This is a genomic window from Flavobacterium gelidilacus DSM 15343, assembly GCF_000422685.1.
In the GTDB taxonomy this organism is placed as follows: domain Bacteria; phylum Bacteroidota; class Bacteroidia; order Flavobacteriales; family Flavobacteriaceae; genus Flavobacterium; species Flavobacterium gelidilacus.
Map to the genome: position 1 here is coordinate 461,371 of NZ_AUGN01000001.1, position 115,343 is coordinate 576,713.

The 115,343-nt window shown below is 29.9% G+C and carries 107 protein-coding genes and 1 other RNA gene (2 of these 108 only partly in view); 63 read left to right on the forward strand and 45 right to left on the reverse strand.

What is annotated here, in order from left to right:
• From recG to G507_RS0102145, 8 genes are all read left to right on the forward strand, one after another.
• Nucleotides 1-1,037, forward strand: partial view of an ATP-dependent DNA helicase RecG gene (gene recG / locus G507_RS0102110; protein WP_026715936.1) — the final stretch only. Its footprint begins 1,069 nt before the window's first position; 1,037 of the gene's 2,106 nt are visible here — the last part of the coding sequence; its start codon lies beyond the left edge, outside the window; its stop codon occupies nt 1,035-1,037.
• Between the two features lie 107 nt (nt 1,038-1,144).
• On the forward strand, nt 1,145-2,212 hold the full coding sequence (locus G507_RS0102115; protein ID WP_026715937.1) for an efflux RND transporter periplasmic adaptor subunit: 1,068 nt from the start codon (nt 1,145-1,147) through the stop codon (nt 2,210-2,212).
• A gap of 2 nt (nt 2,213-2,214) precedes the next feature.
• On the forward strand, nt 2,215-5,304 hold the full coding sequence (locus tag G507_RS0102120; protein WP_026715938.1) for an efflux RND transporter permease subunit: 3,090 nt from the start codon (nt 2,215-2,217) through the stop codon (nt 5,302-5,304).
• A gap of 3 nt (nt 5,305-5,307) precedes the next feature.
• The gene (locus tag G507_RS0102125) at nt 5,308-6,612 is read left to right on the forward strand and encodes a TolC family protein (protein ID WP_051191449.1); all 1,305 of its coding nucleotides are present in this window, start codon (nt 5,308-5,310) and stop codon (nt 6,610-6,612) included.
• Between the two features lie 53 nt (nt 6,613-6,665).
• Nucleotides 6,666-7,529 carry a bestrophin family protein gene (locus tag G507_RS0102130; RefSeq protein ID WP_026715940.1) on the forward strand — a complete coding sequence of 288 codons (864 nt, stop codon included), beginning with the start codon at nt 6,666-6,668 and terminating at the stop codon, nt 7,527-7,529.
• Nucleotides 7,530-7,554: 25 nt separating this feature from the next.
• A complete protein-coding gene (locus tag G507_RS0102135) occupies nt 7,555-8,574 on the forward strand; it encodes a proline iminopeptidase-family hydrolase (protein ID WP_026715941.1) in 1,020 nt (339 codons plus the stop codon).
• A 73-nt stretch (nt 8,575-8,647) separates the two neighbouring features.
• Entirely contained in the window at nt 8,648-11,077 is a 2,430-nt protein-coding gene (gene pheT, locus G507_RS0102140; RefSeq protein WP_026715942.1) for a phenylalanine--tRNA ligase subunit beta, read from the forward strand.
• A gap of 207 nt (nt 11,078-11,284) precedes the next feature.
• Nucleotides 11,285-13,540: a zinc-dependent metalloprotease gene (locus G507_RS0102145; RefSeq protein ID WP_026715943.1), complete on the forward strand. Its 2,256-nt coding sequence runs from the start codon at nt 11,285-11,287 to the stop codon at nt 13,538-13,540.
• A gap of 88 nt (nt 13,541-13,628) precedes the next feature.
• On the opposite strand, the gene G507_RS17975 is transcribed toward G507_RS0102145, so the two are convergent.
• Complete coding sequence (locus G507_RS17975; RefSeq protein ID WP_084518920.1) at nt 13,629-13,778, reverse strand: T9SS type A sorting domain-containing protein; 150 nt, start codon at nt 13,776-13,778, stop codon at nt 13,629-13,631.
• Nucleotides 13,779-13,993: 215 nt separating this feature from the next.
• On the opposite strand from G507_RS17975, the gene G507_RS0102155 reads away from it, so the two are divergent.
• Complete coding sequence (locus G507_RS0102155) at nt 13,994-14,839, forward strand: formate/nitrite transporter family protein (protein ID WP_035665395.1); 846 nt, start codon at nt 13,994-13,996, stop codon at nt 14,837-14,839.
• 162 nt (nt 14,840-15,001) lie between these two features.
• The gene (locus G507_RS0102160; RefSeq protein WP_026715945.1) at nt 15,002-15,259 is read left to right on the forward strand and encodes a hypothetical protein; all 258 of its coding nucleotides are present in this window, start codon (nt 15,002-15,004) and stop codon (nt 15,257-15,259) included.
• A gap of 58 nt (nt 15,260-15,317) precedes the next feature.
• On the opposite strand, the gene G507_RS0102165 is transcribed toward G507_RS0102160, so the two are convergent.
• The 10 genes from G507_RS0102165 to G507_RS0102210 form a co-directional block, all read right to left on the reverse strand.
• Nucleotides 15,318-16,364: an o-succinylbenzoate synthase gene (locus G507_RS0102165; protein ID WP_026715946.1), complete on the reverse strand. Its 1,047-nt coding sequence runs from the start codon at nt 16,362-16,364 to the stop codon at nt 15,318-15,320.
• Between the two features lie 172 nt (nt 16,365-16,536).
• Nucleotides 16,537-17,724 carry a tetratricopeptide repeat protein gene (locus G507_RS0102170; RefSeq protein WP_035665398.1) on the reverse strand — a complete coding sequence of 396 codons (1,188 nt, stop codon included), beginning with the start codon at nt 17,722-17,724 and terminating at the stop codon, nt 16,537-16,539.
• Between the two features lie 123 nt (nt 17,725-17,847).
• Nucleotides 17,848-18,525, reverse strand: a complete 678-nt coding sequence (locus tag G507_RS0102175; RefSeq protein WP_026715948.1) for a metal-dependent hydrolase — start codon at nt 18,523-18,525, stop codon at nt 17,848-17,850.
• A 15-nt stretch (nt 18,526-18,540) separates the two neighbouring features.
• Nucleotides 18,541-20,037, reverse strand: a complete 1,497-nt coding sequence (locus G507_RS0102180) for a hypothetical protein (protein WP_026715949.1) — start codon at nt 20,035-20,037, stop codon at nt 18,541-18,543.
• A gap of 16 nt (nt 20,038-20,053) precedes the next feature.
• The gene (gene menA, locus G507_RS0102185; protein WP_026715950.1) at nt 20,054-20,956 is read right to left on the reverse strand and encodes a 1,4-dihydroxy-2-naphthoate octaprenyltransferase; all 903 of its coding nucleotides are present in this window, start codon (nt 20,954-20,956) and stop codon (nt 20,054-20,056) included.
• A gap of 5 nt (nt 20,957-20,961) precedes the next feature.
• Nucleotides 20,962-21,366, reverse strand: a complete 405-nt coding sequence (locus tag G507_RS0102190) for a hypothetical protein (RefSeq protein ID WP_051191450.1) — start codon at nt 21,364-21,366, stop codon at nt 20,962-20,964.
• 62 nt (nt 21,367-21,428) lie between these two features.
• Entirely contained in the window at nt 21,429-22,928 is a 1,500-nt protein-coding gene (locus tag G507_RS0102195) for a PH domain-containing protein (RefSeq protein ID WP_026715952.1), read from the reverse strand.
• Entirely contained in the window at nt 22,918-23,517 is a 600-nt protein-coding gene (locus tag G507_RS16265; protein WP_051191451.1) for a PH domain-containing protein, read from the reverse strand. Before G507_RS16265 ends, G507_RS0102195 begins: the two co-directional genes overlap by 11 nt.
• A gap of 3 nt (nt 23,518-23,520) precedes the next feature.
• Entirely contained in the window at nt 23,521-24,105 is a 585-nt protein-coding gene (locus G507_RS0102205; RefSeq protein WP_026715953.1) for an outer membrane beta-barrel protein, read from the reverse strand.
• 20 nt (nt 24,106-24,125) lie between these two features.
• Complete coding sequence (locus tag G507_RS0102210; protein WP_026715954.1) at nt 24,126-24,965, reverse strand: 1,4-dihydroxy-2-naphthoyl-CoA synthase; 840 nt, start codon at nt 24,963-24,965, stop codon at nt 24,126-24,128.
• A gap of 172 nt (nt 24,966-25,137) precedes the next feature.
• Here G507_RS0102210 and G507_RS0102215 point away from each other — a divergent pair, with 172 nt between their 5' ends.
• Both G507_RS0102215 and G507_RS17205 read left to right on the forward strand, forming a co-directional pair.
• Nucleotides 25,138-26,256 carry a C1 family peptidase gene (locus tag G507_RS0102215; protein ID WP_026715955.1) on the forward strand — a complete coding sequence of 373 codons (1,119 nt, stop codon included), beginning with the start codon at nt 25,138-25,140 and terminating at the stop codon, nt 26,254-26,256.
• A 10-nt stretch (nt 26,257-26,266) separates the two neighbouring features.
• A complete protein-coding gene (locus G507_RS17205; RefSeq protein ID WP_051191452.1) occupies nt 26,267-26,698 on the forward strand; it encodes a PH domain-containing protein in 432 nt (143 codons plus the stop codon).
• Here G507_RS17205 and G507_RS0102225 read toward each other — a convergent pair.
• Complete coding sequence (locus G507_RS0102225; protein ID WP_026715956.1) at nt 26,695-27,915, reverse strand: porin family protein; 1,221 nt, start codon at nt 27,913-27,915, stop codon at nt 26,695-26,697. The two genes, G507_RS17205 and G507_RS0102225, sit on opposite strands and share 4 nt — an antisense overlap.
• A gap of 86 nt (nt 27,916-28,001) precedes the next feature.
• On the opposite strand from G507_RS0102225, the gene G507_RS0102230 reads away from it, so the two are divergent.
• Together G507_RS0102230 and G507_RS0102235 are read left to right on the forward strand one after the other, a co-directional pair.
• Entirely contained in the window at nt 28,002-29,189 is a 1,188-nt protein-coding gene (locus G507_RS0102230) for a serine hydrolase domain-containing protein (protein ID WP_026715957.1), read from the forward strand.
• Nucleotides 29,190-29,209: 20 nt separating this feature from the next.
• Nucleotides 29,210-29,746 (forward strand): hypothetical protein, encoded by a 537-nt coding sequence (locus G507_RS0102235; RefSeq protein WP_026715958.1) that lies wholly within the window; start codon nt 29,210-29,212, stop codon nt 29,744-29,746.
• Here G507_RS0102235 and G507_RS0102240 read toward each other — a convergent pair.
• The 4 genes from G507_RS0102240 to rho form a co-directional block, all read right to left on the reverse strand.
• Entirely contained in the window at nt 29,743-30,039 is a 297-nt protein-coding gene (locus G507_RS0102240) for a hypothetical protein (RefSeq protein ID WP_157496461.1), read from the reverse strand. The two genes, G507_RS0102235 and G507_RS0102240, sit on opposite strands and share 4 nt — an antisense overlap.
• A 1-nt stretch (nt 30,040) precedes the next feature.
• Nucleotides 30,041-31,003, reverse strand: coding sequence for a YheT family hydrolase (locus G507_RS0102245; RefSeq protein WP_026715960.1), 963 nt, complete (start codon nt 31,001-31,003; stop codon nt 30,041-30,043).
• 18 nt (nt 31,004-31,021) lie between these two features.
• Complete coding sequence (locus tag G507_RS0102250) at nt 31,022-31,858, reverse strand: CvfB family protein (RefSeq protein ID WP_026715961.1); 837 nt, start codon at nt 31,856-31,858, stop codon at nt 31,022-31,024.
• A gap of 136 nt (nt 31,859-31,994) precedes the next feature.
• The gene (rho, locus tag G507_RS0102255) at nt 31,995-33,689 is read right to left on the reverse strand and encodes a transcription termination factor Rho (RefSeq protein WP_026715962.1); all 1,695 of its coding nucleotides are present in this window, start codon (nt 33,687-33,689) and stop codon (nt 31,995-31,997) included.
• Nucleotides 33,690-33,872: 183 nt separating this feature from the next.
• Between rho and G507_RS0102260 the strand changes: the two genes are divergently transcribed.
• Nucleotides 33,873-34,283: a DUF4293 domain-containing protein gene (locus tag G507_RS0102260; RefSeq protein ID WP_026715963.1), complete on the forward strand. Its 411-nt coding sequence runs from the start codon at nt 33,873-33,875 to the stop codon at nt 34,281-34,283.
• A gap of 74 nt (nt 34,284-34,357) precedes the next feature.
• Here the strand turns inward: G507_RS0102260 and G507_RS0102265 are convergent, their stop codons facing one another.
• The gene (locus tag G507_RS0102265) at nt 34,358-34,825 is read right to left on the reverse strand and encodes a hypothetical protein (protein WP_157496462.1); all 468 of its coding nucleotides are present in this window, start codon (nt 34,823-34,825) and stop codon (nt 34,358-34,360) included.
• Nucleotides 34,826-34,907: 82 nt separating this feature from the next.
• The gene (locus G507_RS0102270; RefSeq protein WP_026715965.1) at nt 34,908-35,402 is read right to left on the reverse strand and encodes a metallophosphoesterase family protein; all 495 of its coding nucleotides are present in this window, start codon (nt 35,400-35,402) and stop codon (nt 34,908-34,910) included.
• A 118-nt stretch (nt 35,403-35,520) separates the two neighbouring features.
• Between G507_RS0102270 and truA the strand changes: the two genes are divergently transcribed.
• The 15 genes from truA to G507_RS0102340 all read left to right on the forward strand — a co-directional run bounded on the left by truA (nt 35,521) and on the right by G507_RS0102340 (nt 51,982).
• Nucleotides 35,521-36,264, forward strand: coding sequence for a tRNA pseudouridine(38-40) synthase TruA (gene truA / locus G507_RS0102275; protein ID WP_026715966.1), 744 nt, complete (start codon nt 35,521-35,523; stop codon nt 36,262-36,264).
• Nucleotides 36,265-36,329: 65 nt separating this feature from the next.
• Nucleotides 36,330-38,084: an ABC transporter ATP-binding protein gene (locus G507_RS0102280; protein ID WP_026715967.1), complete on the forward strand. Its 1,755-nt coding sequence runs from the start codon at nt 36,330-36,332 to the stop codon at nt 38,082-38,084.
• Between the two features lie 210 nt (nt 38,085-38,294).
• Nucleotides 38,295-39,683: a dihydrolipoyl dehydrogenase gene (lpdA, locus tag G507_RS0102285; protein WP_035665404.1), complete on the forward strand. Its 1,389-nt coding sequence runs from the start codon at nt 38,295-38,297 to the stop codon at nt 39,681-39,683.
• A gap of 81 nt (nt 39,684-39,764) precedes the next feature.
• On the forward strand, nt 39,765-40,892 hold the full coding sequence (locus tag G507_RS0102290) for a hypothetical protein (RefSeq protein WP_026715969.1): 1,128 nt from the start codon (nt 39,765-39,767) through the stop codon (nt 40,890-40,892).
• Nucleotides 40,893-40,965: 73 nt separating this feature from the next.
• A complete protein-coding gene (locus tag G507_RS0102295; protein WP_157496463.1) occupies nt 40,966-42,129 on the forward strand; it encodes a hypothetical protein in 1,164 nt (387 codons plus the stop codon).
• Between the two features lie 27 nt (nt 42,130-42,156).
• Entirely contained in the window at nt 42,157-42,828 is a 672-nt protein-coding gene (locus G507_RS0102300; protein ID WP_026715971.1) for a hypothetical protein, read from the forward strand.
• Nucleotides 42,829-43,016: 188 nt separating this feature from the next.
• The gene (locus tag G507_RS16275; protein WP_051191454.1) at nt 43,017-44,315 is read left to right on the forward strand and encodes an NAD(P)/FAD-dependent oxidoreductase; all 1,299 of its coding nucleotides are present in this window, start codon (nt 43,017-43,019) and stop codon (nt 44,313-44,315) included.
• An 88-nt stretch (nt 44,316-44,403) separates the two neighbouring features.
• Nucleotides 44,404-44,928, forward strand: a complete 525-nt coding sequence (locus G507_RS0102310) for a hypothetical protein (RefSeq protein WP_157496464.1) — start codon at nt 44,404-44,406, stop codon at nt 44,926-44,928.
• A 149-nt stretch (nt 44,929-45,077) separates the two neighbouring features.
• Nucleotides 45,078-45,647, forward strand: coding sequence for a superoxide dismutase family protein (locus G507_RS0102315; protein WP_026715973.1), 570 nt, complete (start codon nt 45,078-45,080; stop codon nt 45,645-45,647).
• 229 nt (nt 45,648-45,876) lie between these two features.
• Complete coding sequence (locus tag G507_RS0102320) at nt 45,877-47,307, forward strand: hypothetical protein (protein WP_026715974.1); 1,431 nt, start codon at nt 45,877-45,879, stop codon at nt 47,305-47,307.
• Nucleotides 47,308-47,440: 133 nt separating this feature from the next.
• Nucleotides 47,441-48,061, forward strand: coding sequence for a porin family protein (locus G507_RS0102325; RefSeq protein WP_026715975.1), 621 nt, complete (start codon nt 47,441-47,443; stop codon nt 48,059-48,061).
• Between the two features lie 190 nt (nt 48,062-48,251).
• Complete coding sequence (locus G507_RS17210; protein ID WP_051191455.1) at nt 48,252-49,115, forward strand: leucine-rich repeat domain-containing protein; 864 nt, start codon at nt 48,252-48,254, stop codon at nt 49,113-49,115.
• A gap of 723 nt (nt 49,116-49,838) precedes the next feature.
• Nucleotides 49,839-50,192 (forward strand): helix-turn-helix domain-containing protein, encoded by a 354-nt coding sequence (locus G507_RS17465; protein ID WP_084518913.1) that lies wholly within the window; start codon nt 49,839-49,841, stop codon nt 50,190-50,192.
• A 181-nt stretch (nt 50,193-50,373) separates the two neighbouring features.
• Entirely contained in the window at nt 50,374-51,279 is a 906-nt protein-coding gene (locus tag G507_RS0102335; RefSeq protein WP_026715976.1) for a hypothetical protein, read from the forward strand.
• A gap of 106 nt (nt 51,280-51,385) precedes the next feature.
• Nucleotides 51,386-51,982, forward strand: a complete 597-nt coding sequence (locus G507_RS0102340) for an N-acetylmuramoyl-L-alanine amidase family protein (RefSeq protein WP_026715977.1) — start codon at nt 51,386-51,388, stop codon at nt 51,980-51,982.
• A gap of 102 nt (nt 51,983-52,084) precedes the next feature.
• Here the strand turns inward: G507_RS0102340 and G507_RS0102345 are convergent, their stop codons facing one another.
• Together G507_RS0102345 and G507_RS0102350 are read right to left on the reverse strand one after the other, a co-directional pair.
• Complete coding sequence (locus G507_RS0102345; protein ID WP_035665408.1) at nt 52,085-53,209, reverse strand: cysteine desulfurase family protein; 1,125 nt, start codon at nt 53,207-53,209, stop codon at nt 52,085-52,087.
• 131 nt (nt 53,210-53,340) lie between these two features.
• Nucleotides 53,341-55,119: an MFS transporter gene (locus G507_RS0102350; protein WP_026715979.1), complete on the reverse strand. Its 1,779-nt coding sequence runs from the start codon at nt 55,117-55,119 to the stop codon at nt 53,341-53,343.
• Nucleotides 55,120-55,264: 145 nt separating this feature from the next.
• On the opposite strand from G507_RS0102350, the gene G507_RS0102355 reads away from it, so the two are divergent.
• Nucleotides 55,265-55,780: a hypothetical protein gene (locus tag G507_RS0102355; RefSeq protein ID WP_026715980.1), complete on the forward strand. Its 516-nt coding sequence runs from the start codon at nt 55,265-55,267 to the stop codon at nt 55,778-55,780.
• A gap of 1 nt (nt 55,781) precedes the next feature.
• Here G507_RS0102355 and G507_RS0102360 read toward each other — a convergent pair whose 3' ends face one another.
• Nucleotides 55,782-56,336: a Smr/MutS family protein gene (locus G507_RS0102360; protein ID WP_026715981.1), complete on the reverse strand. Its 555-nt coding sequence runs from the start codon at nt 56,334-56,336 to the stop codon at nt 55,782-55,784.
• A gap of 130 nt (nt 56,337-56,466) precedes the next feature.
• On the opposite strand from G507_RS0102360, the gene G507_RS0102365 reads away from it, so the two are divergent.
• Both G507_RS0102365 and G507_RS0102370 read left to right on the forward strand, forming a co-directional pair.
• Nucleotides 56,467-56,721 carry a DUF2752 domain-containing protein gene (locus G507_RS0102365; RefSeq protein ID WP_245575584.1) on the forward strand — a complete coding sequence of 85 codons (255 nt, stop codon included), beginning with the start codon at nt 56,467-56,469 and terminating at the stop codon, nt 56,719-56,721.
• A 23-nt stretch (nt 56,722-56,744) separates the two neighbouring features.
• Nucleotides 56,745-57,071: a CCC motif membrane protein gene (locus G507_RS0102370; RefSeq protein ID WP_026715983.1), complete on the forward strand. Its 327-nt coding sequence runs from the start codon at nt 56,745-56,747 to the stop codon at nt 57,069-57,071.
• 54 nt (nt 57,072-57,125) lie between these two features.
• Here G507_RS0102370 and rocD read toward each other — a convergent pair whose 3' ends face one another.
• The 5 genes from rocD to G507_RS0102395 all read right to left on the reverse strand — a co-directional run bounded on the left by rocD (nt 57,126) and on the right by G507_RS0102395 (nt 65,026).
• Complete coding sequence (gene rocD, locus G507_RS0102375; RefSeq protein WP_026715984.1) at nt 57,126-58,406, reverse strand: ornithine--oxo-acid transaminase; 1,281 nt, start codon at nt 58,404-58,406, stop codon at nt 57,126-57,128.
• 155 nt (nt 58,407-58,561) lie between these two features.
• Nucleotides 58,562-62,008 carry a T9SS type B sorting domain-containing protein gene (locus tag G507_RS0102380; RefSeq protein WP_026715985.1) on the reverse strand — a complete coding sequence of 1,149 codons (3,447 nt, stop codon included), beginning with the start codon at nt 62,006-62,008 and terminating at the stop codon, nt 58,562-58,564.
• Between the two features lie 37 nt (nt 62,009-62,045).
• Complete coding sequence (locus G507_RS0102385; RefSeq protein WP_026715986.1) at nt 62,046-62,582, reverse strand: DUF1697 domain-containing protein; 537 nt, start codon at nt 62,580-62,582, stop codon at nt 62,046-62,048.
• Between the two features lie 195 nt (nt 62,583-62,777).
• Entirely contained in the window at nt 62,778-63,239 is a 462-nt protein-coding gene (gene tnpA / locus G507_RS0102390) for an IS200/IS605 family transposase (protein WP_026715987.1), read from the reverse strand.
• A 167-nt stretch (nt 63,240-63,406) separates the two neighbouring features.
• Entirely contained in the window at nt 63,407-65,026 is a 1,620-nt protein-coding gene (locus G507_RS0102395) for an ABC-F family ATP-binding cassette domain-containing protein (protein WP_026715988.1), read from the reverse strand.
• 162 nt (nt 65,027-65,188) lie between these two features.
• Here G507_RS0102395 and G507_RS0102400 point away from each other — a divergent pair, with 162 nt between their 5' ends.
• Entirely contained in the window at nt 65,189-66,592 is a 1,404-nt protein-coding gene (locus G507_RS0102400; RefSeq protein WP_026715989.1) for a TlpA family protein disulfide reductase, read from the forward strand.
• Between the two features lie 169 nt (nt 66,593-66,761).
• Here the strand turns inward: G507_RS0102400 and fsa are convergent, their stop codons facing one another.
• The 3 genes from fsa to ffs form a co-directional block, all read right to left on the reverse strand.
• Nucleotides 66,762-67,418: a fructose-6-phosphate aldolase gene (gene fsa, locus G507_RS0102405; protein WP_026715990.1), complete on the reverse strand. Its 657-nt coding sequence runs from the start codon at nt 67,416-67,418 to the stop codon at nt 66,762-66,764.
• Nucleotides 67,419-67,467: 49 nt separating this feature from the next.
• Entirely contained in the window at nt 67,468-68,271 is an 804-nt protein-coding gene (locus G507_RS0102410; RefSeq protein ID WP_026715991.1) for an SDR family oxidoreductase, read from the reverse strand.
• A 187-nt stretch (nt 68,272-68,458) separates the two neighbouring features.
• Nucleotides 68,459-68,557, reverse strand: an RNA gene (ffs, locus tag G507_RS17470) — signal recognition particle sRNA small type.
• An 87-nt stretch (nt 68,558-68,644) separates the two neighbouring features.
• Between ffs and G507_RS0102415 the strand changes: the two genes are divergently transcribed.
• Entirely contained in the window at nt 68,645-69,703 is a 1,059-nt protein-coding gene (locus tag G507_RS0102415) for a glutaminyl-peptide cyclotransferase (protein ID WP_026715992.1), read from the forward strand.
• 37 nt (nt 69,704-69,740) lie between these two features.
• On the opposite strand, the gene G507_RS0102420 is transcribed toward G507_RS0102415, so the two are convergent.
• The 5 genes from G507_RS0102420 to G507_RS0102440 all read right to left on the reverse strand — a co-directional run bounded on the left by G507_RS0102420 (nt 69,741) and on the right by G507_RS0102440 (nt 73,082).
• Nucleotides 69,741-70,229 (reverse strand): hypothetical protein, encoded by a 489-nt coding sequence (locus G507_RS0102420; RefSeq protein WP_026715993.1) that lies wholly within the window; start codon nt 70,227-70,229, stop codon nt 69,741-69,743.
• Between the two features lie 83 nt (nt 70,230-70,312).
• Nucleotides 70,313-70,633 (reverse strand): hypothetical protein, encoded by a 321-nt coding sequence (locus tag G507_RS0102425; protein WP_157496465.1) that lies wholly within the window; start codon nt 70,631-70,633, stop codon nt 70,313-70,315.
• A gap of 131 nt (nt 70,634-70,764) precedes the next feature.
• Complete coding sequence (locus tag G507_RS0102430; protein ID WP_026715995.1) at nt 70,765-71,286, reverse strand: DUF4442 domain-containing protein; 522 nt, start codon at nt 71,284-71,286, stop codon at nt 70,765-70,767.
• A gap of 1 nt (nt 71,287) precedes the next feature.
• The gene (locus tag G507_RS0102435; protein ID WP_026715996.1) at nt 71,288-72,238 is read right to left on the reverse strand and encodes an NAD(P)H-dependent flavin oxidoreductase; all 951 of its coding nucleotides are present in this window, start codon (nt 72,236-72,238) and stop codon (nt 71,288-71,290) included.
• A gap of 118 nt (nt 72,239-72,356) precedes the next feature.
• Nucleotides 72,357-73,082 (reverse strand): bacteriorhodopsin-like, encoded by a 726-nt coding sequence (locus G507_RS0102440; RefSeq protein ID WP_026715997.1) that lies wholly within the window; start codon nt 73,080-73,082, stop codon nt 72,357-72,359.
• 117 nt (nt 73,083-73,199) lie between these two features.
• On the opposite strand from G507_RS0102440, the gene G507_RS0102445 reads away from it, so the two are divergent.
• Nucleotides 73,200-74,096, forward strand: a complete 897-nt coding sequence (locus tag G507_RS0102445) for a Brp/Blh family beta-carotene 15,15'-dioxygenase (protein ID WP_026715998.1) — start codon at nt 73,200-73,202, stop codon at nt 74,094-74,096.
• Between the two features lie 39 nt (nt 74,097-74,135).
• On the opposite strand, the gene dnaK is transcribed toward G507_RS0102445, so the two are convergent.
• Complete coding sequence (gene dnaK, locus G507_RS0102450; protein WP_026715999.1) at nt 74,136-76,025, reverse strand: molecular chaperone DnaK; 1,890 nt, start codon at nt 76,023-76,025, stop codon at nt 74,136-74,138.
• Nucleotides 76,026-76,236: 211 nt separating this feature from the next.
• Between dnaK and G507_RS0102455 the strand changes: the two genes are divergently transcribed.
• The 3 genes from G507_RS0102455 to G507_RS0102465 are packed head-to-tail and all read left to right on the forward strand — an operon-like array spanning nt 76,237 to nt 80,045.
• Nucleotides 76,237-78,213, forward strand: coding sequence for an AAA family ATPase (locus G507_RS0102455; protein WP_026716000.1), 1,977 nt, complete (start codon nt 76,237-76,239; stop codon nt 78,211-78,213).
• Nucleotides 78,214-78,250: 37 nt separating this feature from the next.
• The gene (locus G507_RS0102460; protein ID WP_026716001.1) at nt 78,251-79,672 is read left to right on the forward strand and encodes an L-serine ammonia-lyase; all 1,422 of its coding nucleotides are present in this window, start codon (nt 78,251-78,253) and stop codon (nt 79,670-79,672) included.
• A 52-nt stretch (nt 79,673-79,724) separates the two neighbouring features.
• Nucleotides 79,725-80,045, forward strand: a complete 321-nt coding sequence (locus G507_RS0102465; RefSeq protein ID WP_051191456.1) for a ribosomal maturation YjgA family protein — start codon at nt 79,725-79,727, stop codon at nt 80,043-80,045.
• Here the strand turns inward: G507_RS0102465 and G507_RS0102470 are convergent.
• Together G507_RS0102470 and nhaD are read right to left on the reverse strand one after the other, a co-directional pair.
• On the reverse strand, nt 80,042-80,476 hold the full coding sequence (locus tag G507_RS0102470; protein ID WP_026716003.1) for a 3-methyl-2-oxobutanoate hydroxymethyltransferase: 435 nt from the start codon (nt 80,474-80,476) through the stop codon (nt 80,042-80,044). The genes G507_RS0102465 and G507_RS0102470 overlap by 4 nt on opposite strands.
• A gap of 11 nt (nt 80,477-80,487) precedes the next feature.
• Nucleotides 80,488-81,774, reverse strand: coding sequence for a sodium:proton antiporter NhaD (gene nhaD, locus G507_RS0102475; RefSeq protein ID WP_026716004.1), 1,287 nt, complete (start codon nt 81,772-81,774; stop codon nt 80,488-80,490).
• 135 nt (nt 81,775-81,909) lie between these two features.
• On the opposite strand from nhaD, the gene panB reads away from it, so the two are divergent.
• The 8 genes from panB (at nt 81,910) to G507_RS0102515 (ending at nt 87,856) form a co-directional block, all read left to right on the forward strand.
• Nucleotides 81,910-82,728 (forward strand): 3-methyl-2-oxobutanoate hydroxymethyltransferase, encoded by an 819-nt coding sequence (panB, locus tag G507_RS0102480; RefSeq protein ID WP_026716005.1) that lies wholly within the window; start codon nt 81,910-81,912, stop codon nt 82,726-82,728.
• 29 nt (nt 82,729-82,757) lie between these two features.
• Nucleotides 82,758-83,453: an RluA family pseudouridine synthase gene (locus G507_RS0102485; RefSeq protein ID WP_026716006.1), complete on the forward strand. Its 696-nt coding sequence runs from the start codon at nt 82,758-82,760 to the stop codon at nt 83,451-83,453.
• Nucleotides 83,454-83,560: 107 nt separating this feature from the next.
• Complete coding sequence (locus tag G507_RS0102490; protein WP_245575586.1) at nt 83,561-84,913, forward strand: hypothetical protein; 1,353 nt, start codon at nt 83,561-83,563, stop codon at nt 84,911-84,913.
• Between the two features lie 11 nt (nt 84,914-84,924).
• Nucleotides 84,925-85,701 carry a hypothetical protein gene (locus G507_RS0102495; RefSeq protein ID WP_026716008.1) on the forward strand — a complete coding sequence of 259 codons (777 nt, stop codon included), beginning with the start codon at nt 84,925-84,927 and terminating at the stop codon, nt 85,699-85,701.
• A gap of 11 nt (nt 85,702-85,712) precedes the next feature.
• Nucleotides 85,713-86,570 (forward strand): KPN_02809 family neutral zinc metallopeptidase, encoded by an 858-nt coding sequence (gene ypfJ, locus G507_RS0102500; RefSeq protein ID WP_026716009.1) that lies wholly within the window; start codon nt 85,713-85,715, stop codon nt 86,568-86,570.
• 36 nt (nt 86,571-86,606) lie between these two features.
• Entirely contained in the window at nt 86,607-87,068 is a 462-nt protein-coding gene (locus G507_RS0102505) for an SET domain-containing protein-lysine N-methyltransferase (RefSeq protein WP_245575587.1), read from the forward strand.
• 72 nt (nt 87,069-87,140) lie between these two features.
• Nucleotides 87,141-87,431, forward strand: coding sequence for a TIGR03643 family protein (locus tag G507_RS0102510; RefSeq protein WP_026716011.1), 291 nt, complete (start codon nt 87,141-87,143; stop codon nt 87,429-87,431).
• Nucleotides 87,432-87,433: 2 nt separating this feature from the next.
• Nucleotides 87,434-87,856 (forward strand): DUF2452 domain-containing protein, encoded by a 423-nt coding sequence (locus G507_RS0102515; protein WP_026716012.1) that lies wholly within the window; start codon nt 87,434-87,436, stop codon nt 87,854-87,856.
• A 37-nt stretch (nt 87,857-87,893) separates the two neighbouring features.
• Here the strand turns inward: G507_RS0102515 and G507_RS0102520 are convergent, their stop codons facing one another.
• A complete protein-coding gene (locus tag G507_RS0102520; RefSeq protein WP_026716013.1) occupies nt 87,894-89,429 on the reverse strand; it encodes a YifB family Mg chelatase-like AAA ATPase in 1,536 nt (511 codons plus the stop codon).
• A 272-nt stretch (nt 89,430-89,701) separates the two neighbouring features.
• Here G507_RS0102520 and G507_RS0102530 point away from each other — a divergent pair, with 272 nt between their 5' ends.
• The 7 genes from G507_RS0102530 (at nt 89,702) to G507_RS0102560 (ending at nt 95,764) form a co-directional block, all read left to right on the forward strand.
• Nucleotides 89,702-91,159, forward strand: coding sequence for a sodium:solute symporter family protein (locus G507_RS0102530; protein ID WP_026716014.1), 1,458 nt, complete (start codon nt 89,702-89,704; stop codon nt 91,157-91,159).
• Nucleotides 91,149-91,583, forward strand: a complete 435-nt coding sequence (locus G507_RS0102535) for a GNAT family N-acetyltransferase (RefSeq protein WP_026716015.1) — start codon at nt 91,149-91,151, stop codon at nt 91,581-91,583. Before G507_RS0102530 ends, G507_RS0102535 begins: the two co-directional genes overlap by 11 nt.
• Before the next feature lie 72 nt (nt 91,584-91,655).
• Nucleotides 91,656-92,786, forward strand: a complete 1,131-nt coding sequence (locus tag G507_RS0102540; RefSeq protein ID WP_026716016.1) for an amidohydrolase — start codon at nt 91,656-91,658, stop codon at nt 92,784-92,786.
• Nucleotides 92,779-93,930, forward strand: coding sequence for an alanine racemase (alr, locus tag G507_RS0102545; RefSeq protein WP_026716017.1), 1,152 nt, complete (start codon nt 92,779-92,781; stop codon nt 93,928-93,930). The genes G507_RS0102540 and alr overlap by 8 nt, the downstream gene beginning before the upstream one ends.
• Entirely contained in the window at nt 93,930-95,003 is a 1,074-nt protein-coding gene (locus G507_RS0102550; protein WP_026716018.1) for an alanine/ornithine racemase family PLP-dependent enzyme, read from the forward strand. Before alr ends, G507_RS0102550 begins: the two co-directional genes overlap by 1 nt.
• Nucleotides 95,004-95,094: 91 nt before the next feature.
• Nucleotides 95,095-95,574, forward strand: a complete 480-nt coding sequence (locus G507_RS0102555; RefSeq protein WP_026716019.1) for a hypothetical protein — start codon at nt 95,095-95,097, stop codon at nt 95,572-95,574.
• Entirely contained in the window at nt 95,564-95,764 is a 201-nt protein-coding gene (locus G507_RS0102560; protein ID WP_026716020.1) for a helix-turn-helix transcriptional regulator, read from the forward strand. Before G507_RS0102555 ends, G507_RS0102560 begins: the two co-directional genes overlap by 11 nt.
• A 73-nt stretch (nt 95,765-95,837) precedes the next feature.
• On the opposite strand, the gene G507_RS0102565 is transcribed toward G507_RS0102560, so the two are convergent.
• From G507_RS0102565 to G507_RS0102580, 4 genes are all read right to left on the reverse strand, one after another.
• On the reverse strand, nt 95,838-97,892 hold the full coding sequence (locus tag G507_RS0102565) for a protein-disulfide reductase DsbD family protein (RefSeq protein ID WP_026716021.1): 2,055 nt from the start codon (nt 97,890-97,892) through the stop codon (nt 95,838-95,840).
• Nucleotides 97,892-99,199: a tRNA lysidine(34) synthetase TilS gene (tilS, locus tag G507_RS0102570; RefSeq protein ID WP_026716022.1), complete on the reverse strand. Its 1,308-nt coding sequence runs from the start codon at nt 99,197-99,199 to the stop codon at nt 97,892-97,894. The genes G507_RS0102565 and tilS overlap by 1 nt, the downstream gene beginning before the upstream one ends.
• Before the next feature lie 11 nt (nt 99,200-99,210).
• Entirely contained in the window at nt 99,211-100,365 is a 1,155-nt protein-coding gene (locus G507_RS0102575) for an ATP-binding protein (RefSeq protein WP_026716023.1), read from the reverse strand.
• A gap of 195 nt (nt 100,366-100,560) precedes the next feature.
• Entirely contained in the window at nt 100,561-101,868 is a 1,308-nt protein-coding gene (locus G507_RS0102580; protein ID WP_035665420.1) for an anthranilate synthase component I family protein, read from the reverse strand.
• Nucleotides 101,869-102,058: 190 nt separating this feature from the next.
• On the opposite strand from G507_RS0102580, the gene G507_RS0102585 reads away from it, so the two are divergent.
• Nucleotides 102,059-102,958, forward strand: a complete 900-nt coding sequence (locus tag G507_RS0102585; RefSeq protein ID WP_026716025.1) for a DUF4349 domain-containing protein — start codon at nt 102,059-102,061, stop codon at nt 102,956-102,958.
• Nucleotides 102,959-103,145: 187 nt separating this feature from the next.
• Here G507_RS0102585 and lpdA (G507_RS0102590) read toward each other — a convergent pair whose 3' ends face one another.
• Together lpdA (G507_RS0102590) and G507_RS0102595 are read right to left on the reverse strand one after the other, a co-directional pair.
• A complete protein-coding gene (gene lpdA / locus G507_RS0102590) occupies nt 103,146-104,549 on the reverse strand; it encodes a dihydrolipoyl dehydrogenase (RefSeq protein ID WP_026716026.1) in 1,404 nt (467 codons plus the stop codon).
• Between the two features lie 81 nt (nt 104,550-104,630).
• Nucleotides 104,631-105,044, reverse strand: a complete 414-nt coding sequence (locus G507_RS0102595; RefSeq protein ID WP_084518914.1) for an META domain-containing protein — start codon at nt 105,042-105,044, stop codon at nt 104,631-104,633.
• 198 nt (nt 105,045-105,242) lie between these two features.
• Here G507_RS0102595 and pckA point away from each other — a divergent pair, with 198 nt between their 5' ends.
• Nucleotides 105,243-106,841, forward strand: coding sequence for a phosphoenolpyruvate carboxykinase (ATP) (gene pckA / locus G507_RS0102600; RefSeq protein ID WP_026716028.1), 1,599 nt, complete (start codon nt 105,243-105,245; stop codon nt 106,839-106,841).
• Nucleotides 106,842-106,908: 67 nt separating this feature from the next.
• Entirely contained in the window at nt 106,909-108,285 is a 1,377-nt protein-coding gene (locus tag G507_RS17475; protein WP_084518915.1) for a threonine/serine exporter family protein, read from the forward strand.
• Here the strand turns inward: G507_RS17475 and G507_RS0102610 are convergent.
• On the reverse strand, nt 108,275-108,727 hold the full coding sequence (locus G507_RS0102610) for an Lrp/AsnC family transcriptional regulator (protein WP_157496466.1): 453 nt from the start codon (nt 108,725-108,727) through the stop codon (nt 108,275-108,277). The two genes, G507_RS17475 and G507_RS0102610, sit on opposite strands and share 11 nt — an antisense overlap.
• Before the next feature lie 171 nt (nt 108,728-108,898).
• Between G507_RS0102610 and G507_RS0102615 the strand changes: the two genes are divergently transcribed.
• The 6 genes from G507_RS0102615 to G507_RS0102640 all read left to right on the forward strand — a co-directional run.
• Nucleotides 108,899-110,101 carry an aminotransferase class I/II-fold pyridoxal phosphate-dependent enzyme gene (locus G507_RS0102615; protein WP_026716030.1) on the forward strand — a complete coding sequence of 401 codons (1,203 nt, stop codon included), beginning with the start codon at nt 108,899-108,901 and terminating at the stop codon, nt 110,099-110,101.
• Between the two features lie 82 nt (nt 110,102-110,183).
• Entirely contained in the window at nt 110,184-111,641 is a 1,458-nt protein-coding gene (gene nhaC, locus G507_RS0102620) for a Na+/H+ antiporter NhaC (RefSeq protein ID WP_026716031.1), read from the forward strand.
• Nucleotides 111,642-111,772: 131 nt separating this feature from the next.
• Nucleotides 111,773-113,959 carry a catalase/peroxidase HPI gene (gene katG, locus G507_RS0102625; RefSeq protein ID WP_026716032.1) on the forward strand — a complete coding sequence of 729 codons (2,187 nt, stop codon included), beginning with the start codon at nt 111,773-111,775 and terminating at the stop codon, nt 113,957-113,959.
• A 241-nt stretch (nt 113,960-114,200) separates the two neighbouring features.
• Entirely contained in the window at nt 114,201-114,836 is a 636-nt protein-coding gene (locus G507_RS0102630; protein WP_026716033.1) for a peroxiredoxin, read from the forward strand.
• Between the two features lie 84 nt (nt 114,837-114,920).
• Nucleotides 114,921-115,229: a thioredoxin family protein gene (locus tag G507_RS0102635; RefSeq protein ID WP_026716034.1), complete on the forward strand. Its 309-nt coding sequence runs from the start codon at nt 114,921-114,923 to the stop codon at nt 115,227-115,229.
• Nucleotides 115,230-115,231: 2 nt separating this feature from the next.
• Nucleotides 115,232-115,343: the 5' end (the start) of a DUF6952 family protein gene (locus G507_RS0102640; RefSeq protein WP_026716035.1), read on the forward strand. Its footprint extends 146 nt past the window's final position; only the first 112 of its 258 coding nucleotides appear in the window; its start codon is at nt 115,232-115,234; its stop codon lies off the right edge, out of view.

Genomic DNA, 115,343 nt, shown 5'->3' on the forward strand with positions numbered 1-115,343 from the left:
GTAAAACTAAGGAACGAAGATTGATTCACGAAGCTTTAGAAAATGGAACTTTAGACATCTTAATCGGAACTCATGCTTTATTAGAAGATAAAGTCAAATTTCAAAATTTAGGATTAGCCATTATTGATGAACAACATCGTTTTGGTGTAGAACAAAGAAGTAAATTGTGGAAGAAAAACACAATTCCACCTCATGTTTTAGTAATGACTGCAACTCCAATTCCAAGAACTTTGGCTATGAGTTTATATGGTGATTTAGATATTTCTGTGATTGATGAATTGCCACCAGGAAGAAAACCTATTCAAACGGTGCATCGTTTTGACAGCAATCGTTTAAAAGTCTGGAAATTTATTAAAGATGAAATTGCAAAAGGACGACAAATCTATATCGTTTATCCTTTAATTCAAGAATCTGAAAAAATGGATTATAAAGATTTGATGGATGGTTACGAAAGTATTTCTCGTGATTTCCCGTTACCTGATTATAGTATTTCAATTCTTCATGGTCAGATGAAACCTGCTGATAAAGAGGAAGAAATGCGAAGATTTGCTGCTGGAAAGACAAACATCATGGTTGCTACAACTGTAATTGAAGTCGGTGTAAATGTTCCAAATGCATCAGTAATGATTATTGAAAGTGCTGAACGTTTTGGATTATCTCAATTACATCAATTACGAGGAAGAGTTGGTCGTGGAGCCGAACAAAGTTATTGCATTCTTATGACTAGCCACAAATTAAGCGAAGACAGTAAAATTCGTATGGAAACTATGGTAAGAACAAATGATGGTTTCGAAATTGCAGAAGTCGATTTAAAATTACGTGGACCAGGTGATTTGATGGGAAAACAACAAAGTGGTGTACTTAATCTTCAAATTGCTGATTTGGTTAGAGACAAAGATATTCTTCAAGTGGCAAGACATGAAGCCGTAAAGCTTCTAAAAGCAGACGCACCCATGGAAAAACCAGAACATAAAAGACTTCGTGAAGTTTTTATAGCCATGAGTAAAAAGAAAAACATCTGGAATTATATTAGCTAATATAATTATGTATAATTTTCTTAACAATTGTTAAATTAATTATAAGGAGTTGGCTTTATAAAGTTCGAAAAAGTAGTTTTGTTAACATTAATTACTAATCACCTAAAATGAAGCTCAAAACACTACTTTTAATTGTTATCATTATCTTTTTTATTGGTTTTATTGGCTATCGTATAAAAAGCAATGTAGATAAATCTTCTCCATCAACTAATCAACAAATGGGTGATAAAAAACCTAATACAAAAGTAAATGGAATAGTTGTTTCTGAAGAAAATTTTTCCAATGTCATTTCTGTTTCTGGTTCTATTGAAGCTAATGAACAGGTTGAAATTAGAAGTGAGATTTCTGGAATAGTTGAGTCTATTTATTTTAAAGAAGGAACTAACGTAAGTAAAGGACAAATTCTTTTTAAAGTTAATGATATTGAATTAAGAGCACAATTAGCACAAGCGAATACAAGAAAAAATCTAGCAGGTGAAAATGAAAGAAGAGCTAAACTTCTTTTAGAAAAAGAAGCAATTAGTCAAGAAGAATATGAAATTGCCAGTGCAGAATATAGAAGCTTACAATCACAAGCTCAATTGATTATAGCGCAAATTTCCAAAACAGCTATAAAAGCTCCCTTTTCAGGAAAAATTGGATTGCGAAACATTTCACCAGGAACTTACCTTACTCCTACTACAATTGTTACTAATTTAGTAAGTTCAGATGAAGTGAAAATTACATTTGCTATCCCAGAAAAATATGCCAGTGAAGTCAAATTAAATAATGATATTGAATTTACAGTTTCGGGTTCAACAGAAACATACAAGGCTTCAATTTATGCAATCGAACCTAGTGTAGATGTTACAACAAGAACTCTTTTATTGAGAGCTAGAGCAAATAACAAAGAGGGTAAATTATTCCCAGGAACTTATGCTAATGTAAAACTACCTTTAACTGCTATAAAAGAGGCTATTTTGATTCCTTCAGAAGCCGTTATTCCTATTCAAAATGGGAAAAAAGTATTTATTAGTGAAAATGGGAAAGCAAAAGAAGTTAAAATTGAAACAGGAACAAGAACTGAAGATTTAATTTTAGTGCTACAAGGATTAAAATTAGGTGATACAGAAATTACTAGTGGAATTATGGGTTTAAAACCCGAAACAGCTGTAAAAGTAACTCTTAAAAAATAAGTATGAATTTATCTACATTAAGTATAAAAAGACCTGTTCTTACTATTGTATTAAATCTTGCCATTATTTTATTTGGATTTATTGGTTATAAATTTTTAGGCGTAAGAGAATATCCGTCTATCGATCCTGCACAAATTTCTATTCGAACAAATTATACTGGAGCAAATTCAGATATTATTGAATCTCAAATAACGGAGCCTCTAGAAAAAGCTATTAATTCTATTGATGGAATTAGAAATATAACTTCTTCAAGTAATCAAGGTAGTAGTACAATTACAATTGAATTTAATTTAGAAAAAAATTTAGAAGAAGCGGCTAATGATGTGAGAGATAAGGTGTCACAAGCCATTCGTAATTTACCCGAAGATATTGATTCACAACCTATAGTTTCAAAAGCTGATGCCAATAGTGAAGCCATTATTTCAATGACGGTTCAAAGTGATACACGGAATGCTTTGGAATTAAGTGATTATGCTGAAAATGTAATTGGTCAACGTTTAGAAACCATTCCTGGTGTAAGTGGTGTTCAAATTTGGGGTGAAAAAAGATATGCCATGCGATTGTGGATTGAACCTTATAAATTGGCTTCATACGGACTAACTGTTGCAGATGTTAGGCAAGCTTTAATTGAACAAAATGTTGAATTACCTTCAGGAAAAATAACTGGTGGTAATACCGAATTGACTGTAAAAACAGTTGGAAATTTAACATCAGCAGAAGAATTCAATAACATCATCATTAAAGCTGATGGTGACAAAATTATTCGCTTGAGTGATATTGGTTCTGCTACTTTAGGTCCAGAAAACATCGAAACACAATTAACACAATCTGGAAAACCCATGGTTGCTGTTGCCATAGTTCCATTACCTGGAGCTAATTATATAGATATTTCAGACAAATTTTATGAAGAATATGAAAAACTAAAAAAAGATTTACCAAAAGATATTCAATTAAATATAGCAATTGATACAACAGTTTTTGTAAAACGATCTGTTACCGAAGTTGTAGAAACCTTAATGATTTCAATTATATTAGTAATTTTAATTATCTATTTGTTTTTTAGAAATTGGGCAATTGCTTTTAGACCTTTAATCGACATACCTGTTTCTTTGATTGCCACTTTCTTTATTATGTGGTTATTTGGATTTTCAATTAATGTATTGACACTATTAGCCATTGTTTTAGCCACTGGATTAGTTGTAGATGACGGAATTGTCGTCACAGAAAATATCTTCAAAAAAGTAGAAGAAGGTATGTCTCCTATTGAAGCCGCCATAAAAGGTTCAAACGAAATATTTTTTGCTGTAATTTCAATATCAATAACATTAGCTGCTGTATTCTTACCCGTAATTTTCTTAGAAGGTTTTGTGGGACGGTTATTCAGGGAATTTGGAGTCGTAATTGGTTCTGCAGTTCTAATTTCAGCATTTGTGTCTTTAACCTTAACACCTATGTTAAATGCCTATTTAATGAAAGGTGGTGAACAAAAAAGAACTAAATTTTATGACCTAACTGAACCCTATTTCATAAAATTAAACAAAGGCTATGCTAGTAATCTAGAGCGCTTTGTAAAATACAAATGGATTAGTTTTGGAATTATCATTGCGTGCTTTGGATTAATTTATTTGTTTTTCAGTGTATTACAAAAAGAAACTGCTCCTTTAGATGATAGAAGTGGTTTTGTAATGCGAATATCAACACCAGAAGGTGCTACTTATGATTATACAAATAGGTTTATGCAAGAAATGTCGCAATTAGTTGACGATTCTATTCCAGGAAAAAATGTTAGTCTAGTAATTTCATCTCCAGGTTTTGGTGGTAGTGGTTCGGTAAATAGTGGTTTTATTAGAATTGCCTTAAAAGATCCAAGCGAAAGAGAAAAATCTCAAATGGAAATTGCAGATGATTTATCCCAATGGGTTAAACGTTATCCAGATGCTAAAACATCTATTATTCAACAACCCACGATTTCTGTTAGTCGAAGAGGAGGTTTACCAATACAGTACATAATTCAAGCTCAAAACTTTGAGAAATTACAAGAAAAAATTCCTCTTTTTATGGAAGAAGCTTCTAAAGATGAAACTTTCTCAATGGTAGATGTTAATTTAAAATTCAACAAACCAGAAATTAATGTAACAATAGACAGAGAAAAAGCAAAAAGTTTAGGAATTTCTGTAATCGATATTGCTCAAACTTTACAGTTATCGTTAAGTGGACAACGCTTTGGATATTTTACCAAAAACGGTAAACAATACCAAGTAATTGGTCAGTTTTTACAAGAAGACAGAGCTACACCTTTAGATTTAACTTCCATCTTCATAAAAAATGATAAAGGTGAATTAATTCAAATGGACAATGTGGTTTCAGTTGAAGAACAAAGTAATCCACCACAATTATATCACAATAACAGATATATGTCAGCCACAGTAAATGCTGGTTTAGCACCCGGAAAAAGCATTAGCGATGGAATTGCAGCTATGGATGCAATTAAAGCTAAAGTGTTAGATGATACATTTACAACTGATTTAGGTGGAGAATCAAGAGATTTTGTGGAAAGTAGTTCTAATACTTCTTTTGCTTTTGGATTAGCTTTATTGTTGATCTACTTAATATTAGCCGCTCAATTTGAAAGCTTTATTGATCCTTTTATTATTATTTTAACTGTTCCAATGGCAATTGCAGGTGCTTTATTTTCGTTATGGTTATTTGGTCAAACATGGAATATTTTCAGTCAAATTGGAACCATCATGCTAATTGGATTAGTGACTAAGAACGGTATTTTAATAGTCGAATTTGCCAATCAATTACGAGAACAAGGAAAATCAAAATACGATGCAATTATTGAAGCATCAGAATCACGCTTGCGTCCTATTTTAATGACAAGTTTAGCTATTGCTTTGGGTGCATTGCCCATTGCTTTATCACTTGGAGCTGCTTCTGCAAGTAGAATGGGAATGGGTGTTGTAATTGTTGGTGGAACCTTATTTTCATTAATTTTAACCCTATTTGTAATTCCAACCATATACCTATTGTGGTCAAGAAATAAAAAACACCGTCCAGAATTTGATAACATTGAAGCTTTAGAAAAATAAATCATGTCAAAGATTATATCCTATATTACAATTCTGTTTTTTGGCTTTCACTTACAAGCTCAAGAAGTTTTGTCTCTTGAAGAAGCTTTAAAACTAGCTTTAGAAAACAATTTCGAAATAAAAATCGCAAAGAATAATTTAAAAATTGATGAAACCAATAACAATCTAGCTAACGCAGGAATATTACCAACCTTAAACGCTAATTTAATCAATAACAACAGTCAATTAAATACCAAACAAACGCAAGCTGATGGTTCGATTAGGGAATTAAACAATGCCAAAAACTTTAATCTTTCTTATGGTGTTGGTTTAGATTGGACTGTTTTTGACGGCTTAAGTATGTTTGCTCGTAAGGAACAATTAGCCACTTTAGAGGCTCAAGGAAAATCCGAATTACAAGCCACAGTTTTAAACCGAATTAGCGATGTATATCTAACTTATTATGATTTAGTACAACAACAACAAATTATGGCTTCCATTGACAGTGCCATTGTAGTATCTAAACAACGAGTAACAACCGCTAATAATCGTTTTTCAATTGGGAAAGCTTCAAAACTAGAATTATTAAATGCTCAAGTAGATTTGAATACAGATAAAAGTCTATTATTAAGCCAAAAAGAATTGTATAAAAATACAAAGATTAGATTGAACGAACTATTAGCAAGAGAGCTTCAAATTGACTTCAAAGTAGTTGATAGAATTACGTTTGAAGAAAACTTAACTTATGAGGATTTAAAAGATTTAGCCAATAAGCAAAACCCTCAGCTACAAGCTCAAATACTAAATAAAAAAATTGCTGAATTAAACTTAAAACAAATCAAAGGAAATCGCTATCCAACAGTTCGATTGACTTCTGGCTATAGTTTTACGCGTTCAGAAGCTTCTTTAGGTTTCATCACACAATCATCCGGACAAGGTTTTGTTTATGGTGTTTCTGCAAGCGTTCCTATTTTTGATGGCTTTTTACAAAATAAAAGAGAAAAAACAGCTCAATATGAAATTGAAAACGCATCTCTAGTCATAAATCAACAAAAGAATGCATTGGAATCTCAGTTAGCAACATTTTTTCAAAGTTACCAAACGAATTTAGAGTTGATTAAAATTGAAGCAGAAAATGTAGAAATAGCAAGACAAAATCTAGATATAACTTTAGCCAAATTCAGAATTGGAACTATCACAACTATTGAAGTTAGAACAGCACAGCAAAATTTCATTGAAGCTTCTGTACGATATGCAACAGCTCAATATCAAACAAAAATTTCTGAAATTAACTTAAAAGAATTAGCTGGTACATTAAGTTTGGATTAATTTGTTAATTTTACCACTAATTCTAAATTTCGATTTCTTAATTCTAAATTTCTATGGTTCAATACAACCCAAAAGACTGGATTACATTCATCTTCAGATTTCATAAATCAGATACATTTCGTCAATTAATTCCGATGATGATTACTATTGGTTTATATTCTTATGGAGTTGCCTATTTAGAAATTGAATATTGGAAATTATCTGAAGATAGTCATGTTAAAAACATTACCATCATGCATGGAATGTTAGGTTTTGTGATTTCATTATTATTAGTTTTTAGAACAAATACAGCCTATGATCGTTGGTGGGAAGGCAGAAAACATTGGGGCGCATTAGTTAACAACAGTCGAAATTTAGCCATTAAATTAGCTGTAATTCTAAAAGACGAGCACGATAAACATTTTTTCAGAAAAGTCATTCCAGGTTATGCTTCTATTTTGCAAAAACATCTAAATGACGAAGAAACGGCAAAAATGCTTTTTGAAGATTTAGATTTAGACATTGATCATCATAAGCATAGACCTAATCAAGTAGCGAAAATGATGTTTCAAAAAGTGCATGATTTACATGTCAGTGGCAAAATTTCAGGAGATCAATTAATCATAATTAATAGCGAAGTACAATCCTTCACCGATATTTGTGGTGCTTGTGAACGAATTAAAAACACACCTATTCCTTACTCTTACAGCTCATTTATCAAGAAATTTATTTTCTTTTACATTATGGCGTTACCTTTTGGATATGTCTTTAGTTTAGGGTATTATGTGATTCCAGTTGTTGTTTTTACTTTCTATGTTTTAGCTAGTTTAGAGTTAATTGCAGAAGAAATTGAAGATCCTTTTGGAAATGATGCCAACGATTTACCAACCGTAAAATTAGCTAGTAATATCAAAAAACACGTAGAAGAAATAATTTAAATTACCTTTACTAAAATCAATAAAAATGAAAAAAATTGTAACATTATTCGTTATTATCTTCTTTTTCTCAAATTGTAAAAAAGAAGAAACTGTTCAAAAAGAAGAAACTAGTTCAATCTATTACAAAATTGATTCAACCAAAATTCAAGATGGTGGTGTTAAAGTAATTCCAATTACTACAAATGGTAAAACGTTTAATGTTTGGACAAAACGAGTTGGAAATAATCCAAAAATAAAAGTATTGCTTTTAAATGGTGGTCCAGGTGCAACCCATGAATATTTTGAATGTTTCGAAAATTTTCTTCCAGCTGAAGGCATCGAATTTATTTATTATGATCAATTAGGTTGTGGAAATTCAGATAATCCAAATGATGAATCATATTGGGATTTGTCGCGTTATGTAGAAGAAGTGGAACAAGTTAGAAAAGCCTTAGATTTAGATTCAAATAATTTTTATATGTTAGGCCATTCTTGGGGTGGAATTTTAGCAATAGAATACGCCTTAAAATATCAAAACAACATGAAAGGCTTAATCATTTCAAACATGATGTCAAGTTGTCCCGAATATGGAAAATATGCAGATGAAGTATTAGCAAAACAATTGAAACCAGAAGTTTTAGCGCAAATTCAAAAAATTGAAGCTGATAAAGAATTTGATAATCCAAAGTATATGGAATTGTTGCTTCCTAATTTCTACGAAGAACATGTTTTAAGATTACCTGCAAAAGATTGGCCTGAACCTGTAAACCGTTCTTTTGCAAAAATGAATCAATCCTTATATGTAACTATGCAAGGACCTAGCGAATTTGGAATTGCTGGTAAATTAGAAAATTGGGATCGAACAAATGATTTAAAAAATATTACTATTCCAAGTTTAGTAATTGGAGCTACTCATGATACAATGGATCCAAAGTTCATGGAAAAAATGAGCACTTTATTACCTAAAGGGTCTTTTTTGTTGTGTAAAAACGGAAGTCATATGGCTCTTTATGATGACCAACAAACCTATTTCAAGGGTTTAATTTCCTTTCTAAACAAAAAATAGTGATTTTCTAAAATTCTAAATTCTAATTCTAAATTTAAAAAAGTATCTTTGCACCCTTAAAATTCGAATAAAAATGCGTATTTCATACAATTGGTTAAAACAATTTATTAAAATCGACTGGAAATCAGAAGAAACTGCTGCTTTGCTTACCGATTTAGGTCTAGAAGTAGAAGGTGTAGATAAATTTGAAAGCCTAAAAGGCGGTTTAGAAGGAATAGTTGTAGGTCATGTGTTAACCTGTGAAAAACATCCTGATGCTGATAAATTAAAAATCACTACAGTTGATTTAGGAGACGGAAATCCTCCTGTTCAAATTGTATGTGGTGCTCCAAATGTAGCGGCTGGTCAAAAAGTACCTGTAGCAACTATTGGAACAAAATTATACGACAAAGAAGGAAACTCTTTCGAAATCAAAAAAGGTAAAATTCGCGGACAAGAAAGTCACGGAATGATTTGTGCTGAAGACGAATTAGGCCTTGGTGAAGGTCATGATGGAATTTTAGTTTTAAATGAAGATTTAAAAGCTGGAACTTTAGGAAAAGATGTTTTTAATATAGAAACGGACGAAGTTTTTGAAATTGGTTTAACACCAAATCGTGCTGATGCAATGAGTCATTGGGGTGTTGCCCGTGATTTAAAGGCAGGTCTGATTCAAACTAATATTAATTCTGAATTAATAACTCCTTCTGTAAGTAGTTTTAATGTTGATAGAAGAACATTAAAAATTGATATTGAAGTTGAAAACAAAGAATTAGTACCTCGTTATTGTGGTGTTACAATTTCTGGAGTAACTGTAAAAGCTTCACCCGCTTGGTTGCAAAATCGTTTAAAATCAATTGGATTAACACCAAAAAACAACATCGTTGACGTAACGAATTACGTAATGCATGAATTAGGGCAACCAACACACGCTTTTGACGCCAACAAAATCAAAGGAAATAAAGTAATCGTTAAAACGGTTAAAGCTGGAACAAAATTCATAACATTAGATGGTGTGGAACGTGTTTTAGACAAAGAAGACGTTATGATTTGTAACGCTGAAGACCCAATGTGTATTGCTGGAGTTTTTGGTGGAATTAAATCAGGTGTTTCTGAAAACACTCAAAATATATTTTTAGAAAGTGCTTATTTCAATCCGGTTTCTATTCGTAAAACAGCTAAACGTCATGGGTTAAATACTGATGCTTCTTTTCGTTTTGAAAGAGGAATTGATCCAACCATTACAGAATACGCTTTAAAACGTGCTGCCTTATTAATTCAAGAAGTAGCCGGTGGAGAAATCACTTCTGATATTATAGATTTTTATCCAAAGAAAATAGAAGACTTTAGCGTTTTCGTGACTTTCGATAAAATAAACAAAGTAATTGGTGAAGAATTAAAAAAAGAGACCATCAAAACCATTTTAACTTCGTTAGAAATTAAAGTGAATAGTATGACCGAAAATGGATTAGGATTAACTATTCCGTCTTACAGAGTAGATGTTCAAAGAGATATTGACGTTATCGAAGAAATCCTTCGTGTCTATGGTTATAATAGCATAAGTTTTAATGAAAAAGTAAGTGCTACAATTGCCAATTCTCCAAGAACGGAAGAATATAAAGTACAGAATATTATTTCTGATCAATTGTGCTCTCAAGGATTTAACGAAATGATGGCTAATTCATTAACTAGCCCAGATTATATTAAATTATCAGATCAGTTACTTGATTCTGAAACCGTTACAATCATAAATCCATTAAGTACTGAACTTTCTGCTATGAGACAATCACTATTGTTTTCTGGCTTGGAAGCTATTTCATTCAATATTAACAGAAGAAAATCAAATTTACGTTTGTTTGAATTCGGAAAAACATATCACAAAGTTGAAAATGGTTATGACGAAAGAAAGCATTTATGTTTATACCTTACGGGAAATAAATCAGCAGAAAGTTGGAATACAATTGCTACAAAATCTGACTTCTTCTTAATGAAAGGTTATGTTATGGCTTTGCTTACTCGAATTGGATTAGACCAGAAAGTTAATTCTGTACCCTTCGAAAATGATATTTTTTCAGAAGGATTAGGCTTAATAATTGGAAGAGAAACTATAGCTGAATTTGGAATCGTAAAAAAATCAATTTTAAAAGCTTTTGATATTAAACAAGAAGTGGTTTATGCTGATATCAATTGGGGAGCTATTCAAAAATATGTTTCTAACAAATTGAAATTAACCGAAATCTCAAAATTCCCAGAAGTTCGTAGAGATTTAGCTTTATTGGTTGACAAAGACGTAACGTTTGAAGCGATTTACAAAATTGCAAAACAAACAGACAAAACGCTTATCAAAGAAATAAGCCTATTTGATGTATATGAAGGTAACAATTTACCAGAAAACAAAAAATCGTACGCAGTGAGCTTTATAATGAACGATGAGAAGAAAACTTTAGAAGAAAAACAAATCGAAAAAGTAATGCAAAAATTACAAGCTAACTTTGAAAAAGAAGTTGGTGCTACTTTGAGATAACCAACAATTGTCTTTCCCACGTAAGTGGGAAACTTTTTAATAAACCGTTAATCTAATAAAATATAGAAAAATCCAAAAGTTAATTCTTTTGGATTTTTTTTGTGGGTTTTGATTTTTTTATTACTATTAAAAAAGAAATTAATTTTTTAAATAAACAATTGAATTGTATTATATTTGTTTAATTAAAATACCTTAAATCAATGTATTATGAAAAAGAACTACCTACTTATTTTCTTTTTTTTTATTTTCGTTAATGGAATAGCTCAAAATAGTATTTCGTTTTCTGAAAAAGCTTCTGCTACATATAATTTATCCAAAAAATTCAAAACCTATAAGATTTTAGAAATTGATGATAATTTGCAACGTATTTCTGATGGAGAAGAAATAACAATTTCATTTGATGATGAATATGTTTTCACACTAAAAGAAAATAGAATTATATCTGATAACCATCTTGTTATTATAAAAAACTCAAATGGAATTGAGAAAAAAACACTTGATGCTATTGGCTTTGATGGAAAATACTTTCTAAATACGCCTAATTCAAATAGTCAACTAGCATTTTCAATGTTTGAAGATCGTTATAGTTTATATATCAAAAATCCAAATAAAGAATTTTATATAGAATCATTACAAAACTTTGATAAAAATGCAACTTCTAATTTATATGTCTATTATGAGGTAAAAGACATTATCGAAGAAACTACGCTTACTTGTGGACTTCAAAATGAAGAAAACAAATTACCTATAAGTAATCAAAGAAGTATAGCAACTGGTGGATGCAAAACGGTTGATATTAATTTTGCGGTTGATTATTCAATGTACGCAACTTATGGATCTATTAGTGGTGCCATAAATAGAACGTTAGAACTTATAAATCTTTCTCAAGTTAATTATACAATTGTTAATGGACTTTCAGATGATGTATCTTTTAAAGTAAATGAACATTTTATTGTTACTTGTAACACTTGTAATAATTGGGCAACAACACTAGATATTAATGACAATTACAATTATTTCTATTCAAATGCTTTTCAAATGTTTACTAAACCATATGATATTAAAATACTCTTTCAAAATCAAGGTGGACCAGGTTCTGTTATTGGTTTAGGTTCATTAACCATGTGTAATACTTCTGGTACTTCGGTCGTGAAAAATTATGCTTCAAATTCAGATTACACTCGAAGTATATTATCGCATGAATTAGGTCATAATTTTGGTTGTCAACATACTACTGGATTTATTATGAATCCAACTATAAATAGCACTACCAATTGGGCACCCGAATCTATTTCAGCAATCAATAACTCGTTAAACACATTATCTTGTATTACTAATTGCGTTACGGAGCCATGTTACAATCAAAAAGTATCAAATCTTGAAGTAAGTTATAATTCAGCAACCAACAACATTGATGTGTCTTGGTTGGCAGAAGCTGCTATTTCTCATAAAGTAAGATTATATAGTTACAACACTTCTAGTTGGTCAACTTATACAACTTTAAATTATCCTACAAACTCAATATCTTTTCCAGTTACTCAAATTAATTGTAATGATAAATACCGAGTTGAAATAACACCCATTTGTTCTAGCATTAATAGAATAACTGAACAAGTTGTTTTTATGGTTAGTCAAAGTATAGCTGCTCCAAAACTTACTTTTTATAGTGGAAGCAATCAACCAATTTGTGGTTCGCAAACAGCGTATTTTGGAGTAACAGCTGTAGATGGTGGAACAAATCCAATATATCAATGGAAAGTAAATGGTATTGATGTAGGTACAAACCAAGATACATACTCCACCACTACTCTACAGAATAATGATATAGTTAGTTGTTATTTGACTAGTAATGCTACTTGTGTAAATTCTCCTTATGCTAATGTAAGTACAACTGTAACAATCATTACTCCTACTGTTTTATCTATCACTATTGATACAGTTGACACAACAATTTGTGCTGGTGACAGTATAACTTTAAATGCAACTGGTGTTAATATAAATAGTCCTTATCCTTATTATAACTGGACATTTAATGGCTCTAATATTCAAGGAGGTGTTTCTGGTCAAGGAAATGGTCCTACAATTACTCATATTCCAACTCAAAGCGGAGTTTATGTTTGTAATTTAAGTGATGGTGAAGGCTGTCATACAACTCAAGGTAGCGTTCAAAGTAATACAATAAATGTAACTGTGTTGCCTCAACCTTGTAATCTTGCCACTGACAGTTTTGAAATTTCTGAAATAAACTATTATCCAAATCCAGTAAAAGATAAACTGACTATTTTTGCCAAAGAATTGATTTCAAACATTAGTATTTATAACATCGTTGGACAGAAAATTATATCTTCAACTATTAATTCTACTAACACAACATTAGATTTAACTAACATCGCAAGTGGTTCTTATTTCCTAATTATTGACGCTGATGGAAAACTTACTTATAAAAATATTATCAAAGAATAAACTGATTATTTTTCATCTTAGTTTATAAATACAAAATCCAAAAGTTGATTCTTTTGGATTTTTTTTGTGATTAAGTAATTATGAAATTTTATTTCTTGCTTATTTTATGGGTTGAAACTTTACCGCTTTCATCTTCAATTGATAAAATATATAAACCATTTGCAAAATTCGAGAAATTAATTTCATTTGAGTTTTCTATATGAGCTATGGTTTTTCCAGATAATTCGGTAATTACAATTCATTTATAAATAATTAAATCTTTTTTTTCATTAAAAATTAGTAGTTACAAAAAAATGAAAAATGCATTCTTTTAGTTTTTTGCAGGTTATTATTTATATATTTGAATTTACGCAATAGTTACTGAACTAAGTTATTTATAAAAAGAGTGAAGAAATTTGTAGTAATTCTAAATCAATACTTTTATAAATATCAATTATATTCAATAAAACCTGTATGAAATCTGAAGATAAAAAACAAGAAAAATTCCAAGAGAAATTAGAGCAAAAATCTAATGAAATTGATGGCGTTGGAAAATATAGTGATATTTTAAGTCGTGTTATTCACGAGGGTGAAGAGATATTCAAAATCAAAAATAAAGCGATCATCTTAAGTGCTATTATAGCTGGTCTTGAAATTGGAGTCAGTTATTTATTAATCTGTACGCTTCATTATTTATTGATAGGAACATTTGAAGAAAATACTATTTTTAAACTATCTAGTATGGTTTATCCTGTTGGTTTTGTCCTAGTTATTCTTGGTAAATCAGCTCTTTTTACAGAACAAACTTCCGTTTTGACGTTACCTGTATTAAATGGTCAACGCACTATATGGGAATTACTTCGAATTTGGGGATTTGTAATTTTTGGTAATATAATTGGAGGAATTGTATTTGCTTTATTTATTGGAACACTTGCTCCTCATTTAAATCTATTCACTCATGAAACAATGGTAGCTATCGGTGAGCATGTTGTTCATCATAATTCATGGGTTCTATTTTTTAGTGCAATAGTTGCTGGTTGGTTGATGGGTTTATTAAATTGGTTACTGAATAGTACATTAAATTCACTTACCCGAATTGTTCTAATTCTAATGATTACTGGTGTAATTGGGTTTGGGGGTTTTCATCATAGTATAGTAGGTAATATTGAAGTGTTTGGTGGTTTTTTATATTCAGATTCCATAACGGTTTTAGATTACCTATGGTTTTTATTTCTAGCTCTACTTGGAAATAGTATTGGAGGTGCTATTGTTGTGGGTCTTTTTAAATACAGAATTTTTCAATCAAATTATGCTGACTAATTTAAAAAATGTGGCAGAATGAATCGGAAGAAATAGATTGAAACTAAAACCCAAAACAGATAACCTTGTAATGGCAATTATATAACACTTACATAAAGTAGTGTAACACAAAAGTGCACATGTAATCCTACCTTGCAAACATAATAATTAAAACTAAAAAAGATGAAAAAATTAAGTGTAATACTGGCTAGTTTAGCAATATTTGCTTCAGTTAGTTGTAAAGAAAGTCAAGACGAGGCAACTGTAGTAGAAAAAGAAACAGTAATAATTGAGAAAGAAGCGGCTCCAGCAGTTGAAGAAAATGACGGAACTTCTATTAGCGTGAATTCAGATGGCGTTGAATTTTCAACAAAAGATGGAGATAAAAAAACAGAAGTAGAAGTTAAAGATGGTTCTGGAACTGTGAAAGTTGAAAAATAGAATATAGAAAAAATTGAAAAAGAAAAAGATTAAAACCGGCAATTTTGTCGGTTTTTTTTTATTTAAAATCTTCAAAATCTACTTCCCACTTCTTATCATTTCTATACCAAAGTTGACCATTATAAACCTCTAAAGGACATTCAAAATTGTTGGTATATAATCCTCCAGTTCCTAATCCTTGAGGTAATAAATTATGCAGCGTATAAGTAAATTGCGCAATAGCATTTAGTCCAATATTGCTCTCTAAAGCAGATGTAATCCACCACTTAATTTGTAACTTTTCTGCTATTGAAATCCATTCTAAAGTTCCTCTAAAACCACCTACCAAACTAGGCTTCAAAATGATGTATTGAGGCATAATTTTTTGCAACAAAGCTTCCTTTTCTGAAGGCAAAAACACACCAATCAACTCTTCATCTAAAGCAATAGGTAAAGGAGTGATTCTACATAGCTCTGCCATCCTGTCAGTATTGCTTTTTTGAATAGGCTGCTCTATGCTATGTAATTTATAACCAGTTAATTGTTTTATTTTATATAAAGCATCATTTGAACTAAAAGCACCGTTAGCATCTACTCGTATTTCAATGGTTTTCGCATCAAAATGTTGTCTGATAAAACGTAATAAACCTAATTCTTTTTCAAAATCAATGGCACCAATTTTTAATTTTATACAGGTAAAACCTTGTGCTAATTTTTCTTCAATTTGCTGCTTCATAAAAGCCTCTTCTCCCATCCAAACTAAGCCATTAATCAACATGCTTTTTTGTCCTTTTGTAAAGTCAGATTCAAACAACTCAAAAGGTGTCTTTGAGGCCAAAGAAAGGAACGCCATTTCCACTCCAAATTGTATAGACGGAAATTCTAAAAGCGCTTCCCAAAGTTTGTCTTTTCCTAAATGAATATTATCACAAACCCATTTTAATTTCTCTTCATAATCTGGCCGATCATCAATTGATAAAGTTCTTAAAATACCACACTCTCCTATTCCAACTTTTCCATTTTCTTCTAGAAGAATAAACCAAGTTTCTTTCTCGGTTAAAACTCCTCTTGAAGTTCCACTTGGTCGTTTAAAGTTTAGTATGTATTTCTTGTATGTTGCTTTCATTTATGCTGAATTTATTTCAGTATCTCTTTTTTTTGTTAGACAGAGTTTTACAAAGTTTGCTCAAAGTTGCACAGAGTTTTTTGTAGTTGCTTTGTTTTAGATAATTTATTAAGTATTCTGTTTTAGAATTTAAACAATCTAAAATCTGCAAATTGAAAACTAAACACTGAAATTAATCCAATAATCTCAAAATCTTTTTAAAATTATCAGAAGGTAATCCGATTTTTTCCATGTTTTCAAAATCTTGTTTTGTTGCATTTATCCAACTTGTAGAAACGGCAATATTCTGATCTTTGTATTTTTTGTGAATTTCTTTGGCTTCTGAATATCTATCTGTCACTAAATAAACATGTGCCAAATGCAATTGAAATTTTATTTCGTTTTTATTTAAACTTATAGCTTTTAAAATCCAATCTTCAGCTTTTTGATATTGTTTAGTTCTCAAATACAAAGAGCCTAACAAATCGTATTCATTTTCTTTGCCTAACTTTCTAATATCAATTAACTGATGTAATTCTTTGATTGCTGCTTCAGGTTTTAATAATGATAAAGTTCTAATATGTGTGTTGTAAAGTTTTAAATAATCAGTCAAAATACCTGAACTAACTATACTTTCATCGGAAACAGATTCTATTAATTTAGTTTTTTCTAAAGGTAATAATTGCTTGAATTCACTATATTTATATTTAGACGTAATCTGTTCTAAAAACGCAATTAAAAACTTATTTTTAAATTCTAAAAGTTTTGCTACTTCTGTTTTTTCTGCTAAGCCTAAAATTTCTTGTTTAGCTTCTTTATCCCAACCTCTACTGGCTTTATAATCTATCCAAGGCACAACTTCTAAAACTATTTTCTGATTCATTACCCAGTTTTGACTTTCAATTCCGAACCACAAATAAGGAATATTTGATAAGCAAGTAGAACTTGTTGAAACCAAACGAGCAACTTTATTGACTTTTTCTTTATCCGTTAAACAAGCACCATCCAATTTTGCTTCCTTTAGGAACAAATTTGCAGCATCAGCATTTGAAAACAATGCATAAGTACATTTATCACTACCTGCGATTGTTGATGTTAAATGAATTGCTCCAGCAGCACCTTGACTAATTCCAGACGGATCTGGTATAGCTTTTAACACAGATACTAGACTACTACTTAATTTCTGATTTTCATCTAAAACTGTTATTCTGTAGATAAATTCGGTAGTTCCAACAGGTAAATCTTCCGACTTGATTAACGTTCTTTTTCCAGCTGAAAGGGTAATCTCTTTTGAAGTCGCTCTTTCTTTGTCCCAATAACCATCCTTTTGAGCAAATGTTTTGAACGAAAACAAGATTGCTAGTATAATAACTTTATTCATATTTAATTTTGCGATTCATTAGCAATAGTTGTGCCTCTTTTATGCTGTTTATATATTCCGTTTTTAAAACCTAAACGGCAAAGGATGCTTTATCTGAAAATCTAATCTCCGAAAATCTGTACTCTATAATTCTATAAATCCTCCTATTTCCAGCAACATTAAATCTTTATCTTTTTCGAAGAATTTTCGTTTTGCTTCTTCATGATTAATTTCGATGTATCCGAAAGTATCGTAGTGATAACCCAAAATTTTATCACATTCCACAAAATCTGAAGCAAAAATGGCGTCTTCAACATCCATTGTAAAATTACTTCCAATTGGTAAAATAGCTAAATCTAATTTAGTTCGCATTGGAATTAACTTCATATCCATTGTTAAAGCTGTATCTCCTGCTATATAAATATTTTTTCGTTCACCTTCAATTACAAATCCACCAGGTTGACCACCATAAGTTCCGTCAGCAAATGATGAAGTGTGAATGGCATTAACGTATTTCACTACTCCGAATTCAAAATCCCAACTTCCACCGTGATTCATAGGATGAAATTGAAAACCTTTGTTTCCATAGTAATTTGCTATTTCAAAATTTGAAACAATAACTGCATCTGTTCTTTTGGCAATAGCTTCCACATCTAAAACATGATCTTGATGTGCGTGAGTTAACAAAATATAATCCGCTTTTAACGTATTAATGTCGATATGAGAAGCTTTTGGGTTTCCTGTAATAAATGGATCCACAAGAATGTTTATGTCTTCTATTTCAATTCCTAAACAAGCGTGACCGTAAAATGTGATTTTCATAGTTGTATCTTTAAATTATTGAAGTATCATGAATTGTTTTTTTCTTCCACCATCACTCATCATAATGAAAGTATCTAAATTATAAGTTCCATAAAAAGGTAAATAATAAGTATTTCCTTTATTGTCTTGAATTTTATTGTAATCTACTTTTCCGTCAGGAGAATAAGTAAAGTCATATAAAGCAGAAGATTCAAACCAACCTTTAGATACTTTGGTTCTACCATCGCTTTTTTCGGTTAAGTTTTTACCTGAATTTAAAATTACATGTAATTTATCATCCTTTAAAAATGCATTATAAGATGGCACTGTTGCTCTCTTAAAAATACTTCTTCCCCAACTTATTTCACCATTTTTATCAAATTTTAAAATCAAAATATCGTCGTAATGATAGGTTGTCGTCCAATAACCAGCGCCATTCATTCCTGTAGCAACATAAGTTTGCGTTACATAAAATTCCTCTGCTAATACAATAGTATTTCCTTGATCATCTCTAACCACATAATCTACATAAAAAGAGTTTAGTTCTTTTTTCTTTTTATCATGTCGTTCTGCTTTTGCATCACCATATAAATCTTCATAAACATCTTTTGGCAGTTCTGAATTTTTCTTAGCAATTATGACCAAAGAGCTAGCATTTATTTTAAAATTACAACCCCCTTTGATATTTCCTTCTCTTTCATTGGAATAAAATCCGACTAAACTCAATTGGTTCTCATAATAATTAATCGCTAACGAAGAAATAAAATTACCGCTTTCTAAACTAATTTTAGTGCTTTGATTGTTGCCTTTTGAAATTTTGTTTAATACAAAATCGTAATTAGCATCACCATCTTTTTTCTTCGATTTTCCACTGATAAATAGTTTTCCTAAAGCAAAAACATTAGCCTCATCATCTACAAATAAATCATTAGGTTCAAAATAATTTCCTTCGTCTTCTTGATACGTTTTTTCAAAAACTACTTTTAAAGTTTCTGAATCAAAAACATGAATTTTATAAGAATTAAGATTCTTCTTGATATTATCTGTTGCAATAGCAATATATTTTCCGTTTGGAGAAATTGCCACATTTGTTCCTCTTTTATTTCTTCCAGTGAATAAACCACCTTTTTCTACATCAGCTTTAAAAAGTTCTTTTTGAGAATGGGTTTTTGTTTCAATATTAAAAGTGTTGCAATAAACAATACGTTCCCTTTTGCTGGGTGACAAAACCGTAATGTATTTAATTTCGTTTTCATAGCTAACATAACCATCAAAACTTTCTTTTTTACTACTTTCTACTCTTTTACTGAAAATTTTATTCAATTTAGCATCAAAAACATCTAATAGAAAGTTGTTTTTATTAGCTCTTACTAAACCTGTTTTTCCACTTTTTGTTGTGTGAATAGCCAGAACACCATCAACCGTAATTTCATCTTTAAATTCTGGACTTTCAGAAACTTTTAATTGAGTTGTTACTTGAGATTTTACTAGATTAATTGAAAATAGTAAAGCAATACAAAGGATTTTTTTCATAAATGATATAAAGAAATTAGAACGTTATTTTTGACAAATATATTAAACTAAGTCCAACTAATAAACTCAAAACAAAAGTCCCTAAAGCTACTTTTTTAAGTTCTGGATCAAAATCTTTATATTCTTTTGCTTTTTTGACTGTATCAACATGTTTGATGAACAATATATTGACAATTAAAATGGGTATTGATGTCATTTTTAAAATTTTTGAAAAAGCTAACATCAGAATTAAACTAGTTATGAATAATGAAAAATGATAAATTTTAGCATTTTCCAAGCCCATTTTGACAACTAATGTTCTTTTTCCAGCTATTCTGTCGTTTTCAATATCTCTCATGTTGTTTAAATTTAAAACAGCAACACTCAGCAAACCAATTGCTGCAGCTGGAAGAAATAATTTCCAATCCAAAAAATGAGTGTACAGAAAATTTGACCCTACAACAGAAACCAATCCAAAAAAGATAAAAACAAATAAATCTCCTAAACCGTTGTAACCATAAGCGTTACTTCCAACTGTGTATTTTATTGCTGCACCGATTGAACCAATTCCTAAAAGGATAAAAATCATGCTTAAGGCAAAATTTTCTTTTCCGAAGGCTACATAAATTAGTGCTAAAGCTAGAAATAAAGTAATCACAGCAGTAATAATTACAGCTTTCTTCATTTGATTGGCTGTTATAACTCCAGCGGCAACCATTCGCTTTTCCCCTATTCTATTAACATCAGTTCCTTTAATTCCGTCACCATAATCATTGGCATAGTTGGATAAAATTTGTAATCCTAACGTAGTAAGAAGTGCTAAAACCAAAATTCTATAATCATAAAATCCTTGGTGATAAGCATAGGCACTTCCTACAATTATTCCAGATAGTGATAAGGGTAATGTTCTTAATCTTGCGGCTTGTATCCAGTTTTTCATTGTTTTTAAAAGTTTATATAACCAATTTTTATTGCTCTTATTAAAAATATTCCCAAAAATAAAGAAATTGGAGCTGCTAACTTCAAGTAAAAAGGATTTAATTTATCTGCTGCATTTTTTGCAAATTTATTATGTAACTTAATTGGTACAAACATTAATAATACAGCAGTAATCATCAAAAAATTTCCAATAAGTTCAAGATATGAGCCATATGTTGAAAATATTGCTGAATTAAGAAATGCTAACCCTATTAAAAATCTAATTAGTAATTCTGAATAATTAATTAAATAAGTACTTCCAGCTTTTGCTATAATTTTTCTAACTTTTTCAGGGCTAAAAAACATCAAAAAACTAGCTAAAATTAAGAAAACTCCAAAGAGAGTAACTGTGAATTGTGAAATATCAAACATACTACTTAAATTAATAATTAAACTTAGTGACACAGTTTCTCAGTAACTTTAAAACTCTTTAATCACATCCAATTCTCCTTAGAAATCTCCACTTGATACAACCATTTATTGACTTGTTCTTTAATTTCTGTATAATTTGAAGTCGAAAAGGAGACTTTTCCACCAGCAGTGTATAAAACTACTGAACCAATATTTGTGATTTTTTGCCAAATGAATTGTTGGGTTTCAATAGCTTGAATTTTATATGGCATCATAATTTCGTGATCAATATCCCAAGCACCACTTTGTTTTACGATAAATTCATCCGAAATAAATAATCTGTAATTTCTATAAGAAAAATATAAAATCGTTCCCATAAATAAAATATAAACTGAAATAACACTTACTAATTCATAAATGGTAAATTTATCTATGTTATAATTTACGATTAATCCAATACTAACAGGAATTAGAATTAAAAAGAATAGATTTAAAAGTAATTTTCTAAGGTTTGGAACTAAAGTTTTTTGATGTTGTGGCAATTTTCCAATCAATAATTTTAAAATTTGTTCTTTTTCTGATTTATTACAACCTGGAATTTTAGTTTTGTCTTTTGGACTTGCTCGCTTCATTTCGCTTGAAGCTTGAAATATTTCAACAGTATTAACATCTAATTTCTTCTGAAAAAAGTTTTGCGTCAACTTAATAATTTGAACTTTTTCTGGATTAATGATTGTGTTTTTGATGTTCAATAAACCATAAGTCAATACAAATGACTTTTTATCTTTCTTGATTGTGAAATTGAAATACTTAACAACTGTTATAACTAAATTGACGACAATTATAGCTGTAAAAACAAAAATCAACAAACCTAACAACAAGCTTACTATCGGAATTTGTTCTAACTGATTTATATTGTCATCAATCAAATCATCGCGACCAATTTGTCTTAAATTATCCGAAATTGTTGTAACAACCAAAAATATATACGCAAAACTTTTTATGTAATTTGCTGTAATTCCGATTTTTAAAAGACTTGGAATTCCGATTGTGATGAATGATTTTGGTTGCTCTTCTTCTTGAATTAAATCTTCAACCGAATTTGTGTTTTTCTCAGTGTTTTCTAGTAAATGTTGTTTTAATTCAACAGCCATTTCTTGAGAAATAGCATTGATTGAAGCTTCTTTTCCATCACTTCCTGCTGTGTCTAATTCTAATTTATGAACATTAAAAAACCTTTGAATTAAACTTTGGTCAATTGTGACTTTTTGTATTTTATTAAACGGAATGGTTGTTTTAGTTTTGTTGAAAATTCCGTTTTCTATTACGAATTCTTCTAACTTATAATCAATATAAAATTTAAAAAACCAATATCTTAAAAATGCGATAATAGCAATAAATATAATTATTCCCGCAATTCCTAAATAAACTTGAATAGCACTATAAGCCTCTTTTTTAAAGAAAACAATTAATATAAAAGGCCAAAGTGCACGAACAGATTTTTGCAACGTGTTTGCAAACAAAACAACAACCCCAATTAAGGATTGTCTTTGAGGAATAGAAAAATCAAAGTTAGATTTCATCTAAATCTTCTTTTAAATTGTTTTCTGAAAGTTGAATTTGTTCCTCAATAATTTGTTCTTTTATACTCTCAGCTTCTATCTCATTAATTTTTAAGGAAACACTTTCTTTGATTTTTTTAGCATCTTCTAACAATAAACCTTTAATTTTTAGATCACTTGTACTTCCACCAGCAGTAAATAGTTCAATAGAAGCTAATCCGAAATATCTGGATAACATTCCTTGATGTAAAGCTACATGTTGTACTCTATTATTAGTAACTATTGTAGTAATTTCGCTAATTACACCTGATTTAAAAATCACGTCATGTTCACGCAAGGCAAAACCCTTTTTAGCAAAATTTATTTTTAAATATAGAAAACTCACGACCCCTAAAATTAACCAACCAATAACAAAATAGATAATTTTATCTTTGATTAATGCTTCAATAGAAATAAAGTATAGAACTATTATTCCGATTAAAAGTATGCCAAAAACAATCCCAAATTGAATTAGCATGACTTTGAAATAATCTTTTTGCAAAGGTTCTAATTTTGTGTCTTCAAATTTGGGTAAAGTTGAAATGTTTATTGTTTCGTTGGTGAATTCCATAATTTATAATTTGATTCCAAAACCTAAATTTATAAAATGAACGTTTGCTTTACCTTCAAAATCTTTTGAATTTACAGGATAATATTTATAACTAGCTTCAATAAAAATTAAATCGCTAGCATGAATACGAAAACCTGGATTAATTGTTATTCCAGAAAAATTCACTTTTTCAGAAGCAATTTCTAAGGGAGCAGCAGGATCAAAATTTAATGCAAAATATTCAAATTCACTTGAAAAAAAAGCAAAACCTACATTAACAAAAGGTCTAAAATTTGATTTAAAAACATCATATTCTATCCCTATATTTGGATTAACAACAATAGCATCTTTTTTAAAAAATTGGTCTTTATTTTTAAGGTAATCTAATGTTAAGCCACCATAAAAATTTAAACTTTCTTCATTTACAATACTATATCTGGCATCTACTCCAATTAATCCGTTAAACTCATCACTAATTAAATTTTCATTTTTAAGATTTCCTACATAATGTATTCCGATTTGAATTTTTTTTGGTTGATTAGAGGATGTTTCTTGTGCCAAAGCTAAAGTGCTAATTGTTAAGGCAAATACTAAAACTATTTTTTTCATATATTTAATTTCTAAATTTTCTAAGGTAAATATTTCTTCTCAAAATTAGGCTTACGTTTTTCTAAGAAAGCATCTCTTCCTTCTTTGGCTTCATCTGTCATGTAGGCTAAACGTGTTGCTTCTCCGGCGAATACTTGTTGCCCAACCATTCCGTCATCCGTTAAATTCATTGCGAATTTTAGCATTTTTATGGATGTTGGCGATTTTTCTAATATTTCTTGAGCCCATTCAAAAGCTGTATCTTCTAATTCTGCGTGAGGAATAACTGCATTTACCATTCCCATTTCAAAAGCATCTTGAGCTGAATAATTTCTTCCTAAAAAGAAAATTTCTCTTGCTCTTTTTTGTCCGACCATTTTAGCTAAATAAGCAGAACCATAACCACCATCAAAACTGGTTACATCTGCATCAGTTTGTTTAAAAACGGCGTGTTCTTTACTCGCTAAAGTCAAATCACATACCACATGAAGCGAATGACCTCCACCAACTGCCCAACCTGGAACAACGCAAATTACAGCTTTTGGCATAAAGCGAATCATTCGTTGCACTTCTAAAATGTTTAATCTGTGATAACCGTCATCACCAACATATCCTTGATGTCCACGTGCTTTTTGATCACCACCACTACAAAACGAATAAATTCCGTCTTTAGAACTTGGTCCTTCAGCAGAAAGTAACACTACTCCAATTGAAGTATCTTCTTGTGCATCATAAAATGCTTCGATTAATTCGCGTGTTGTTTTTGGTCGAAATGCATTACGCACATCTGGTCTGTTGAAGGCAATTCTTGCAACTCCATCACATTTTTTATAGGTTATATCTTCGAATTCTTTTACGGTTTTCCAATTGATTTGACTCATGTTGTATTAAAAAATTTAGTTATGATTTTAAGTACAAATTTAAAGATTATATTAATTACTCTAATTTCTTAAATCTGTGTTCCAAAAAAAATCAAGTTAAAGTTAAAATGAAATTTCACGTAAAAATAAACCATTTTTTACATTATATTGCATCTTCAAATGAATTACTATTATGAAAAAAACATATATTGCTTTATTACTTGGTTTAGGTTTTTTGACTTCAAATGCTCAAATATATGAATTTCAAACAGTTATAGACATTGAAACTACTCCGGTTATTTCGCAAGACATTACTGGCACTTGTTGGAGTTTTTCTACTTCTTCTTTCTTAGAGTCAGAAATTATTCGTCTGACCGGAAAACAAATTGATTTATCGGAAATGTATCAAGTTAGAAATACATATCCTAAAAAAGCAGCTAATTTTGTAATGCGTCAAGGAAAAGCCCAATTTAGTCAAGGTGGTTTGGCACATGATGTGATGAATAGTGTGGCTGATTTTGGCTTATTTCCTGCTGATGTATATTCTGGCTTAACCGAAGATGAAAAAAAACACAATCATAGTGAATTAGAATCGGTTTTAGAAGCGATGCTAAAAGTATATATTGACAATCCTGGAAGAAAATTATCTCCAAAATGGAAAGAAGCTGTTTCTGGTGTTTTAGATGTATATTTAGGTGAAAATCCAACTGAATTCACTTTTGAAGGAAAAAAATATAATCCAAAATCGTTTGCTGAATTCACTAAAATTAAGCCAGAAAATTACGTTACTTTAACTTCGTTTTCTCATCAACCTTTTTACAAATCTTTTATCTTAAATATTCCTGATAATTTTTCTAATGGAAGCATGTATAATTTACCATTAGATGAATTCATGCAAAACATTGATAATGCCTTAGCAAAAGGTTATTCATTGTCTTTAGATTGTGATGTTTCTGAAGCTACTTTTTCTGCAAAATATGGCGTTGCTTTTATTCCAAAAAGTGAAGAAGATACGAAAATTGGTTTAGCTGAAATTATAGAAGAAAAAGCAGTTTCACAAGAATATCGTCAAGCTGAATTTGAAAATTATGATACAACTGATGATCATTTAATGCACATTGTTGGAACAGTAAAGGACCAAAAAGGAAATGTGTATTACAAAGTAAAAAACTCTTGGGGAGCCGATGAAAAAAGAGTAACAAATGGTGGATTTGTTTATATGAGTGTTGCTTATATGCGTTTGAAAGCTATTTCAGTTTTAGTGCATAAGGATGCATTGATTAAAGATTCTAAAGAGAAATTAAACCTTTAATAATTAGGCTATGAAAGTCTATAAATCAGCTAAAAGCAAACGGTTAAATCTTGTTTTTGCAATAACATTTGCCATCATAATTGGTGCAACAATTCCTGCTTTAATTAATGATATTAAGAGTAGCTTTTATATAGTTATTGTAATAAATTTATTGTCACTTTTGTTATTAGCTAGTATAATTTTAAAAACTGAATATAGAATAAAAAAAACCTTCCTTCATTGGCAATCAGGACCTTTTTATGGAAAAATAGATATCAATAGCATCATAAAAATAAAACATCATGATGGTATTTTTGTCCCAACAGTTTGGAAGCCAGCTTTAAGTCAAGTTGGTTTAATCGTGACCTATAATAAGTATGATGATATTTATATTTCGCCTCAAAATATAGCTGATTTTACAGCAGAAATTTTAGCCATTAACCCAAACATAGAAATTAGTTAAATTCCGATTTCTATTTGAAAACGTGCATACCAATTATTTTTATTCGTTCCAGAAAAATAATCTAAATCATTGTAAGTCAGTTCTGTTTGTAACTTAAGAGAATGTTCCCAAATGTATTTAGTTACACCTAAACTATATTGTTTAGTGCTTGGAGTGAAAGCCTCGATTTCTTTATCAATATTTTGGGTTGAGTACCTTCCAATAATTTCATAATTAGACGGAAAAACATAACTCATTTGATAATCCATTCCAAAACCGCCATAAACATAATTAGATTCTGTTAAATCTAGTGGATTATAAGCTATCAATTCATTAGCATGTCTTTGCATATAAGCTGTCATAAAACTCCATCCATTATACTTAACTAATCCATCCAAAAAGATAGCACGAATTGTTCTTGGAGCAAATAACTCATTTCCTAATTGTCCTTGAGTTCTAACAGCTCTGTTATTTTGATGGTAAGCTCCAGAAAGCAATAATTTTGGTGTTTCTTCTCTAGCAATATCACCTTCGAAATAGTAACCATTTTTCTTAAAAGAACCAAAAGGAAAAAGTTCAAATTTTCCTGTTAAGGCAACACCATCATCAGAAGTTTTGGTCCAGTTTCTACCTTCACCTGTTGAAACAGCTGTTTTAAGGTTGTAAGAAAATTTATTCTTTTTTTCATTGATATAATACGCTTGAAATCCAAAGTCTCTGTCAATATTAAATTTGGCGTTGTTTATGGTTCTATCCGTTAACTGTAAAGCTCCAGAAGAATTAACACGCTGTCTATTTCCTGGCAATTTTGTCTGACCAAAAATAAAACTCCATTTACTATCATTAGGTCTATAAATTACTGCAGCATCTCTTATTATATTTATATTGTCACCTTCTTCAATAACACCAACATCACCGGGAGCAAATGATAATTGAATCACATATAAAAATTGTGGATTACCTACATAACCATCAAAACGTAACCTTAATCTTCTAATTTGAGCTTCATATCTATTGTCTTCCCCATCAGCTTGAATGTAAGAAACTCTATTTTGCATTCTAAAACGAATGTTTAATTGAAATAAACTATCTGGTGATGTAATTCCAAGTCCTTTTCCATAACTGTAATAAGGTAAAGCGGCTAATTTTAAATCGTTATCGGAAATAGAATCATTACTTTCTTGAGCAAAACTTAAGAAACTGAGAGAAATAAGAAAAAAAAGAATACTATTTTTCATAATTTTGGGTTAAAATATTCACAAAACTAAAAATTTAAAAAAACTTTCCTATTGCTTTTTTTATATTTGTGAAAACAAACAATTCCTTGAAGTACCTATTAAACCTAGCTTTTTTATTTCTTTTGCTTTCTTGTAAAAATCAAGAAAAAAAAGAAATCGCACAACATATTGAAAATGAAAACCTTATTAACGAAGATTCTCTAGTTCCCTTTGGTTTTACGAAATTACCTAAAAAATATATTGAACAAAAGAAAATTTTAGTTGAATCGTTTTTTAATGAACATATTAATCAAAAAGAGGAGTTTAATGGAAGTTTTCTAGTAGCTAAAAACGGACAAATAATTTTTGAGAAATATCAAGGAAAATCAAACTTTGCAACAAACGAGTTAATTACCAAAGAAACTCCTTTGCATTTGGCCTCAATTAGTAAAGTTTTGACTGCATCTGCTATTTTCAGGTTAATTGATACTGAAAAATTGACTTTAGATGAAAAAGTAAAGACTATTCTACCTACTTTTCCTTACAAAACAATTACAGTTAGAATGTTGTTGAATCATAGAAGTGGATTACCAAAATATGGTAATTTTTCAGAACCTGAAAAAATTTGGGGAAGATCAAAAACGCTACATAATGCTGATGTTTTAAATTTATTAGGTAAACATAATATTCCTTTAGATTTTAAACCTAATAGTAAATTTGCATATTGCAATACTAATTATGCCATATTAGCTTTAGTAATTGAAAAACTGACTGATTTATCTTTTCCAGATGCAATGCAAAATCTTGTTTTTAAACCCTTAAAGATGAACAATACTTTTGTTTTTGAATTAGAAAATGATAAAAACAATGTGAGTCAATCTTATAAAAGTACTAAAGAAAAAGTTCCTTTTGACCAGTTAGATGCTATTTATGGTGATAAAAACATTTACTCTACTCCTGAAGATTTATTGAAATTTGATTTAGCCACTTATTCTAATGACTTTATTTCAGAAAAATTAAAAAAAGAAATTTTCAAAGGCTATAGTTATGAGAAAAAAGGCATCAAGAATTATGGTTTAGGTATTCGTTTGCGCGAATGGGAAACAGGTCAAGAAGTCTTTTATCACAATGGTTGGTGGCATGGTAATACTTCATCTTACATTACATTAAAGAAAGATACTGTAACCATGATAGCTTTATCTAACAAATATACCCGAAAAGTCTACCAAACTATGCGAATTTCAGCTCTTTTTGGTGATTATCCTTTTAAGTTGAATAATGAGGAAAGTGAGTAATAAATATTCCATTATTTAAAATGAATAATACTAAAAATATTGTTGAATTAGAAATTATAAATGATAGGCATGAATTTAGTCTTTGGTTAATAATATTAATTATTGGATTGGTTTTACTACTTAGTAATATTTACATTATAACTATTTCTGAAACCATAGAAATAATTCAAATTATTCTTATATCAATAGCATCTTTGCTTGTTTTAATTGGTTTATTCTTGTCTAATGAAAGAAATTATATTTTTATTGATAAATATAATTTAGTAGAACACAAAAACATATTTGGAATACATTTCAATAAAAAATATGAAATAAAAGAAATTAGCACTATAATTTTAGAAAATAATGTAAAATCTAATATATATACTTCTCAATCAACTTTTAAATTTGGTGGTTTTGAGTATACTCCAGAGAGTAGTAAAAAATATTATTATCATAAAAATATTTTAAGTTTTTATCACAATGGAAAAGTTATAGAAATTGGAAAATGGAAAAAATCATTTAATGCAAATCTAATTTTATCAACTATTAATGAATTGCAAAGAAAAGTTTCTTAATTAAAAAGCTCAGCTAATAACTCAATCTTAAAAAAACGCATTACAAAAAAGATTGTCAAGATATTAAATATTAATCCTAGCCAATAAAACTTACTCCAATCGTTTCTATTTAGAATAATTTCTGCTAAATTAAAAATCGGCAATAACAAAGTGAATATTAATAATACAATCCAATGTATTGAAAGAGAATTATCTAAAACTCCATGAGATTGATTACTTGTCAAAATTGTAAACATAGTAATGACGAAGACTAAAATGCTTAAACCTAAATAAATATTTTTTTTTGTAATCATTTTATAAGGATTTAAAAAAATCAAAAGCTCTAATTTCAGCATACGAATAAACCGAATTTTTCATTGGATATGCACAATGACCTCCATATTTAGGAGTTTCTAAATGTACAAATGAATTATTCTTTGCTATTTCAATTGGAAAACAACCTTGTCCTAAAAAAGGATCATCAAACGCATTAATTATCAAAACTGGTTTATTAATTTTTTCCATACTTCGAGCTGGTGAAACTTTGAAGTAATAATCATTTTTATCAATAAAACCGTGCATTGGAGCCGTAAAATTATCGTCTAAATAATCAAAATCTTTAATGTTTTTAATATTTTTCCAATTCATTAATTCAGGAAATTGCTCTGATTTTACTTTAAGTTTCTTAGTTAAATCAATCACAAAGTTCTTCATGTAAACTTGATTAAAACCTTTCTTTAAAGATTCAGCACTAGCTTTAACTTCAACTGGAACAGAAACAGCTACTCCAGCTTTAACTTTTGAATTAATTTCAGAAATTCTTCCAAAATAATTCATGACTTGCGCTCCACCCATTGAATAACCTATTAAATACACTTCTTGAATCTCTTTATTTAATGCAAATTGCACTACAGCATCTAGATCTTCAATAGTGGCATGATGATATAATCTTGGCAAACGATTCATTTCGCCACCACAACTACGATTATTCCAAGCAAAAACAGAAAAGTCTTGTCTCAAGAAATAATCCGCGCAACTGTTTATATAAGTTCGCTGTGAATTGCCTTCTAAACCATGACATAAAATAACTGCTTTAGTTTTAGATTGCATTTTATAATCTACATTCAAAAAGTCACCATCAGAAAGTTCTAGCTTTTCTCTTTTATACTTTGGAGCTGAGAAGTTTTTTACTTTTGCTGCATAAATAGTCGAAAAATGAGCATTTTTATGCAAAAAAGGTATTGATTTATCGTATTTTGACTCTTTTATGTAAGGCATTTAAACTCAATAAATAGATTAAATCAAATAAATTCCGTCTTCTTTAATCTCAATTAATTGTTGACGGTATAAGCTTCCTACTGCTTTTTTAAATGATTTCTTACTCATTTTCAAAACTGTTTTAATATCTTCTGGATGTGAATTATCATTTAGTCTTAAAAAACCTCTATTGGCTTTCAATTCGTCTAAAATTATTTGAGACGTTGGCTCAATAGCTTCCACTCCAACTTTTCTCAGATAAACATCAATCTTTCCATCTTCACGAACTTGCTTAATATATCCTACTAATCGCTTACCAGGCTTTATATCTTGATACGTTTCATTAGCATAAGCTAAACCTTTGTGCTTTTCGTTAATGATAACATTAATTCCAGCTTCTGTAATATGAGAAACAATTAAATCAACTTCTTCGTTAGTTTGTAAATCAATATTATCATTAGATAAAAATTGGTTCGTTTTACTGGTTGCAGCTAGCCTGTTGGTTTTCTCGTCCATGTAACAATACACTAAATAGCGTTTGTCAATTTCCATAGGACGCGCTTGTTCTTTAAAAGGGACAAATAAATCTTTTTCTAAACCCCAATTCATAAAAGCACCAAATTTATTAATGTAATTCACTTTTAAGTGAGCGAATTCATTCAATTTGATATAAGGTTTTATTGTTGTCGCTACAGGACGTTCTTCATGATCTAAATACACAAAAACCGTAATTTCATCACCAATTGAGAATTCTTTGGGTACATATTTATTTGGCAGTAAAACATCGTGCTCTTCGTTTTCTCCGTCACCAAGAAAAATTCCAACTTGTGTGTCTCTAAGTATTTTTAAGGTATTGTATTGTCCTAAATGTAGCATTTTGATTTATTTTGAGCAAAGTTAGTTTAAAAGTTTATGAGTTTAAAAGGATTTTGAGTTTTGTATAAAAAAAACTCCCAAATTAATGAGAGTTTTTATATCTGAAAATCTAAAATCTGAAAATCCGAATATCCAATTAGTTATTCATCGAAATTAAGAATTCTTCATTATTTTTTGTTTTCTTGAATCTATCGTTGATAAAGTCCATTGCTTCTACCGGATTCATATCCGCTAAATACTTACGCATAATCCACATACGTTGGATCGTTTGTTCGTCTAACAATAAATCATCTCTACGCGTACTTGAAGAAACTAAATCAATAGCTGGGAAGATACGTTTGTTTGCAATTCTTCTGTCTAATTGAAGTTCCATGTTACCAGTACCTTTGAATTCCTCAAAGATAACTTCGTCCATTTTAGAACCTGTATCTGTTAAAGCTGTTGCGATAATACTTAATGAACCACCGTTTTCAACATTACGAGCTGCTCCAAAGAAACGTTTTGGTTTTTGTAAGGCATTAGCATCAACTCCACCACTTAATACTTTTCCAGATGCTGGTTGAACTGTGTTATAAGCTCTAGCCAAACGTGTGATTGAATCTAATAAGATTACAACATCATGACCACATTCAGTTAAACGTTTTGCTTTTTCTAAAACGATATTTGCAATTTTTACGTGTTCTTGTGGTTCACGGTCAAAAGTGGAAGCAATAACTTCTCCTTTTACACTTCTTTGCATATCGGTAACCTCTTCTGGTCTTTCATCAATAAGTAAAACTATTAAGTAAACTTCTGGGTGATTGGTTGCAATAGCATTAGCTATTTCTTTCAACAACATAGTTTTACCTGTTTTAGGTTGCGCTACAATCATTCCACGTTGACCTTTTCCAATTGGAGCAAATAAATCTAAAATTCGTGTAGAAATTGTACTACCTCTTTCAGCTAAATTAAATTTCTCTTTTGGAAAAATTGGTGTTAAATGTTCAAATGAGATTCTATCTCTAATAACTTGTGGATCATGTCCGTTTATTTTGGATACTTTCACTAATGGAAAGAACTTTTCTCCTTCTTTTGGAGGACGTACTACACCTTTTACTGTATCTCCTGTTTTTAATCCGAATAAACGAATCTGAGAAGTTGATAAATAAATATCATCTGGTGAAGCTAAATAATTGTAATCGGAAGAACGTAAGAAACCATAACCATCTGGCATCATTTCTAAAACTCCTTCACTTTCAATAATTCCATCAAATTCATAATCTGGTTCTCTGTAATTATTTTTTTTATGGGGTGTACTTTTAATTTCTTTTTTGGGTTGCGTATCACCGTTTGTGGCTTTTGGACCAATATAACTTGGGTGATTTGGGTTGTTTTGATTGGCTTTCTCAATGATAGCCTTTCTCTGCTCTTCTGTTAATTGTGGAGCTTTCTTTTCAGGTTTTGGATTTTCCTCAAAATCTATAGCTTCCTGTTTTGGAGCAATCTTTGTTTCTTTAGTAAACTTTGGTTTTGCTACTGGTTTGGTTGTTGGTGCTTTTTCAATTGGAGTTTCTTCCGTTGGTGTAGCTTTTGTAGTTGTTTCAACAACTGGTTTAGTAGCTTTTTTTGCTACTGGCTTTTTTGCTTTTGGCGTTGTTACTTTAGCTCTTTTTTCGATTGAGGCATCGGTTTTTACAACATCTACTGGAATTGGGTTTAAAGCTTGATGATCTAATATTTGATAGATTAATTCATCTTTTTTTAAGGCACTTACTTTTTTTAGCTTGGCCGCTTTTGCAATTTCATGCAAATCTGAGAGTTTCATCTCATTTAATTTTTCAATGTCAAACATGAAGGTTTCGTAATGTTAAGTTGATACAGAATGTATAATATGATTTCTTTGTAAGTAAAGATTTGTAACGATTCGTAAATGAAGTGATTACGAATATCTTATGCAATAATACGATATTTTTACAATAAAACAATAGTTTTTTAAAAAAAGAAAACTTAATTTTGGCCTAATAATGATTTAGAAATGATTCAGAGAATACAATCCTTATATTTATTTGTATGTGCCTTGTTATCGGCTTTAGTGCCAATGTTTCTTCCTTTGTGGAAAGATGCAAAACAAATGCCTGTTTATTTTACAAGTGATATTATTTATATAGTAGGGTTTGGATTAATTGCAATAATGGCTTTAATTAGCATATTGTTATTTAAAAAGAGACAAAATCAATTTGTTTTAAACAGGTTGAATATCATATTGAACTTTATTTTAATAGGATTATTTGTGTATCGAACGCTAAATTTATCTGGAGAAGCTTCGGTTTCTGAGAAAGGTATTGCGATGTTTGTTCCTTTAGTTTCTATCGTGTTACTAGTTTTGGCCAACAAAGCTATTAAAAAGGACGAAGATCTCGTAAAATCTGTGGATCGTCTAAGATAAACCTATCATCTTAGTTTATTAGTGCGAAGAAAACCCGATTCGAAAGTTTCGGGTTTTTTTGTGGTTTAAAAAATTTAAAGTCTATCAGAAAGAGGTGTTAAGTATAAATAATTTCCTTCACCATCAAAAACTAAAATAAAATAATTGGTTTCATCAGAAACTCCCACATCATAATACGTTTTTTGATCTTGTTTGACAATTAAAGAAGCCTCGTTAATTTGGTACGTTGGGTATTTATCTATTAAATATTTTTTAACTTTTTCTTTCAACGAGCTTAATGCAATACTTTTTTGAATAGCTTTAATAACACCATCATCACTATAACTAATTAGAAATCTTGAATTACCTTTTAAAAACTCAGCTTCAAATCTAAGATCATTATTGTTTTTTCCTCTATAAAAAATAGACCAATTGACATCTTTAATATCCTTAAATTCTTTCTCAAAATTAGCTTCTACAATTGCTGGTAATGTAATTTTTTCTTGAGCATTTGTTAAAAATGTTAAACATAAAATTAAAATTGTTACTACTTTTTTCATCATATATATATTTAAATTATATTCTCAACTTACTATAAATGAATAAAAAAAACAAGAACTTTAATAAAACTTTAAAGAATTAATTCTATTTCTTCCCTATCTCAACAACCTCCAAATCCTTAATTTTATCACCATCGATAACAAATCGCAACATAGTTCGAACTTGATGAAAACCAGAAATTCCAGCTGCTCCTGGATTCATGTGTAATAAATTTAGCTTCTTGTCAAACATAACCTTTAATATATGGGAATGTCCACAAATAAAAAGTTTCGGTGGATTTTTATAAAGTTCTTCTCGAATAGCTTGATTGTATTTTCCTGGATAACCTCCAATATGTGTAATTAAAACATCAACACCTTCACACATGAAGCGATTGTTCAATGGAAACTCTAATCGTGCTTTATCATCATCTATGTTTCCATAAACAGCTCGTAAAGGTTTTAGTTTCTTTATGGCATCAGTTACGGCTAAGTTCCCAATATCCCCAGCATGCCAAACTTCATCGGCTTGATTAACGTATTTCAAAATGGTATCATCAATGTGACTGTGCGTATCGGAAAGCAATAATATCTTAATCATATCACAAAAATAGCTTAATTATTGAAATTGAAATTGTCAATGCTCTTGAATTTTGTAAATTTGTCGATTATGTGCAAAATCTTTTAAACTTTTAAACACATAACTTTTAACCTCTAAAATGAGATATTTCATAGAATTCGCATACAACGGAAAAAATTATCATGGTTTTCAAACACAGCCTAATGCTTCGTCTGTACAAGAAACTTTGACAAAAGCTTTGCAGTTGCTAATTGATAAATCTATTGAAATCGTTGGTGCAGGAAGAACTGATTCTGGTGTTCATGCCAAGCAAATGTTTGCTCATTTTGATTATGAAAATATATTAGACACAACCTATTGGTTACCAAAACTTAACTCTTATTTACCAAAAGATATCGTAATTTATGATATTTTTGAGGTCAAGGAAGATATTCATGCTCGTTTTGAAGCTTCTGCAAGGACTTATGAATATTACATTCACACTTTTAAAGATGCATTTTTAGAAGATATAAGTTGGTATTGTTTTCAGCCATTAAATGTTAATTTAATGAACAAAGCTTGTCAATTATTATTTAAACATACTGATTTTGAGTGTTTTTCAAAAGTGCATACCGAAGTATTTACATTCAATTGTACAATTACAGAAGCTAATTGGAAACATAACGGAAACCAATTAATCTTTACCATAAAAGCCGATAGATTTTTACGCAATATGGTAAGGGCAATCGTAGGAACTATGGTTAATATTGGTTCTGGAAAAACAAGTTTAGAAGAATTTAAAGAGATTATAGAAAGTAAAAATCGTTCAAAAGCTGGATTTTCAGTTCCAGCGCATGGATTATTTTTAGTTAAAGTAGATTACCCCTTTTTGGAAAATAAATAAAATAATTAATTGCCGTTGGTTTCAGCCATCGGATAATAAAGATACTGAAACAAGTTCAGCATAAAATGAAAAACAAAATACAAACCAAGTCATTAAAAAAAGTATTAGCTTACGCAAAGCCTTACCAATCAAGGTTTATTTGGGTTATAGTCTGGGCCGTGCTTTTGTCCATATTCGCAGCTGCTCGTCCATATTTATTAAAACAAACCGTTGATTCATATATAAGTTTAAATGATGATTCCGGACTTTTAAATTATATTATTTTGATGGGTGTTGTGTTACTTTTCGAGGTTGCAGCTCAATTCTATTTTACTTACTGGGCAAACTGGCTGGGACAAGACATAATAAAAGACATTAGAAATAAACTTTTCGATCACATTGCTTCTTTTAAAATGAAGTATTTTGACAATGAACCTGTTGGAAAACTAGTAACCCGTTCTGTTTCAGACATTGAATCTATTGCAAGTATTTTTAGTCAAGGTTTATTTATGATTGTTAGTGACATTTTAAAGATGATAGTCATTTTAGGAATCATGATTTACATGAACTGGAAATTGACCTTAATAGTGCTTCTAGCAATGCCAATTCTAATAATAGCAACAAACATCTTTCAAAAGAAAATGCGTGTCGCTTTTAATGAAGTACGTACACAAGTTTCCAACCTAAATACTTTTGTACAAGAACGATTAACTGGAATGAAAATCGTACAATTATTCAACCGTGAAGATATTGAGTTTGAAAAATTCAAAGCAATTAATGAAAAACATAACAATGCTTGGCAAAAGAATATTTTATACAACTCGATCTTCTTCCCTATTGCCGATATCGTTTCCTCTATAACTTTAGGTGCAATTGTTTGGTACGGTGGAATGAACATATTAGATGGAAACGGAATGACTACTTTTGGAGATTTATTCGCTTACACGATGTTAATCAACATGTTATTCAATCCACTGCGTCAAATTGCCGACAAATTCAACGTCATGCAAATGGGAATTATAGCTGCCGAAAGAGTATTCGAAATCTTAGAAACTGACAGCCAAATTCAAAATAAAGGAACAAAAGTTGCAACAAGCTTCGCTGGAAAAGTTGATTTAGAAAATGTTCGTTTTAGTTATATTGAAAATGAAGAAGTCCTAAAAGGTGTAAATCTTGAAATCAATTCAGGGGAAACCATTGCCATTGTAGGAAGTACTGGTGCTGGAAAAACAACTATCATAAATTTACTAAATCGTTTTTACGAAATTGATTCAGGTAAAATCAAGATTGACAACATTGACATTAAAGACTTTACTTTAGAAAGTTTGCGAAGACAAATTGCTGTAGTTTTACAAGATGTATTCTTATTTGCTGATACAGTGTATCACAACATCACACTATATAATCCAGAAATTACTCGCGAATACGTAATAACTTGTGCCAAACAAATTGGTGTACACGATTTCATCATGAGTTTACCAAATGGTTATGATTATGATGTAAAAGAGCGTGGTGTAATGCTATCGTCTGGACAAAGACAATTAATTGCTTTTTTAAGAGCTTATGTAAGTAAACCAAGTATTCTAATTTTAGATGAAGCAACATCATCAGTTGATACTTATTCAGAAGAATTAATTCAAACAGCAACAGAAAAAATTACTAAAGGAAGAACATCTATAGTAATTGCTCACCGATTAGCCACAATCATAAATGCTGATAAAATTATAGTTATGGATAAAGGAAAAATAGTAGAACAAGGAACTCATAGCGAATTATTAGCACAAGAATCTGGCTTCTATAAGAATTTGTATGAAGCGCAATTTGATACGAAAGTAGCTTAATTTAGTGGTCAGTAATCAGTTTTAACTGTTCATTTGAACTATGTAGAAATACTAAACTCATAAACTTCTAAACAATTTAAACTCATAAACTTTTACGATACAAATAATTTCCATAATTTCGCAAGCATTATTACAAACAAGGAAATAACACATTATGACACGAGCTTTTGCGACTGCATTTTTTACAAATAATAAATAAATACTAAAAAAATGAAATACGATATTATAGTTTTAGGTAGTGGTCCAGGTGGATATGTAACTGCCATTAGAGCTTCACAATTAGGCTTTAAAGTTGCCATTATTGAAAAAGAAAATTTAGGTGGAATTTGCCTTAACTGGGGATGTATTCCAACTAAAGCTTTATTAAAATCGGCTCAAGTATTTGATTATTTAAAACATGCATCTGATTATGGTTTAATAGTTGAATCTTTTGATAAAGACTTTAGTGCTGTTGTAAAACGCTCTAGAGATGTAGCTGATGGGATGAGCAAAGGTGTTCAATTCTTGATGAAGAAAAATAAAATTGACGTTATATATGGTTTTGGAAAGCTAAAAGCTGGAAAAAAAGTAGATGTAACAGATAAAGACGGAAAAACTACTGAATATAGTGCTGACAATATCGTAATCGCAACAGGTGCACGTTCTCGTGAATTGCCTAACTTGCCTCAAGATGGTAAAAAAGTAATAGGATATAGACAAGCAATGACTTTACCAGAACAACCAAAATCTATGATTGTTGTAGGTTCAGGTGCAATTGGTGTTGAGTTTGCTCATTTCTATAATGCAATGGGTACAGATGTAACTGTTGTAGAATTCATGCCAAATATCGTTCCAGTTGAAGATGAGGATATCTCAAAACAAATGGAACGTTCTATGAAGAAAGCTGGTGTAAAAATCATGACAAACTCTTCTGTGGAACGAATTGATACTTCTGGAAACGGAGTGAAAGCTTATGTAAAAACAGCAAAAGGAGAAGAGGTTTTAGAAGCTGATATTTTACTTTCTGCAGTTGGAATCAAAACAAATATTGAAAACATCGGATTAGAAGAAGTTGGAATCGCTACTGACAAAGATAAAATCTTAGTAAACGATTTCTACCAAACAAATATCCCAGGTTATTTTGCAATTGGTGATGTAACTCCAGGTCAAGCTTTAGCGCACGTTGCTTCTGCTGAAGGTATTTTATTAGTTGAAAAATTAGCAGGTTTACACGTTGATCCATTAGATTACGGAAACATTCCAGGTTGTACTTATGCAACTCCAGAAATTGCTTCTGTAGGTTTAACTGAAAAACAAGCTAAAGAAAAAGGTTACGAATTAAAAATTGGTAAATTTCCATTTTCTGCTTCAGGAAAAGCAAGTGCTGCCGGAACAAAAGATGGTTTTGTAAAAGTGATTTTTGATGCAAAATATGGTGAATGGTTAGGTTGTCATATGATTGGTGCTGGTGTTACCGATATGATTGCAGAAGCAGTTGTAGCGCGTAAACTAGAAACAACTGGACACGAAATATTAAAAGCAGTTCACCCTCACCCTACAATGAGTGAAGCAGTTATGGAAGCTGTAGCTGATGCTTATGGAGAAGTGATTCACTTATAAGAAATTTAGAATTCAGAAATATAGAAATCCTTGACAGTTTTGTTGAGGATTTTTTTTATATTGCTGTATCAAAATATTACTATGAAATTTTCTTTTTTTATTCTTCTTTACCTTTTATCAATTTTCACAGTTAACTCACAAGTTATAAATATTGATTCCATTTACGGAAAGATTAAGCGTGTACGAGAGAAAGTTTTCGATATGAGTGATAAAGACAATCCTAAACAAATAGAAATAGATGAGTATAGAGACTCAATGATTTTAATTCCTAATACTTTAAACCTAAACATTTACGATGGCTCCTATTCTGGCAGTCATACTGACTATGAAAATTATGAATGTTATTACAATGAAAAAGGTAAAATGTCAAAATACACTTGGTTTGTAAAAAAAGATGATTTTTATAGGTCAACATCTTATAAATATGATGAAAAAAACAGAGTAACTGTTGAAATTGACTCATTTGAAAATTCTGTATACAGAAAAAAACATTATTATAACGATTTTGATAACTATACAAATGAAAATATAATTTCTTTAAATTTAGAGTCAAACTATTTTGACCATACAATAAAACAGCATAAAGACAATAAAGTCATAAGAATAAAACTAATTGATGAATACGGAAATATTACAGAATTCATCAATGATTACAATCAAAACGGAAAATTAAAATATACTACATTAAAAAATCCAGAAACTTGGAAAAAAAATAAAAATGGAGGTTGGTCTTATGGAGTTCAAGACACTATTCCCAACGTATATAAAAGTTCAGTTTATGAATATGACGATAAAAACAGACTTTTAAAAAGGTTAGATTATGATTATTCAATAAAAAATAATTATGAAAAACCAATTTTATTAAATCAACTTTTATACACTTATGATGACAATAAAACTAGTGTGAAAACAATTTATGAAACAGGAAACTCTTCCTCCTTTATTTATGTTTATGATAAAAAAAATAGAATAATTGAATATCATTGTTGTAGCGATACTATTTCAGAATCGGTTAAAATTAAAAAGTATTTCTATAAAAAAAATCAAATTACTTCACTCCAACTTATTTCAAAAGACAAAGGCAAAACTACTATTCAAAAAATTGATTATAAATATAAATACGATTACAACAATAATTGGATAGAAATTATCAAGATTGTTAACGGAAAAGAGAAGTCTAAAAGAACCCGAGAAATAGCATATTATTAAAACATAAATTATATAGAAATCCCCAACAGTTTTGTTGGGGATTTTTTTTATATTGATGTACCAAAATATTACTATGAAATTTTACACCTTCATTTTGTTACTATTAATTATTCCATCAATTAGTAATTCACAGGAAATACCTAAAGAAATACTGAAAGATACTATCTATGGAAATATAAAGAAAATACGTGAAAAAGTTGTTTTCCTTACAAAAGTTGAAAATCCACAAATGCTATATTATGATGATTATGGACATTCAGGCTTTATGGGACCAGCAGCTACAACCTCAAGATTCTATAAAACTTGGTTCTCATCTGATTTTTGTTATTATATTAATTATGAACGTCATTTTGATGAAAAAAGAAATGTTATAAAAGACTTTTGGTATGATAAACAAAATGAGTTTATGTATTTATATAAATATAAGTATGATAATAAAAATAGAGTACTAACTGAAATCGATTCTACTGATTTTTCTGTGCGAACAAAAAATTCCTATTACCAAGATTATGGAAACATTACTATTGAAAATATAATTTCTCAAAGCTCAGATAATAATCACTTTAAACATTTAATCTATTTTCATAAAGACAATAAATTAACTAGATCAAAAAACATTGACGATAATGGTTATATAGATGAGTATATTTATAATTATAATTCATTAGGAAAACTATCTTCAAGGATACATAAAGATCCAATGTCCTATAAAAAACATGGTGAAAATTCATGGAGTCATGGAATTCAAGATTCAATTGGTAAAGTTCATAAAGATTTAGCCAATGTATATGACAAAAAAAATCGCTTAATAAATTCTCTTCATTATTCTTTCTCAAAAGAGGATAACTATGAAAAACCAAAATTGATCTATCAAGAAATTTATACTTATAAAAATGATAATTTAATTAGTTTTAAAAGAAAAAGTGAAAATGGTGGAACATCAATCTTTTTTAATTATAAATATGACAAACAAAATAGACTAGTTGAATATAATGTTTGCAATGATAAAAACTTTAATCCTAGAATTATTGAAAAATATAAATACAAAAACAATAAAATAATATCCTTAGAATATACAGATGAATCGTATGACGATAAATTTAAAGTAAATGGGATGAAAAAGAGCAAATCAACTTTTTCCTATAAATATGATGCAAAAAACAATTGGATTGAAATCATTAAAAATGTTGACGGAGTTGATTTATATAAATGGACAAGAGAAATAGCATATTATTAATACGTAAAATAGTATCAAAATTTAAAAATGGAAACATATCAAATAGTAATTGCTATATCTATAGTAATTTTTGTCCTTTTTTTTAAAAGTGCTTATAAAGAAGATAAAATATACAAAGAAGAAATTAAAAAACGATTTGATGAAGAAATTCATTTAGAATTTAATGCACCTCAAATAAATCAAGACTTACTTAAAGAATTTGAATCCATTTTTTTATCAGGTAAATTGATGGATTTAAAAATATTTCAAGTAAATGATTTCTATTATCATGAAGAAAGTGAAAATTTATTCATTTTTGAAGGCATTGAATTCAAATTCAACAAAGGTTTCTTCTCAATCGGTTTTTCATCTGAACATGAATATAATATGTTTCAAGCTACTCCATTCACAGAACTATACGATAATGAAAATGAAGAAGAAATAAATATTGAAGAAACTAAAAAACTGTCCAACCTAATTGGAAAAAAAGTAGTTGAAGTAAAATTTAAAACTTTAGATTTCAATGAAGTTATTGATTACACAATGAAATTAGAAAAAGTATCTAAAATTGTTGAAGTTATTCTACATTTCGAAAACAACGAAACACTACAAATTGCAACCATAAATTACGATTACGAAAAAGATAAACCTCCCAAGAATTATCGTTATGACGTTACAGGCGAACTATTAATCTCTTTAAATAATAGTGTGAAAATTTAAAAAAAATCTTGAAACGTAGCCTTTAAGAAAAAAATGTAGTTTTTATTATTTTGAAAATAAAGTAATTAATTCAGATTTCATTTTTTAATAAACATAACTATTTAATTAAAAACGCTAACAAAATATTAAGACTTTCAAAAACAATACTATCTCAAAAAAATGTAACTTTACTGTATAATTAACATACAATGAAAAAGACAGTAGTAATCGTCGGTGGTGGATTTGCAGGTTTAGAGTTCATAAGAAAAATAGGGAATTCCGAAAAATACAACACCATATTAGTCGATGCCAACAACTATAACTTCTTTCCGCCATTAATATATCAAGTTTCTACAGGACTAATGGAACCTTCTGCCATAAGCTATCCTTTCAGAAAAATACTTAGACATAGTAAAAACACAAGATTTAGATTAGGTAGCCTAGAAAAAGTAGTTCCTAATGAAAATAAAATAATACTGAGTAACGGTGAATTAAACTATGACATTTTAGTCATGGCCACTGGAACAGAAAGCAATTATTTTGGCAACAAAAACATCGAAGCCTATAGTTTACCCATGAAAACTATAAGCGATGCCCTTACCTTACGAAATACAATTCTAACACGTTTAGACCGTGCTACAAGATTACCAAGCGAAGCCGAAAGACAAAAAATGTTAACCTTCGTAATTGCAGGTGCTGGACCAACAGGTGTAGAACTTTCGGGCGTACTTTCCGAAATGAATGCATCCATAATAAAAAAAGATTATCCAGAACTAACAGGTAAAGACATTCTAAAAATCTATTTAGTTGACGGAATGCCAACAGTCCTAAATGTAATGTCTAAAAAATCACAAGAATACACATATAAAAAACTAAAAGAACTTGGTGTAGAAATTAAACTGAATTGCTTAGTAAAAGATTTCAATAAAGATATCGTTGAACTTTCTGATGGTAGTAAAATTGAATCTAGAAACTTAATTTGGGCAGCTGGTGTATCAGCCAAAACGTTTGAAGGTTTCGAAAAATCATCCTATGGAAAAGGAAAAAGACTAAAAACAAACGCTTTCAATCTAGTAGAAGGCTATGAAAATATTTATGCCTTAGGAGATTGTGCCCTTCTTTCTGGAGATCAAAATTATTCCGAAGGTCATCCTCAATTGGCTCAACCTGCTATTCAGCAAGCCGACAACTTAGCTAGTAATTTAGATAAAGATTATAAAAATTGGAAACCTTTTAAATATACCAACAAAGGTTCTTTAGCTATTATTGGAAGAAACAAAGCCGTTTTCGATTTACCTAAAGAAAAATACTTCATAAAAGGATTTTTAGCATGGCTAATTTGGCTTTTTGTACACATCATGGGATTAGTAAACTTCAAAAATAGACTTCGCACCTTTGTCAATTGGATAGGCTATTATATTTACAAAGATCAATACTTTAGAATGATAATCAAACCAAATGAAAAACCGATACTACATGACATAGAAATGGAGAATGATCACTCTTAAATTATTATTTAATTTTAATTAATTTATTATAAATGGCATTCAAAAAATTAAATATCTTTATCCCTAAGAAGCAAATAAATCTTTAAAAATGATAAAAAAAAACTTCTTAATTCTTCTTGTTTGTAGCTTTTTTGGAATGGCAGGACAAGAGTTACCAAAAGATAGTTTACCCAAAATCTATAGACTCAAGCAATTTACGACAGAAAAACAAATTTCAATTCGAGTTGGAGTTGGATTTCAAAAAGCTTTTTACTCCGAATTAGGTTTAGCATTGCACAAATGTACTTATGGTGACACTGGTTTTTTCTCAAATGACTTCTATAGTGCTCTTGAATGGACTCCAAATAAAGAGCATAATATATATGGATTAAAAGTGGGCTATGAAGCAAATGCTTTTTTATTAAACTTAGGTTTAGAGCTAAAATATCAAACCGATTTTATGAAAAAAGATGTTGTTATAACCCCAAAAATTGGTCTTGGAATATTTGGTGATGCAAATATATTTTATGGTTATAATATATCAACAAATAACAACCCTTTTACTCAAACAATTGGCAATCATCAAATGGGAATTATATTTAATATTAATAACCATTTCCTGAATTATCAATGATATTGAAGCATTTAAACTGAAGCGTTAATAAAATTAAAACCTCAAACATGTTAAATATATAAATTCAACATGGGTATTTTATAACACACAACTGATTAAAAAACAGTAAATTAGCATCAAAAGTATTAATAAACTAAAAAAGACTAATTATGAAAAAAATTTTTATTATTGCAACTCTTTGTGTTGTACTTGTAGGATGTAAAGAAACAGTAAAACAAACAGATACAAATAACGAGACAGAAGTTGTTCCTGCAGAAAAATCAATTACGGCCACTGCCCTAATTTCAGCCAAAAGTAATAGCGCTGTGTCAGGTACAGTAACCTTCACTGAAAATAACGGTATAGTAATAATGAATGCAAATTTATCAGGATTAACTCCTGGCCCACATGCCATACATATTCACGAAAATGGGGATTGTAGTGCAGACGACGCCTCATCAGCAGGTGGACATTGGAATCCAACAAAAGAAGACCATGGAGCTTGGGAACATAAAGCGTTTCATAAAGGAGACATAGGAAACCTAGTCGCAGATGAAAACGGAATTGCAACCATCACCAAAGAAACCGATTTATGGTGCATAAGTTGTGAAGATGAAACCAAAAACATAGTCGGAAAATCAATTGTTGTTCACAAAGATATAGATGATATGAAATCTCAGCCAAGTGGAAACGCTGGAGATAGAATTGGATGTGGAGAAATTGCTTTAGAAAATAAATAATTTAAAGCAGTATTGCTTATAAAGAATATTATAAGTAAAAACTATCAAATTAAAAAAATCTTCAACTAGTAACGTTGGGGATTTTTTTTGCACTATTTCAAATAAACTCATAAAGTTTCTCACCTTCTTTTTATATTTACCAAAAATATAAAGATTTTAAATTCCTTAAATAAAAATTAAAGCCATAATTAAATAGCAAAAAGTTTAAAACTTGGCTTTAAAATCATAAATGAAAAAAATACTAGTACTCTTTATTCTTTTATTCATCACTTCATGTAGAAATGATGATTTAATAAACACTGAGAATAATCCGCCCGAAATTGAAACTTCACCTGAAATAGAGCCTGAAATAGGTTCTGAAGAAGTATTTCCTGCAGGTAGTCTTAACTCCTTTTTTTCTAATGCTTTAATTTCAGACAACGAAAGCAATATTAACAGACTTAATCCTATTAGGATTACTGAATACGATCCAACCAATAATAGAATCAAAACAAACTATACCAATCTAACAAACTTAACTATACAAGCCAGCGGTGGTCAAAGTTGGTTTGTAGCTCAAGGTATGGAAGCTTCAAACTTAGTCGAAATACAAAGCATAGATATAACAACAGGTTGGATTACTTTAGGAAACACATATTTAGGTAGTTTAAATAATAATATCGGGCAAAGCATAGAATTCTTTAACCCTTTCATAAACTACAACATCATTAATAACCGTCCTTTATTCAATCCCTACCCTACTAGTGTTACCGAAGGCGTTTTTAATTACATACAACCTGGTGGAATTATTGAAAAAACAGACGGTACTTATGTCCTTTTAACTCCTGTAGTTTTTGGGTTTCATGACTCAAGAAGTATCTATTTTGCAACAAGCAACAACTTAGAAGATTGGACGTTTCATAATACTAAAATTCTAAGTACTGATATGATACCGTTTGCAAAAACAAATGGAAACGTTTTCTCAACAGACAATCCTTACAAATTAGACAATGGCAATTATCTCGTTTTATTAGGCGTTCAACAACCCAATAACAGCTACACTTCGGCTTACATGATAATTGATGAAAACCTAAATATAATACAACAACCAAAAGAGATTATGATACCAGGTTGGAATGGACTAAACCAAAACAGCTTCCCACTAGCACTTACAAAATTCGAAAATAAATATAGAATTCTTTTTCACAAAAGAAATACAAATGCAGTAGAAAGAGAAATTCATGAAGTATTTGCAACCGATTTATTAAATGCTTTAGACAATAATAGTAGCATCATATCCTCAAATATAATTCACAAAGGCACAAACAGTAGCGGATATTTAAAAGGAAAAGCAGACGATGCAACCTACATAACATTCAATTCAAAATTACACATCCTTTTAGGAAGTGAAGAAGTGTTTTCTAGCTTCTTAACCTCAAGAAATAGAGAATACGGTTTAATGAATTGGAATGGAACCAATTGGAACCACGACTCCAGAAGCCCTTTATTAATAAACCCTGTAGAACTTCGCCACAAATACCCCATATACAATTGGGCTTGGGATCATCTTGGAGCATTTGCTTCTCCCATTATAAAAAACCAAACGCTCTACATTTTTATGGCATTCGGAACTGATAATCCAGACTATTTTATTTCGGCCATTAAAATTCCTTTAAATTAAAAACCAAAATCCCCAACAAACAACTTTGGGGATTTTTTACACTTTTTTACGCCAATTACGGGAAACCGTAAAACTCTTACTTTTCTTTTTATATATTTACAACCAACATTAAAATTAAATTAAAAACAACTTTATGAAGAAACAATTACTTAGTGCTGCATTTGGAATTTTTGGACTACTTTCAGCTAATGCACAAGATGGCGGAAATTTTGAAGTAGGACTTGGATTGGGTGTAAATATTTCAAATGTATCAACAATAGACGGACAAGACAATGCCTCTTCTAAAACTTCAATCAACGTTGGAGCTTCAGGTGAATACTATTTTTCGGATAGATGGGGCGTAAAAGCTAAATTAATCTATGACACCAAAGGTTGGGCAGATGGTTACATTTTAGACCAAAACAATATGGTTACAATAACAGATTTTAAACTAAACTACTTAACCGTTCCCGTAATGGCTAATTGGCATTTTGGATCTAACAGAAATTGGTATTTAAACTTTGGTCCATACGCTGGATTTTTAATGAGTGCCAAAGATTCAGAATTAGGTTTAGACTTAAAAGATGGGTTTAAAAGCACTGACTTTGGGGCAGCTTTTGGAATTGGACATAAAATTGAAGTAGCAGAAAACATTAAGCTATTTATTGAATATGACGCACAATCTGGTTTCTCAGATATTTTTGAAGAAAATGCAGGTGAAGCTATTAGAAACGGAAGAAGCAGTTTCAATGTTGGTGTACTGTTTAGTTTATAATCGTTACTACAAAATCTTAATCCCCAACAAATAACGTTGGGGATTTTTTTTTACACTTTTTTATACCAATTACTGAAAACCGTAAAAATCTTACTTTTCTTTTTATATATTTACATTAATTAAAAATAGGACTTTCGTATATATACGAGTTGTGCGACATTTTACGCAAATCGTTATAAATAAGAAACTTATGTCGAAAAATGAATTAACAATTTATAATATAAAAATGAAACGGGTAGGTTTTTTTCCTAACGTTATCCCTAAAATAATAGAATATTTCAATGAAAATTCTGATGCAACATTAATTATCGATTTCCAAGAGTTAAGATGTTATTATGAAAAATTTACTGATTTTAGTGTGATTAAACAAATTAATCCAACTAAACTTCTTATACATTCAAAACCACATAAAGACTTGAACGTCGAATCTTTTTATCAATTAGAAAATTTAATTGAATTAGACAATCGAAATGAGTTTATTTATAATTTCTCTAATTTTCCCAATCTTGAAATATTAAGATATGAATGGAACAAAAGTAGCACAAATTTATCTGAACTTAAAAAAATCAAAGAATTGAGTTTGTGGCAATACAAACCCAAAAATCAAAACTTAACAGAATTTAATAGTTTAACTTCATTAACCGAATTGAGAATAATACAAAGTAATATCAAAAGTATTAATGGTATTGAAAATTTACAAAAAATTAAAGAAATGGTTTTTATCGCTAATAGATTTTTATCCTTTAATAATTTAACTTGTACATTCCCAAATGTTGAAATACTTCATATTGAAAGTTGTAAGGAAATTAGAATAGAAAAAATAATTAAACTTTTTCCCAATGTTAAAGACTTGAACTTTTTTAGTAGTTACGAAATAGAAAGCTTGAGAATAATTTTAGATAGCTTAAAAAAACTTGAAAAATTAAATGTTTATAATTTAAAAATATTGGAAAGTGACAATAGTTATTGGAAAGAATATAAAAACTTAAAGGAATTAAATTTTCAAGACCGAAAACATCATATTTTGAAAAGAAAAGATTTTGAAAATGTATAAAAACGTCGCACAACAGCGGTTTTGCGAGATTGCGAAATAAGTGCTAAATTCACGTATTTCTTTCGCAAGAAATTTTATCTTAGCAGAAAATACACAGTTCCGAAGCTCGCAACCTCGCAAAGCCACAAGACGTTCCACAAAACAACCCCAAAACAAAAATGAAAAAAAGCACACTCCTACTCCTAACAGGTATAACCCTACTTTTTTTATGCCAGCACTATAAAAAAGTAGCTGCAAATAGTCCCAATACCGAAGTTTCAAACACAATAAACAACAGTCAAACGCTAAAAACTATTTTCTTTAAAAAATAATCCACAAGCACATCCACTTTTTTACAATATATTTTATGCTTATTGTAATATACTTTCAGAATATTATACTTTCATTTAAATAGTTCACAACTGCATTTTAGAATATTACATCCTTGTTTTAAGTTTTTACATCCTTTTTTATAGTTGTTACAACCTTTTTTATAGTTGTTACAACCTTGTTTTAAGTTTTTACATAGTCATTTAAAGTTCTTACATCCTTGTTTAGAGTTTTCACATACTTGTTTAGAGTTCTTACATCCTTGTTTTAAATTCTTACAACCTACTTTTAAAATCTTTTAACTTACTTTTAGAAGTTCACACCTTCATTTTAAATTATTTAAAAAAATATTCCACTTTTTACAAAATATTTTATACTTTTAACATAAGTATCACAAAAAAACACAACCTTATTATGCTAACACTCAACCTAAAACCCATATTTCAAGCCCGCGGCATAGAAAGACCTTATTCCTTTTTAGTAAAATCAGGCTTCAATTACCACACAGCAAACCTACTGTTAAACGGCACCACCAGAAGTTTTCGCTTAGACCACATAGAAAAGCTATGCACCATCTTAGTTTGCGAACCAAACGACCTATTGCTTTACAGCCACTATAAAGACCAACAACTTCCAAAAGAACACCCACTAAACAACCTAAAGCAAACCGAAAACCAAAAAGGCATCAACCAAACCCTAGCCACAATGCCCTACAAACAACTAAAACAAATCACAAGTCAAATCAACAACCAAATCAAAAATCCCTAAAAACTATAGGAGAAAAAAACAGAATCAGTCCAAACCTTCCCTACAAGTAATTTTGGTTCAATACTATAAGAGTAAAATTGGCATTTTTACTAGTAACATTTCCCTTTTTTAAAATTAGTTTCTGCTTTTAAAAAAAATAGTTATACTTTTATGTCATTAGTATTAATTTTATGTACATAAAATGATGAGTATGAATAAACTTATTTCTTTACTTCATGAAAAATTTCTTTCGGAGAAAACCCGAGAGAAAACGGAAAAAATTATTCTGCAAATCGCAATAGTTAGCTTTTTTATACATTTAGCCATAATCTATTTTATTAAATTAGATATAGTTGATTTTGGATCGAATTCAGAATTATTAAAAAATCCTATTTCTGCCGTTTATACTCCATTTTCCTTTATTCTTATTTATGAAGTTTATCTCTTAATTTATTATCTTCCAAAATCCTTTACAACTTATATAACAAAGCAATATGAGATTATAACACTGATTATTATTCGAAAGCTGTTCAAAGATTTATCTGCTTTAGAGTTAACAGCAAATTGGTTTGAAATAAAAGGAGATTTGCAATTTACTTACGACTTAGTGGCTTCACTTTTACTGTTTTATTTAATATTTCTTTTTCAAAAACAAGGTAGACTGAAATATAATCAAGGTAAAGAAAACAAACCTTTTATTGAAAAATTTGTTGCAAAGAAAAAGTTAATTGCAATAATTTTAGTGCCTTTGTTTTTCTTCATGGCATTATATACGCTGATAAATTGGTTTACTGAAATTTCCATTAGCTCTAAAAGCTTGCCAACACTTGAAAGCATAAACAACTTGTTTTTTGATCAATTTTTCACAATATTAATCCTTGTAGACGTTGTGTTACTTTTAATTTCTTTCTTTTATACGGACGAATTTCATAAAATTATAAGAAATTCAGGTTTTATCATTTCAACCATTTTAATAAGAATGTCGTTTGGTGTATCCGGATTGATTAGCACTGTATTAATTGTTGTTGCTGTTCTTTTTGGATTAGCAATTATAGTAATTCACAACAAATATGAAAAAGACACCTTACCCGAAAATGAGTATTATTAATTTCTTTTAAAAAACCAATCAGAGAAAAATTAGTTCACAATCAAATTAAAATATATTTTCTAATTTTTCGTTATAAATTAAACCTCAAACCTAAAAACCAAATCTCATGAAAAAAGTACTAGCATTTCTTAGTTTATGTTTATTTATATCTTTAGTATCCTTCACAACTCCAAACAACAAAAAATTAGTAGTAATAGATGCTGGTCACGGAGGACACGACCAAGGAACAACTTACACAAAATGGAATGAAAAAGACATCGTAGCACAAATATCAAAAAAGATTTTCGAGAAAAACGATCCTTCAACAGTGAAAATCGTTTTACTGAGAGACACAGACAACTTCATCTCATTAACAGACAGAGTCAACAAAATCAACGAACTAAACCCAGATTTGGTAATTTCATTACACATAAATGCTAACGCCAAAACAGACACTTCTGGAATAGAAGCTTATGTATCAGAAAACAATTCGCACCACGAAGCTTCAAAAGAACAAGCTAGAAAACTTATTGAAGCCATAGCAAATGACAAGCTACAATCAAGAGGTGTAAAACAAGCCAACTTTACAATCTTAAAAAAATCCAATTGTCCAGCAATATCCTTAGAACTAGGATTCATTTCAAACGAAAACGATAGAAAATACATCACCAGCGAAGAAGGTCAAAACGAAATCGCAACAAATATTATAAAAAGCATTCAATAACCATTAGCCATAACAATTGAATTTAAAAGGAAAAAGCACAGAGAAAGTATAATTTCACCTGTGCTTTTTTTATATCAACTTCTGCCTTCTAAATTCTAATTTCTAAATCCCACTCAACCCATCAATTAAAGCATCAATATCTTCTTTGGTATTATCATGACAAAAAGAAATTCGCAAAGAAGGTTTCTTAATATCCTCATCTGCTAAAATCTCAGCCAACACATGAGAAGGCTTAATACTTCCACTCTGACAAGCACTTCCTCTCGAAACTGCAATACCTTTCATGTCCAAATTAAACAAGATCATAGCCGTCTTCTCTTCCGAAAAGGGCAACAGCACATTGACTATGTTATAGAAAGTAGCTTCACCATTTACTTTTAATCCTTCAAAATTGGATTTCAATTGCTCTAAACAATAGGCTTTTAAAGCACTAATGTGTTTTTTATCAGTTTCTAAGTTTTCAATACACAAATCCAAAGCCTTAGACATTCCAGCAATTTGATGAACCGCTTCAGTACCAGAACGCAATCCTTTTTCTTGAGAACCACCATGGGTAAAAGGTGTTATGGAAGCCGTTTTTCTAATAAACGTAAACCCAACTCCTTTTGGTCCGTGAAACTTATGGGCACTTGCTACGATAAAATCAATAGGATATTTAGCTAAATCAAGAAGTTCTTTCCCAATAGATTGAACCGTATCACAATGAAACAAAGCTTTATTTTCTTGACATAAAGCACATACTTTTTCTAAGTCTAAAACCGTTCCTATTTCATTATTCACATGCATCAAGGTAACCAACGTTGGAATATCTTGTTTTAAAAGTTCTTCCAAATGCTTCATATCAATCGCACCAGAAGGCAAAATTGAAACAAAGTCAACTTGTATACCAAATTCTTTTTCAAGCGCTAAAACAGTGTATAAAGTAGCATGATGTTCAATCTTAGAAGTAATGATACGTTTAACTTGTTGTGTTTTTACCAAAGAAGTTAGAATCCAGTTGGTTGCTTCTGTTCCGTTACTCGTAAAAATAATTTCTTGAGCCGAACAATTTAAGTGTTTTGCAATGCTTTTTCTAGCCGTTTCAACTAAAGTTTTAGCACTTCTACCAAAGCTGTGTGTTGAAGATGGGTTTCCGTAATCGTTTTGCAATACTTCAATCATTGCTTTAATAACTTCTGGATGTACTGATGAAGTAGCAGCACTATCTAAATATATACGTTTTGACATTCGATTTTAATAATTTAAGCAAAGATACAAATAAGAAATTCCAAAAATGAAATTCCAAATTCCAACTTTAGCAAAAAATTGGAATTTGGAATTTGGAATTTATGATAAGGAGATTTTCATTTACATGAAAATTAGTGACTACCTTCTACTTCTATAGCATCAACATCTATGTTTTGTTTCTTTAACAACCCTTTTACTATAACAGCAAATAAAGTCAAGTAAGCAAAACAAACAACAGCTACAATATACGATTGGTGAATTCCAATAATATCAGACAATTTTCCTTGAATTGGAGGAATAATTCCACCACCAAGAATCATCATAACCAAGAAAGCTGAACCTTGCGAAGTATATTTTCCTAACCCAATGATTGATAAACTAAAAATGGATGGCCACATTATCGAACAAGCTAATCCACCAGCCAAGAAAGCATAAATGGCAACTGTTCCTGTTGTGAATAATCCGATTAGCATTGCTATGATTCCGAAAGTTCCGAAAATGGTTAAAGTTCTTGCTGGTTTATCTTTACTCAAAAAGAAAGCACCAATTTGAATGAAAACACAGAATACATAATAATATAAAGGTTTCATATCTTTTCCAGAAAGTATATTAACTCCAAGAATAACGGCAAAAGCCACTAAAGGCACAATGATTAAAGCTATAGTTTTCTTAGCACCTTTTAAATCAAAAACACTAACAGCACCAGCCCAACGACCAATCATTAAACTTCCCCAATACATTGAAATATAGGGTGCAATATCTGAAGATTCTAAGCCTCCAAATTCTTTTAGTTTTAATAATTCACCTAAATTACTTCCGATTGCTACTTCAACTCCAACATATGTGAATATTGCAAGCATTCCTAAAACCAACTGAGGATATTGCATTGCTCCCCAACCTTCTGCTTTCTTTTTAGCTGATGTATAAGAGAATAAAATTCCTCCTATAACTACGGCTAATGCCCCTAAAAGCCAATTCATTCTATATTGTTCTATATCAGATTTCAAAACTTTAAGTTCGCTGCTTTTTGCTTCCATTGTATTTCTGTAAGCAGCTAATTCATCACCTGTATAGTCTTTTAAATCATTAATATTTTTATCAGATTTATCGTATTTAATTTCTTTTTGAAGTGTTTCTATTTTCAAACCATCTTCACTTTTATAACTATGAAAAACAGGTGTAAACATTATAGCTAACAGAATTGTCATTATAACTAATGTTTTCAATGCTTTATTTGCTTTTTCAATAGGTTCATCAGAAATTCCGCTAGGTACTTTCTTAGAGAAGTAAAACAAGGCAGCTGCGGCTACAAAAAGCAAACCAACACAGATATATAAAATCACAACCTTATTCAATTCTAAGAGTTTGATTTGTTCTTCTGAAACCGACGAAGCTGTTCCAAATAAAGCCAATGCAATTACAATAGGACCAATTGTTGTTCCGAAAGAATTGATTCCACCACCAAGATTTACACGACTTGCTCCTGTTTTAGGATCACCCAATAAAATAGCAAACGGATTGGCAGCTGTTTGTTGCAAAGAAAATCCTAAAGCAACGATGAACAATCCTACTAACATTCCTGCATATAGATTAGCTTCTACAGCAATAATCATAGCTCCAGCTCCAAGTGCTGAAAATAATAAACCATAAACAATACTCTTTTTATAACCCCATTTTCCAACAATATCATTACCCGAACTATTTCCTAAAGCAAACAGTAATAAAGCACCAATGTAATAGGCTGTATAAAAGGCAAAATCAACTAATTGCGATTGAAATTGGTCTAAAGAAAAGTAACTTTTACAAAAAGGAATAAAAATACTGTTTCCGGCTGCAATAAATCCCCAAAAGAAGAACACAGTTATTAAAGTATAAAGTGCTGGGTAATTAGTTTTTATAGGTGAACTCATCTAAATTTTTAATTTGGTTTGTTAATTTTCAAATATAGTAGAATTTTTAATTTGAAAAGGTTTTCAATGATTTTAATATCATAATTTTATCAAAAAAAATTTATAATATAAAGATTAAAGTTATTTTTGCTAAAAATATTCCCTAATGAAAAAGCTTTTATTCCTTATATCAATTGTTTTTATGTTCAATTCTTGTGATGATGGAGATATTACACTTGAGTCTTTTAATTTTTCAAGTCAATCCATTCAGAAATGTGAGAGCAAAACTTTTCTATATAAAATAAACGATAAGGAGATGTTAATATTAGATATTTCAGCTGATCCTTATACTTATGATACAGCTGAAACAGTTTTTCCATATACAAAATCGTATGCAATAGACAATAGTTCCGTTTCTGTAATTTATAGATTATATAATGACACAGCAACTAGTCTAACAATTTGTAGTACAATTGCACCTGCAAGTCCAACTGTAACCAACGAATGGGAAGCATTAGGTGGAACAATTGATGTAACTACAACCCAAAGTTTTGACACAGACGGAACAACTTTACTAGGTTATACTTATTCTTTCAAACTTGTAAATGTAAATTTTTCAAATGGTACTAATAGCTTTAGTTTTGAAGAATATTTAGTTGGAAGTTATAAAACAACAATCTAATTTACTTTTTCTGTAAAAAATAAACCTCCATAGCACCTTGACCATATTTTTGGTAATTGGCTTCTTGGACTGTTATATTTTCGTATCGTCTTAATAGGAAATCTAATTCACTTTTTAGAACTCCTTCACCAACTCCATGAATTAAAACCAACTTAGGAATTCGGTTACGAATAGCAAAATCCATTTGTCGTTTTGCAGTATCCATTTGTATATTTAAAATATCATAATTGCTTAATCCGGTTTTATTTGGGACTAGTTTTTCGATGTGTAAATCTACTTCTAATGCAAAAACTTCTCTTGAAGATTTCTTGTCTTTGGTAAAAGTTCGCTTTTTCTCTTCTTGTTTTTCAGCTTTTACTTGACTTATAGCAGAGTTTGAGATAAATCCTTTCAAGTCACTGGAAATTAAATTTTTAACCAATTCATTGACAAAATATGTCATCGGAAAACCATCGCTTGTTTCAATGGTAATTTGATCAGAATTTATTCCTGTAACAACTCCATCAATCGCATCGTCTAAAACTGAAACTTTATCTCCTATTTGAAAATCTGACATTGCTTTTTTATTTAATTATTTCAGTATCAAAAGTAAAAAAGATTAAAGGATTTAACTACAATTACATTTTTTATTTGTAAAATTGTATGCAAATAAAATTAATTTTATGGAAGAATATATGGTTCCCTGTATGAACAAATCAATATTTGGAATTGACTGTATGGGTTGCGGAACACAAAGATCTTTAGCTTTATTGTTAGACGGCGAATTCATTGAAGCCTTTAAAATGTTTCCTGCAATTTATACTTTACTCTTATTTGGCCTTACCATAACCTTACACTTACTAGATAAAAAAAGAAACTATTTAACACCCATTGCTGTTCTTGCAGTAGCAAATGGCGTTATAATGGTTGTGAATTATTTTTATAAAATTTATATAAACTAAAACCAATAAACTAAACTTAAACAATGGAAAAACAAAAATTACCTAACGAACAAGCTATAATGATTCTTGGAATAGTATCTTATATCGGATGCTGCTGTACCAGTGGATTTGGAGGTCTTGTATTATCAGGAATAGGATTATTCTTGGCTAAAAAAGCTACTGATGTCTACAATCAAGACCCCGAAACATACACTTTAAAAGGAGTAAACACTTGGAAAATTGTTAACTTGGTTGCTTTTATCTTAAGTATACTTACAATAATCTACTACATCTACATGAAAGTCACAGGAAAAGATATAGAACAACAAGAACAACTTGAAGAACTGATTAGACAGTTTAGCAATAGATAACAACAAAAAAGGCTTTCATTTCTGAAAGCCTTTTTTTTTATTTATAACAATATATTATTTTTCAAACTCTTTTAAAGTCTTAGTAATTATTGAAACACAATCTAACAATTGTTCTTCTGTCATTACTAAAGGTGGTGCAAAACGAATGATGTTTCCATGAGTTGGTTTTGCTAATAAACCGTTTTCAGATAATTTCATACAGATATTCCAAGCGGTTTCACTTTCTTCGGTATCGTTAATTACAATCGCATTAAGCAAACCTTTACCTCTTACTAAAGAAACAATTGAAGAAGTTTCGATATATTTATTTAATTCACTTCTAAAAAGGTTTCCTAATTTTCTTGCGTTTTGAGTCAAGTTTTCATCTTGTACAACATCTAAAGCAGCAATTGCAACAGCGGCAGCAACAGGATTTCCACCAAAAGTAGAACCATGCTGACCTGGCTTAATAACATTCATTATTTCATCATTTGCTAAAACTGCTGAAACTGGATAAACTCCACCAGATAAAGCTTTTCCTAATATTAAAACATCAGGTTGAACGTAAGTTTCTTGTTTTTCACAAGCGTTTTCACAAGAACAATTTCCACAAACAGCTAAAATAGAACCTGTACGTGCAATTCCGGTTTGAACTTCGTCTGCAATGAATAAAACGTTATTGTCTTTACATAATTTTTGAGCTTTTGCTAAATAATCAGAACTTGGCATATAAACTCCGGCTTCTCCTTGAATAGGTTCAACCAAGAAACCAGCTATGTTTTTAGACGATTTAATGGCTTTTTCCAACGCGTCTAAGTCGTCATAAGCAATTTTGATAAATCCTGCTGTATAAGGTCCAAAATTCTTTCTAGCATTCTCATCATTTGAGAACGAAATGATAGTTGTAGTTCTTCCATGAAAATTGTTTTCACAAACTATTATTTGAGCATCATTTTCAGAAATACCTTTTTTCTCATAAGCCCATTTTCTACAAATTTTGATCGCCGTTTCAACAGCTTCAGCACCTGTATTCATTGGTAACACTTTATCAAAACCAAAGTATTTTGTAATGTATTCTTCATAAACTCCTAATTTGTCGTTGTAAAAAGCACGAGAAGTTAAGGTTAATGTTTTAGCTTGTTCAATCATTGCTCCAATAATTGTTGGATGACAATGTCCTTGGTTTACAGCAGAATATGCAGAAAGAAAATCATAATATTTTTTTCCATCAACATCCCAAACGTAAACTCCTTCTCCTTTTGCTAATACAACTGGAAGTGGATGATAGTTGTGAGCACCATATTGATCCTCTAAAGCAATTGCATGATTAGCAGCATTTTTTTCTAAAACTGACATAGTTATTTTTTTAATTTAATTGTAGTCAATTCCTTCTTTGGGAGAGAAATCATCCCTATTTTACAAAGATAAAGAATTTAGGTTAATAGTTTATAAGGTTATGAGGTTATGAGGTTAAAAGTTATTAACCTTAATATAAATTTGAAAAGTTAAAATTATCTTTTTAAAGTAAAATGACCTTTAAATTCTTTTCCGTTTTCTCTGGTAACTACAAACCAATAATCAGTTGATGGCAAAGGAACACCATTATACATTCCGTCCCAAGATTTTAGGTTTCCGTTTATGATGTAAATTAATTTTCCATAGCGATCAAATATTGAAGTTTTAATATTTGGTTCGTTGTTAGAAAACTTAACTTTCCAAGTGTCATTATAACCATCATTGTTTGGTGTGAAGAATTTTGGATAGATTAACAAATAAATCGTTTCTGTTTTGATTCCACATTCGTTTTTATCTTTTACATAAACAGTGTATTCACCACTTTGTAAGCCACTAAATATAGGGCTATCTTGATAATTGATTCCGTTTAATGAATATTCATAATCTCCATCACCAGAAACAGATACAGAAATTATATTGCTATTGTCTGTCCAATCTTCTGTAATTATTTCCTCAATAGTCGCTATGTTAGAATTTACAACTGTTATATTTTCTGTTGTTGAACAAATTATAGTACCATAATTTTTTGTTACAGTTAAAGTGTATTGTCCTGCTTGAGTGATAGTTGTTTGATTTGATGTAGAACCATTTGACCAATTATAACTTGTAAATCCAGAAGGAGCTGTTATTGTTATTGGATTGCCTTCACAAATTGTATAACTCTGGTTTATATTTAAAATAGGATTTGGATGAATTATCAATTGAAAAGTACTTGTGCTAAAGCAATTTGCACTTAATATGTTTTCAATTCTAACATAAATTGTTTTCACTAATTGATTACTTGTATAATTAGTAAGTAAAGGATTTGAATCATTATTCGCATCTTGTTGACTATTATGATAAGTAACTGCAAATTCTGCTGGGTTTTGACTTCCTAAAACTATGGAAGTTTGTTGCGACAAATCAAATGTTTCTGTTGCATCATTTCCAGCATCACATATATGTAAATTTTGTGGTTGATTTGCAATTGGCATTTTGTATAATCCTATTTGAAAACTTGTTGTAGCAAAACAGTTAGTATTTGTATTATTTTGTATTCTAACAAAAATGGTTTGTGGGTTTGAAATGTTTGTATAGTTATTATTTAATGGACTTATAGCATTATCAGCATCGGTTTGATTTACATAATAAGTAACTGTAAAACTAGATGCGTTTTGACTACCTAAAACAACAGAATTATTTTGAGCTAAATTAAAAACTCCTATTCCATCATTAGAAATGTCATCACATATAAAAATAGCATTCGGTGTATTTGCAATTGGAAGATTTGAAACAACTAATTTAAAACTATCAATCACTTTACAATTTGCATTTCCAATAGCTGCAATAGAATAATAAACAACTTGATTATTTGTTGTGTTATTTATAGGAGTTGTAATTGCATTTGTATCATTTTGAGCATTAGCAAAAGTTAAATAGTACTTTACTTCAAAAACAGTTGCTGATTGACCATTTAAAATTTCATTAGTTTTTGTTGATAAATCAAATTGTTCTATGACGTTATTTGTTGCATCATCACAAACTACATAATCACTAACAGTTAATATGGTTGGTTGTTGGATGACTTGTATATTGAAAGTTGTTGTTGCAAAACAGTCAGTGTTTAAATTATTTTCGATTCTAACATATATTGTTTCCAAAGACAAAGTGTTAGAATATAATAATGGTAATGGAGCAGTATTTGTATCAGCATCGCTTTGTGAAGCATGATAACTTACTGAAAAATTGGTTGAAGATTGCGATCCTAGAACTGTAGCTGTTTTTGTTTGTAAATTAAATTGCTCTATTCCATTATAAGGTAGAGACTCACAAATAATATAATTTGAAACTACGTTTGCAATGGGTTGTTGAAATAAATTTACATCAAAACTTGTTATAGCATTACAATTAGTATTGGCTGTATTGTAAACTTTAGCATAATAAGTTGTGGTGCCTAAAGCTAAATTTTGAGTAGTTGCTAAAATATTGGTATGATTTTCAGCATTAGCTTGACTTGAAAAATAAGCGACTCCAAAAGTTGTAGTGGATTGACTTCCTAAAACAGTTGCATTGAATTGTGACAAATCATAACTCATTGCAACTGTCCCACAAACTTCTTGATTTGCAATTGAATTTGCAATAACTGGAACTTCGGAAACAACTATTTGCTTGGTTCTTGTAATTGTTTGTGTGCCGCTTGTAATTGTTGCACTGACTGTAAATGAACCTGCTGTTAGATAAGTATGTGGAGGATTTAAAGCTGTTGAATTAGCTGAACCATCTCCAAAATCCCAAACCACTGAAGTAATAGTGGTATTATTTGTTAAATCAAAATTTGTTATTTCTCCTAAACAATTGTTTTGTGCTAATATACCTGAATTGAAATAGGACTGAATGAATGTTGGCAAGCCTAAGTATGACGTTTTGCCTCCTAAATAAAAATCTTGGTATTGAAAATTACAACCTAATCCTATAGCATCTGGATTGTGTATCGTGCTAATAAAAGGTTCATCATAAACAGCACAATAAATTTTACCATCAACACCTAATTGTAAGGCTCCAAAAAAGAGATATGCCGTAGACGGTGCCTGATAAATTAATAGTTCACTGGCTGCAATATTAGTTACTGTTAAATCATATTGAAATATTTTAATACGATTAGCAATATATAATCGCTCTCCAGATGGAGAAAATTCAACTCCATAATTAATGTTATTATTTAAATTTATATAATTACTTAATTGTCCATTACTTGAATTAAAATCAAACAAATCAATACCAGAGAAATTATTAGCTGCTGCAAGTTTAGTTCCGTTTGGTGAAAATTTTAAATAACCAATTTTATTTTCATTTAAAGATATTACTGCTCCAATTGAATTTATTACTGGGCTTGTGTCAACACCTAATGAACTTACTTTAAAAGAATAAAAATTATTGTTTCCAAAATCATGAGCAACAACCCAATAGTCATTGCCATTTGCATGTTTTACAGAAGTTAGTTTTTCGCAAACACTCCCAGACATAAGATTAATATTTTTATTAGCAGTAACATCTCCAAAACCACCATTTAAACTTATATCTACTTCTGAATAGTTTATACCATCAGATAGAAATTCAGTACTGCAAGTAAAGATATAATATATAGTTGAACTACCTGGTTTAGGAACAATTATTGCAGACTGCGTACTTGATGGATGTCCTAAAAGACCTGTTCCATTTGGCATAATAGAATGATTTCTATCCCAAACTGTTATACCATCTGTATAAAATAATAGTTGCCCCGCACCATTTGAAATTGTGGCACAGCCCTCACCAGTATTTAATTGCCCATCGATTAAAGCAGTAGGTGGGTTGGTGTTAAAATTTAACCCCGCATTTTGCCCAAAATACCAAATGTTGGCTTCACCCTGAGAGTAAGCAAAATTAAATATGAGTAAAAAATATAGAAGTAATAATTTTTTCATAAAATAAATTTCAAAAAAATATTTTTTTTATTTAATTTTAGAACATCCCAATTAACTTATTCACAGTATTCCAGTTCCTAGATGTTGCTGTTACATTTAGTTTTTTCTCAATGTATTTTTGAGTTAACCTTGTATTTCCTGCTCCTGTTTCTAATTTCATATAGATTCTGTTTCCATCTATGAAAGCTTCATCGGGTTTGAATTGACTTATTTTTAAATCATTCAGCGCATTATTGTTTAATTCTTTTGAAATAAATGCAACGTATAATTTCTTTATATCAACATCCTTTTCTTTAAAAAATGGATTATTAGTCAAGCATTTTTCTAAATCTGATTTATTGATAACAATTGTTGGAACATCAAAACCTAATTGCTTTACGATTTCTTGTTTTATAGTAAATCCAACGCTTTGTGCATTCTCATCTTCTGTTTCAAGGAACACATTTCCTGATTGTATATAAGTTTCAACATTCTGAAATCCAATCTTTTCGAGCATGCTTTTTAAAGCATCCATTTTAATCATGTTGTGACCTGATACGTTTATTCCTCTTAGTAGTGCTAGGTGTTTTGTCATACTTCCAAAATTACCGATATTTCATCCCTAACGGGATTTTTCTTTTTTTAATTTCTGATTACTTTGTTTTGTGAATATAAATTTTTATTTATCAACCTTAGTAAAAAATCCCGTAGGGATTAAATACTGGTATTGTAAACATAATATATATTTTAAAATCCCTTTAGGGATGACATTTAAGTTTGCTTTCTTTCTTTATTCTGGTTCTTTGAAAATATATCGTTCATCATACTCAATATCAAATACTTTTAAGAATGCTAAATACTCTTCTCTAAATGATTGTTTTTTGTGGTGCTCTTCTTGATTTTGTATATAATTAATTACGTTATGAACATGTGATTTAGAATAAGAAAATGCTCCATACCCTTCTTGCCATTTAAATTTTACTTTTAAGAACTTTTTTTCATTAATCCATTTAGATGAACTTCCTTTTACATCTTGCATTAAATCAGAAATAGATTGAGTTGGTCGCATTCCAATAAAAAGATGAATATGGTCTTCTACTCCATTTATAGCCAATAATTTATGATTATTCTTCTTTACTATGCCAGAAATATATTGATACAGCTCTTCTTTGAATGACTTATCAATCAAAGCTTTTCTATATTTTACTACAAAAACGAATTGTATGTGTATTTGCGTGTAAGTGTTTGGCATTTTATGCTAATTATGTGTTTCTTATATCATCCCTACGGGATTTTATTGACATTGTGGTTTACTACTTACCTGAATGGAATCCCTACGGGATTAATTTCATGTGATAAAGATATAAAAAATCCCAACTTAAAAAATTGGGATTTGGTATTTTAAATATTGTAATTTTATTAAGAATACATCTTAGCTCTTTGTTCCTTAATTTTTGGATCATCTAAATATTCATCGAAAGTCATGTATCTGTCGATAACTCCTTTTGGTGTGATTTCGAAAATTCTGTTTCCTATTGTTTGCGCAAATTCGTGGTCATGGGTTGTTAATAAAATAGAACCTTTAAAGTTTTTTAATGAATTATTGAAAGCTGTAATTGATTCCAAATCTAAGTGATTTGTTGGTTCATCTAACATTAATACGTTTGCTCTCATCATCATCATTCTTGATAACATACAACGTACTTTTTCTCCTCCTGATAGAACGTTACATTTTTTTAGTGCTTCTTCACCAGAGAAAATCATTTTTCCTAGGAAACCTCTAATATATACTTCGTCTCTTTCTTCTTCTGTTTTTACCCATTGACGCAACCAGTCTACTAAATTTAAGTCTTTGCTTTCAAAAAAGGCATGGTTATCTGCAGGCAAATACGATTGATTTGTTGTAATTCCCCAATCAAATTCTCCTGAATCTGGTTTTTGATTTCCGTTTAAGATTTCATAAAAAGCTGTTGTTGCTCTAGAATCTTTAGAGAAAACTACGATTTTATCACCTTTTGCCATGTTTAAATGAACATCTTTAAACAAAACTTCTCCTTCTACTGATGCGCTTAAATTTTGAACGTTTAAAATTTGATCACCAGCTTCACGCTCCGTGTCAAATATTATAGCAGGATATCTTCTGCTTGAAGGTTTGATTTCGTCTAAATTTAACTTATCAATCATTTTTTTACGAGAAGTTGCTTGTTTTGATTTGGCAACATTCGCACTAAAACGTCTAATAAATTCTTCTAATTCAGCTTTCTTTTCTTCAGCTTTTTTGTTTTGTTGTGCTTTTTGTTTTGCTGCTAACTGACTACTTTCATACCAAAAAGTATAATTTCCAGAATAGTTATTTATTTTTCCGAAATCGATATCAGAAATATGTGTACAAACTGAATCTAAAAAGTGTCTATCGTGCGAAACTACTAAAACAGTGTTTTCATAATTTGCTAAGAAATTTTCTAACCAACCAATGGTTTCAAAATCCAAGTCGTTTGTAGGCTCATCCATAATAAGCACATCAGGATTTCCGAAAAGCGCTTGTGCTAATAAGACACGAACTTTAAGTTTTCCTTCTAAATCGCCCATTAAACTGTAGTGATAATCAGCAGAAATTCCTAAATTAGAAAGCATTGAACCTGCATCAGATTCCGCATTCCAACCGTCCATTTCATCAAATTGCAATTGCAACTCTCCTATTCTATTGGCATTTTCTTCGTTGTAATCTAAATATAAAGCATCCATTTCGGCTTTCACCTTATGTAAAACTTTGTTTCCCATCAAAACCGTTTCTAAAACCGTATTTTCGTCAAACATATTGTGATTTTGATTTAAAACCGACATACGTTTTCCTGGTTCAAGAATTACTCTTCCTGCTGTAGGATCCATATCACCAGCAATAATCTTCATGAAAGTTGACTTTCCTGCACCATTAGCACCAATAATTCCGTAACAATTACCTTGGGTAAAGGTTGCGTTTACTTCATCAAATAATATACGTTTACCAAATTGAACTGATAAATTAGAAACTGTTAACATACTAATTAATTTTTTGCAAAAGTAGTAAATTGCGTTTACTTTTATGTGTTAAATTCGTAGTTTTTTATGGTCTTATTTAGAATAATAATAGGTTTAATTTAACTATGCTTTAACAACGCTATTAAAATGTAAACTATAAATTTGTTTTCGAAATAATATAGCATGATAAAATATTTACATTTATTACCCTCAATTCTAACATTGTTATCCTTAGGCATGTTTACATCTTGTGACAAAAAACACAGTGATGAAGATTTTACTGCCTATTTTGGAGGTGAGGTTATTAACCCACAAACTAATTATGTTTTGTTTTTAAAAGATAATGAAGTAATTGATACTATATTTTTAGACAAAAAAAATCGTTTTCTTCACAAATTTGATTCCTTAACTCCAGGGTTATATATTTTTAAACATCAACCAGAATATCAATATGTCTATTTTGACAAAAATGATAGTTTAATGGTAATGATCAATTCTAAAGATTTTGACAACTCCATAGTTTTTTGTGGAAGAGGCGGTGAAAAGAATAATTATTTGATGGAAATGTATCTTTTAAATGAAAAAGATCGTTCGAGTATGTATGATGTTTTTTTTAGAAATTCAAAAGATTTTATTAAAAACATTGATTCAAGCTATGCCGTTAGAAAAAAGGTCTATGAAAAACATAAATCAAAAAATGAATGGAACGCTAATTTTGATTCCTTAGCAATAGCAAGTTTAGAATTACCCCATTTTTATAAGAAAGAAGTTTATCCTTATGCACATAAATTTATTGCTGGTGAAAACGTGATTAATGATTTACCCAAAGATTATTATGACCATAGAAAGAGTGTTGATTTTGACAATCCAACATTTGCTAATTTTTATCCTTATGTAAATTATGTTACCTCATTATTAAACAACATAACTTTTACTGAAAAAAAGGGAAATATTGACGAGTTTGCTTTAGAAAACAATATTAAAAAATTAAACATTGCCGACACTTTAATAAAAAACAGCAAAATAAAAAATCATGTGTTAAATGGTTTGGCTTTGCGTTATTTAATGGAAGAGCAAAATATGTTTAACAACAGTGCTTTTATTAAACGTTTTCTTGAATTATCGACCGATAAAAAAATGCAAAATGAAATAATTGATATAGAAAACTCAATTAATAAACTTGGTATTGGCAACACATTATCTTCTGAAAATTTTGTCAATGAAAAAAATGAACCAGTTGATTTAAATAAACTAATTACCAAAGAAACTGTTATCTTCTTTTACAATACAAACATTCAATCGCACCTAAATTCAGTTCATAGAAAAGTTATTGCTTTTAAAGAAAAATACCCCAACGTAAACTTTATCGCCATTAACATTGATGATAGTTATGAAGAATGGGAAAATAAATTAAATGATTTTAATCATAAAAATATTATAGAAATTCATGCTGTTAATTCCGAAGCTATTAAAGAAAAATGGGTTATTTATAAAATTCATAGATCTATTATTCTTAATGCAGACGGAACCATAAAAAATGCCTTTGTAAATTTATTTGATGTAAATTTTGAGAAAAATTTGAATTAGATTTCAGTGTTCAGTGTTCAGTGTTCAGTGTTCAGTGTTCAGTGTTCAGTGTTCAGTGTTCAGTGTTCAGTGTTCAGTGTTCAGTGTTCAAAATTAAAATATAGTTATATAAAAAAAGCGATTTTCACTTGAAAATCGCTTTTTTTATTACTTTCGATTGAGCTACTAACTACTTATTTCCTTTTTCGAAATCTGCAATAAACTGAGCTAACCCAATATCTGTTAAAGGGTGTTTCATTAATCCCATAATAGATGATAAAGGTCCAGTCATAACGTCTGCTCCTATTTTTGCACAATTTACAATATGCATTGTATGACGAATTGAAGCCGCTAAGATTTGAGTTTCAAAACCATAGTTATCATAAATTTGACGAATTTCATCAATTAAATTTAAACCATCTGTAGAAACATCATCTAATCTTCCTAAAAATGGAGAACAATAAGTTGCACCAGCTTTCGCTGCTAATAAGGCTTGCCCAGCAGAAAATATTAATGTCACGTTTGTTTTAACTCCTCTATCCGAAAAGTATTTACAAGCTTTAATTCCTTCTTTTGTCATAGGAAGTTTTACTACGATTTGTTCGTGTAATTCAGCTAATTCTTCCCCTTCTCTAATCATTCCATCATAATCAATGGCATTTACTTCTGCACTTACATCACCTTCAACAAGGTTACAAATAGCTACATAATGTTTTAAGATATTATCTTTTCCTGTGATTCCTTCTTTTGCCATTAAAGATGGATTTGTAGTAACTCCGTCTAAAACTCCTAATTCTTGAGCTTCCTTAATTTGAGCTAAATTTGCTGTGTCAATAAAAAATTTCATATTTAATTGTATTTATTAGTGTTGTTCTTATATTTACTTATTCGACTTATTATAATTTGTAATGATTCATTAGCATTTTTTCATACACTTTATCAGGTAAAATCCGTTTTAATACAATTGAAAATTTTTGCATAAAAGCTCCAACTTTATAATGAATTTTTGGATTTGGTGTGTTGATGATTTTATAAATAACTTCTGCCATTTGATTTGGATTGCTTCCACTATCAACATGAGAATCCATTTCTTTTAATGTATTTCCGTAAGTTGTTTCATAAGCAGAACCTTTTACAACTGGTGCATGATAACGACCAGCAGCAATATTTGTAGCAAAATCTCCTGGTGCAACGTTTGTAATATGAATTCCAAAAGACTTAACTTCCATTCGAAGGGCTTCTGTAATTAATTCTAAAGCTCCTTTTGAGGATGAATAAACGCTTCTATAAGGCAATCCCATATAACCAGCTATTGAAGTTATATTAATAATTAAACCTTGTTTTTGAGTTCTCATTTGAGGCAAAACTGCTTTCATGACTTCTATTGGTCCAAATAAATTAGTTTCAAAATTATTCTTTATTTCTTCTAACGGAATTTCTTCTAATGGTCCAGTAATTCCAACACCTGCGTTATTAATTACAACATCAATTCTTTTAGTAACCGATAAAACTTCAGCAATTGCTGTTTTAATAGAATTCACATATCTAACATCTAAAGCAACTAAAGGAAAAATAGAATTTTCAATTTTTGAAGGATTTCGACTTGTACCATAAACTATAAAGTCTTTATGATGAAGAAATTCTCCAATGGCTTTACCTATTCCAGATGAAGCTCCTGTAATAAAAACAACTTTTTGCATTATTATTTATTCAAAATTTAGAGTTGCAAAGTTAATTAAAAAGTTGAGTTAATTTTAAAGGAACTTTAACATCCAATTAAATAAAGGTTTATACTTTTACAGAGTAATTATACTAAATAAAAAAATCTTCCGGTTTGGAAGATAATTTGAATTTTTTATGAGAATCTGAAACAAGTTCAGATTAAAAAAATGGCAAGCGACCTACATCGCACCGCTACAACCGCTTACCCTTGCTGCGTTCCCACCCTGGGGGATTCTGCAGGAGCTGGTCGTGTAGGACTTGCCGTTGCAAATATACAATCTTTTTGTATTTTTGCAAGTCATTTGTAGGTTAAAAAAAACGTTGTATATTCGATTTTTAAAAAAAATAATTATGTTTAAATATAAGGTATTCTCTTTCATAGGTTTAACTATTCTGTCTATCTCATGTGGAGGAGATAAAAATGATGAAAAAAATATTTTTTCTATAGATACATCCGCAATGATGCAAGCCTATAATCCATCTCAAAGTGTAGATTTAGCTTTAAAGAACGAAAAAAATAAAGATATTGACTCAGTCATTTACTATATGAATGATAAAAACATTGGAAAATCATTAAAAAATAAAAAAATACACTTTTCACTAGAAAATCAAAAATTAGGATATACTCATGTAAAAGCTTTAATCTATTTTGAAGGTAAAAATGTAGAAACAGAAACCAATTTTATTATCTATGCAAAAGATGCTCCTGAATTATTAAATTATAAAATTGTAAATACTTTTAATCATGATGGAAATTCTTATACGCAAGGTTATGAATTTTATGAAGGTAATTTAATTGAAGGAAGCGGTCAATACGGAAAATCCTCTTTAAGAAAAACCGATTATAAGACAGGGAATGTACTAGAAAAAATAGATATTGATAAACAGTATTTTGGTGAAGGTGTTACCGTTTTAAAGGATAAAATTTATCAATTGACATGGAATGAAAATAAAGCCTTTGTTTATGACGCTAAAACCTTTAAACTTGAAAAATCTATTCCTTATTTCAGAAAAGATTTATCAGGATGGGGATTGACAAATGATGGTACAAATTTATATATGAGTGATGGTTCTGAGAAAATATACATTATAAATCCAGAAACGTTTGAAATGATAGATTATATAAATGTATACACAAATGCTAACAAAATAGATTCTATTAATGAAATGGAATGGATTGATGGAAAAATTTGGGCAAATATCTACGAAAAAGATATGGTCATCAAGATCGATCCAAAAACAGGTGCAATTGAGAAAATTCTCAACTTAAGTGATTTAAAAACGAAAATAACAAAGACCTTGAAACAAGGAGAAGTTTTAAATGGAATTGCTTATAATCCTCAAACAAAAACAATACTCGTTACTGGCAAAAATTGGGATAAGTCGTTTGAAATTTCTGTAGAAAAATAAAAAAGAGAGAAGCAATTTAATACTTCTCTCTTTTATTTTAAAAACTATACAAAAGTACTTTGCTTTTAGGAATTCCTTCTACTAATTTTGTATTCCATTTCTTAGCTATTCGCATTTCTTCTCCTATTATAAAGTTTTTATTATCTACTTTAAAAAATTCTAATACAATAGAATCTTTACTTGAGTTTAATTCAATAACAAATTCGAGTGCATTAATTCTATTAGATTCTTTATCCTCTTTAATAAAGCAGTATTTTATATCACTAATAGCAACTTTAGTTTTTAGATTATAGTCAGCTGTGTTTCTTAAGAAATAAAGCATTTGATTATCATCACTAATTCCAATAATTGTATTATCAGTCCATGTATCGAATTCTATTACTTTCTTTTGATCTTCAGCAGCAAACTCATTTATTTTATTGACAAACTGTTGTCTTCTTTTAAGAATTCTTTTATTAACTATAACTATAGGAGCAATTAGAACTAAAAAGAAAATAGTCCCAATAATTGTATTTGGTATATCCATTATTTTTTGATTTTATAAATTATTACATAGAAATAAGTCCATTTTTATAGAAAACAGACTATAAAACGATAAAAAAAAATATATTACCAAAAAAAATGAAAGGGGAAAATGATTTGAATTGCCGAAAACGAAACTTCTTTTTTGTCACAAAATGTCCATAGTAATTGAACTTTATTTGTAAAATATTGTTCCTTTTTTGACAAAGAGTTACAAAGAAACTTAGCCAATAACTTTTTATTAGCTAATGAAGAATCAAATGTTAAATTGGAATTTAAAAACTGATAATGTATTTCATTTGATATACCAAACGATTGAAAACCAGATTCATTTGTAGTAATAGAAGCTTGTTTTTTATAGGAAGTTTTTTCAACAGAATTGAAATTAATACTAGTTGATGCTTCCATTTTTTGAGAGAAAAATGAAAGTAAAACAAGGACTAATATTAATTTTAAACCTTTATACATTATCGTATTTAATGCAAACAAAATTATTTAAAGAAATAATAGAAACTTCAAATAAAATGTTAATTTTTTAATTAGGCTGATTGATTTCTTAAACTCTTTTTCATTTTATAATGCGCTTTTGTGCTAATGTATAATGTTTTATTTAAATCTGTAAAAACAGCACCATTTTTATCGGTAATTATTAAATTTTTAGTATAATTAAATTCCTGATTTAAAGCAACTTGCCTTATAATAGTATCAATTTCTTCTTTAGAGAATTCAAAAACAACATATGCATTTTCATAAGCTGGTTTTTTAAATCTAATTTCTGAAGATTTATCCCAAACTACGTAGTCATTTCCTAAAATATGCATTAATTGAATCATATAAATTGGATCTGTTGCAGAAAACAAACTTCCTCCAAACATTGATCCTACATAATTACGGTTTTTATAACTTAATTTTATTTTAACTTTAACCAAAAACAAATCATCTGAAACAAAAGTAATTTTACCACAACTCCTTTTATACATTGGAGACAAGTTAAACATGGTTTTAAATAAAGTCGCTTGTTTAAAGAATTTATTTAGAAATACATAAATCTTATCGTACATATTAATGTGTTAAATTAGCTACTATTTCTTTTAAAGGCAAAATAGCTTTTGTAGCTTCAATACTTGGTCCAGCTACCCAAACCGTTTTATATGTTGCTTGTGTTGCAGCTTTTTCAGTTGCTTTCATTCCGATATAAAAACGCACCATCTTTACCCATTTTTTTAGGCTTTTATTTTTGTTTAATAAACTTTCTAACCAAGTTTCTTTAGTTCCAATTTTTTGAACATAAGGTGTATTTATAACTGTACAAGGTGTACCTGAAATTCTTTGTGTCATTACGATATCTTTTGCACCATAATCTACACACGCTTGTTTGTATTCATCAGAAACTCCAGCTTCATTTGAGGCAATAAAAGGACTTCCAACAGAAACTCCGATTGCACCATAACTTATCATTTTATCAATATCTGCTTTACTACTAACTCCACCAGCCGAAATTACTGGTAAACTTGTATTTTCGTTTAATTCTCTTATCAATTCTTCTGGATTATGATTTCCTCTATGTCCACCAGCTTGATTGTTGACAGCAATTAACGCATCACCTCCTAAACTTTCTACTTTTTTAGAAAAAGATAAATCAGTGACATCACAAAAAACTTTTATTCCAACTTTATGTGCTTGGTTAATTGTTTCTTCTGGACTTCCTAAGGATGTTATTATAAAATCCACTCCTTCTTCACAAATAACTTGTAATTGATCTTTATATTTAGGATTTGATTTGTTTACAATTAAATTATATCCAAACGAACCACCTTCTACTTTTGCTGCTTTTAACTCTTGTATAGAAGCTCTCAATTCTTCTAATGTTCTATAATTTAATGCTGGAATACAACCTGCTACTCCACTTTTCATGCCTTCAATAACCATTTTTGTATTAGAAACTAAAAACATTGGAGCAATTATTATTGGATGTTTTATATTTAATAACGAAGTAAGAGTTTGCTTTTGCATTTTGTACTTATTTAATGAATATCAAATATACTAAAAGTTATTAGACATGCTATGCATGCATACAAAAAAATCCGAATTATTTCTAATTCGGATTTTACAATAATTGTTTGTTTTGCTATTAGTCTTTTTGTGATTTAACTGCTAATGAATAAATCACTAAACCAAATCCGATTTTGTTAATTGCATCCGCAATGTTGTAAACTACATCGATGTTTCCTGAAGGAATCATAGAATTATACCATCCAGTTGTTCCCATCATGTATCCTAAAGGATAAATTGACCAACCTACAAGTACAAACCAGCATAAAATTTTGTGAGCCGCTAAAACATTTCCACCAGCAGCTTTTGCTAATTTGGATGCTTCTCCTAACCAAATTTCATACACAATTGCAAAATAAGCAACTCCTGAAATGAATCCCCATAGTGCAGCACTGTCTGTGAATACTACTTCACCAAAGTAACCTGTTACTAGCATAACAATAGAATATAGAACCATTTTCCATAATAAAGACTGTTTTGCTCCAGCTACTTTTAAAATTAAATAGAATTCTAAACACATCAATGGCACAGTTAATACCCAGTCAACATATCTAAAGAATGTTGGTGACTCGCCAAATGCTGCCCAATAATCTCTCATGTAGAAATAGTGAACTGCTGCAATAAATGTGATTAATCCAGAAACTAAAACTGAGGTACGCCATTTTTTATCAAATTGATTTAATGATAAAAAGAAAAATGCAGATGCTGCCATCATAGCCATACATCCGACAAAAAATGTAAATCCAACATAATCAGTTGGATTAAGTTTAGATACTAAACCCGAAATCATAATAAAGTTTGACATAATTTATAAATATTAAGGTTAAAACGTTAATTTGTTTAAACAAAGTTATAAAAGATTAAACAAATAAACAACTTTTGTTTAAAATTTTTTTAATATCTTTAAACAAAATTTTAAAGAATGTCAGTATTTAATAAGGTTATATTAATATTAAGTTTTTTTGGAATGTGGATTTCACATATCATTTCAGAGGATAATTTGATAGTTTTAGGCTATTTTTTAATTCTTTCCTTTGGAATATTTCATGGTGCAAATGATTTAGAACTTATTCAAAAGAATAATACGATTAATAATAAAGGTAATTCAAAAAATAAAATACGCTTTTTAATTTCATATATAATAAGTGTACTTTTTTTTAGTGTTTGTTTTTATTTTTTCCCTTTAATAGGATTCATAATTTTTATGGTCATAAGTGCTTATCATTTTGGGGAGCAACATTTAAACTTTAAAGTTTACGATTCCCTTAACTTAAATATACTAGCATTTAGGTTTTTCTATGGATCATTAATATTATCCATTTTACTATTTTTTCACAAAGAAGAAGTTTCTAAAATCATTTTAAACATTACAAGTTTTGAAGTAAAAAGTATTTTATTCAACTATATTCTAATATTAACCATAGCCTTTACAATTCTTTTTTACTTTTTATCTAAAAATTATATGTCAAAAGATTTTTTTATCTTTTTTGAAGTTTTCTTATTAATAGTATTTTCATTAATATTTAAATTTTCTCCTCTTATTTGGGGATTCTCATTATATTTTATCTTATGGCACAGCATTCCTAGTATAAAAAGTCAGAGTGAGTTTATTTATGGAGAATTTAGTTATTTAACATTCATTAAATATTTAAAATCGGGATTTTTAATTTGGCTTTTATCAATAGTAAGTTTTATTCTTTATTTCTACCTAATGAAAAATAATTCCATGCTGGAAACAATTTTGTTTTCATTTATAGCAGCCATTACTTTTCCGCATGTCTTTACAATTTTCAATATATTCCAAAAAAAAACCGAGTAATTACTTACTCGGTTTAATTTTGAATTAATAATATTTAAATTATTTATCTTCTTTTACTTCTTCGAATTCAACATCTTGAGTTTGATCACCAGATGCATCACCTTGTGGTTGTCCTTCTTGTTGACCTTCACCTTGAGCATACATTGCTTCAGTTGCTGTTTTCCAAGCTGCATTAATATTGTCTAAACCTTTATCAATAGCGGCTAAATCTTGAGATTCGTGAGCCATTCTTAATTCAGTTAAAGCAAATTCAATCGCAGTTTTATGGTCATCAGATAATTTCTCACCTAATTCTTTTAATTGCGTTTCTGTTTGGAAAATCATACTGTCAGCTTGATTAAGTTTCTCAACTCTTTCTTTTGCTTGTTTATCTGCATCAGCATTAGCTTCAGCATCTTTTTTCATTCTTTCAATTTCTTCAGCTGTTAATCCAGAAGAAGCTTCGATACGAATATCGTGAGATTTTCCTGTTCCTTTATCAGTTGCAGACACTTTGATGATACCATTAGCATCAATATCAAAAGTAACTTCAATTTGAGGAACTCCTCTTGGTGCTGGTGGAATACCATCTAAGTTAAAACGTCCGATAGTTTTGTTATCAGCAGCCATAGTTCTTGCTCCTTGAAGAACATGTAGTTCAACTGTTGGTTGAGAATCTGCAGCCGTTGAGAATATTTGTGATTTTTTAGTTGGAATTGTAGTATTAGACTCAATTAATGTAGTCATAACTCCACCCATTGTTTCAATTCCTAATGATAAAGGTGTAACGTCTAATAACAATACATCTTTTACATCACCAGATAAAACTCCACCTTGAATAGCAGCTCCAATTGCGACTACTTCATCAGGGTTAACTCCTTTTGATGCTTTTTTACCGAAGAATTTTTCAACTTCGTCAGCAATTCTTGGCATACGAGTAGAACCTCCAACTAAAATTACTTGGTCAATATCAGATGTAGATAAACCTGCATCTTTTAATGCTTTAGCAACTGGCTCCATAGAACGTTTTACTAAAGAATCTGATAATTGCTCAAATTTAGCTCTTGTTAATTTTTTAACTAAGTGTTTTGGTCCTGTAGCAGTAGCTGTTACATATGGCAAGTTGATTTCAGTTTCGGCACCAGATGATAATTCAATCTTAGCTTTTTCTGCAGCTTCTTTTATTCTTTGTAATGACATTGGGTCGTCACGTAAATCGATTCCTTCTTCAGCTTTGAATTCATCAGCCAACCAGTCAATAATAACTTGGTCAAAATCATCTCCACCTAAGTGAGTATCTCCATTTGTAGATAATACTTCAAATACACCATCTCCTAATTCAAGGATAGAAATATCAAATGTACCTCCACCTAAATCGTAAACAGCAATTTTTTGATCCGTACCTTTTTTATCTAAACCATAAGCTAATGCTGCTGCAGTTGGCTCGTTGATAATACGCATTACTTTAAGACCTGCAATTTCACCAGCTTCTTTTGTAGCTTGACGTTGTGCATCATTAAAGTAAGCAGGAACTGTAATAACTGCTTCAGTAACTGTTTGACCCAAATAGTCTTCAGCCGTTTTTTTCATTTTTTGAAGTGTCATTGCTGACAATTCTTGCGGTGTATAAAGTCTTCCGTCGATATCAACTCTTGGGGTGTCATTATCTCCTTTTACTACTTTGTAAGCCACATTCTTTGTTTCTTTAGCGCTTTCAGAAAATTTATTTCCCATAAAACGTTTGATAGATGCAATAGTTTTCGTTGGATTAGTCACTGCTTGTCTTTTTGCAGGATCTCCAACTTTAATTTCTCCACCTTCAATAAACGCAATGATTGATGGCGTTGTTCTTTTTCCTTCTGCATTAGGAATTACTACTGGTTCGTTACCTTCCATTACAGAGACGCAAGAGTTAGTAGTTCCTAAATCGATTCCAATAATTTTACTCATCTTATTTAATTTCTAATTAATTTATTTTTTTAAACTTGTTTACTACAAGTCAAGTATTATGCCAACACATTATTTATCAATAAATTGTCAGTTTTCGAGTAAATTATATGACAAGATGACACTTTTTGATTTATGAATTAATAATAAAAATTGAAGGAAAATATATTCATTAAAAGAAAAATACTACTTTTGAAACTTAACAAATTGATTTATGAGAATAGCAAAAATTAAAATTCCATTAGAACAAACAAAATCTGTAAATTTAAAAGAAATAGATTTAACAAAGAAACCATTAGGTTCTGTTGTTGCTTTGGTAGGAAAAAATGGTTCAGGAAAATCAAGAATTTTAAATTTTGTCAAAGAATATCCTAAAAAAATAGATGCTATTTCTTTCTATGAAGATTATCTAATGTTCTTACCAATTAATATTATGAACAATGTTATTGATAATTATAATCAAGGAAAAAATTTAATGTCTAATTACAAAAAAAATATAGATGAAAACGAAAAAAAGAGATTGACAAGTCATATTACTCAAAGTTTTCCGTCAATTTTGAATAGACTAATTAAACTTTCAGATGGATATATTAAAGTTATTGATAATGATGAATTGCAAAAAATTAAATCGAACATAAATAATAATATTTTAAGTTTTGAAAAAATTCTTTCAAATGTTCATTTTGACAATTATATAACTAATCCTGAGCTTATAATAAATAATAAACCAAATGACAATATATTATTAAATGAAATAAACGAGTTTAATAATAATGAAACAATTAATTATTTAAAAAAACTGTCCGTAAATATTGTCTCAGAAGAATTCAACTTATATATTAAAAATAGAAATCAACCAGAAGTTATAAAAAATGAAATAAAAAAAAATAAATCTTTTCAACTTTTTGAAAAATTTCAAAAATTTGTTAAAGAATTCTTAGGTAAAGAATTTAGCTACAAACAAAGCACTACGGGAAATACAATAGATAGTGTTCTACATTTTAATGATCAACCGTTTAACATTGGATTATTATCTCCAGGTCAAAAAACATTATTTGCATATGCAATACTTTTCTTTTATTTAGAAGTTAATTCAAAAGCTAATATTAATGAATGTATAATAATAATTGATGAACCTGAAAAACATTTACATCCTGAAGCGCAAATAAAATTAATTGATGCAATAAAAAGTATTATAAAAGACAAAGGTCAATTGTGGATTGCTACACATTCTGTTCATATACTTTCACACTTAGAATATGATGAAATTCTTATGGTTAAAGATGATGGAATTATCTTGCCATCAAGAACAACACCTGGTAACTCTTTTAACGACCTAATGGGACTTGAAGATCACATTGGTGAGCTTTCTAGTTTTATTAATTCTATTTCTGAGTGGGCTTATGGTAATTTTATGAAACAATGTTTTGTAGAACCCGACATCATATTTGGAAATAATCCAAATGATCCTCAATTTAAACTATTTAAAGAATTTATTGAAGAAAAAAGTGAAATTAATCTCTTAGATTATGGAGCTGGTAAAGGTAGAATTGGATACACGATTAAAGAGGATAATGAAATTAAACAAAAAATAAAATATTCAGCTTTTGATCCAAATTTAGATAATGAAGAATTTCTGAAAAATGTACCAAATATTGAAAGACATTATACAAATCAAAACCAAATACCAGAAGATACTTTTGATTGCGTATTGTTATGTAATGTTTTACATGAAATTTCACCTAAAGATTGGAAAGAAGTTTTAAATAATATAAAAAGAATATTAAATTCTGATGGATATTTGATTATTATCGAAGATAAATTTTTACCTAAAGGTGAAGATGCGAATGAATTTGGATATTTAATTTTAGGTACAGAAGAAACAAAAAAATTATTAGATACAGATGAAGTAATTGAACTAAAATTAAAAGAAAAAGAGTTAGAAGAACGAATAATTTTTAATGTTTTTAAAGAAGGTCAAATAGAACCAAATGAAAAAACAATTTTAGAATCAATTAAATTATTAAATCAAAGTAGTTTAAAAAAATTAAAAACTTTAAGAAAAGAGTTTAAAGAAAATAATGATGTCAGTATTGGCAGAAAATATGCCAATGAAACTCAATTATATATTAATAGCTTATTAGCAATTGAAGATTTATCATCTAAAACTGTAAAAACTGAAAAGTTATAAATAACTACACTATCTTTGCAACTATAACGATTTAGCTATGGAATGTATTTCAGTTTTTGATATGTTAAAAATTGGTGTTGGACCTTCAAGTTCGCACACACTTGGACCTTGGCGTGCAGCCGAACGCTTTTTAGGAGAATTAAGAGATAAAAATATGCTTGACGATATTAATCGTGTAAAAGTAGATTTATATGGTTCTCTTTCTTTAACAGGAAAAGGGCATGCAACAGATTTAGCTGTAATGCTCGGTTTAAGTGGTGGAGATCCAGAATATATTCCGGTTGAAAGTCTTGATGTAATTATTTCTGCTATAAAGAATAAGAAAGAAATTTTTCTTGGAAATGAAATTATTATTCCTTTTGATTTTGAAAAAGATATAGTTTTTAATCGTGAATTTTTACCTTTTCATGCTAATGGAATGAAATTCACCGCTTATACTTCAGAAGAAGAATATGAAACTATCTACTACTCTATTGGTGGTGGATTTGTTGTAGTTGAAGAACGAATAAATTCTATTAAAAATGAAGAAATAAAATGTTCTTTCCCTTTTAGAACTGACAATGCAACTGACTTATTAAAATTCTGTAATCAAGAAAATAAAAAAGTTTGGGAAATTGTTTATGAAAATGAAAAATCCATGCGTTCTGAAGAAGAAATTCATAATGAACTAATGCGTATTTGGGATACAATGCTTGAATGTATGTATATTGGATGTCATTCTGAAGGAACTTTACCTGGTGGATTAAATGTAAGAAGACGTGCTTATGACATGCATAAAAATTTAATTGGCGTGTTACCTTATACTGATCCTCATTCTTGGATGCAAGTCATAAGACAAACTGAAGTTAAATTTAGACAAATATTAAAATGGGTAAGCTGTTTTGCTTTATCTGTTAATGAAGTTAATGCTGCCTTAGGAAGAGTTGTAACGGCTCCAACTAATGGAAGTGCTGGAGTAATTCCTGCTGTTTTGATGTATTATTTGGTCATTGAAAACCATGAAGCGGGTGAAGAAGAAATCAAACAATTTTTAATGACAGCTGGTGAAATAGGCAGTATCTTTAAAAAAGGAGCTACAATTAGTGCTGCAATGGGAGGATGTCAGGCTGAAATTGGAGTTTCATCTGCAATGGCTGCTGCTGCATTATGTGAAGCAATGGGTGGAACACCTGAACAAGTATCGGTTGCTGCCGAAATCGCTATGGAACATCATCTAGGGTTGACTTGTGATCCAATTGGTGGTTTGGTTCAAGTGCCATGTATTGAAAGAAATACAATGGGTGCAATAAAAGCCATTAATGCTGCTGAATTAGCTTTAGAAACTGATGCCAAAAACGTAAAAGTGCCTTTAGATAAAGTAGTAAATACTATGTGGGAAACAGCAAAAGACATGAATACAAAATATAAAGAAACAAGCGAAGGTGGTTTAGCTGTTGCTGTAAATCTAGCTGATTGTTAAACTAAGTACATTTAAAAAAAGGTTAAATTACTTTATTCTTTCAATTGTAGTTATGCTAATTGGAATACTTTCAAGGAAAATTGATTTTATTCCATTGTTTATTGGTGATATACTGTATTCCGTTTTAATCTATTTTGGTTTTTGCTTTTTATTTCCAACAAAAAATAGAATTCTAGTGCTACTTTTTAGTATACTATTCTGCTTTACTATTGAAATTTCTCAATTAATTCAATGGAATTGGTTGTATAAAATCCGATCAACTACTTTGGGACATTATATATTAGGTAAAGGTTTCCTTTGGACAGATTTACTTTGTTATTCAATTGGTACAATTATAGCCTATATAATTGAATACAAGACTTATATAAATTAATTTCGTCTTCGTGTATCTATAATGTAAATAATTTGCCATTCTGTATTTTCCTTAAACAAAGTAAACGAATTAACTCCTTTATGACTTAAATTTCCATTTACATAGAATTCATAAGGTGTCCAAACGTGAGCTAAATTACCATCAATTTCAATTTTATAATCAAGTATTTTTTCTTCAATTTTAACTTCAACAGGAATTGCTGAGATAGAAACCAAAAAGGCCTTAAAATCATCAGTTTTAAGTTGATTTCCTTGTTTTGTTTTGAGAATAGTTTGAACTATAACATCTTTATAACATTGCTTTCTGATGGCTAATGTGTCTTTTGAATTTAGTCCCACAAAAAAATCATTTATTGTTTTTTGGACTTCTTTTTCTTGGGAAAAAATCAAACTTGAACTAAACACAACCATTATTGTAATAATTTTTTTCATCTTAAAATGTTTTAATGCATTAGTAAATTAATCACTAAATATGTTACAATTCCAGCTATATATCCAGCAATTGCAAGCGGCGTGATTTTTTTTAAATACCACAAAAAAGTCATTTTCTCCTTTTCCATAATAGCAATTCCAGATGCTGAACCAATTATTAACATACTTCCTCCAGTACCAGCGCATAGGGCAATAAATTCCCATAAACTATTATCGATAGGAAATTCGGTTAACGAGAACATTCCTTGTGTAGCTGCGACTAAACTACCATTATCAACTAATGAAGATAAAATTCCAATAGTGATAATCATAATATTATTGTTTGGCAAATGAGTTTCTAAAAATGTAGCTAAATGTGTTAAAACACGAACTTCTTGTAAGGCAAACACCATTAATAAAATTCCCATAAAATATAAAATCGAACTAACATCTACTTTGGAAAGTGCTGTTGCTACAGAATATTTATCTTTTTCTTCTTGTGGTTTTTTTCTGTGATAAACAATTGAAACCAATGAAACCATACTTAGTGAAACTAAAACACCAATAAAAGGTGGCAAACCAGTAACAGACTTTATTACAGGGACCAATAACAAGCCAATAACACCAGCTACAAAGACACTAAAACTCCCTTTCATTTTTTCTTCTTGCTTAGCTTCGGCCATTGAGATTTGAGCTCTTAAAACTGCAAATCCTTTCATTCTAAAACTCGCAATAACTAATGGGACTAACAAAACCATTATTGAAGGTAAAACTAAGACTTTTACAATTCCAAAAGCACTTACTTGACCACCAATCCATAACAAAGTTGTGGTAACATCCCCAATCGGACTAAATGCACCACCAGCATTTGCAGCTATTACGACAATTCCAGCTAAAGTCATTCGAACTTCACTTTTGGGCATTAATTTTCGTAAAAGTGTAACCATAATTATGGCTGTAGCTAAATTGTCTAGCATTGCAGATAATACAAAAGTCACAAAACCAACTATCCAAAGTAATTCTAAAACCGATTTTGTTCTTATTCTATGAGTAATAACTGTAAATCCTTTATGTAAATCAATTAACTCTACAATAGTCATTGCACCCAACAAAAAGATTAGTAAGCCTGAGATTTCACCAAAATAAGTGACTAATTTTTCTGAAATTATTGGAGCATTTCCTGGATTGAATATAGCTATAACTATCCAACACATGGCTCCAGTTAAAATCGCTGTTATGGTTTTATTAATTCGAATCGGAGATTCAAAAATCACAAATAGGTAGCCTAAAATAGCTACCATTAATAAAATTGGTATCATTTTTTTATTTTCTATAAAAACGAATAAATGTACTCTGTATTTATCAATTAGAATTGAAATAGTAAAAAAATATTTTATTATAATTTAAAAGAAATTTTGATTTACTACATTTGCTTAAATTATATACTATTTACTATGTCAGTTGCAAAGAAAGATTACAAAAGAATTACCACAAAATCATTAATTGAAATGAAAGCTAATGGAGAAAAAATCTCTATGCTAACGGCTTATGATTACACAATGGCCAAGATTGTTGATTCTGCTGGTGTTGATGTAATTCTTGTAGGTGATTCTGCAAGTAATGTAATGGCTGGTCACGAAACAACTTTACCAATTACACTAGATCAAATGATTTATCATGCATCAGGAGTTGTTAGAGCAATTGAACGATCGTTAGTTGTCGTAGATCTACCTTTTGGTAGTTATCAATCAGATCCTAAAGAAGCATTGCGTTCTGCTATTAGAATTATGAAAGAAAGTGGTGGACATGCTGTAAAATTAGAAGGTGGTTCTGAAATTAAAGAAAGTATAAAACGCATCTTAAATGCTGGAATTCCAGTTATGGGACATTTAGGACTTACACCTCAATCTATATATAAATTCGGAACTTACACGGTTAGAGCAAAAGAAGAGGAAGAAGCAGATAAACTAATTGAAGATGCTAAAATGCTTGAACGTGTTGGATGTTTTGCCTTAGTTTTAGAAAAAATCCCTGCTAAATTAGCCCAAAAAGTTGCAGAAAGTATCTCTATTCCAGTAATTGGAATTGGTGCAGGAAGTGGTGTTGATGGACAAGTTTTAGTATTACACGATATGATTGGAATGACACATGAATTCAGCCCAAGATTTTTAAGAAGATACATGAACTTATTCGAAGATATGACAGCAGCAATTGGACAATATGTTTCTGATGTAAAAGCAGTCGATTTTCCGAATGAAAATGAGCAATATTAATTCTGAATAAAAATTTAGAATTTAAAATAATGGCTGGAAAAATAATTTCTACAAAAGACAACCTTCAAATCCTTCATGAAGACAATCATATAATTGTGATTAATAAACGCGTAGGCGATATTGTTCAAGGTGATAAAACGGGTGACAAACCTTTATCTGAAGTTGTTAAAGAATACATTAAAGATAAATATAACAAACCAGGAGAAGTCTATTTAGGCGTTGTACATCGTTTAGATAGACCAACAACAGGAATTATTGTATTTGCTAAAACTTCCAAAGCATTAACTCGTTTAAATGAGTCATTTAAAAACAGAGAAACTCAAAAAACCTATTGGGCTGTTGTAAAAAATTTTCCTCCAAAAGATAAAGATACTTTGATTCATTTTCTAAAACGAAATCCTAAAAATAATACTTCAAAAGCACATACAAAAGAAGTTCCAGAAAGTAAAAAAGCTAGTTTAGATTATTCAATAATTAAAAAATTAGATAATTATTTTGCATTAGAAATTAATCTTCATACTGGAAGACATCATCAAATAAGAGCACAGTTAACAGCCATTGGTTGTCCTATAAAAGGTGATTTAAAATATGGCTTTGACAGAAGTAATCCTGATGGTGGAATTCATCTTCATGCTAGAAAATTAGTTTTGACTCATCCAGTAACAAAAGAAACAGTAACTTTTGAAGCTTCTGTTCCAAATGATGTCGTTTGGAAGGCTATTTAATTGTATTTCGTCGTATTAATGTTACTTTATAGTTTTATATTTGATTATCTCTCTTAAATATTAACAATTTTTTTTACATTTGTTTTAAGACTAAAATCTAAAATCTTATGCAAATAAAAAAAGTACTTTTGTTTTTATCGCTATTCATATTAAATTTGAGTTTCGCTCAAGAACATTTTTCGGGAATTAATATTTCAAGAAGAGTTGGAATACTAAATGCTTCTTTTAATCCAGCAGAAATGACAAATTTATCAAATACATATGAAGTAAATGTTTTTAACACTAGTTTAAATGTATCAAACAATAAAGTCAGCTTTGGTGATATTGTAAACTCTGATAAAGATATAGAAGACTTAATTTTTGATGGAAATGAAGCAGCTAATATGCGTTTAGATCTGCTCGTTAATGGTCCTTCTTTTGCAATGAAATATAATAAATGGGCTTTCGGAATCTCAACAAGTGCCGTGGCAAAAGCCAATATAATTGATGTTGATGTAAATTTAGGAAATGCATTAACCAATTCAGGCCTAAACTCTATTTTTGGAGCAACATCAGTTAGCAGTAACTACAATCAAAAAATTAATGCTGCAACATGGGGTGAAATTGGTCTATCGTTAGCACGTGATATTTATGACACAGACAAATATAAAGTTAGTGTAGGTACGAATATACGTTTACTTTTTCCGAGTTCTTATACAAATTTTGCTGCTGATAAGTTTAATGGAACAATTGTAAATACTGCTGGAAATCTTAGCTTAACAGATACACAAGCCAACTTAAATATCGCTTATTCAGGTCCTATTGCAGATGGTTTTACAGATGCAAACAATTTTAATGATTTCTTTAGCTCAGGAATTAATGGCTATGCAGTAGATTTAGGTGTAAATTTTAGAATTAAAGCTGCTGACAATCCAAAAGATTACAAGTTCAACTCGGGTTTATCTATCAAAAACATTGGTTCAATGACTTTTAAATCAGATAATAATGAATCTAGCAACTATAATTTAAACATTTCAAATACGCAATTTTTAGATTTAAATCAATTTGAAAATGTTGACAATATTAAAGATATCGAACAGATATTATTAAGCAGTGGTTATTTAACTAAGACTAATGATCAAAAAGATTTCACTATTAAATTACCTACATTGTTTACTGCATATGCAGATTTAAAATTAGCAGAACGTTTTTATGTAAGTGCCTTTACACAACAAAAATTAGTTGATGACAGTGACAATGATTTTTCTACAACACAAAATAGCATCACATTAACACCACGTTTTTCTGGTGAAAATTATGAAATATTTGTACCCCTTTCTGATAATGAAATTTCAGGGTTCACGGGTGGATTTGGTTTCAGATTAGGTGGTTTTTTCATGGGTTCTGGCTCAATTTTAACGGCTATGATTGACGACACAAAGCAAGCTGATGTCTATTTAGGATTTAGAATTGGATTTTAATTATATAAAAAATGAAAAATAAAATTGATTCAAAAATCCAAAACGGATATACTTTAGATACTGGTAGCCTAATTGACGAAAGTATTGCAACTTTTAAAAAGACATTTTTAATATCTGGTGTTGCTATGATATTATTAGGTATAATTTTTGCAATAATTTATGGAACACTATTTATTGTAATTTTTGGCTTTTCAGATTTGACTTCAACCATGACTCAAATACAAACCAGTCAATCTACAGCAATTGGTTTAATAATAACTATAATTATAACCGCAATAACAACTGGCTTCTTTGCTCCTGTTACTGCAGGATTTATTCATGCAAATCATTTAGCAAAAAACAATCAAGAAATTGGAATAAATATTTTCTTTGAATTTTATAAAAGTAAATTTTTCAAAGATATTTTCATGAGTTACATAATCATTGGATTAACGACAGGTATTTTAAATTCAGGTTTAGTATTATTAAATTTAGAAATTCTGAATTATTTTGTACAAGCTATTGTAGGGTTATTATCTGTATTCACATTACCCTTAATTATTTATGGCAATCAAAATTTTGAAAATGCAATAACTAAGAGCGTACAATTATTCTTTAAACAACCTATATTAATTTTTGTTGCCTTATTATTAGCTGTAATTGGAATGATTTTAGGAATATTTGCCCTTTGTATAGGGATTATATTCACTCTTCCTTATTATTATTCAATGGTATATGCTATTTATAATCAAGCAATTGGTTTTGAAGAAAAATCAGTAATTGACGAAATTGGACAAGAAGAAATTTAAAACAAAACATTATGAAATGGAAAAAACAATCAAGTGATTCATTTGAAGATAGACGTGGAATGTCTGGAGGTGGAAAAGCTGTCGTTGGTGGTGGTTTAATTGGAATTGTTATATTATTACTAAATATTTTTGGCGGTGAAACTGGACAAACCATTGGAAATGTTTTAGAACAAACTCAAGGTTCTCAAAATCAAACAGAACAAACACAAACAAGAGAGTTAACTGCTGCTGAAATAGAATTAGGTGAATTTGCAAAAGCTAATTTTGTTTATAATAACAAAACTTGGTCTAAAATATTTACTGAAAACAATATTGGGACTTACGAAGAACCAGGAATGGTTTTATTTTCTGATTCAGTAGAAACTGCTTGTGGTGGAGCAACTGCTGCTTCTGGCCCATTCTATTGCCCTGCTGATAGAAAAGTGTACATGGATTTAACTTTTTTTGAAGAACTTCGCACCCGTTTTGGAGCTAAAGGTGGTGATTTTGCCATTGCATATGTTATTGCACATGAAATGGGACATCACGTGCAAACTTTATTAGGTACTTCAGGAAAAGTGAGACAAGCACAACAAGGAAAAAGTCAAGCTCAAGCCAATAAATATTCTGTAGCTTTAGAATTACAAGCCGATTTTTATGCGGGATTATGGGCGCATTACAATAAAGATTTACTAGAAGCTGGTGATATTGAAGAAGCTTTAAGTGCTGCAAATGCAGTTGGTGATGATGCCATTCAGAGCAAAATGCAAGGTCATGTTAACCAAGAATCTTTTACGCACGGTTCGTCTGAGCAAAGAATGAAATGGTTTATGAAAGGGTATGAATCAGGTGACATAAAATTGCACGATACTTTTAAAGAGATTTTATAATTCAAACAAAACATCATAAATTAAAAGAGTTGCTTTTTGGTAACTCTTTTTTTATTAACTAATAAATTAAATATCCTGAATAATTTATCCCTAAAAATAGATGCTCCAGAATCAGACTATTTATATATTGAAAATTCTCAAATAATTAATGCTGGAAAAGGGTTATTTACTACAATTGAAATTTACAAATACGAAGTAATTTCAATTTTTAAAGGAGAAATCTTAACCGAAATTGAAGCTGAAAATCGGGTTCAAAATGATAATGATAAATACTTCATTAACATGATTGACGGAACAATTATGGATTCTATGCATATAGATTGTTTTGCTAAATATGCCAATGATGCTGAAGCTTTTGAAAATTCAGAATTCAAAAACAATGCAAAAATCACATTAGATGATGATGATAATGTATGTATTATGTCAACAAAAAACATCAAATCAAAAAGTGAAATTTTTTGTAGTTACGGAAAGCGATATTGGAAAAAACACATTTAATTTCAAATGTATTTTTCTATTTTAAATATTTTTTGTAATTTTGTTTAACTTTTTTAATTAAAAATTAAACAAATGATTATTTCTTCTAAAAAAGACTTTACAGAAATTGAAATTGACAGAATTATAGAAATGGCTTGGGAAGATAGAACTCCTTTTGAAGCCATTAAGTTTCAATTTGGTTTAAATGAATCTGATGTAAAAGTAATAATGAAAAAAGAACTCAAATTCAGTAGTTACAAATTGTGGCGAAAAAGAGTTGAAAATTGCAAAACTAAACATTTAGCAAAACGAGCAGAAGGTATTGATCGTTTCAAATGCAAATTACAAAGAGCTATAACAAACAATAAAATTTCTAAAAGATAAAAATGAAAAGTAAAATTCCTGACAATGTAGTTTTTTCTGAAGAAAATGGATACAATGCAAATATATTAGCTTATCCTACAAATGTTGGTGCACCAGCCATAAAAATTGATAATATTGTTGATTGGAAAAACAAAGGTGTTAGAAACGTAAATAAAGAATTTGAAAGTAAGTTCAACGAACTTAAAGTTCAATATGAAAAATTAATGCAAGAATTCGAATGGAATGATATTTTATACAATGCAAAATATTCATTTGAACCTATAATTGGAGAAATTTATCATTTATATTTAGCTGAGGATGGTTCTAATTTTTTATCTCTAATTTCTCCCGAGAGTTGGAATAAAGAACACATTGGATCATTCAAGTTAAATAGTAATAAAAAATGGGTTCATCTAGATCCAAAACAAGATAATTTTTTTGAATAATTTTAATGCCTTCAGTTAAAGCTGAAGGCATTTTTTTTTAGCCCAACCATCCATCTCTATCCAAACTTCTATATTGAATAGCTTCTCCAATATGATTAGAATTCACATTTTCAGAACCTTCCAAATCAGCAATAGTCCTAGCTACTTTTAAAATTCTATCATAAGCTCTTGCAGATAAATTCAAGCGTTCCATAGCAGTTTTTAGCATTTGCAAAGATGCTTCACTTAATTCACAATATTGTCTAACTTGTTTACTACTCATTTGAGCATTGTAATGCAAATTCTCAAAACTCTCGTACCGCAAAGACTGAATTTCTCTAGCTTTTGTAACTCTTTTTCGAATTTCAACACTAGATTCAGCTTTTCTAGTTTCTGTTAATTTTTCAAACGGAACTGGTGTGACTTCTATGTGAATATCTATTCTGTCTAACAATGGTCCAGAAATTTTACTCAAATAGCGTTGCATTTCCATTGGAGATGAAGTAACTGGTGCATCAGGATCATTAAAATATCCCCCTGGACTAGGATTCATACTAGCAACCAACATAAATGAAGATGGATATGTTATTGTAAATTTAGCTCTAGCAATCGTGACTTCTCTATCTTCTAAAGGCTGTCTCATTACTTCTAAAACTTCTCTCTTGAATTCTGGTAATTCATCTAAAAATAAAACTCCGTTGTGTGCTAAAGAAATTTCTCCTGGTTGTGGATAACTTCCACCACCAACTAACGAAACAGAACTTGCTGTATGATGTGGACTTCGAAAAGGACGTTGTGCCATCAATCCACCTTCTTTTGTCTTTCCGGCAACAGAATGAATTTTTGTGGTTTCCAAAGCTTCTTTCATAGTCATTGGCGGCAAAATACTTGGTAATCGTTTGGCTAACATAGTTTTTCCTGAACCAGGTGGTCCAATTAAAATAATATTATGTCCACCAGCCGCAGCAATTTCCATACAACGTTTAATGGATTCTTGTCCTTTCACATCAGAAAAATCAAATTCAGGAAATTCTAATGTTTTAGAAAACTCTACTTCGGTATCAATTACTGTTGGTTCTATTGTGCCTCTTCCTTCAAAGAAATCAATAATTTGCATTACATTTTCAATTCCGTAAACATCTAGTCCTTCGACTATAGCGGCTTCTTTAACATTTTGAATTGGCAGAAACAATCCTTTAAACCCTTCTTCTTTAGCTTTTATGGCAATAGACAAAGCTCCTTTTATGGGTTGTAATCCTCCATCAAGAGACAATTCTCCCATAATTACATATTCAGATAAGGTTTCTGCTTTTATTTGATAAGAAGCAACGAGAATTCCGACTGCTAATGTTAAGTCATAAGCAGAACCTTCTTTACGCAAATCGGCTGGAGCCATATTTATCGTAATCTTTTTTCCGGGAAGTTCGTAGTTATTATTTTTAAGTGCAGCAGCAATTCGGTAACTGCTTTCTTTTATGGCGGAATCTGGTAATCCTACTAAATGATATCCTATTCCTTTATCAATGTTTACCTCTACGGTAATGGTTGTGGCTTCAACGCCAAAGACAGCGCTTCCAAAGACTTTTACTAACATGGCTTATATTTTTATTTAAATGGCTTATACAGATACAAATATCCAAAAAATAATTTGAATTTTCCAAATATTTAATTCAGTTTTTTTATCCAAAATATGAATTCCCTATAATTTTCTTACCTTTGCATAATTATTTTGAAAATAAGACGGTTCTATAAGAACCTTCTAATGATTTTAATCTTAAATCAATCTCATTTTCATCTTTTGCAAGGTTTTGCATCTTGTCTTTTGGAAAAATTCCATCGTAGACAATTAATCTAAAATAGTAAAGAATGCACGCAATAGATTATTTAATCTTTGTGGTCTACATGATAGCAATGCTTGGTGTAGGCTTTTATTTTTACAGAAAAAACACATCCTCCGAAGATTTTTACGTTAGTGGACGAAACATGAGTAGTTGGCACATTGGCTTATCCGTTGTGGCAACTGATGTTGGTGGTGGATTTTCAATTGGACTAGGTGGATTGGGTTTCACCATGGGAATTTCGGGTTCATGGATGTTATTTACAGGACTTATTGGTGCTTGGTTAAGTGCCGTTTTCTTAATTCCGAAAGTGAGCAAATTAGGACATCAACATAAATTCTTCACCTTTCCACAAATATTCAATCATTTTTACAACGGAAAAGTAGCTTTATTAGCCGGAATTATCTCTGCTATTGGTTACATTGGATTTACCAGTTCTCAAGTTTTAGCTGGAGCCAAATTAGCTTCTGCCACAATTGACGGATTAGATTTACAATGGGCCTTAGTAGTCATGGGAGCAATTGCGGTAGTTTATACTGCTGTTGGTGGTTTAAAAGCTGTAATTTATACAGATACCATTCAATGGATAATTTTAATTGTTGGTTTAGTTTTCATCGGAATTCCAATAGCTTATAATGCTGTAGGAGGTTATGATGTTATCAAAGCAACGTTAGCTCCAGAATATTTATCCTTAACCAATGTCTCTTGGCATCAAATGCTAAATTGGGCAGTGACTATTATTCCCATTTGGTTTATTGGTATGACTTTATACCAACGAATTTATGCTTGTAAAGACGAAAAAGAAGCGAAAAAAGCTTGGTTCATTGCAGGTTTATTCGAATGGCCAATAATGGCTTTTATGGGAGTAATTCTTGGAATGTTAGCTAAAGTAGCTGCAACACAAGGAATGTTTGATGGCATAACAGATGCTTCAACAATGGATAGCGAAATGGGATTACCTATTTTATTAAGCACAATTTTACCAATTGGTTTAATGGGATTAATGCTTTCATCTTACTTCTCAGCAATTCTATCAACAGCAGATAGTTGTTTAATGGCAGCTTCTGGAAATATTGTTACAGATATTATTTCAAAATTTTATAAAAAAGAATTAACGCAGAAAAAATTATTACAATTATCGCAAATCGTAACGCTTATGGTAGGTGTTTTTGCCATTCTTTTAGCTTCACAAATGCAAAATGTATTAGAATTGATGCTTTACTCCTACGCTTTCATGGTGTCTGGTTTATTTGTACCGGTTCTTGGAGCTTTATTTTGGCATAAAAGCAATCCTATTGCCGCTTTTTGGAGTATGCTTTTAGGTGGCTCGACTACGATTGGATTAATTCTTTCTAACAACAAATTACCGTTTAACATAAATTTACCTGAACATTTAGATGCCAATATATTCGGAATTAGCGTATCTTTAATCACATTTATTTTACTATCAAATTATCATCATAAAAAAAATAACAATGGAATTTAAAATTATTAATCCAGCAACTGGAGAAAACTCAACTTATACACATCAAATTATCGCTAATTTTCTATTTACACATTTAGAACAATATGGTGATAAAGTGGAAGACATCTTAAAATGCATCGATTACGCAATGAATCCTGCTAAAGGAGGAAATATAATCGTTGGTTTAGAACAAGATAAAATTGTAGGTGTTGTAATCTTAAACAATACGGGAATGAAAGACTTTATTCCAGAAAACATCTTAGTTTATATTGCTGTTGATAACAGTCAACGTGGAAAAGGATTTGGTAAAAAACTAATGCAAAAAGCGATTGATACTGCAGAAGGAAATATTGCTTTACACGTTGAACCAGACAATCCAGCAAAAGGTTTATATGAAAAATTAGGCTTTACCAATAAATATTTGGAAATGCGTTTAAATAAATAGAAAATTGAAAGATTGAAAGATTGAAAAAAACTTAATGTCTCTTAATATCTTAATGGTTAAAAAAGAAAAAAATTGAACGAACTTATTCAATTAAGACAAGAATTACACAAACATCCAGAAGTTTCGGGAAATGAATCTAAAACTGCCCAAAGAATTTTAGATTTTCTAGCGAAATACAAACCCAATCAAGTAATTAAAAATCTTGGTGGTGTTGGTATTTTGGCAATTTACAAAGGAAAAGAAGACGGAAAATCAATCTTATTTCGATGTGAATTAGATGCTTTACCAATTCAGGAAATTAATGAGTTTGATTACAAATCACTTTACGAAGGAGTTTCTCATAAATGCGGACACGATGGTCATATGGCTATTTTGTGTGGAATGGTAAAAACCTTACACGAAAACCCTTTAGAAAAAGGAACAGTAATGCTTCTTTTTCAGCCGGCAGAAGAAGATGGTAATGGTGCAAAAAGAGTCATAAACGATTCAAATTTTGCTGCCATAAAACCTGATTTTGCGTTCGCATTACACAATCTTCCGGGTTATAAAAAACATCAAATTGTCATAAAAGAAAATACGTTTACTTGTGCTGTAAATAGCATGATTATTCAATTAGAAGGAAAAACATCGCACGCTGGTGAACCTGAAAACGGAATCAATCCTGCTTTAGCTATAGCTGAAATTACTACGTTTTTCAATTCAAAAATAAATACGGATGTAGCTTCAAAAAACTATTGTCTTATCACTCCTATTCATATTAATATGGGTGAAAAAGCTTACGGAGTTTCTGCTGGTTATGGTGAAATTCACTTTACTGTAAGAAGTAATAGCAATTCTCAAATGAGAATTATTGAATCTGATTTAGAAGAAAACGTAAAAGAAATTGCTTCTAAATTTAATTTGAAAACAAAAATCGATTGGACACAAAGTTTTCAAGCCAATGAAAATAATGTTGAAGCTGTAAATTTCATTAGAAAATCAGCTTCAATTCTAAATTTAGATACTCTAGAAAAAGAACTTCCTTTTACTTTTGGAGAAGATTTCGGGTTATTTACTCAAAATTTTAAAGGAGCAATGTTGGGCTTAGGTTCAGGAGAAAACACACCAGCGTTACACAATCCTGATTATGATTTTCCAGATGAAATAATACAAACTGGAGTACAATTATTCCATCAAATTACAAAAGAAATTTTAAATGCATAGAAATTCTATCATAGAAATAAATCAGAAAGCTTATCAAAATAATCTCGCATTTTTAAAAAAAATGTTAGGTAAAAAAGTAATCTTTTCTTCAGTCGTTAAAGGAAATGCTTATGGTCATGGAATCAAAGAATTTGTGACAATGGCGTATCAAAGTGGTGTAAATCATTTTTCGGTTTTTGATGTTGAAGAAGCTAAAATTGTATTTGAAACTTTAGGTAACAAAGTAACCATTATGATTATGGGATTTGTAGCCGATGATGATTTACCTTGGGTCATTGAAAATGAAATTCAATTTTTCGTATTTGAACGTTATCGTTTGGCTTCAGCAACAAAAATAGCCAAAAAATTAAAAACAAAAGCAAAAATTCATATTGAAATTGAAACTGGAATGAACCGAACTGGTTTTTCTAAAAAAGAACTTTCAAGATTGGCAAAATATTTAATTAAAGAGGCAAAATATCTTGATTTTGTTGGAATTTGTACTCATTATGCTGGAGCTGAAAGTATTTCAAACTATTATAGAGTCGAAAATCAAATTAAACGATTTAATGAAGCTATAGAAATTTTCAAATCACACGGAATTGAAGCTAAAATCAAACACACAGCGTGTTCAGCTGCTTCCATGATGTTTCCAGAAACGCAAATGGATTTAGTTAGAATAGGTATTTTACAATATGGTTTATGGCCAAGTTCTGAAGTTTTGGTAACTTACCTTAATTCTAAAAAGAAAAAAACAGATCCATTACAACGCGTAATTTCATGGAAAAGTGAAATTATGAATGTAAAACGAGTGAAATCAGGTGAATTTATTGGTTATGGTACAAGTTATATGGCTAAAGAAAACATGAAAATTGCAACTATTCCATTAGGATATTCTCATGGATATAGTCGTTCTTTGAGCAATCAAGGTCGCGTTTTAATTGACGGAAAACGTTGTGGTGTTATTGGAACAATCAATATGAATATGTTATCATTAGATGTATCTGAAATCGAACATATTAAAAAAGGGGATGAAGTCATTTTAATAGGAAATCAAGGAGATTTATCTATTTCTGTTTCTTCTTTTGGAGAATTAAATAATTTATTGAATTATGAGTTTTTATCCCGAATTTCAAAATCTATTCCTAGAAAAATAATTGAATAATGGCATTTTTAAAATTATACAGACAAAAATTAAAAGAAAATTATACTTTTCTTGATACGCTTTTTAAAGAGCGACATATCGAATGGGGCGTTGTAACAAAGCTACTTTGTGGAAATACTATTTATCTAAAAGAAGTAATTGATTTAGGTGTAATGGAAATGCATGATTCTCGAATTAGTAATTTAAAGAAAATCAAAAAACTAAAACCAGAGATTCAAACGGTTTACATCAAACCGCCTTCAAAACTGAATATTGAAAAAATCGTAAAGTATGCTGATGTAAGTTTCAATACTGAAATTTATACCATCAAACTTTTATCAGAAGAAGCCAAACGTCAAAACAAAACCCATAAAATTATCATTATGATAGAAATGGGAGATTTGCGTGAAGGAGTTTTGGGTGAAGAACTAATGTCTTTTTATGAGCAAATTTTTAGTTTACCAAATATTAAGATTAGTGGAATTGGTACAAATCTAAACTGTTTAAGCGGTGTAATGCCAACACAAGATAAATTAATTCAATTGAGTTTATACAAGCAACTAATTGAAGCCAAATTTAATGTAAAAATTCCATGGGTTTCTGGTGGAACTTCTGTGGCTATTCCTTTAATGCTTAAAAATGCTAGACCTATGGCTGTAAATCATTTTCGTGTAGGTGAAGCTCTGTTTTTTGCAAAAGATTTGTTCACTGGTGAAACTATTGAAGGAATGCATAATGATGTCTTTAAATTATATGCAGAAATCATTGAAATTACAGAAAAACCTAATAACCCAACAGGTGAATTAGGAGAAAATGTAGCGGGTCACACTTATGAAATAGATGAAAATGCAGATTTAAGTCAAACTTCTTTAAGAGCCATTTTAGATTTTGGTTTATTAGATATGCAACCTCAATATTTATCACCAACAGATGATTCGATTACTATAATTGATTCTAGTTCTGATATGACTGTTATTGATATTAGCAATGCAAAAAACAAATACAAAATGGGTGATTTAGTTTCTTTTGACTTACAATACATGGGTGCATTATATCTTCTAAATTCAGATTACATTGAAAAGAGAGTGGAATAAAAAGTATAGTATATTTTACTTTTTGTTAAATTTATTTGTCTATATGTAAAATATACTTTACATTTGAAAAATAATTTTAATCACATATCTTATGAAAACACGTTTCCTTTTTCCGAACAGCTTTAAAACTCTAGGTTGGGTTTTATTAGTTCCAAGTTTACTATTAATAATCTCTAGTTCCATTTTTAATGTTTCTACTGATGATTATATAACTGTAAGCGTTTTTGCCATTTATCAAGAAACATTAGGAGAAACTCCTGGTTTTTTTGATGTAATTACCAATAGTATTTCAGATGAATTATTAACTTTTGGAATGATTCTAGGTGGAGTTTTTATTGGATTTTCTAAACTTAAAGAAGAAGATGAAATGATATCGAAAATTAGATATGAAAGCTTAGTTTGGGCTACATATCTTAATTATGGTTTAATTCTGTTTTTTGCCTTATTTATTTACGGAATGCCTTACCTAAATGTACTATTTTACAATATGTTTACTTTACTTCTATTCTTCATCATACGTTTTCATTACATGATCTACAAACTAAATAAAACCAATCAAGATGACGAATAATTTAAAGGTTTTAAGAGCCATCAAAAGCATTTCGCAAGAAGAATTGGCCAAACAAATAGAAGTCAGCCGACAAACCATAAACGCTATGGAAAAAGGAAAATATGTTCCTTCTACGCTATTGGCTTTAAAATTAGCAAGGTATTTTGATAAGCCTGTAGAAGAAATATTTACTTTAGAAGAAACAGATTAATAAAAAAGACCTAACAGGTTTCAAAAACCTGTTAGGTCAACTATAAACAAATGTATATATTTTATACTTGATTTTATTTCTTAAAAGCTGCTAAACCTTCATTTAACCAAGATTTATATTCTTCAAGATCTGGTGTATATCCAACTGGTTTTGTTAAATCTTTACCTTCATCATCTAAGATAATATAATAAGGTTGAGCGTTATTTTGATATCTTGTAATTTGATAGTCACTCCATTTATTTCCTACAGTAACAATTTCTTTTCCTGTTTCTGGAGAAATATATTGATCTGCTTTTGGTAATTCTGCTTTTGAATCAACATATAATGAAATCAAGACAAACTCTTCTTTCAACATGGGCAAAATTTCTGGTGTTGACCAAACGAAATCTTCCATTTTTCTACAGTTTACACAAGCATATCCAGTAAAGTCTAATAATATTGGTTTTCCAACTTCTTTTGCATAAGCTAATCCTTGTTCATAATCATGAAAAGCTACAATTCCATGTGGTCCTTTGTGAGCGTGCTCTGGTAAAGCTGAAATTTCTCCGACATTTCCTTCAAACTTATAACCTACTCCATTTGGACTTTCACTGTAAGTCATTGGCGGTGGAAATCCTGAAATTAATTTTAAAGGTGCTCCCCAAAGTCCTGGAATTAAATAGACTGTGAAAAACGAAACTAATAAAGCTAAAAATAATCTTCCAACTGAAATATGTGATAAAGGACTATCATGAGGTAAGGTTAATTTTCCGAATAAATATAAAGCCCAAGCTGCAAAAATTACTATCCAAATTGCTAAAAAGACTTCTCTTTCTAACCAATGCGCTTGTAACACTAAATCGGCATTAGATAAAAATTTGAAAGCTAAAGCTAATTCTAAAAATCCTAAAGAAACTTTAACCGTATTTAACCAACCACCTGATTTTGGTAATGAATTCATCCATCCAGGAAAAGCTGCAAATAAAGCAAAAGGTAAAGCTATAGCTAAAGAAAAACCTAACATTCCAACAATTGGTCCTATTTGACTTCCTCCAGCTGCTGCTTGAACTAATAACGTTCCTACAATTGGTCCAGTACAGGAAAACGAAACAATTGCTAAGGCTAATGCCATAAAGAAAATACCTAAAAGTCCACCTCTATCTGCTTGTGAATCTACTTTATTAGCCCATTTGTTTGGTAACATAATTTCAAATGCTCCTAAGAAAGAGGCAGCAAAAACCAATAAAAGAATGAAGAATATAATGTTAAACCATACGTTTGTTGACAAGGCATTTAAGGCATCAGCTCCAAATACTAAACTTACTAAAACTCCTAAAAGTAAATAAATTACAACAATAGAAAGTCCATAAATAACGGCATTTCTAAAACCAGCAGCTTTAGTTTTACTTTGCTTGGTAAAGAAACTCACTGTCATTGGTATCATTGGAAACACACAAGGCGTTAACAAAGCGGCAAAACCACCTACAAACGCTAAAAAGAAAATTGTCCATAAACCTTTTTTCTCTTCATCTTCAGGTTTATCTGTTGTTGTTTCTTTTGTTTTAATTGTTTCTTTTGTTTCAGAAACGTTTGTTACAATTACATCAGTTGAATCATTATCATTAGAAGTTACTTCAACTGGGACAACTGCTCCTATTGGCTCATCTTTTCTAACTTCTTCAACTTTTTCAGTTACTTTAATTGCAGGTAATTTGAAAGTCAAGTTATCCTCTTCTTGAATACATTTTCCTTCAATACAAGATTGCCCTTCTAAAAGCACTTTAATCTCTTTTAAATTTGGGTTTGTAACCTTTATTAATTGAGTGAATGTTGCTTTTTTAGAAAAATAATATTCATCAACTTCAAAAATATCATTGTATGTTTTTTTGTATTGACTTTCTTTGGTCTTTCCAATTAATTTAAAGTCTTTTCCACTTGCTTTAAAGGTAAAAACCAAAGGTTGTGCTCCACCGTCTGGTGTAAATTGTGAATACATATGCCAATCGGTATCGATGGCTGCTTCCATTACTAATTCAAATTCTGTGTCTGATTTTTGAACGACTTTTGATTTCCATTTGACTGGATCTAATATTTGTGAATTTCCAATAAAGGAAACTAAAAATACTAAACTTAAAAGAATTTTCTTCATTATTTTGTTTCTAGTTTTATTATGTTTTTTGTTTTGTTGTTTGCAATGAATCTTTCGTCTGCTCTGTGATTTATAATCCAAATAATCGCATCATTTGAACAAAGTAACCATTGATTTTGTTTATCAATTAGTGAGAATTTTTCATCTTTAAAATATTTGCTGACTTTCTTTTTACCGTTCATTCCTGATGGATAAAAAAAATCTCCTTCTTGCCATTTACGAATGACTAAAGGAAATGTTAGCTTTTCTTCGTCAACAAATATAGTTGTATTTGAAAGATTAGAAATGTCATCTACCTTACTTATTGCCAATTTTAAGGGTTTTTTAACTTCTAAGACCTCTTTTTCAATTTTATATATATTTTGATTATCCTTCTGATTTTTCTCAGAAACAATCAAATAATCTCTATCTTTTAATAACAAATAATGTTCTGAAAAAACCTGTTTTCCAGATTGTGCATTAACTAAATCATAAATATCTTCCCAAGCCGAAAATCCTAAAGGTTTCAACCATTGAAAAAGATAAGCTTCATAATTTTGTAGTTGCTTTAATTCGGAAATATTAATTTTTTTTTGATTTTCTTCTTCCTGAACTACTTTTCTGTAAACAATTCGAGAAGCATCATCAACCAAAGACTGACTTTGTTTTAAATTATCCAAAGTGTTTTGAAACGAATGCATAAAACTTGGATTCAATTCTTTTAAGATTGGAACTACATCATGTCTTAATTTATTTCGCAAATATTTACTAGAAGCATTACTAGAATCTTCTCTCCATTTTATATTTTTCTCTTTAGCAAAAGTTTCAATTTGTTCTCTTGAAAATTTTAATAAAGGACGAATTGTTTTTTCATTTTTAGCTGGAATTCCGGTTAAACCTTCTAAGCCAGTTCCACGAGTTAAATTGATTAAAAACGTTTCAATTTCGTCATCCAAATGATGAGCTGTTAAAACATAATCTAATTTTTTATTCGTTAAAAGTTCAGAAAACCAATCATAACGTAATTTTCGAGCTGCTAATTGAATGGAAAGTTTATAATCATAAGCAAATCCATTAGTATCAAATTTCTGACTATAATAGGGAATTTTTAAAGCTTCAGAAGTTGACTTCACAAATTCTTCATCAGCATCACTTTCAACATTGCGTAAGCTAAAATTACAATGAGCAACAGTAATATCAAATTTTAATTCATGAAATAAATGCAATAAAACCATACTGTCAATTCCACCACTTATGGCCAAAAGAAGTTTTTTTTCTTTTAGATAAGGAAACTGTTTTTGAAGTTGGTTTTGTAATTTATTTATCATTTATTTATCATTTATTTTATTAATTTCCAGGAAACTACATTAGCATCTGTTCTAAATTTATTTTCTGTTCCTGCATAAACTAACGTTTTTGACTTGATTTCGTCTTTTGCTAATTTTTCAAAATAGTTTAATCCTTTAAAAACTTCTGGCAATATTGTTTCCGTAGCTTTTATTTCGACAATGTCAATTTTTTCATCATCGTGAATAATTAAATCTACTTCGTTTCCTGCAGAATCTCTCCAAAAATAAAAATCTTTTCCTTGATTTTTGTGATAATTCTGTTTTAAATATTCCATTATTACCATATTTTCAAACAAATGCCCTTTAAACTTATGTGTAACAAGTTGTTCCTCTTTTTTAAACTTTAGTAAATGGCACAACAAACCAGTATCATAAAAGTACAATTTAGGGCTTTTCATAGTTCTCTTATCAAAATTTTTATGATAAGGTTGTAACAAATAAATAATATAACTTGTTTCCAAAAGTGTTAGCCAAGATTTTGCCGTTGGTTGCGTAATATTACAATCATTTGCTAAAGAATTCAGGTTTAATAAACTTCCAGCTCTTGAGGCACATAATGAAATAAAAGCTCTAAAAGCTTTCATATCTCTAATGTTTACAAGCTCTGTAATGTCTCGTTCTACATAAGTTTGAATATAATTATTATAAAACGAATGTGAAGGAATATCTCTATCATAAATAGCCGGATAAAAACCTTTTATCATTGTTGTAATGAAATTTTCAGATAATAAATTGGCATTTTTTAATTCAATAATATCAAACGGAAGCAATTTAAAAAGTGCTACTCTGCCTGCCAAACTTTGTGTAATACTTTTTACTAAATGAAAATTTTGAGAACCTGACAATATATATTGTCCCATAATTTTTGATTCATCTACTATGGTTTGTAAATAGGAGAATAATTCAGGTTCACGTTGAGCTTCATCAAAAATACAATAGGTGTTATATTCTCGAAAAAAACCATCTGGATCATTCGTGAAAAAACGTCTTATACTTGGGTTTTCAAAACTTATGTATTTATAGTTTGGAAATAATTCTTTTAATAAAGTTGTTTTACCTGATTGTCTTGGTCCAGTTATAGCAACTATTGGATATTTTTCTTTTAAAAAATTTATTTCGTGAATAATATTTCTTATAACAGCCATAATGTTCTAATTATTAAGCAAATGTATAAGTTTATTTTGAATATACAAAGATTTTATTATGTAATAACACAAAATATATTTTAAATATACATATCTATTAGTTTGAAATTACATATATTTTATTTTGAATATACATACTATTTATTTTGAAATTACATACTTTTTTTGTTGCTTAATAACCTAATAAATAACAACTTATAAAGAATCATCAACCAAAACCTCAAACATCGCTTGAGCCTTTAGAAGACATTCTTCATATTCTTTCTCAGGAATTGATAGAGAAGTTATAGCACTTCCGACAGAAAAAGATAAATATTGATTTGATGAATTGTATAAAATACTTCGAATTACAACATTAAAATCGAAATCTCCATTTGGTGTAAAATATCCTACTGCTCCACTATATAATCCGCGTTTTGTCTCTTCTAATTCTTCAATGATTTTCATCGCTGATATTTTTGGGGCACCAGTCATGCTTCCCATTGGAAAAGTAGATTTTATAATTTGGATAGGTGAAGTTGTATTTTCTACATTTGAAACTACTGTAGAAATCATTTGATGGACTTGTTTAAATGTATAAACTTGACATAATTCTTCTACTTGAACGCTTCCTTTTGTGGCTGTGTGTGATAAATCATTACGAACTAAATCAACAATCATTATATTTTCTGAACGTTCTTTAGCATCTTTAGATAAATTAACTTTAAGCTCTTCATCTAATTCCATATCAAAACTACGTTTTGCAGTTCCTTTTATAGGTTGTGATATGATTTTTGTATCTACCTTTTTCAAATACCGTTCTGGTGAAGCTGATATCAAAAAAATATCTTTATTCTTAAAATAAACGGCAAAAGGTGGTTCTGAAATTTCGTTTAAATCGTTATAAACTTGTGATGGATTAATTTGAACATCTTTAGCAAAAAATTCCATGCAAAAGTTTGCTTCATAAATATCACCACGATGAATGTAGTCTAACATTTTAGAAACTTTTTCAATATATTTTTCTTTGGAAACTCTTTGTTGAATATTTATTTCTTGCAAATTCTCGAATTCGAAAAGTTCTTGTAAATTAATTTCATTAAAGTCATCTTCTACCTCATCATCACACATATTAAGATATTGAATTTCTAATTGATTTCCTTTTAAAAAAAATAATTTCTTAGGTTGAAAAAAATATAAATCAGGAAATTGTAATCCATCAAAATTTTTAGATTTTAAATCTTCTATGTCATTTTTTAAATCATAAGACATATAACCAAATAACCAATCTTTCATTCGGGATTGATATTCATATAAATCTTCGAAAACATTGGTATAATCAGTTACAATTGAGGTAAAAGCATCAACAGCTAAAACTAAATCATAACTTGAATATTTTGAATTTTGATTGTAATTGACATTCGAATCTAAAAAAGTTATTTCTCTAAACTGTTGTGACCAATTTAAAAGTTGTTTTTTAAAAGCATTAGGATTGTCTATTTGTTTAAATATAGAAGTTCTCAAGGATTGTTGTTTTGAATTTCAAAAATACGATAAAATTATTTTGTCTATTCATAACTCTTGAAAATTATTGGCATGATTTTTAGTTATACAAATCATCATTAATTTACTAAAATTCATTTTCTATTGATAATAAAACTACTTATTCCTTAAAATTTAAAATAATTATCAATAACTTTTAAAAGATGAATTTATGAACAAAAGAGTAATCGTTGTATTAGCATTATTAGTAGTTGGTTTTGCTATTTCTTGTAAACAATCACAAGAAAGTACTGAAGAATCCTCGATGGAATCAAATTATGATGCTGTTGAAAAAAGTGAAGCAGTTTCGTCCTCAGCTGCAAAAGTTGACCCAAAAAGTAATCGGAAATTTGTTAGAACAGCTGATATTAAGTTTAAAGTCAAGAATGTGGCAAAATCAACAAATCAAATTGAAGATGCAACCGTTAAATTTGGAGGTTTTGTGACTTACACTAACTTGCAAAGCACTATTTTAGAGGAAGACAAAACTAAAATGAGTCAAGATAGTACTTTGGTTTCTACAAAATATCTAGTTGAAAATGATATTACGATTCGAGTTCCAAATACGCAATTAGACACTGTTATTAAAACTATTGCCAAGCAAATTCATTTTCTAAATTATAGAGTTATTAAAGCTGATGATGTTACCCTTCAAATGTTATCCAACAAAATGGCTCAAAAAAGAAGCGATTCATCTGAAAAAAGAGTAGCCAATTCAATTGATACTAAAGGAAAGAAGTTAAATCAAATTATTGAAGCCGAAAATACTTTAGATGATAAAAAAGAACAAAATGATGCTAACAAACTGCAAAATTTATCTTTAGATGATCAGGTTAATTTTAGTACTTTAACACTTCAAATTTATCAAGATGAAACTATAACGCAAGAAATGGTTGCTAATGAAAAAAGTTTAAATTCATACAGACCAAATATTGGATTACAAATTTGGGAAAGCTTAAAAAGTGGTTGGTTTATTCTTGAAAATATTTTAGCTTTCTTAGTTTCACTTTGGCCTTTTTTCTTGATTGGATTTTTAGGTTTCTTAGGTTATAAGAAGTTTTTGAAAAAATAACTTATATAAATGACAAAAGTCCCGTTTGCACGGGACTTTCTATATTGCAGGAAATTTCTATATTTTTTTAAACCAATTAAATAAATACTATGAAAACTGCAATAATTTATATTTTAAAGCACAATAACTGTACCATTTGAATCATTTTCGTTATTTAAACGACAAACATATAAAATATATTGCAATATTAAACGTGTAAAGCTCTATTATCTGTTGCAGCTAATGCAGCCTCTTTAATAGCTTCAGCAAACGTAGGGTGTGCGTGACTCATACGAGAAATATCTTCTGCACTTGCTCTGAATTCCATTGCAACTACTGCTTCTGCAATTAAATCGGCACAACGAGCACCAATCATGTGAACTCCTAATACCTCATCTGTTTTAGCATCAGCAAGAATTTTTACAAATCCATCTATATCTCCACCAGCTCTTGCTCTACCTAAAGCTTTGAAAGGAAAACTTCCAGCTTTGTAAGCAACACCTTCTTCTTTTAATTGCTCTTCCGTTTTTCCAACAGCTGCAACTTCTGGCCAAGTATAAACTACACCTGGAATTAAGTTATAATCAATGTGTGGTTTTTGTCCAGCTAAAATTTCAGCAACCATTGCTCCTTCTTCTTCGGCTTTGTGTGCTAACATTGCTCCACGAACTACATCACCAATAGCATAAATGTTAGAAACATTTGTTTGTAAATGATCGTTTACATCAACCATTCCTCTTTCTGTGATTTTTACTCCAGCTTTATCTGCGTTTAATCCAGCAGTGTAAGGTCTTCTTCCTACAGAAACTAAAGCATAATCACCTTCTAAAGAAATAATTTCTCCTTTAGCGTTTTCAGCTTTTACTGTAACTTCATTTCCTTTTCTTTCTACCGATTGTACTTTGTGAGAAACGTAGAACTTCATTCCTTGTTTCTTTAGAACTTTTGTTAATTCTTTAGATAACGAACTATCCATTCCTGGAATAATTCTATCCATATATTCCACTACAGAAACTTGAGCTCCTAATCTTAGATAAACTTGACCTAATTCAATCCCGATAACTCCACCACCAATAATTACTAAATGCTTAGGAACTTCTGGCAATTTTAAAGCTTCAGTTGAAGTGATTATTCTTTCTTTATCTAATGTGATAAATGGCAAGTTAGAAGGTTTTGAACCTGTTGCAATAATGATATTTTTTGCTTCTACTATTTCAGATGAACCATCATTTTTAGTCACTTTAACGTGAGTTGCGTCTTCGAAAGAACCTAATCCTTCAAAAACAGTGATTTTATTTTTGTCCATTAAATATTTAACACCACCTGAAGTTTGATCTACAACTGCTTGTTTTCTTTCGACCATTTTCTGAAGATTAACTTTTACTTCCCCAGAAACTTCAATTCCGTGGTCTGCAAAGTGTTTCATTTCATCGTAATGGTGTGAAGAAGCTAACATAGCTTTTGAAGGAATACATCCTACATTTAAACAAGTTCCTCCTAAAGTTGAATATTTTTCAATGATTGCTGTTTTTAATCCTAATTGTGCACAACGAATTGCTGAAACATATCCACCGGGACCAGAACCTATTATTACTACATCAAACTGACTCATATTATTGTTTTTTGTGTGTGTTATTTATTTTGTAGTGCAAAATTACAAATAAATTTAGTTTTGAATTTATTTTTTTTTAAATTAATCCCAATCTTCTGCCACGAAAACTAGTTCTTTATTCAATTTTGTTTTTAAATAGAGCTTATGTCCTTCTATTTTGTATGAATCGAATAATTCAACACTGTTTAAAAATTTTTTTTCAATTTCATTTTCTTCACAAAACATTCGTGTAAATCTTGCTTGTGAAAAAGAAATTATATAATTCCGTTCTAATTTATAAATAAAACCTAAATTATTACATCCCATTTTTGCTGAAGCATTCTTTTCATCTGTTAAATTTAAATAACACTCTTTTTCCATTAATATTTCTTTACTAAAATCTTCAAATTTAACTAACATCCATTTTCTATGAATATTTTGAGGAGTTTCTTCCATTTTAGTCTTGCATGAAATTAATATTGAACAAAAAAATCCTAACAGTACTCTTTTTGTCATTTTTTATAATTTAAAATTGTTTTTATACTTTACAAAAACACTTCCTAGAATACCCAAAACCCTTGATAATCAAAGAAAACGTTTTCGTAGAATTATTTATTTCATGATAAATATCAGGTTTATAGGTTTTTAAAAATCGGATATTTGAAATATAAAATTAAATAAAGAATTCATTAAATAAAACTAAATCATATAATCATGAAAAACATTAAAGTAATACAAGAATTACACAATTTAGGAATCACAGGATATCATGAAGTAGTTTACAATCCTAGTTATGAAGAATTATTTCAAGCTGAAACTTCTCATGCTAGAAAAGGATATGAAAAAGGAGCACAAACTTCAACAGGTGCAATTGCTGTTAAAACTGGAGTTTTTACAGGGCGTTCTCCTAAAGATAGATATATAGTAAAAGACAATATAACAAAAGACACGATTGATTGGAACAGTGTGAATATGCCAACTTCTAATGAAATTTATCAAGAATGTAAAGAATTAGTAGTAAAACAACTTTCCTCTTCAAAAAAAATATATGTAGTGGATGCTTTTTGTGGAACAAATGAGAACACCAGATTAAAAGTTCGTTTTGTAATGGAAGTAGCTTGGCAAGCACACTTTGTAACCAATATGTTTATTAGACCTTCTACTTATGAATTAGAAAATTTTGGAGAGCCTGATTTCATCATAATGAACGCTTCAAAAACAGTAAACCCTAACTGGAAAGAACAAGGTTTAAATTCTGAAAATTTTGTGATGTTCAACTTAACTGAAAAAGTTCAAATTATTGGTGGTACTTGGTACGGTGGAGAAATGAAAAAAGGTATGTTCTCAATGATGAACTATTACTTACCATTAAAAGGAATTGCCGCTATGCATTGCTCCGCTAATGTAGGTGAAAAAGGTGACGTAGCTATATTCTTTGGTTTATCAGGAACAGGTAAAACAACACTTTCTGCCGATCCAAAACGTTATTTAATTGGTGACGACGAACACGGTTGGGATAATAATGGTGTATTTAATTTTGAAGGTGGTTGTTACGCTAAAGTTATTGATTTAAGCGAGGAAAACGAACCTGATATTTGGAAAGCAATTAAAAGAGATGCATTATTAGAAAACGTAGTTGTAGATGAATATGGTGATGTTGATTACTATGATCATTCAATTACAGAAAACTCAAGAGTTTCTTACCCCATTTATAACATAAATAAAATTGTGTTGCCTTCAAAAGCTGGACATGCAAGTAAAATTATTTATTTATCTGCAGATGCGTTTGGTGTATTGCCACCCGTTTCAATTTTAGATGAAGATCAAGCTCAATACCATTTCTTATGCGGATTTACCTCAAAATTAGCTGGAACAGAAAGAGGAATCACTGAACCACAACCATCATTCTCTCCTGCTTTTGGGGAAGCATTCTTAACTTTACATCCCACTATGTATTCTAAAACATTAGTAAGTAAAATGAAAGAACACAATGCCAAAGCTTATTTAGTAAATACAGGTTGGAACGGAACAGAAAAACGAATTTCTTTAAAAAATACACGTGCAATTATCGACGCAATTCTTGATGGAAGCATTGATAAAGCTGAAACTATAAAAATTCCTTTCTTGAATTTGACTGCACCAAAAAAATTAGACAAAGTCGATGATATTCTAGATCCAAGAACTTCTTACAAAGAACTTGCAGATTGGGAGAAAAAAGCAAAAGACTTAACTGTTCTTTACAATAAAAACTTCGAACAATATTGCGGCACAGAAGAAGGAAAACGATTAGTTTCTGCAGGTCCAAGTTTATAATTAACTATTTTAAGCCACTAATAAATCACTACATTAGTGGCTTAATTTTTTTTATCATAAGATTGTAATGGAAATTGTACCAAAAGTTGACGAAAAAGAAATCAATGAAACTTTAAATATTTTAGCCGATGTCGTTGTAGCATTACATTCGAGTGGTACGCATTATGCTCGTATAGTTCGTAATCTAGAACGTATGGCAGAAGGTTTGGGCTATGATGTTGATTTGGTTTTAACTTTTAACGGAATCGTAATTACAATTAATAAAAATGAAAGCAGTTATACGTTATCAAGAAGTATCAAAGTAAAAGGAATTAATTTTGAAACTGTTTCCGGAATTAGTATTCTATCTTGGGATGTTTATCAAAATAAAATAAGTACAAGACGAATAGGTAAAATTCTCAAAAGAATTAAACGCAAAACAGTTTATCAAAAATGGCAATTATATCTTTTACTTCCTTTGGCAAGTGTAGCACTATGTCGTTTATTTGAAGGTGATTGGTTTCAATGCATTATTGCTTTTATTTCTACCTTTTTAGGGTTTAGTTTTTTAAAATTCTTAAGATCTAAAAATTATAATTTCTTTTTTTCCTATTTTTTGGTTACACTAATTTCAGTTTCAACAATTCATCTTTTAGGTTCTCTTTTTAATCTAAATAATATTGAAGCACTAGCCGTTTCTGTACTATATTTAGTTCCTGGAGTTGTACTAATTAATTCATTTATAGATTATTTAGAAGGATATATTGAAGCTGGAACTTCCAAATTAACTCATGGATTATTTATAATATTCTCTATTGCAAGTGGTTATTTTTTTTCAAATTTTATTTTTGATGAAGGAATTTTTAATCACATATTAATTGATCTTTCTGAAGTTCAGCAGAGTATTACTTTTCATAGAGAAAGCTTTTATCCTTTATTATTGGGTTCAAAATTTCTTTGGGGAGGAATAACATCTATAGGATTTGCTGTTCTTTTCAACACACCAAAAAGAGCTTTATGGGTTGTGTTCTTATTGGGAGGTATTGGTTTTATGATAAAGTATTTTCTGAATGTAGAATTAGACTTTAGTCAGCTTTTTTCAGTTTTCTGTGCTTCTTGTTTTGTTGGAATTTCAGGAATATATTTTGCACATCGTACACATACTCCACCAGTTGTTTTCACAATTCCAGCTGTAATAAATATGATTCCTGGACTTTTAAGTTACAAATTTATGATGGGAATCATTAAATGGATCATGGAACCTAATGGAGAAACTCAAAATGTAAATGATGTAATCGAAACTTTCAACACTGGAGTTTCAGCAATATTCATTGTTTTTGCCTTGGCTTTCGGTGTTGCTTTTGCGGTTATTGTATTTAAAAGTCATACAGTAAAAGAAAAAGACTTAAACCGATTGATCAACTTATATTTTATTAAAAATCCAGAAAAGAAGACTAAACTTTAAAATTAGTTTCATTCTTTACTTCACCAATCATGAAGACACTATGCGTACTTCCAATATGTTGCAGAGTAGTTAATTTTGTCAACATAAATTCTCTATAAGCTTCCATATCTTTAACGTATATTTTGATGATGTAATCATAATCACCACTTACGTGAAAGCATTCTAAAACTTCATCCAATTTTACAACTTCTTTCTCAAAAGTAGTTACACTATCCACATTATGTTGTACTAGCTTAATGTGACAAATAACCATAAAACCTTTATCGATTTTCTTTTTATCAAGTAAGGCAACATATTTAGAAATTATTCCTTCACGTTCTAATTTTTTAATTCTTTCATAAACAGCCGTTACCGAAAGATTTAATTTTAGAGATAATTCTTTTGTGGTTTTTTTAGCATCTAATTGTAGATAACCTACTAGTTTTTTGTCAATTGCATCCATAATTATTAGTTTGAAGTTTCAAAAATACTAAAAATTGATGTTTTACAAACTTTATTTAGAATAATTTTCTAAAAATTTATATTTATGATGTATAAAAGTCTAAATATATACCCATGTGTTGATTATTTAATTACAAATCATCAATTTTGAATAACTTTTAAACTTATAAACATGAGCAAATTTAATCCAGCTGATAATATTCAAGATTTACAATATTTTGGGGAATTTGGTGGTGTAAATCCATCTATTTCTGATTCTTCAACTTATACTTTCCTTTCTGCAAAAACAATGTTTGATACCTTTGAAGGTAATGCTGAAGGATGTTATTTATATTCTCGTCATTCCTCTCCAAGTAATTTATATCTTGACAGAGCTCTAGCAGCCATGGAAGGAACGGAAACAGCAAACGTAGCTGCATCTGGAATGGGAGCAATCACTCCTACTCTACTACAATTATGTGGAAATGGAGATCATATTGTATCTAGTAGAACAATCTATGGTGGAACTTATGCTTTCTTAAAGAATTTTGCTCCAAGAATGGGTGTAAAAACTTCTTTTGTTGATATTACTAAGCTAGATCTTGTTGAAGCGGCTATAACTCCAAATACTAAAGTTTTATATTGTGAAACTGTTAGTAATCCTCTTTTAGAAGTTGCTAACTTGGCTGAATTATCTAAAATTGCAAAAAAACACAACTTAACTTTAGTGGTTGACAATACATTTTCACCTTTATCGGTTTCTCCAATTAAATTAGGAGCTGATATTGTGATTCATTCCCTTACAAAATACATTAACGGAAGTAGTGATACTGTTGGTGGTGTAGTTTGTGCTTCACAAGAATTCATTAATCAATTGAAAGATGTAAATTCGGGTGCTAGTATGCTTTTAGGACCAACTATGGATAGCATGCGTTCTGCAAGTGTGATGAAAAACTTAAGAACTCTGCATTTAAGAATTAAACAACACAGTTTAAACGCAGCTTATTTAGCTGAAAAATTCGAAAAAGACGGAATTAAAACGGTTTATCCTGGGTTAAAATCTCACCCAAGTCATGAAGTTTATAAAAATATGATTAACCCAGAATATGGTTTTGGAGGAATGATGACTATTGATGTTGGAAGTTTAGATAAAGCTAATGCTTTAATGGAATTAATGCAAGAAAAAAACTTAGGTTATTTAGCAGTAAGTTTAGGGTTTTACAAGACTTTATTTAGTGCCCCAGGCTCATCTACTTCATCAGAAATTCCAGTAGAAGAACAAGCTGAAATGGGATTAACAGATGGTTTAATTCGTTTTTCAATTGGATTAGATAACAACATAGAAAGAACTTATGAAATGATGAAAGCTTGCATGAAGGAATTAAATATTCTATAATATCTTATCACTTTAATAAAGTCCGTTTAAGAAATTCTTAAGCGGATTTTTTTTTATATATTGCGTCTTCAAAAAATAATTCATGGATACACATATTAATAGAAATAAAGAACTAAACATTTGGGAAGCTTTAATTCCAGTTATAGCTTTAGTAGGAATGTTAGGCTACAATGTTTACGTTTTTGGAGATGATGCGTTAAGTGGAAGTAATCAATTTATTTTATTAATGGGCGCAGCTGTTGCTGCAATTGTAGGTTTTTTCAACAAAGTGTCCTTTCAAAAAATGATAGATGAAGTCGCCGAAAACATAAAATCTACCGCTGGTGCAATTCTAATTCTTCTAATGGTTGGTGCTTTAGCAGGAACTTGGTTAGTGAGTGGAATAATTCCATCAATGATATATTATGGATTGCAAGTATTAAGTCCAGGAATATTTTTGCCTGCAACATTAATAATATGTTCTGTAATATCAATTGCAACTGGAAGCTCATGGACAACGTCTGCAACTGTTGGTATTGCATTAATTGGAATTGGTGGAACATTAGGCTTCCCCTTAGGAATGGTTGCCGGTGCTGTAATTTCTGGAGCTTATTTTGGGGATAAACTTTCTCCAATGTCAGATACTACAAACCTTGCACCTGCAATGGCTGGAACAGATTTATTTACACATATTAAATATATGTCATTTACAACTGTACCGACCTATATTATTACGTTTATCATCTTTATCATACTAGGCTTAACAGTAGAAACGACTGGAGTTGCGGATTCATCTGCTTTATTAGCCGATATTCAAAAAGCATTTCATATTACACCTTGGTTATTTTTAGTTCCAGCTATTGTAATTGGATTAATTGTTAAAAAAACAGAACCTATAATTGCTTTATTTATTGGAACATTATTAGCTGCAGTTTTTGCATTAATTTTTCAACCTGAAATTGTTTTAATGCTCTCGGGTGAAAAAACTATGAATTTTGCAAATGCTTACAAAGGAATTTTAAATGCAATAACAGTTGAATCAGTTATTCCAACAGATAATGAAAATTTAGCTGATCTATTCAAATCCGGTGGAATGCAAAAAATGTTAGGCACAATTTGGTTAATTCTATGTGCCATGGTTTTTGGAGGAATAATGGACGCGATTGGTGCATTAGCTCGTATTAGTCAAACCTTATTAAGTATGGCAAAATCTACATTTGGATTATTTGCTTCTACTGTGGGAAGTTGTTTAGCCTTAAACATAACAGCATCAGACCAATATCTAGCTATTGTAGTTCCTGGGAAAATGTTTAAAAAAGCTTATCATGATAAAGGTTTAGCACCTGAAAATCTAAGTCGAACTTTAGAAGATTCTGGAACAGTTACATCTGTTTTAATTCCTTGGAATACTTGTGGTGCTTATCAATCTGGAACATTAGGTGTAGATACTTTTGATTATCTACCATATGCTATTTTTAATTATTTAAGTCCAGTTATGACATTAATTTTTGCAGCCTTTAATATTAAAATCAGACAATTGGTTTCAACTATCAAAGATTAGCTTAATTATAATCAAAATCTATTATTTTATAAAAAAAAACCATTACTTTTTTAGTGATGGTTTTTTTTATGTTGTAAATTTACATGAGATTCAATTGCTTACACAGTAAATAAACAACCAAACCAAAAAATATGGAACATTCGAACGACATTAGTAAATGTCCTTTTCATCAAAAAGAGGATAACGTAAAACCAAAAACCACAAATGAAAGTTGGTGGCCTGAAGCATTAAATTTAGACATTCTACATCAACATGATTCAAAGACAAACCCACTTGGTGATAATTTTAATTATGCAGAAGAGTTTAAAAAGTTAGATTTAGAAGCTTTAAAAACTGATTTAAAAAATTTAATGACCGATAGTCAAGATTGGTGGCCAGCAGATTGGGGTCATTATGGTGGATTAATGATTCGATTGGCGTGGCACTCTGCTGGAACATATAGAGTCTCAGATGGTCGTGGAGGAAGTAATACAGGAAATCAAAGATTTGCTCCTTTAAATAGTTGGCCAGATAATGGAAACTTAGATAAAGGTAGAAGATTGTTATGGCCTATTAAGAAAAAATACGGTAATAAAATTTCTTGGGCTGATTTAATGATTCTTGCCGGAAATATGGCCTATGAATCTATGGGTTTTAAAACATTTGGTTTTGCAGGTGGACGAGAAGATATTTGGCATCCAGAATTAGATATTTATTGGGGTGCTGAAAAAGAATGGTTAGCTGAGACTAAAAACAGATATGAAAGTGATGAAAATAGAGAATCATTAGATAATCCTTTAGCTGCAGTACAAATGGGATTAATTTATGTTAATCCAGAAGGTGTTGATGGTAAACCTGACCCTTTAAAAACAGCAATTGATGTTCGTACTACGTTTAAACGTATGGCAATGAACGATGAAGAAACTGTGGCTTTAGCGGCTGGTGGTCATACTGTTGGAAAAGCTCATGGAAACGGAGATGCATCAGTACTTGGAAGAGAACCTGAAGCAGGTGAAATTGAAAATCAAGGTTTTGGATGGAAAAACCCAACAAAAACTGGTGTTGGAGTAGATTCTGTTACAAGTGGAATTGAAGGTGCTTGGACAACAAACCCAACCAAATGGGATAATGGATACTTTCACCTATTAATGAAGTACGATTGGGAATTAAAGAAAAGTCCTGCTGGAGCTTGGCAATGGGAACCAATTAATATTGAAGAAAATGATAAACCTCTCGATGCTTTTGATTCAACAAAAAGAAATAATCCTATCATGACGGATGCTGATATGGCTATGAAAATGGATCCAATTTATAGAGAAATATCAGAACGTTTTCATAACGATCAAGCTTACTTTGAAGATGTATTCGCAAGAGCTTGGTTTAAGTTAACACATCGTGATTTAGGACCAAAAGATCGTTACATAGGTGCTGATGCTCCAAAAGAAGATTTAATTTGGCAAGATCCAATTCCAAAAGTAGATTATAATTTATCAGAGGCTGAAATTGAAGAATTAAAAACAAAATTATTAAATAGTGGCTTAACCAGTGCTGAATTAATAAACACAGCTTGGGATAGTGCAAGAACTTTTAGAGGTTCTGACTTTAGAGGTGGTGCTAATGGTGCCAGAATAAGATTAGCTCCGCAAAAAGATTGGATTGGAAATGAACCAGCACGTCTTCAAAAAGTATTAAATAAATTAACAGAAATCCAAGCAGGATTAACTAAAAAAGTAAGCATAGCTGATTTAATAGTTCTTGGTGGAACTGCAGCAGTAGAAAAAGCAGCTCACTATGCTGGCGTAACTATAAAAGCTCCATTTTTACAAGGTCGTGGTGATGCAAATGCTGAAATGACAGATGGTGAATCATTTGCTGAATTAGAACCTACAAATGATGCTTTTAGAAACTTTATGAAAAAAGAATATGCTGTTAAACCAGAAGAATTAATGCTTGACAAAGCACAACTTTTAGGATTAACTGCTCCAGAAATGACTGTTTTATTAGGTGGAATGAGAGTTCTTGGAACAAATTATGGTGAAACTAAACATGGTGTTTTTACAGACAAAGTTGGAACACTTACAAACGATTTCTTTGTGAATCTAACGGATATGAATAATGTTTGGAAACCAATAGCTGGAAACTTGTACAACATCAACGACAGAAAAACAGACCAAACAAAATGGACTGCAACTCGTGTAGATTTAGTTTTTGGTTCAAATTCAATTTTGAGAGCTTATGCAGAAGTTTATGCGCAAGATGATGCTAAAGAAAAATTTGTGAATGACTTTGTAAAAGTATGGACAAAAATCATGAATAATGATAGGTTTGATGTAAATTAAAACTATTTACAAAATAATCTTAAACTACAAAACCACCTTTTGGTGGTTTTTTTTATGAAATTACTAAAATAAAAACTTAAAAATTATCATTTAAATAAATAAAGTGTTAAATTATTAGTAAGAAATATACGCATAATAAATATCTATATCTTAATAAGAACAAATCATAATACTATTGACTTTTTATTACTTGATTTTGTAATTTTGCAGTAGAAATTTAATCATTAAAAAAATAAACACAATGGCATTAGTAGGAAAAAAATTCCCAAACATTACAGTTGACGCAATTTCAGCAATGGGAGATAATTTAAGAATTAACGTTTTAGAAGAAGCAGTAAACAACAAAAAGAAAGTAGTTTTATTCTGGTATCCTAAAGACTTTACTTTTGTTTGTCCAACAGAATTACACGCTTTTCAAGCGGCTTTAGGTGAATTTGAAAAAAGAAACACTATAGTAATAGGAGCTTCTTGTGATACAAATGAAGTTCACTTTGCATGGTTAAACACAGCAAAAGACAATGGTGGAATTGAAGGTGTTACATATCCAATTTTAGCTGATACAACTCGTAATTTATCTGCAAATTTAGAAATTCTTGATGCAGAATGGGTTTATGATGAAGAATTAAACGAGGAAATTTTAGAAGGTTCAAACGTGACTTTCAGAGCTACATATTTAATTGACGAAGAAGGAAAAATTTTCCACGAAAGTGTAAACGATATGCCATTAGGTAGAAATGTAAACGAATATTTACGTTTAATCGATGCTTACACACACGTACAAGAAAAAGGTGAAGTTTGTCCAGCAAACTGGGAAGAAGGTAAAGAAGCAATGACTGCTGATAGATTAAGTACAGCTGCATATTTAGCTCAAAACTAATAGAAAAAATTCCAAATTTAAAATTCCAAATTCCAAGAATATAACTTTGGGATTTGGTTTTTTTAATTGAAAAATCCAAAAAATATGTTTACAGAAATAGAACAAGATAATTTAGCCGAAGTTATAGCTTCAAACGAAACGGTTGTAGTGCAATATTCAGCAACTTGGTGCGGAAATTGCCGTATTATGAAACCAAAATTTAAAATGTTGGCTTCACAAAATGAAAGTATTCCGTTTTTAATGGTTGATGCAGAAAAATTTCCTGAATCGAGAAAATTAGCAACAGTGGATAATTTACCGACTTTTGCAACTTTTAAAAACGGAAAATTAGTAAATCAAACGCAAACTAATAAGTTAGAAGTTTTAACGGAATTAGTAAATGAAGTAATCTAATTATGAAACTACCTGTTATCAAACATTTAACTCAATTTATTGAGGATAATGATCAAGATTATTTAGTAGAAACCATTGAGGTTTTAGAAGCCTTAACTGAAGTTCCATCTTTAA

Excerpts from the sequence above, each read along its gene's own strand:
- G507_RS0102115 (WP_026715937.1), top strand. The coding sequence starts at position 1,145 with ATGAAGCTCAAAACACTACTTTTAATTGTTATCATTATCTTTTTTATT.
- G507_RS0102120 (WP_026715938.1), top strand. The coding sequence starts at position 2,215 with ATGAATTTATCTACATTAAGTATAAAAAGACCTGTTCTTACTATTGTA.
- G507_RS0102125 (WP_051191449.1), top strand. The coding sequence starts at position 5,308 with ATGTCAAAGATTATATCCTATATTACAATTCTGTTTTTTGGCTTTCAC.
- G507_RS0102130 (WP_026715940.1), top strand. The coding sequence starts at position 6,666 with ATGGTTCAATACAACCCAAAAGACTGGATTACATTCATCTTCAGATTT.
- G507_RS0102135 (WP_026715941.1), top strand. The coding sequence starts at position 7,555 with ATGAAAAAAATTGTAACATTATTCGTTATTATCTTCTTTTTCTCAAAT.
- pheT (WP_026715942.1), top strand. The coding sequence starts at position 8,648 with ATGCGTATTTCATACAATTGGTTAAAACAATTTATTAAAATCGACTGG.
- G507_RS0102145 (WP_026715943.1), top strand. The coding sequence starts at position 11,285 with ATGAAAAAGAACTACCTACTTATTTTCTTTTTTTTTATTTTCGTTAAT.
- G507_RS0102155 (WP_035665395.1), top strand. The coding sequence starts at position 13,994 with ATGAAATCTGAAGATAAAAAACAAGAAAAATTCCAAGAGAAATTAGAG.
- G507_RS0102160 (WP_026715945.1), top strand. The coding sequence starts at position 15,002 with ATGAAAAAATTAAGTGTAATACTGGCTAGTTTAGCAATATTTGCTTCA.
- G507_RS0102165 (WP_026715946.1), bottom strand. The coding sequence starts at position 16,364 with ATGAAAGCAACATACAAGAAATACATACTAAACTTTAAACGACCAAGT.
- G507_RS0102170 (WP_035665398.1), bottom strand. The coding sequence starts at position 17,724 with ATGAATAAAGTTATTATACTAGCAATCTTGTTTTCGTTCAAAACATTT.
- G507_RS0102175 (WP_026715948.1), bottom strand. The coding sequence starts at position 18,525 with ATGAAAATCACATTTTACGGTCACGCTTGTTTAGGAATTGAAATAGAA.
- G507_RS0102180 (WP_026715949.1), bottom strand. The coding sequence starts at position 20,037 with ATGAAAAAAATCCTTTGTATTGCTTTACTATTTTCAATTAATCTAGTA.
- menA (WP_026715950.1), bottom strand. The coding sequence starts at position 20,956 with ATGAAAAACTGGATACAAGCCGCAAGATTAAGAACATTACCCTTATCA.
- G507_RS0102190 (WP_051191450.1), bottom strand. The coding sequence starts at position 21,366 with ATGTTTGATATTTCACAATTCACAGTTACTCTCTTTGGAGTTTTCTTA.
- G507_RS0102195 (WP_026715952.1), bottom strand. The coding sequence starts at position 22,928 with ATGAAATCTAACTTTGATTTTTCTATTCCTCAAAGACAATCCTTAATT.
- G507_RS16265 (WP_051191451.1), bottom strand. The coding sequence starts at position 23,517 with ATGGAATTCACCAACGAAACAATAAACATTTCAACTTTACCCAAATTT.
- G507_RS0102205 (WP_026715953.1), bottom strand. The coding sequence starts at position 24,105 with ATGAAAAAAATAGTTTTAGTATTTGCCTTAACAATTAGCACTTTAGCT.
- G507_RS0102210 (WP_026715954.1), bottom strand. The coding sequence starts at position 24,965 with ATGAGTCAAATCAATTGGAAAACCGTAAAAGAATTCGAAGATATAACC.
- G507_RS0102215 (WP_026715955.1), top strand. The coding sequence starts at position 25,138 with ATGAAAAAAACATATATTGCTTTATTACTTGGTTTAGGTTTTTTGACT.
- G507_RS17205 (WP_051191452.1), top strand. The coding sequence starts at position 26,267 with ATGAAAGTCTATAAATCAGCTAAAAGCAAACGGTTAAATCTTGTTTTT.
- G507_RS0102225 (WP_026715956.1), bottom strand. The coding sequence starts at position 27,915 with ATGAAAAATAGTATTCTTTTTTTTCTTATTTCTCTCAGTTTCTTAAGT.
- G507_RS0102235 (WP_026715958.1), top strand. The coding sequence starts at position 29,210 with ATGAATAATACTAAAAATATTGTTGAATTAGAAATTATAAATGATAGG.
- G507_RS0102240 (WP_157496461.1), bottom strand. The coding sequence starts at position 30,039 with ATGATTACAAAAAAAAATATTTATTTAGGTTTAAGCATTTTAGTCTTC.
- G507_RS0102245 (WP_026715960.1), bottom strand. The coding sequence starts at position 31,003 with ATGCCTTACATAAAAGAGTCAAAATACGATAAATCAATACCTTTTTTG.
- G507_RS0102250 (WP_026715961.1), bottom strand. The coding sequence starts at position 31,858 with ATGCTACATTTAGGACAATACAATACCTTAAAAATACTTAGAGACACA.
- rho (WP_026715962.1), bottom strand. The coding sequence starts at position 33,689 with ATGTTTGACATTGAAAAATTAAATGAGATGAAACTCTCAGATTTGCAT.
- G507_RS0102260 (WP_026715963.1), top strand. The coding sequence starts at position 33,873 with ATGATTCAGAGAATACAATCCTTATATTTATTTGTATGTGCCTTGTTA.
- G507_RS0102265 (WP_157496462.1), bottom strand. The coding sequence starts at position 34,825 with ATGATGAAAAAAGTAGTAACAATTTTAATTTTATGTTTAACATTTTTA.
- G507_RS0102270 (WP_026715965.1), bottom strand. The coding sequence starts at position 35,402 with ATGATTAAGATATTATTGCTTTCCGATACGCACAGTCACATTGATGAT.
- truA (WP_026715966.1), top strand. The coding sequence starts at position 35,521 with ATGAGATATTTCATAGAATTCGCATACAACGGAAAAAATTATCATGGT.
- G507_RS0102280 (WP_026715967.1), top strand. The coding sequence starts at position 36,330 with ATGAAAAACAAAATACAAACCAAGTCATTAAAAAAAGTATTAGCTTAC.
- lpdA (WP_035665404.1), top strand. The coding sequence starts at position 38,295 with ATGAAATACGATATTATAGTTTTAGGTAGTGGTCCAGGTGGATATGTA.
- G507_RS0102290 (WP_026715969.1), top strand. The coding sequence starts at position 39,765 with ATGAAATTTTCTTTTTTTATTCTTCTTTACCTTTTATCAATTTTCACA.
- G507_RS0102295 (WP_157496463.1), top strand. The coding sequence starts at position 40,966 with ATGAAATTTTACACCTTCATTTTGTTACTATTAATTATTCCATCAATT.
- G507_RS0102300 (WP_026715971.1), top strand. The coding sequence starts at position 42,157 with ATGGAAACATATCAAATAGTAATTGCTATATCTATAGTAATTTTTGTC.
- G507_RS16275 (WP_051191454.1), top strand. The coding sequence starts at position 43,017 with ATGAAAAAGACAGTAGTAATCGTCGGTGGTGGATTTGCAGGTTTAGAG.
- G507_RS0102310 (WP_157496464.1), top strand. The coding sequence starts at position 44,404 with ATGATAAAAAAAAACTTCTTAATTCTTCTTGTTTGTAGCTTTTTTGGA.
- G507_RS0102315 (WP_026715973.1), top strand. The coding sequence starts at position 45,078 with ATGAAAAAAATTTTTATTATTGCAACTCTTTGTGTTGTACTTGTAGGA.
- G507_RS0102320 (WP_026715974.1), top strand. The coding sequence starts at position 45,877 with ATGAAAAAAATACTAGTACTCTTTATTCTTTTATTCATCACTTCATGT.
- G507_RS0102325 (WP_026715975.1), top strand. The coding sequence starts at position 47,441 with ATGAAGAAACAATTACTTAGTGCTGCATTTGGAATTTTTGGACTACTT.
- G507_RS17210 (WP_051191455.1), top strand. The coding sequence starts at position 48,252 with ATGTCGAAAAATGAATTAACAATTTATAATATAAAAATGAAACGGGTA.
- G507_RS17465 (WP_084518913.1), top strand. The coding sequence starts at position 49,839 with ATGCTAACACTCAACCTAAAACCCATATTTCAAGCCCGCGGCATAGAA.
- G507_RS0102335 (WP_026715976.1), top strand. The coding sequence starts at position 50,374 with ATGATGAGTATGAATAAACTTATTTCTTTACTTCATGAAAAATTTCTT.
- G507_RS0102340 (WP_026715977.1), top strand. The coding sequence starts at position 51,386 with ATGAAAAAAGTACTAGCATTTCTTAGTTTATGTTTATTTATATCTTTA.
- G507_RS0102345 (WP_035665408.1), bottom strand. The coding sequence starts at position 53,209 with ATGTCAAAACGTATATATTTAGATAGTGCTGCTACTTCATCAGTACAT.
- G507_RS0102350 (WP_026715979.1), bottom strand. The coding sequence starts at position 55,119 with ATGAGTTCACCTATAAAAACTAATTACCCAGCACTTTATACTTTAATA.
- G507_RS0102355 (WP_026715980.1), top strand. The coding sequence starts at position 55,265 with ATGAAAAAGCTTTTATTCCTTATATCAATTGTTTTTATGTTCAATTCT.
- G507_RS0102360 (WP_026715981.1), bottom strand. The coding sequence starts at position 56,336 with ATGTCAGATTTTCAAATAGGAGATAAAGTTTCAGTTTTAGACGATGCG.
- G507_RS0102365 (WP_245575584.1), top strand. The coding sequence starts at position 56,467 with ATGAACAAATCAATATTTGGAATTGACTGTATGGGTTGCGGAACACAA.
- G507_RS0102370 (WP_026715983.1), top strand. The coding sequence starts at position 56,745 with ATGGAAAAACAAAAATTACCTAACGAACAAGCTATAATGATTCTTGGA.
- rocD (WP_026715984.1), bottom strand. The coding sequence starts at position 58,406 with ATGTCAGTTTTAGAAAAAAATGCTGCTAATCATGCAATTGCTTTAGAG.
- G507_RS0102380 (WP_026715985.1), bottom strand. The coding sequence starts at position 62,008 with ATGAAAAAATTATTACTTCTATATTTTTTACTCATATTTAATTTTGCT.
- G507_RS0102385 (WP_026715986.1), bottom strand. The coding sequence starts at position 62,582 with ATGACAAAACACCTAGCACTACTAAGAGGAATAAACGTATCAGGTCAC.
- tnpA (WP_026715987.1), bottom strand. The coding sequence starts at position 63,239 with ATGCCAAACACTTACACGCAAATACACATACAATTCGTTTTTGTAGTA.
- G507_RS0102395 (WP_026715988.1), bottom strand. The coding sequence starts at position 65,026 with ATGTTAACAGTTTCTAATTTATCAGTTCAATTTGGTAAACGTATATTA.
- G507_RS0102400 (WP_026715989.1), top strand. The coding sequence starts at position 65,189 with ATGATAAAATATTTACATTTATTACCCTCAATTCTAACATTGTTATCC.
- fsa (WP_026715990.1), bottom strand. The coding sequence starts at position 67,418 with ATGAAATTTTTTATTGACACAGCAAATTTAGCTCAAATTAAGGAAGCT.
- G507_RS0102410 (WP_026715991.1), bottom strand. The coding sequence starts at position 68,271 with ATGCAAAAAGTTGTTTTTATTACAGGAGCTTCATCTGGAATAGGTAAA.
- G507_RS0102415 (WP_026715992.1), top strand. The coding sequence starts at position 68,645 with ATGTTTAAATATAAGGTATTCTCTTTCATAGGTTTAACTATTCTGTCT.
- G507_RS0102420 (WP_026715993.1), bottom strand. The coding sequence starts at position 70,229 with ATGGATATACCAAATACAATTATTGGGACTATTTTCTTTTTAGTTCTA.
- G507_RS0102425 (WP_157496465.1), bottom strand. The coding sequence starts at position 70,633 with ATGGAAGCATCAACTAGTATTAATTTCAATTCTGTTGAAAAAACTTCC.
- G507_RS0102430 (WP_026715995.1), bottom strand. The coding sequence starts at position 71,286 with ATGTACGATAAGATTTATGTATTTCTAAATAAATTCTTTAAACAAGCG.
- G507_RS0102435 (WP_026715996.1), bottom strand. The coding sequence starts at position 72,238 with ATGCAAAAGCAAACTCTTACTTCGTTATTAAATATAAAACATCCAATA.
- G507_RS0102440 (WP_026715997.1), bottom strand. The coding sequence starts at position 73,082 with ATGTCAAACTTTATTATGATTTCGGGTTTAGTATCTAAACTTAATCCA.
- G507_RS0102445 (WP_026715998.1), top strand. The coding sequence starts at position 73,200 with ATGTCAGTATTTAATAAGGTTATATTAATATTAAGTTTTTTTGGAATG.
- dnaK (WP_026715999.1), bottom strand. The coding sequence starts at position 76,025 with ATGAGTAAAATTATTGGAATCGATTTAGGAACTACTAACTCTTGCGTC.
- G507_RS0102455 (WP_026716000.1), top strand. The coding sequence starts at position 76,237 with ATGAGAATAGCAAAAATTAAAATTCCATTAGAACAAACAAAATCTGTA.
- G507_RS0102460 (WP_026716001.1), top strand. The coding sequence starts at position 78,251 with ATGGAATGTATTTCAGTTTTTGATATGTTAAAAATTGGTGTTGGACCT.
- G507_RS0102465 (WP_051191456.1), top strand. The coding sequence starts at position 79,725 with ATGCTAATTGGAATACTTTCAAGGAAAATTGATTTTATTCCATTGTTT.
- G507_RS0102470 (WP_026716003.1), bottom strand. The coding sequence starts at position 80,476 with ATGAAAAAAATTATTACAATAATGGTTGTGTTTAGTTCAAGTTTGATT.
- nhaD (WP_026716004.1), bottom strand. The coding sequence starts at position 81,774 with ATGATACCAATTTTATTAATGGTAGCTATTTTAGGCTACCTATTTGTG.
- panB (WP_026716005.1), top strand. The coding sequence starts at position 81,910 with ATGTCAGTTGCAAAGAAAGATTACAAAAGAATTACCACAAAATCATTA.
- G507_RS0102485 (WP_026716006.1), top strand. The coding sequence starts at position 82,758 with ATGGCTGGAAAAATAATTTCTACAAAAGACAACCTTCAAATCCTTCAT.
- G507_RS0102490 (WP_245575586.1), top strand. The coding sequence starts at position 83,561 with ATGCAAATAAAAAAAGTACTTTTGTTTTTATCGCTATTCATATTAAAT.
- G507_RS0102495 (WP_026716008.1), top strand. The coding sequence starts at position 84,925 with ATGAAAAATAAAATTGATTCAAAAATCCAAAACGGATATACTTTAGAT.
- ypfJ (WP_026716009.1), top strand. The coding sequence starts at position 85,713 with ATGAAATGGAAAAAACAATCAAGTGATTCATTTGAAGATAGACGTGGA.
- G507_RS0102510 (WP_026716011.1), top strand. The coding sequence starts at position 87,141 with ATGATTATTTCTTCTAAAAAAGACTTTACAGAAATTGAAATTGACAGA.
- G507_RS0102515 (WP_026716012.1), top strand. The coding sequence starts at position 87,434 with ATGAAAAGTAAAATTCCTGACAATGTAGTTTTTTCTGAAGAAAATGGA.
- G507_RS0102520 (WP_026716013.1), bottom strand. The coding sequence starts at position 89,429 with ATGTTAGTAAAAGTCTTTGGAAGCGCTGTCTTTGGCGTTGAAGCCACA.
- G507_RS0102530 (WP_026716014.1), top strand. The coding sequence starts at position 89,702 with ATGCACGCAATAGATTATTTAATCTTTGTGGTCTACATGATAGCAATG.
- G507_RS0102535 (WP_026716015.1), top strand. The coding sequence starts at position 91,149 with ATGGAATTTAAAATTATTAATCCAGCAACTGGAGAAAACTCAACTTAT.
- alr (WP_026716017.1), top strand. The coding sequence starts at position 92,779 with ATGCATAGAAATTCTATCATAGAAATAAATCAGAAAGCTTATCAAAAT.
- G507_RS0102550 (WP_026716018.1), top strand. The coding sequence starts at position 93,930 with ATGGCATTTTTAAAATTATACAGACAAAAATTAAAAGAAAATTATACT.
- G507_RS0102555 (WP_026716019.1), top strand. The coding sequence starts at position 95,095 with ATGAAAACACGTTTCCTTTTTCCGAACAGCTTTAAAACTCTAGGTTGG.
- G507_RS0102560 (WP_026716020.1), top strand. The coding sequence starts at position 95,564 with ATGACGAATAATTTAAAGGTTTTAAGAGCCATCAAAAGCATTTCGCAA.
- G507_RS0102565 (WP_026716021.1), bottom strand. The coding sequence starts at position 97,892 with ATGAAGAAAATTCTTTTAAGTTTAGTATTTTTAGTTTCCTTTATTGGA.
- tilS (WP_026716022.1), bottom strand. The coding sequence starts at position 99,199 with ATGATAAATAAATTACAAAACCAACTTCAAAAACAGTTTCCTTATCTA.
- G507_RS0102575 (WP_026716023.1), bottom strand. The coding sequence starts at position 100,365 with ATGGCTGTTATAAGAAATATTATTCACGAAATAAATTTTTTAAAAGAA.
- G507_RS0102585 (WP_026716025.1), top strand. The coding sequence starts at position 102,059 with ATGAACAAAAGAGTAATCGTTGTATTAGCATTATTAGTAGTTGGTTTT.
- lpdA (WP_026716026.1), bottom strand. The coding sequence starts at position 104,549 with ATGAGTCAGTTTGATGTAGTAATAATAGGTTCTGGTCCCGGTGGATAT.
- G507_RS0102595 (WP_084518914.1), bottom strand. The coding sequence starts at position 105,044 with ATGACAAAAAGAGTACTGTTAGGATTTTTTTGTTCAATATTAATTTCA.
- pckA (WP_026716028.1), top strand. The coding sequence starts at position 105,243 with ATGAAAAACATTAAAGTAATACAAGAATTACACAATTTAGGAATCACA.
- G507_RS17475 (WP_084518915.1), top strand. The coding sequence starts at position 106,909 with ATGGAAATTGTACCAAAAGTTGACGAAAAAGAAATCAATGAAACTTTA.
- G507_RS0102610 (WP_157496466.1), bottom strand. The coding sequence starts at position 108,727 with ATGGATGCAATTGACAAAAAACTAGTAGGTTATCTACAATTAGATGCT.
- G507_RS0102615 (WP_026716030.1), top strand. The coding sequence starts at position 108,899 with ATGAGCAAATTTAATCCAGCTGATAATATTCAAGATTTACAATATTTT.
- nhaC (WP_026716031.1), top strand. The coding sequence starts at position 110,184 with ATGGATACACATATTAATAGAAATAAAGAACTAAACATTTGGGAAGCT.
- katG (WP_026716032.1), top strand. The coding sequence starts at position 111,773 with ATGGAACATTCGAACGACATTAGTAAATGTCCTTTTCATCAAAAAGAG.
- G507_RS0102630 (WP_026716033.1), top strand. The coding sequence starts at position 114,201 with ATGGCATTAGTAGGAAAAAAATTCCCAAACATTACAGTTGACGCAATT.
- G507_RS0102635 (WP_026716034.1), top strand. The coding sequence starts at position 114,921 with ATGTTTACAGAAATAGAACAAGATAATTTAGCCGAAGTTATAGCTTCA.